Source organism: Candidatus Nitrospira salsa, from assembly GCF_965152625.1.
On record NZ_CBCUCO010000003.1, the window covers coordinates 57,672 to 173,014 of the forward strand.

General features: G+C 47.2%; 98 protein-coding genes and 2 pseudogenes (2 of these 100 cut by a window edge). 48 read left to right on the forward strand and 52 right to left on the reverse strand.

Features of this window, described 5'->3' with window-relative positions; translation table 11 throughout:
• The 5 genes from ACWQXP_RS11765 to ACWQXP_RS11785 form a co-directional block, all read left to right on the forward strand.
• On the forward strand, positions 1 to 873 hold the 3' portion of the coding sequence (locus ACWQXP_RS11765; RefSeq protein ID WP_454063067.1) for a PA0069 family radical SAM protein. 150 nt of this gene lie to the left of the window's left edge; 873 of the gene's 1,023 nt are visible here — the last part of the coding sequence; its start codon lies off the left edge, out of view; the stop codon is at positions 871 to 873.
• Between the two features lie 110 nt (positions 874 to 983).
• A complete protein-coding gene (locus tag ACWQXP_RS11770; protein WP_454063068.1) occupies positions 984 to 2,219 on the forward strand; it encodes a tetratricopeptide repeat protein in 1,236 nt (411 codons plus the stop codon).
• Positions 2,220 to 3,199: 980 nt separating this feature from the next.
• Positions 3,200 to 4,726: a YifB family Mg chelatase-like AAA ATPase gene (locus ACWQXP_RS11775; RefSeq protein WP_454063069.1), complete on the forward strand. Its 1,527-nt coding sequence runs from the start codon at positions 3,200 to 3,202 to the stop codon at positions 4,724 to 4,726.
• Between the two features lie 274 nt (positions 4,727 to 5,000).
• Positions 5,001 to 5,213, forward strand: a complete 213-nt coding sequence (locus tag ACWQXP_RS11780; protein ID WP_454063070.1) for a hypothetical protein — start codon at positions 5,001 to 5,003, stop codon at positions 5,211 to 5,213.
• A gap of 241 nt (positions 5,214 to 5,454) precedes the next feature.
• Positions 5,455 to 5,886 carry a hypothetical protein gene (locus ACWQXP_RS11785; RefSeq protein WP_454063071.1) on the forward strand — a complete coding sequence of 144 codons (432 nt, stop codon included), beginning with the start codon at positions 5,455 to 5,457 and terminating at the stop codon, positions 5,884 to 5,886.
• Positions 5,887 to 6,363: 477 nt separating this feature from the next.
• On the opposite strand, the gene ACWQXP_RS11790 is transcribed toward ACWQXP_RS11785, so the two are convergent.
• On the reverse strand, positions 6,364 to 6,594 hold the full coding sequence (locus tag ACWQXP_RS11790) for a hypothetical protein (protein ID WP_454063072.1): 231 nt from the start codon (positions 6,592 to 6,594) through the stop codon (positions 6,364 to 6,366).
• Between the two features lie 83 nt (positions 6,595 to 6,677).
• Positions 6,678 to 7,709 (reverse strand): low-specificity L-threonine aldolase, encoded by a 1,032-nt coding sequence (gene ltaE, locus ACWQXP_RS11795; RefSeq protein WP_454063073.1) that lies wholly within the window; start codon positions 7,707 to 7,709, stop codon positions 6,678 to 6,680.
• Positions 7,710 to 7,897: 188 nt separating this feature from the next.
• Between ltaE and ACWQXP_RS11800 the strand changes: the two genes are divergently transcribed.
• Positions 7,898 to 8,764 carry an SDR family oxidoreductase gene (locus tag ACWQXP_RS11800; protein ID WP_454063074.1) on the forward strand — a complete coding sequence of 289 codons (867 nt, stop codon included), beginning with the start codon at positions 7,898 to 7,900 and terminating at the stop codon, positions 8,762 to 8,764.
• Here the strand turns inward: ACWQXP_RS11800 and ACWQXP_RS11805 are convergent.
• The 3 genes from ACWQXP_RS11805 to purH all read right to left on the reverse strand — a co-directional run bounded on the left by ACWQXP_RS11805 (position 8,731) and on the right by purH (position 12,610).
• Entirely contained in the window at positions 8,731 to 9,393 is a 663-nt protein-coding gene (locus ACWQXP_RS11805) for an L-threonylcarbamoyladenylate synthase (RefSeq protein WP_454063075.1), read from the reverse strand. The genes ACWQXP_RS11800 and ACWQXP_RS11805 overlap by 34 nt on opposite strands.
• An 18-nt stretch (positions 9,394 to 9,411) precedes the next feature.
• A complete protein-coding gene (gene purD / locus ACWQXP_RS11810) occupies positions 9,412 to 10,686 on the reverse strand; it encodes a phosphoribosylamine--glycine ligase (RefSeq protein WP_454063076.1) in 1,275 nt (424 codons plus the stop codon).
• 367 nt (positions 10,687 to 11,053) lie between these two features.
• On the reverse strand, positions 11,054 to 12,610 hold the full coding sequence (gene purH / locus ACWQXP_RS11815) for a bifunctional phosphoribosylaminoimidazolecarboxamide formyltransferase/IMP cyclohydrolase (protein WP_454063077.1): 1,557 nt from the start codon (positions 12,608 to 12,610) through the stop codon (positions 11,054 to 11,056).
• A 527-nt stretch (positions 12,611 to 13,137) separates the two neighbouring features.
• Between purH and ACWQXP_RS11820 the strand changes: the two genes are divergently transcribed.
• Positions 13,138 to 13,791 carry a hypothetical protein gene (locus tag ACWQXP_RS11820; protein WP_454063078.1) on the forward strand — a complete coding sequence of 218 codons (654 nt, stop codon included), beginning with the start codon at positions 13,138 to 13,140 and terminating at the stop codon, positions 13,789 to 13,791.
• A gap of 131 nt (positions 13,792 to 13,922) precedes the next feature.
• Here the strand turns inward: ACWQXP_RS11820 and lhgO are convergent, their stop codons facing one another.
• Positions 13,923 to 15,122, reverse strand: coding sequence for an L-2-hydroxyglutarate oxidase (gene lhgO, locus ACWQXP_RS11825; protein ID WP_454063079.1), 1,200 nt, complete (start codon positions 15,120 to 15,122; stop codon positions 13,923 to 13,925).
• Positions 15,123 to 15,277: 155 nt separating this feature from the next.
• Between lhgO and ACWQXP_RS11830 the strand changes: the two genes are divergently transcribed.
• A complete protein-coding gene (locus tag ACWQXP_RS11830; protein WP_454063080.1) occupies positions 15,278 to 16,132 on the forward strand; it encodes an ankyrin repeat domain-containing protein in 855 nt (284 codons plus the stop codon).
• A 272-nt stretch (positions 16,133 to 16,404) separates the two neighbouring features.
• On the forward strand, positions 16,405 to 16,797 hold the full coding sequence (locus ACWQXP_RS11835; protein WP_454063081.1) for a hypothetical protein: 393 nt from the start codon (positions 16,405 to 16,407) through the stop codon (positions 16,795 to 16,797).
• 54 nt (positions 16,798 to 16,851) lie between these two features.
• On the opposite strand, the gene ACWQXP_RS11840 is transcribed toward ACWQXP_RS11835, so the two are convergent.
• The 18 genes from ACWQXP_RS11840 to secA form a co-directional block, all read right to left on the reverse strand.
• Positions 16,852 to 18,333: an NADH-quinone oxidoreductase subunit N gene (locus ACWQXP_RS11840; RefSeq protein WP_454063082.1), complete on the reverse strand. Its 1,482-nt coding sequence runs from the start codon at positions 18,331 to 18,333 to the stop codon at positions 16,852 to 16,854.
• Positions 18,330 to 19,892: an NADH-quinone oxidoreductase subunit M gene (locus ACWQXP_RS11845; protein WP_454063492.1), complete on the reverse strand. Its 1,563-nt coding sequence runs from the start codon at positions 19,890 to 19,892 to the stop codon at positions 18,330 to 18,332. The genes ACWQXP_RS11840 and ACWQXP_RS11845 overlap by 4 nt, the downstream gene beginning before the upstream one ends.
• 106 nt (positions 19,893 to 19,998) lie before the next feature.
• A complete protein-coding gene (gene nuoL / locus ACWQXP_RS11850; RefSeq protein ID WP_454063083.1) occupies positions 19,999 to 21,891 on the reverse strand; it encodes an NADH-quinone oxidoreductase subunit L in 1,893 nt (630 codons plus the stop codon).
• A 4-nt stretch (positions 21,892 to 21,895) separates the two neighbouring features.
• Positions 21,896 to 22,201 carry an NADH-quinone oxidoreductase subunit NuoK gene (nuoK, locus tag ACWQXP_RS11855; protein ID WP_454063084.1) on the reverse strand — a complete coding sequence of 102 codons (306 nt, stop codon included), beginning with the start codon at positions 22,199 to 22,201 and terminating at the stop codon, positions 21,896 to 21,898.
• Positions 22,201 to 22,716: an NADH-quinone oxidoreductase subunit J family protein gene (locus ACWQXP_RS11860; protein ID WP_454063085.1), complete on the reverse strand. Its 516-nt coding sequence runs from the start codon at positions 22,714 to 22,716 to the stop codon at positions 22,201 to 22,203. Before ACWQXP_RS11860 ends, nuoK begins: the two co-directional genes overlap by 1 nt.
• 160 nt (positions 22,717 to 22,876) lie before the next feature.
• On the reverse strand, positions 22,877 to 23,416 hold the full coding sequence (gene nuoI / locus ACWQXP_RS11865; protein ID WP_454063086.1) for an NADH-quinone oxidoreductase subunit NuoI: 540 nt from the start codon (positions 23,414 to 23,416) through the stop codon (positions 22,877 to 22,879).
• An 18-nt stretch (positions 23,417 to 23,434) separates the two neighbouring features.
• Positions 23,435 to 24,496, reverse strand: a complete 1,062-nt coding sequence (gene nuoH, locus ACWQXP_RS11870) for an NADH-quinone oxidoreductase subunit NuoH (protein ID WP_454063087.1) — start codon at positions 24,494 to 24,496, stop codon at positions 23,435 to 23,437.
• Positions 24,497 to 24,565: 69 nt separating this feature from the next.
• Complete coding sequence (nuoG, locus tag ACWQXP_RS11875; protein ID WP_454063088.1) at positions 24,566 to 27,235, reverse strand: NADH-quinone oxidoreductase subunit NuoG; 2,670 nt, start codon at positions 27,233 to 27,235, stop codon at positions 24,566 to 24,568.
• Positions 27,236 to 27,243: 8 nt separating this feature from the next.
• On the reverse strand, positions 27,244 to 28,557 hold the full coding sequence (gene nuoF, locus ACWQXP_RS11880) for an NADH-quinone oxidoreductase subunit NuoF (protein WP_454063089.1): 1,314 nt from the start codon (positions 28,555 to 28,557) through the stop codon (positions 27,244 to 27,246).
• Between the two features lie 116 nt (positions 28,558 to 28,673).
• Positions 28,674 to 29,195, reverse strand: a complete 522-nt coding sequence (gene nuoE, locus ACWQXP_RS11885) for an NADH-quinone oxidoreductase subunit NuoE (protein WP_454063090.1) — start codon at positions 29,193 to 29,195, stop codon at positions 28,674 to 28,676.
• A 101-nt stretch (positions 29,196 to 29,296) separates the two neighbouring features.
• Positions 29,297 to 31,048, reverse strand: a complete 1,752-nt coding sequence (nuoD, locus tag ACWQXP_RS11890; RefSeq protein WP_454063091.1) for an NADH dehydrogenase (quinone) subunit D — start codon at positions 31,046 to 31,048, stop codon at positions 29,297 to 29,299.
• A gap of 92 nt (positions 31,049 to 31,140) precedes the next feature.
• The gene (locus ACWQXP_RS11895; protein WP_447968869.1) at positions 31,141 to 31,620 is read right to left on the reverse strand and encodes an NADH-quinone oxidoreductase subunit B; all 480 of its coding nucleotides are present in this window, start codon (positions 31,618 to 31,620) and stop codon (positions 31,141 to 31,143) included.
• Between the two features lie 154 nt (positions 31,621 to 31,774).
• Complete coding sequence (locus tag ACWQXP_RS11900; protein WP_454063092.1) at positions 31,775 to 32,146, reverse strand: NADH-quinone oxidoreductase subunit A; 372 nt, start codon at positions 32,144 to 32,146, stop codon at positions 31,775 to 31,777.
• Between the two features lie 135 nt (positions 32,147 to 32,281).
• The gene (locus tag ACWQXP_RS11905) at positions 32,282 to 33,508 is read right to left on the reverse strand and encodes a class I SAM-dependent methyltransferase (RefSeq protein ID WP_454063093.1); all 1,227 of its coding nucleotides are present in this window, start codon (positions 33,506 to 33,508) and stop codon (positions 32,282 to 32,284) included.
• Positions 33,509 to 33,938: 430 nt separating this feature from the next.
• Positions 33,939 to 34,349 carry a type II toxin-antitoxin system VapC family toxin gene (gene vapC, locus ACWQXP_RS11910; RefSeq protein WP_454063094.1) on the reverse strand — a complete coding sequence of 137 codons (411 nt, stop codon included), beginning with the start codon at positions 34,347 to 34,349 and terminating at the stop codon, positions 33,939 to 33,941.
• On the reverse strand, positions 34,346 to 34,546 hold the full coding sequence (locus ACWQXP_RS11915) for a type II toxin-antitoxin system VapB family antitoxin (RefSeq protein ID WP_454063095.1): 201 nt from the start codon (positions 34,544 to 34,546) through the stop codon (positions 34,346 to 34,348). The genes vapC and ACWQXP_RS11915 overlap by 4 nt, the downstream gene beginning before the upstream one ends.
• A 136-nt stretch (positions 34,547 to 34,682) precedes the next feature.
• Positions 34,683 to 36,263, reverse strand: a complete 1,581-nt coding sequence (aepX, locus tag ACWQXP_RS11920; RefSeq protein WP_454063493.1) for a phosphoenolpyruvate mutase — start codon at positions 36,261 to 36,263, stop codon at positions 34,683 to 34,685.
• A 262-nt stretch (positions 36,264 to 36,525) separates the two neighbouring features.
• A complete protein-coding gene (gene secA, locus ACWQXP_RS11925) occupies positions 36,526 to 39,240 on the reverse strand; it encodes a preprotein translocase subunit SecA (RefSeq protein WP_454063096.1) in 2,715 nt (904 codons plus the stop codon).
• 720 nt (positions 39,241 to 39,960) lie between these two features.
• Between secA and ACWQXP_RS11930 the strand changes: the two genes are divergently transcribed.
• The 17 genes from ACWQXP_RS11930 to ACWQXP_RS12010 all read left to right on the forward strand — a co-directional run bounded on the left by ACWQXP_RS11930 (position 39,961) and on the right by ACWQXP_RS12010 (position 58,109).
• Positions 39,961 to 40,632 carry a PEP-CTERM sorting domain-containing protein gene (locus ACWQXP_RS11930; RefSeq protein WP_454063097.1) on the forward strand — a complete coding sequence of 224 codons (672 nt, stop codon included), beginning with the start codon at positions 39,961 to 39,963 and terminating at the stop codon, positions 40,630 to 40,632.
• A 322-nt stretch (positions 40,633 to 40,954) separates the two neighbouring features.
• The gene (locus tag ACWQXP_RS11935; protein ID WP_454063098.1) at positions 40,955 to 41,506 is read left to right on the forward strand and encodes an energy transducer TonB; all 552 of its coding nucleotides are present in this window, start codon (positions 40,955 to 40,957) and stop codon (positions 41,504 to 41,506) included.
• Positions 41,451 to 42,596 (forward strand): tetratricopeptide repeat protein, encoded by a 1,146-nt coding sequence (locus tag ACWQXP_RS11940; RefSeq protein WP_454063099.1) that lies wholly within the window; start codon positions 41,451 to 41,453, stop codon positions 42,594 to 42,596. The genes ACWQXP_RS11935 and ACWQXP_RS11940 overlap by 56 nt, the downstream gene beginning before the upstream one ends.
• Positions 42,593 to 43,489: a TonB family protein gene (locus ACWQXP_RS11945; RefSeq protein ID WP_454063100.1), complete on the forward strand. Its 897-nt coding sequence runs from the start codon at positions 42,593 to 42,595 to the stop codon at positions 43,487 to 43,489. Before ACWQXP_RS11940 ends, ACWQXP_RS11945 begins: the two co-directional genes overlap by 4 nt.
• A 29-nt stretch (positions 43,490 to 43,518) precedes the next feature.
• Positions 43,519 to 44,121: a MotA/TolQ/ExbB proton channel family protein gene (locus ACWQXP_RS11950; protein WP_454063101.1), complete on the forward strand. Its 603-nt coding sequence runs from the start codon at positions 43,519 to 43,521 to the stop codon at positions 44,119 to 44,121.
• 8 nt (positions 44,122 to 44,129) lie between these two features.
• Positions 44,130 to 44,540 carry an ExbD/TolR family protein gene (locus ACWQXP_RS11955; RefSeq protein ID WP_454063102.1) on the forward strand — a complete coding sequence of 137 codons (411 nt, stop codon included), beginning with the start codon at positions 44,130 to 44,132 and terminating at the stop codon, positions 44,538 to 44,540.
• 20 nt (positions 44,541 to 44,560) lie between these two features.
• Positions 44,561 to 44,905: a hypothetical protein gene (locus ACWQXP_RS11960; protein ID WP_454063103.1), complete on the forward strand. Its 345-nt coding sequence runs from the start codon at positions 44,561 to 44,563 to the stop codon at positions 44,903 to 44,905.
• Between the two features lie 200 nt (positions 44,906 to 45,105).
• Positions 45,106 to 45,312 (forward strand): excisionase family DNA-binding protein, encoded by a 207-nt coding sequence (locus tag ACWQXP_RS11965; protein ID WP_454063104.1) that lies wholly within the window; start codon positions 45,106 to 45,108, stop codon positions 45,310 to 45,312.
• Between the two features lie 76 nt (positions 45,313 to 45,388).
• Entirely contained in the window at positions 45,389 to 45,745 is a 357-nt protein-coding gene (locus ACWQXP_RS11970; protein ID WP_454063105.1) for a hypothetical protein, read from the forward strand.
• A gap of 245 nt (positions 45,746 to 45,990) precedes the next feature.
• A complete protein-coding gene (locus ACWQXP_RS11975; protein WP_454063106.1) occupies positions 45,991 to 46,734 on the forward strand; it encodes a hypothetical protein in 744 nt (247 codons plus the stop codon).
• Positions 46,735 to 47,407: 673 nt separating this feature from the next.
• On the forward strand, positions 47,408 to 48,772 hold the full coding sequence (locus ACWQXP_RS11980) for a PepSY-associated TM helix domain-containing protein (RefSeq protein WP_454063107.1): 1,365 nt from the start codon (positions 47,408 to 47,410) through the stop codon (positions 48,770 to 48,772).
• A gap of 299 nt (positions 48,773 to 49,071) precedes the next feature.
• Positions 49,072 to 51,396 (forward strand): TonB-dependent receptor family protein, encoded by a 2,325-nt coding sequence (locus tag ACWQXP_RS11985; RefSeq protein WP_454063108.1) that lies wholly within the window; start codon positions 49,072 to 49,074, stop codon positions 51,394 to 51,396.
• Between the two features lie 302 nt (positions 51,397 to 51,698).
• On the forward strand, positions 51,699 to 52,256 hold the full coding sequence (locus ACWQXP_RS11990) for a cytochrome P460 family protein (RefSeq protein WP_454063109.1): 558 nt from the start codon (positions 51,699 to 51,701) through the stop codon (positions 52,254 to 52,256).
• 498 nt (positions 52,257 to 52,754) lie between these two features.
• Positions 52,755 to 53,189 (forward strand): TA system VapC family ribonuclease toxin, encoded by a 435-nt coding sequence (locus ACWQXP_RS11995; RefSeq protein WP_454063110.1) that lies wholly within the window; start codon positions 52,755 to 52,757, stop codon positions 53,187 to 53,189.
• 211 nt (positions 53,190 to 53,400) lie between these two features.
• Positions 53,401 to 53,961: a Uma2 family endonuclease gene (locus ACWQXP_RS12000; RefSeq protein ID WP_454063111.1), complete on the forward strand. Its 561-nt coding sequence runs from the start codon at positions 53,401 to 53,403 to the stop codon at positions 53,959 to 53,961.
• Between the two features lie 470 nt (positions 53,962 to 54,431).
• Complete coding sequence (locus ACWQXP_RS12005) at positions 54,432 to 55,817, forward strand: amidohydrolase family protein (protein ID WP_454063112.1); 1,386 nt, start codon at positions 54,432 to 54,434, stop codon at positions 55,815 to 55,817.
• A gap of 66 nt (positions 55,818 to 55,883) precedes the next feature.
• Entirely contained in the window at positions 55,884 to 58,109 is a 2,226-nt protein-coding gene (locus tag ACWQXP_RS12010; protein ID WP_454063113.1) for a TonB-dependent receptor family protein, read from the forward strand.
• Between the two features lie 282 nt (positions 58,110 to 58,391).
• On the opposite strand, the gene ACWQXP_RS12015 is transcribed toward ACWQXP_RS12010, so the two are convergent.
• Entirely contained in the window at positions 58,392 to 59,267 is an 876-nt protein-coding gene (locus tag ACWQXP_RS12015) for a TonB-dependent receptor (RefSeq protein WP_454063114.1), read from the reverse strand.
• Between ACWQXP_RS12015 and ACWQXP_RS12020 the strand changes: the two genes are divergently transcribed.
• Positions 59,239 to 59,391 (forward strand): hypothetical protein, encoded by a 153-nt coding sequence (locus ACWQXP_RS12020; protein ID WP_454063115.1) that lies wholly within the window; start codon positions 59,239 to 59,241, stop codon positions 59,389 to 59,391. The two genes, ACWQXP_RS12015 and ACWQXP_RS12020, sit on opposite strands and share 29 nt — an antisense overlap.
• Here ACWQXP_RS12020 and ACWQXP_RS12025 read toward each other — a convergent pair.
• Positions 59,343 to 59,495: a hypothetical protein gene (locus tag ACWQXP_RS12025; protein WP_454063502.1), complete on the reverse strand. Its 153-nt coding sequence runs from the start codon at positions 59,493 to 59,495 to the stop codon at positions 59,343 to 59,345. The two genes, ACWQXP_RS12020 and ACWQXP_RS12025, sit on opposite strands and share 49 nt — an antisense overlap.
• A 134-nt stretch (positions 59,496 to 59,629) precedes the next feature.
• Between ACWQXP_RS12025 and ACWQXP_RS12030 the strand changes: the two genes are divergently transcribed.
• The 7 genes from ACWQXP_RS12030 (at position 59,630) to ACWQXP_RS12060 (ending at position 64,506) form a co-directional block, all read left to right on the forward strand.
• On the forward strand, positions 59,630 to 60,892 hold the full coding sequence (locus tag ACWQXP_RS12030) for a sialidase family protein (protein WP_454063116.1): 1,263 nt from the start codon (positions 59,630 to 59,632) through the stop codon (positions 60,890 to 60,892).
• Positions 60,893 to 60,906: 14 nt separating this feature from the next.
• Entirely contained in the window at positions 60,907 to 61,443 is a 537-nt protein-coding gene (locus tag ACWQXP_RS12035; protein ID WP_454063117.1) for a TlpA family protein disulfide reductase, read from the forward strand.
• A 341-nt stretch (positions 61,444 to 61,784) separates the two neighbouring features.
• On the forward strand, positions 61,785 to 62,048 hold the full coding sequence (locus ACWQXP_RS12040; RefSeq protein WP_454063118.1) for a type II toxin-antitoxin system Phd/YefM family antitoxin: 264 nt from the start codon (positions 61,785 to 61,787) through the stop codon (positions 62,046 to 62,048).
• Complete coding sequence (locus ACWQXP_RS12045; protein WP_454063119.1) at positions 62,045 to 62,461, forward strand: type II toxin-antitoxin system VapC family toxin; 417 nt, start codon at positions 62,045 to 62,047, stop codon at positions 62,459 to 62,461. The genes ACWQXP_RS12040 and ACWQXP_RS12045 overlap by 4 nt, the downstream gene beginning before the upstream one ends.
• A gap of 149 nt (positions 62,462 to 62,610) precedes the next feature.
• On the forward strand, positions 62,611 to 62,838 hold the full coding sequence (locus ACWQXP_RS12050) for a type II toxin-antitoxin system VapB family antitoxin (RefSeq protein WP_454063120.1): 228 nt from the start codon (positions 62,611 to 62,613) through the stop codon (positions 62,836 to 62,838).
• 1,062 nt (positions 62,839 to 63,900) lie between these two features.
• Positions 63,901 to 64,089 (forward strand): type II toxin-antitoxin system HicA family toxin, encoded by a 189-nt coding sequence (locus ACWQXP_RS12055; RefSeq protein WP_454063121.1) that lies wholly within the window; start codon positions 63,901 to 63,903, stop codon positions 64,087 to 64,089.
• Positions 64,090 to 64,122: 33 nt separating this feature from the next.
• Positions 64,123 to 64,506 carry a type II toxin-antitoxin system HicB family antitoxin gene (locus tag ACWQXP_RS12060; protein WP_454063122.1) on the forward strand — a complete coding sequence of 128 codons (384 nt, stop codon included), beginning with the start codon at positions 64,123 to 64,125 and terminating at the stop codon, positions 64,504 to 64,506.
• A gap of 616 nt (positions 64,507 to 65,122) precedes the next feature.
• Here ACWQXP_RS12060 and ACWQXP_RS12065 read toward each other — a convergent pair.
• Together ACWQXP_RS12065 and ACWQXP_RS12070 are read right to left on the reverse strand one after the other, a co-directional pair.
• Positions 65,123 to 65,386, reverse strand: coding sequence for an IS30 family transposase (locus tag ACWQXP_RS12065; protein WP_454063123.1), 264 nt, complete (start codon positions 65,384 to 65,386; stop codon positions 65,123 to 65,125).
• Positions 65,370 to 65,723, reverse strand: a complete 354-nt coding sequence (locus ACWQXP_RS12070; protein ID WP_454063124.1) for an IS30 family transposase — start codon at positions 65,721 to 65,723, stop codon at positions 65,370 to 65,372. Before ACWQXP_RS12070 ends, ACWQXP_RS12065 begins: the two co-directional genes overlap by 17 nt.
• On the opposite strand from ACWQXP_RS12070, the gene ACWQXP_RS12075 reads away from it, so the two are divergent.
• A protein-coding gene (locus tag ACWQXP_RS12075; protein WP_454063125.1) for an IS3 family transposase occupies positions 65,700 to 66,813 on the forward strand; the annotation gives its coding sequence in 2 pieces (ribosomal slippage) (positions 65,700 to 65,978 and positions 65,980 to 66,813; 1,113 coding nt in all). The two genes, ACWQXP_RS12070 and ACWQXP_RS12075, sit on opposite strands and share 24 nt — an antisense overlap.
• Here the strand turns inward: ACWQXP_RS12075 and ACWQXP_RS12080 are convergent.
• From ACWQXP_RS12080 to ACWQXP_RS12095, 4 genes and pseudogenes are all read right to left on the reverse strand, one after another.
• Positions 66,734 to 67,183 carry a helix-turn-helix domain-containing protein gene (locus ACWQXP_RS12080; protein ID WP_454063126.1) on the reverse strand — a complete coding sequence of 150 codons (450 nt, stop codon included), beginning with the start codon at positions 67,181 to 67,183 and terminating at the stop codon, positions 66,734 to 66,736. The genes ACWQXP_RS12075 and ACWQXP_RS12080 overlap by 80 nt on opposite strands.
• Positions 67,184 to 67,288: 105 nt before the next feature.
• On the reverse strand, positions 67,289 to 70,399 hold the full coding sequence (locus tag ACWQXP_RS12085; RefSeq protein WP_454063127.1) for a P-loop NTPase: 3,111 nt from the start codon (positions 70,397 to 70,399) through the stop codon (positions 67,289 to 67,291).
• A 240-nt stretch (positions 70,400 to 70,639) separates the two neighbouring features.
• A complete protein-coding gene (locus tag ACWQXP_RS12090) occupies positions 70,640 to 71,590 on the reverse strand; it encodes a hypothetical protein (RefSeq protein WP_454063128.1) in 951 nt (316 codons plus the stop codon).
• Between the two features lie 137 nt (positions 71,591 to 71,727).
• Positions 71,728 to 72,467: pseudogene (locus ACWQXP_RS12095) on the reverse strand (DUF899 domain-containing protein).
• A 595-nt stretch (positions 72,468 to 73,062) separates the two neighbouring features.
• On the opposite strand from ACWQXP_RS12095, the gene ACWQXP_RS12100 reads away from it, so the two are divergent.
• Complete coding sequence (locus ACWQXP_RS12100; protein WP_454063129.1) at positions 73,063 to 73,479, forward strand: CBS domain-containing protein; 417 nt, start codon at positions 73,063 to 73,065, stop codon at positions 73,477 to 73,479.
• A gap of 201 nt (positions 73,480 to 73,680) precedes the next feature.
• On the opposite strand, the gene ACWQXP_RS12105 is transcribed toward ACWQXP_RS12100, so the two are convergent.
• From ACWQXP_RS12105 to ACWQXP_RS12120, 4 genes are all read right to left on the reverse strand, one after another.
• A complete protein-coding gene (locus ACWQXP_RS12105) occupies positions 73,681 to 74,625 on the reverse strand; it encodes a sugar phosphate nucleotidyltransferase (RefSeq protein ID WP_454063130.1) in 945 nt (314 codons plus the stop codon).
• A 200-nt stretch (positions 74,626 to 74,825) separates the two neighbouring features.
• The gene (locus tag ACWQXP_RS12110; RefSeq protein WP_454063131.1) at positions 74,826 to 75,698 is read right to left on the reverse strand and encodes a prohibitin family protein; all 873 of its coding nucleotides are present in this window, start codon (positions 75,696 to 75,698) and stop codon (positions 74,826 to 74,828) included.
• A 24-nt stretch (positions 75,699 to 75,722) separates the two neighbouring features.
• Positions 75,723 to 76,100 carry a hypothetical protein gene (locus ACWQXP_RS12115; protein WP_454063132.1) on the reverse strand — a complete coding sequence of 126 codons (378 nt, stop codon included), beginning with the start codon at positions 76,098 to 76,100 and terminating at the stop codon, positions 75,723 to 75,725.
• 582 nt (positions 76,101 to 76,682) lie between these two features.
• Positions 76,683 to 76,832 (reverse strand): hypothetical protein, encoded by a 150-nt coding sequence (locus tag ACWQXP_RS12120; protein WP_454063133.1) that lies wholly within the window; start codon positions 76,830 to 76,832, stop codon positions 76,683 to 76,685.
• 563 nt (positions 76,833 to 77,395) lie between these two features.
• On the opposite strand from ACWQXP_RS12120, the gene ACWQXP_RS12125 reads away from it, so the two are divergent.
• Entirely contained in the window at positions 77,396 to 77,737 is a 342-nt protein-coding gene (locus ACWQXP_RS12125) for a hypothetical protein (RefSeq protein WP_454063134.1), read from the forward strand.
• Positions 77,738 to 78,855: 1,118 nt separating this feature from the next.
• Here ACWQXP_RS12125 and ACWQXP_RS12130 read toward each other — a convergent pair.
• From ACWQXP_RS12130 to ACWQXP_RS12140, 3 genes and pseudogenes are all read right to left on the reverse strand, one after another.
• Positions 78,856 to 80,439 carry an efflux transporter outer membrane subunit gene (locus ACWQXP_RS12130; RefSeq protein WP_454063494.1) on the reverse strand — a complete coding sequence of 528 codons (1,584 nt, stop codon included), beginning with the start codon at positions 80,437 to 80,439 and terminating at the stop codon, positions 78,856 to 78,858.
• 46 nt (positions 80,440 to 80,485) lie between these two features.
• Positions 80,486 to 81,886 carry an efflux RND transporter periplasmic adaptor subunit gene (locus ACWQXP_RS12135; protein WP_454063135.1) on the reverse strand — a complete coding sequence of 467 codons (1,401 nt, stop codon included), beginning with the start codon at positions 81,884 to 81,886 and terminating at the stop codon, positions 80,486 to 80,488.
• Positions 81,879 to 85,065: pseudogene (locus tag ACWQXP_RS12140) on the reverse strand (efflux RND transporter permease subunit). The gene ACWQXP_RS12135 and the pseudogene ACWQXP_RS12140 overlap by 8 nt, the downstream one beginning before the upstream one ends.
• A gap of 665 nt (positions 85,066 to 85,730) precedes the next feature.
• Between ACWQXP_RS12140 and modA the strand changes: the two are divergent.
• Positions 85,731 to 86,540 (forward strand): molybdate ABC transporter substrate-binding protein, encoded by an 810-nt coding sequence (modA, locus tag ACWQXP_RS12145; protein ID WP_454063136.1) that lies wholly within the window; start codon positions 85,731 to 85,733, stop codon positions 86,538 to 86,540.
• A 416-nt stretch (positions 86,541 to 86,956) separates the two neighbouring features.
• On the opposite strand, the gene sthA is transcribed toward modA, so the two are convergent.
• The 3 genes from sthA to ACWQXP_RS12160 all read right to left on the reverse strand — a co-directional run bounded on the left by sthA (position 86,957) and on the right by ACWQXP_RS12160 (position 91,087).
• On the reverse strand, positions 86,957 to 88,357 hold the full coding sequence (gene sthA / locus ACWQXP_RS12150) for a Si-specific NAD(P)(+) transhydrogenase (protein WP_454063137.1): 1,401 nt from the start codon (positions 88,355 to 88,357) through the stop codon (positions 86,957 to 86,959).
• A 456-nt stretch (positions 88,358 to 88,813) separates the two neighbouring features.
• Positions 88,814 to 89,206 (reverse strand): response regulator, encoded by a 393-nt coding sequence (locus ACWQXP_RS12155; protein WP_454063138.1) that lies wholly within the window; start codon positions 89,204 to 89,206, stop codon positions 88,814 to 88,816.
• Between the two features lie 702 nt (positions 89,207 to 89,908).
• On the reverse strand, positions 89,909 to 91,087 hold the full coding sequence (locus ACWQXP_RS12160) for a sigma-54-dependent transcriptional regulator (protein WP_454063139.1): 1,179 nt from the start codon (positions 91,085 to 91,087) through the stop codon (positions 89,909 to 89,911).
• Between the two features lie 1,241 nt (positions 91,088 to 92,328).
• Here ACWQXP_RS12160 and ACWQXP_RS12165 point away from each other — a divergent pair.
• Together ACWQXP_RS12165 and ACWQXP_RS12170 are read left to right on the forward strand one after the other, a co-directional pair.
• Positions 92,329 to 93,714: an alginate export family protein gene (locus ACWQXP_RS12165; protein ID WP_454063140.1), complete on the forward strand. Its 1,386-nt coding sequence runs from the start codon at positions 92,329 to 92,331 to the stop codon at positions 93,712 to 93,714.
• A gap of 891 nt (positions 93,715 to 94,605) precedes the next feature.
• Entirely contained in the window at positions 94,606 to 95,826 is a 1,221-nt protein-coding gene (locus ACWQXP_RS12170; protein WP_454063141.1) for a sodium-dependent bicarbonate transport family permease, read from the forward strand.
• Between the two features lie 219 nt (positions 95,827 to 96,045).
• Here the strand turns inward: ACWQXP_RS12170 and ACWQXP_RS12175 are convergent, their stop codons facing one another.
• Positions 96,046 to 96,243 carry a hypothetical protein gene (locus ACWQXP_RS12175; RefSeq protein WP_454063142.1) on the reverse strand — a complete coding sequence of 66 codons (198 nt, stop codon included), beginning with the start codon at positions 96,241 to 96,243 and terminating at the stop codon, positions 96,046 to 96,048.
• A gap of 859 nt (positions 96,244 to 97,102) precedes the next feature.
• On the opposite strand from ACWQXP_RS12175, the gene ACWQXP_RS12180 reads away from it, so the two are divergent.
• Positions 97,103 to 98,050 (forward strand): universal stress protein, encoded by a 948-nt coding sequence (locus ACWQXP_RS12180; protein ID WP_454063143.1) that lies wholly within the window; start codon positions 97,103 to 97,105, stop codon positions 98,048 to 98,050.
• 389 nt (positions 98,051 to 98,439) lie between these two features.
• Positions 98,440 to 98,805 (forward strand): small metal-binding protein SmbP, encoded by a 366-nt coding sequence (gene smbP / locus ACWQXP_RS12185; RefSeq protein ID WP_454063144.1) that lies wholly within the window; start codon positions 98,440 to 98,442, stop codon positions 98,803 to 98,805.
• Between the two features lie 88 nt (positions 98,806 to 98,893).
• Here the strand turns inward: smbP and ACWQXP_RS12190 are convergent, their stop codons facing one another.
• Complete coding sequence (locus tag ACWQXP_RS12190; RefSeq protein ID WP_454063145.1) at positions 98,894 to 99,061, reverse strand: hypothetical protein; 168 nt, start codon at positions 99,059 to 99,061, stop codon at positions 98,894 to 98,896.
• A gap of 566 nt (positions 99,062 to 99,627) precedes the next feature.
• Between ACWQXP_RS12190 and ACWQXP_RS12195 the strand changes: the two genes are divergently transcribed.
• The 5 genes from ACWQXP_RS12195 to ACWQXP_RS12215 all read left to right on the forward strand — a co-directional run bounded on the left by ACWQXP_RS12195 (position 99,628) and on the right by ACWQXP_RS12215 (position 103,760).
• Positions 99,628 to 100,224 carry a c-type cytochrome gene (locus ACWQXP_RS12195; protein WP_454063146.1) on the forward strand — a complete coding sequence of 199 codons (597 nt, stop codon included), beginning with the start codon at positions 99,628 to 99,630 and terminating at the stop codon, positions 100,222 to 100,224.
• 190 nt (positions 100,225 to 100,414) lie between these two features.
• Positions 100,415 to 100,726: a hypothetical protein gene (locus ACWQXP_RS12200; RefSeq protein WP_454063147.1), complete on the forward strand. Its 312-nt coding sequence runs from the start codon at positions 100,415 to 100,417 to the stop codon at positions 100,724 to 100,726.
• Between the two features lie 564 nt (positions 100,727 to 101,290).
• Positions 101,291 to 101,785 carry a hypothetical protein gene (locus ACWQXP_RS12205; protein WP_454063148.1) on the forward strand — a complete coding sequence of 165 codons (495 nt, stop codon included), beginning with the start codon at positions 101,291 to 101,293 and terminating at the stop codon, positions 101,783 to 101,785.
• Between the two features lie 237 nt (positions 101,786 to 102,022).
• Complete coding sequence (locus ACWQXP_RS12210) at positions 102,023 to 103,090, forward strand: tetratricopeptide repeat protein (protein ID WP_454063149.1); 1,068 nt, start codon at positions 102,023 to 102,025, stop codon at positions 103,088 to 103,090.
• Between the two features lie 73 nt (positions 103,091 to 103,163).
• Positions 103,164 to 103,760 carry a Slp family lipoprotein gene (locus tag ACWQXP_RS12215; protein WP_454063150.1) on the forward strand — a complete coding sequence of 199 codons (597 nt, stop codon included), beginning with the start codon at positions 103,164 to 103,166 and terminating at the stop codon, positions 103,758 to 103,760.
• Between the two features lie 245 nt (positions 103,761 to 104,005).
• Here ACWQXP_RS12215 and ACWQXP_RS12220 read toward each other — a convergent pair whose 3' ends face one another.
• The 4 genes from ACWQXP_RS12220 to ACWQXP_RS12235 form a co-directional block, all read right to left on the reverse strand.
• Complete coding sequence (locus ACWQXP_RS12220; RefSeq protein WP_454063151.1) at positions 104,006 to 104,833, reverse strand: hypothetical protein; 828 nt, start codon at positions 104,831 to 104,833, stop codon at positions 104,006 to 104,008.
• Positions 104,834 to 105,163: 330 nt separating this feature from the next.
• Positions 105,164 to 105,685: a response regulator gene (locus ACWQXP_RS12225; protein WP_454063152.1), complete on the reverse strand. Its 522-nt coding sequence runs from the start codon at positions 105,683 to 105,685 to the stop codon at positions 105,164 to 105,166.
• A gap of 325 nt (positions 105,686 to 106,010) precedes the next feature.
• Positions 106,011 to 106,679 (reverse strand): 5' nucleotidase, NT5C type, encoded by a 669-nt coding sequence (locus ACWQXP_RS12230; RefSeq protein WP_454063153.1) that lies wholly within the window; start codon positions 106,677 to 106,679, stop codon positions 106,011 to 106,013.
• Between the two features lie 245 nt (positions 106,680 to 106,924).
• A complete protein-coding gene (locus ACWQXP_RS12235) occupies positions 106,925 to 107,710 on the reverse strand; it encodes a S16 family serine protease (RefSeq protein WP_454063154.1) in 786 nt (261 codons plus the stop codon).
• Between the two features lie 770 nt (positions 107,711 to 108,480).
• Here ACWQXP_RS12235 and ACWQXP_RS12240 point away from each other — a divergent pair.
• Positions 108,481 to 109,767, forward strand: coding sequence for an HD-GYP domain-containing protein (locus tag ACWQXP_RS12240; protein WP_454063155.1), 1,287 nt, complete (start codon positions 108,481 to 108,483; stop codon positions 109,765 to 109,767).
• A gap of 872 nt (positions 109,768 to 110,639) precedes the next feature.
• On the opposite strand, the gene ACWQXP_RS12245 is transcribed toward ACWQXP_RS12240, so the two are convergent.
• The 4 genes from ACWQXP_RS12245 to ACWQXP_RS12260 all read right to left on the reverse strand — a co-directional run.
• Positions 110,640 to 112,400, reverse strand: coding sequence for an ABC-ATPase domain-containing protein (locus tag ACWQXP_RS12245; protein WP_454063156.1), 1,761 nt, complete (start codon positions 112,398 to 112,400; stop codon positions 110,640 to 110,642).
• Positions 112,401 to 112,622: 222 nt separating this feature from the next.
• Positions 112,623 to 113,549 (reverse strand): NAD(P)-dependent oxidoreductase, encoded by a 927-nt coding sequence (locus ACWQXP_RS12250; RefSeq protein WP_454063157.1) that lies wholly within the window; start codon positions 113,547 to 113,549, stop codon positions 112,623 to 112,625.
• 71 nt (positions 113,550 to 113,620) lie between these two features.
• The gene (locus ACWQXP_RS12255; RefSeq protein WP_454063158.1) at positions 113,621 to 115,069 is read right to left on the reverse strand and encodes an agmatine deiminase family protein; all 1,449 of its coding nucleotides are present in this window, start codon (positions 115,067 to 115,069) and stop codon (positions 113,621 to 113,623) included.
• Between the two features lie 214 nt (positions 115,070 to 115,283).
• Positions 115,284 to 115,343, reverse strand: the 3' portion of a protein-coding gene (locus tag ACWQXP_RS12260; protein ID WP_454063159.1) for a carbon-nitrogen hydrolase. It continues 819 nt past the right edge of the window; the window shows 60 of its 879 coding nt (coding positions 820–879); its start codon lies beyond the right edge, outside the window; the stop codon is at positions 115,284 to 115,286.

Below are 115,343 nucleotides of genomic sequence, written 5' to 3' on the forward strand. Positions count from 1 at the left end.
AGTTTGAATCCCTATAGAGGGTGCTTCCACGCGTGCGCGTACTGCTATGCCCGACCAAGCCACGAATATTGGGGATTTGGGGCAGGTACTGACTTTGACGCAAAACTTGTCGTCAAAACAAATGCTCCAGAGCAACTCCGCCGTATCTTCAACAAGCGATCATGGAAAGGAGAATTGGTGGTCTTTTCAGGCAATACTGATTGCTATCAACCGCTTGAATCCACCTATCGACTCACCAGAGCCTGTCTCAAAGTTTGCCATGAGTACAGAAATCCAGTCGGAATTATTACGAAATCACCCCTCATTACCCAAGATCGAGATATTCTTCAGCAACTGCACGAAGACGCCTGGATTCGTGTGTACTTCAGTATCCCGTTTGCCAAGAATGAGACAGCACGAAAAGTTGAAACTCAAGCCCCGTCAATCTCACGGCGATTTGAAGCGATGGAGCAGCTTTCTCAAATGGGTATTCCAACCGCCGTCTCCCTCGCCCCAATCATTCCAGGCCTTAACGAACAGGACATTCCCGCCATTCTGAAGAGAGCACATGAGGCCGGGGCCACGGCCGCGACCTACAGCCTCCTTCGTCTCAACGGAAACGTGGAAGCCGTCTTTATCGAACGAATGACCCGACAATTTCCAGGCCAAATACAGAAAATCATACATCGCGTACGAGAATTGCGGAATGGCTCACTTTCAGAAGAAAAATTCTTCGCACGCCAAAACGGACACGGCCCAACCTGGCAGATGATTGAACAACTGTTCCAGTTGAGTTGCAAAAAATTAGGGTATCACACAAAGACTGACCAACCCATTCCTCAGACATTTCGACGACCAGGACCTCAGCAAATAGACCTCTTCCACAACATATAACAACCAGAAGCTTTTTCCTTTTCGAACTGACAACCATCAAATCAGTGGAGTACAATCGTCCGATAGACCACTTCGAAGAATTGTCAACGAATAGGAATCAGACACAAACCATGACTCACTCACAACCAACAACGAGACCAGACCACACGCTCAACCATTGGCTAATTGGCCTATGCCTTGTCCTCACAATCAGTCAAGGTTGCACAGAAGAAACCACGGTTTGGGATGAATATACCGAAAATGGAGACCAACTGCTCCAGCAGGGTAAATATTCAGAAGCGGAAAAAGAATACACCGCCGCGTTACAGGAAGCTCAAAAAGAAGATAATCAAGATTCTCGTCTTGCCAAAAGCTTAAACAAACTGGCCATCCTCCACGACGCCCAAGGTGAATATGAGCAAGCCGAACACTACTTAACGAAAATTGTCGAGATCTACAAAAAAGGTGGAAAATCTCAACTCCTTGACCTGGCAACGACGTTGAGTAACTTAGGAGCTGTCCATTACGCACAAGAACAATACGATAAAGCTCGACCGTTGTTTCAACAAGCCATTGAGATGAGAGAGCAGGAACTTGGAAAAGATCACAAAGATTTGGTCAATGACCTTAAAAACCTTGCCGGCCTCCACGCTCGCCAACACGAATATGATCAAGCCGAGCCTTACCTCAAGCGTGCTCTGAGTATCATTGAAAAGGTTTCAGGACCAGACAGCACCAATTTAGTTCCACACTTGAATAATTTAGCGCTTCTCTATCAAGCCCAGAAACGTCTGGATGACGCAGAAGTCTTGCTCCAACAAACTATTACCATTAATGAGAAATCCATGGGAGTCGACAACCCACGACTCACCGGCAGCTTAAACAACCTGGCCATGCTCTACAATGAACAACAAGATTACAAACAGGCTGAAGCCTTGTTGGAACGAATTCTGAACATCTATGAGAAAGCATTAGGGCCAGATAGCCCGCAAGTCGCTGCAAGCTTAAGTCAATTAGCCTCATTGTATCATGCTCAACATCAATACGATAAAGCTCAAACGCTCCTCGAGCGTGCTCGAGAAAGTCTTGAGAAAAAATTAGGAAAAGAAGATCCACGATTAGCAAGAATTCTGAACAACCTGGCGTTAGTCTATGCGACTCAAAATCAAACACAAAAAGCCGAAGAACTGTTTCAACACACCATCAGCATGATTGAAAAAACAAAGGGGAAAGATCATCCTCTCTTGGAGCGCACGCTGCGAAATTATGCCAGCCACCTCAAAAACAATAACCGTGACAAGGAAGCAAATTCACTCGAATCCCGCGCTAATGCCATTCGCGATAAACATCAACAAAAAAAAGCATAGAGTAAAATCACCGCTAACTGCCTGCAGCAAAGACAGCATCGAACACCAGCCTACTGCTCAGCGATGACTGAACCCTATACTCGCATTTTTACATTTTTCTGAATAAGGACATGGCAAGCACTGAGAAGACAAAAGGCTCCATGATCTGGCATATTTGATCGTCCAGACCAAGGATCGCGAGACACAGGAACAGCTTCATCAAGGAGTTGAATAATGGATGAGATGCATGGACGAGTCTTCAGTGTCATCGAGTGTAAGAATCCATCCTGCAGACAGAAGATGACGAGGGAAGGCTATCCAGACGACTGGCCAGACAATGAAGTTCCAGAAGACCGAATTCATTCAGATTGGCATAACGAGCTGACGCCCTTTTGCGTACATTGCACTAGCTGTGACCATTTCACAGGAAATAAAGTCGAGCGCTCCAAGAAAAGTTTTGAATGAAAACGCAATCAAGCTATTTAAAATAATCCTAAGCCTAACAATCAAAATCTCGCGCTAACAATTGTTCCCTTTTCAGACATTTTTCTACCATAAGAAGTCGTCTACTAAACTTCCCCCCATAGGGCTCTGCTCCTAAAGTCAGAATCCACAACTGAGAACTGAGCCCCTTTTAGATCACCTAATTATCCATTTTGATACGATACGTATCGAATTTGATAACATCATCACTACCAACAAACGTCCAATGGTCGAGCTTTTGCGTCACTGGTACAAAGCAATGACTCATACCTACAGGGAGTATCACACCCCAATCTCATAGTAGAAAATTTTGTAGATTTTATAGGAGGCAACACTACTTATTAGTGAGTACCAGACGTTTTTACAACAACCGGTCAGTCTATTTATCAATACCCCCTCTAATGGACGATGGAAGAACTACGTACCAAACATTCTTTTCATTGAAAAAAATTAAAAAGCATTCCTATACTCTCACGTGAGAGACCACAATGAGGTGGTCAAGATGTAAGGAGAAGTTTGTGCTAGCTAAAGTATTGAGCGCTGGCCTGTGGGGATTAGAAGCGCACTTAATCGAGGTCGAAGTTGATATCGGCGGTGGGTTACCTCAATTTTCGATTGTGGGACTGCCGGACGCTACCGTGCGCGAAAGTCGTGATCGCGTTCGAGCCGCCCTCAAGAACACCGGATTTAAGTTTCCGCCAAAAAAGATCACCGTCAACTTGGCTCCTGCTGGCATCAAAAAAGAAGGTGCCGGACTTGAACTTGCTATTGCCATCGCCATGCTGGTGGCGGAAGGCATACTTTCGCCAGACGTGGTTGAACGGTTTGTCTTTGTCGGTGAACTTTCACTCGATGGACGGATTAAACCTGTGACGGGGGCACTCTCAATCGGAATGGTGTGCCGCAACATTCATCCGTTGCTTCTTCCCGTTGCCAATGCCGAAGAAGCTGCCGTCATTGAAGATGCCACGGTCTATGGCGTTCACACCCTACCGGAAGTTGTCGAATTTTTGAATAGCTCCATTGTGCTAACTCCGACGCAACACCACACACGCCAGCCCATGTGGCCCGAAACCATATTGGACGAAGATTTTGCCGATGTGAAAGGACAACTGCACGCGAAACGCGCACTTGAGGTTGCCGCGGCCGGTGGCCACAATATCTTAATGGTTGGGCCGCCGGGGTCAGGGAAAACGATGCTAGCTCAACGATTGCCCGGCATTCTTGCTCCCATGCAGATGCAGGAACGCCTCGAAGCCAGTCAAGTCCATAGCATCGCAGGGACACTGGGCTCCAATTCTCCACTCATCACGACACGACCGTTTCGATCCCCACATCATAATATTTCAGATGCCGGACTGATCGGTGGAGGGACGATTCCCAGACCAGGTGAAGTCTCATTGGCTCATCACGGTGTGTTATTTTTGGATGAAGTGCTAGAATTTAAACGATCGGTGCTTGATGGACTTCGGCAACCATTAGAAAATGGAACCGTGACCTTAACCCGTGTGAACGCCACACTAACCTATCCAGCACGCATGATGCTCATCGCCGCTATGAACCCCTGCCCTTGTGGATATCTTGGCGATCGCAGCCATGAGTGTCTCTGCACGCCCCGTCAAATTCGTCGCTATCGCTCCCGCCTTTCTGGGCCATTACGCGACCGATTGGATATTCAACTGGATGTTCCGGCTGTTCCGGTTAGTGATTTATCCAAAGCTGTGGTAGGCGAGACATCTGCAGTTATTCGGCAACGTGTGACAGCTGCCCGGGAACGTCAAACGTCCCGATATCAAAAAGACCGGTTATTCAACAATGCACAACTCAAACCACGCCACCTACAACAATACTGTGAGATTGATCCGGCAGGGCAGAACCTGTTAGAACGTGCTGTTTCCCAGCTTGGGCTGTCAGCGAGGGCCTTTGGCCGTATTCTCCGAGTCGCACGAACCATTGCCGACTTAGCCGAATCCGAGATCATTGCTCCCCCACATGTCGCGGAAGCAATTCAATATCGGACATTTGATCGTCCCATAACCGTGTAGACCAACTAGGAGCCTGTCCGAGATTAGCGATCGTCACGAGGTTTTAGGTGAATGTCTAGACCACGATTGATGGGGGTCGACGGTCACTGAGACTAGACATTGGGTGCGAGGTTACGAAGATAGTCTGAATGTGCGGATCACAGGTGGTCTAGTGAGTCAGATTTTGCGATCGTTTGAGGCGTATAGTGGGGACTATTTAACAAAAGGATCGAAAAATCTGGCCAAATTCTGTGCAACCGCAGTAGATGAGTCGAATCTTGGATAGGTTCCTAACATGCAGTCTTTTAAAATCTTTCGATGGTGGTTCATGGTTGGAGCCATGATGGCCTTAGCCGTGATTATGATCCAAGGGGGAATGCGAGATTTGATGGTCGCTCAAGAACCTATATGGGATGCTAAATTAGTGGAGTTGGTCCCACCCATTGTGGGAGGAGGGCTTCTTGGGGGTTGCATTGCCCTCATATTGAACCGTATCAAAAAAAAATAGAATTGAATCTAGCTATTCCCCGTTGCTTGCTACGGGGTACCAAACAAAGGGAAGAGCTTGAGAAACCGTGGTGTCTCAAAGAGAATAGCTCTTCCTCTGAATACCCCGTTGCTTGCGGCGGGGATCTTTTATTTGAGCCTGTAGTTCGATTAAGGAGTATAATTCGATAAACCCGCTTGTATCCTCATTGAATTCGATTTTTGCACATTATGATCTTCACAGAGAAAGGAAAAATGAACGTATGGATGTCAAAGTAGGACCACATTGGTATCGAAATTCAGATGGAATCATAGAAATTGAAGGGCTCCCGCAAATTGAACTCCTTTTACGAAAACCAGAGGGCCCACTCGGCGTTAACTTTGCTATTTTCGACTCAGTCGGAAAGCTTCATGCCAAGGTAGAACGTAGTTCGATGGTCATCAATGAGCAAGGAACCTATGATCTTGTGAAAAGCGAAAAGCGATTTCTCCTTAGAATAAAAGAGTCAGGAAAGACCGTTCTTGACTTGCATCTCAAAGACGGGGGACACATAGAAATTCCACAGGGGGAATTTCATACACTGAAAGGCCATCTACTCACGATTACCCCAAAGGAATGGTCAGTTGAGAAAAGTAAAGGCAAGGAAGGCGAATCTGACATGAAAGGAAAGGCCGTAGCTGTCGCCTCAGAGTGAGGAGAAAACACGTCGCGTCTTTTGGCTAACGCTTCTGCTGGTCGCACCTATACATACATTTGCCTCTCCCGTCATCCCTAACCAACACTCGTTTCTACGTAAAGAGGACATTCGTTCATGACGTCAGACGTGGTACGAATATGGGAGTAAAACGGATACAGGCGGGAGAGATTCTAAATTTCTGCAGCTGGCGCGTGACAAGTCCCGTCACATATGGTGCAAGTTCGACAGGCAACTCCTTCACTCACCTGAGCTGGGCCTAACGCGCAGCTCAGATCAAGAGCCACGACATCACTTCCCTGAAAGGTCCAGAGGCGACCACACTTTTGGCAACAATACCAACTTGTATACCCCGGCCAATCTCGATCACGAACCGCCATCCATAACATCTTTCTTTCACATCGGAAGTTTCTCGACCAGCTGATCAACAATTCTGTCAATTCACCGATTCCCTTTAACTGCACTCGTCCCTGTTTCTTATTCCTGCATTACAGCCTGAATCTTTTCCTGGATGGTAGGAAACCATTCGTCAAATGGGATATCAGCATCCACCACGACCTCAAGCTTTCCATTGGGTAGTTTTTTAATCGACCCCGGACTTTCTGGTGAAAGCGGTATCTCCACCCACTCTCTAGAGAGATTCAATTCATCTGTTAATTCTAAAATTTTCGTGATTTGTTGAAACGACACAGCTTGCATCTTATTCACGTGTTCAGACTCCTTACATCAGGATAGATATGTGGACGAGTAAATTGTAGGAATGGTCCTGGCAGACTGTCAACGTTGCTCAGTTAGGTTGAGGAAAACGCTTTGGCAAACATGCGCCCCGCACTTTCAATATCCTCCGCGGACACATCCAAATGCGTCACCACCCGAAATGACCGATCACCCACGGAATTTAATAACACCCCAGCCTCCCGACAATGAGAAAGTAATTCATCCGTTGTCCCAAGTTTTCCGTCAACCTGAAACAGAACCATATTTGTTTCAACGTCGTCTGGGGAACACTGAACGCCGTGGATTTTGGATAATAGGTGCGACAAGCGTTTGGCATGTTGATGATCTTCAGTTAACCGCGCCACATGATGTTCTAACGCATAGATCCCCGCGGCCGCTAAAATACCAGCCTGACGCATCCCGCCACCAAACATTTTCCGCAATCTTCGAAGTTTGGCAATTCGTGTATCATCTGACACAATGAGTGATCCAACCGGAGCCCCCAAGGCTTTTGAAAGACAAAAGGAAACTGTATCAAACGGGCTCGCGTAATCCGCAGCCGAAATTCCGGTTGCCGCCACTGCATTAAAAAGCCGTGCCCCATCCAAATGCAAAGCCAATCCGTTCGATCGTGCCACGTCTGTTAATTCGTGAATCGTCGACAAAGGATACACCGTTCCTCCACCGCAATTATGTGTTTGCTCTAAACACAACAACGTTGTGGGAGGAGTATGAATATCAGGTTGTCGAATAACGGCCTTCACGTCTTCGGCTGCCAAAATTCCCCGCATTCCAGATATACATGTCAGTTGCACACCGGACAACGAAGACGCGGATCCTCCCTCGTATCGAATGATGTGCGACGAACTTTCCACGATAACTTCATCTCCTGGTCGCGTATGCAATCGAATGGAGAGTTGATTCCCCATGACCCCGGATGGTACGAACAGACCAGCATCTTTTCCGAGAAGTTCCGCAGCCATTTGTTCGAGTCGATTGACGGTCGGATCTTCTCCGTACACATCATCACCAACATCAGCATGGGCCATCGCCTCACGCATCTCCGGTGATGGTTTCGTTACGGTATCACTTCGTAAATCAATCATGGGCATTCCTTATATTGTATTTGCACCAACCTTCAATAAAAGAGGTTCTATAAAAATTGTACGAAAGAGCGGCAGGTCCACACAAGCAAACAACCATCAACCCATCGGGTTCAACGCAGAGTATGAATGATGATGGTCCGTTGACTGACCACCCGTTGTTATTGACCTGGAATGATCGGAGCCATAACATGCCACCCACACTACTTATCACCGGAGGAACTGGATATTTAGGATATCACCTCATCAAACTGGCGAAATCATGGCATACCCACGCCACGTTCTTTCAAACACCTCCACCAACATCATCGCCAGCGATCTTCCATCAATGCGACTTGACTGAAAAAGATCAAGTCCACAAACTCATTATATCAGTCAAACCTGACGTCATCATTCATACCGCCTGTTCGAACAAGAGTTCGAAGGAAATTGATGCGATTTTTCCGGCAGCTCATCATCTTTCGACCATCGCACACCAACAATCGATTAAGTTCCTACACCTCTCAACGGATCTGGTCTTTGACGGTACACTCGCGCCCTACCAGGAAACAGACATCCCGAATCCTCTACACCCATACGGTAAAGCCAAAACCGAAGCTGAACAGATTGTCAGTCTTCATTGTCCGGCCGCGATCATCATTCGTTCATCCCTCATGTATGGCATCGATCCCCTTGATCATCAAACTCGTTGGCTGGTCCGTGGCATGGACACAGGAGAACCCGTCCGTCTTTTTACTGATGAACGACGATCACCAATTTGGGTGCACACACTTGCTGAAGCTCTCCTTGAATTGACTAACATGGACTTTCAGGGAATCCTTCACTTGGCTGGCCCAGAGACCATGAACCGATGGGACTTTGGCCTTGCGATTCTTACGCTTTTGGGACGCGGCGCAACATCAAATATTCAAACTTCCACCATCGAGACTTCTGGAATGATTCGTCCCAAAGATCTGGCGTTTACGATCGATACGGCAAGACAATTACTCAATACACCACTTCTTTCTATTTCAGAAGTCACAAATCAGCTTCGGGAAGAAAAACCCCGAAATCGTTGACCAAGAAGTTTCAGAGCCTCTTCGAGGTGTGCAGTCGTGATAGGACCATGCCGTAACACACGAATATCATCGACCACATTGAGAAGCGTAGAAGGGGGGCCGCCTGGAGAAGGTCCACTATCCAAGATCATGTCGACTTCTTCGCCGAACTCTCGCATAATCTCCTCTGAGGTTGTTGCTGGAACCAACCCTGAACGATTGGCACTCGTTCCCGTTAATGGGCCAACGGCCTCAAGGAGCTGCAGGAGTCGAGGCTGATCAGGTTGTCGAACGCCAATCGTATTTGTCCCAGCCGTGAGTAAGAATGGAAGATTTGGAACAGCAGGAAGAATGAGCGTCAACGGGCCTGGCCAAAATCGATCGATTAAAAACTCTGCAATGGGCGAGAGCGCCGAAACAACCTGAAGCGCTTGAGCTTTTGAACTCACGAGTAACAAAATTGGCTTACTCTCCCGATCCCCCTTCATCGCTGAAATTCGGTCAATGGCCCGAGGATGCTTGACGCCGGCTGCCAAAGCATACACACTTTCTGTCGCTACCGCTAAGACACCATCGGCAACAATACACTGAGATGCGGTCTTGAGGATATCTGAAGTCAGTTCACGAGGAATATGAAGAAGGGACGCCACGTATGGACCTTTAAGACGTTAGGTCAGTGGAACGGCACGATGGGCAATATCGCGTCTATGATGCTGGCCATCAAATGTGACCAAATCCACGGCCTCATACACACGATTTCTGGCAGATCTCAGATCATGACCAATAGCCGTAATCCCCAAAACCCGTCCACCACTTGTGACGACATCATTCCCTTGAGTTTCAGTCCCGGCATGAAAGACAACCAAGTCCTTTGCATGATCAAGAGTCGACAAGCCAGAAATGGGCAACCCTGATTGATACGACCCTGGATATCCATAGGACGCAAGAACCACGCAAACGGCCGCGTCATCATGCCATTGAATGGCTATTTGGTCTAAACGGTGTTCGACCACGGCTTCAAGGACATCGACCAAATCTGTCTTCAGCAATGGCAACACGACCTGAGTTTCTGGATCGCCAAAACGTGCATTAAACTCCAAGACATAGGGTTCTCCCTGATGAATCATCAGACCGGCATAAAGTACCCCATAGTAAGGACTGCCCACACGCGAAAGTCCTTCAACCACAGGATTGAGAATATCCCGAACAATTCGCTGGCGAAGGGAGTCCGTAGCAATTGGCGCCGGTGCATAGGCTCCCATTCCTCCGGTATTCGGGCCGGTATCGCCTTCACCGACCCGTTTATGATCCTGGGCCGCAATCATGGGAATCACTGTCCTTCCATCAGCAAACGCCATCAACGTCAGTTCCTCGCCATCGAGAAACTCTTCAATCATCACCCGCATACCAGCCTCGCCAAATTGACCGTGTTCGAGCATCTTGGTCACGGCTTCATGAGCTTCTTCTTTTGTCTGAGCAATGATGACTCCCTTGCCTTGAGCTAATCCATCGGCCTTGACCACAAGGGGAACAGCATGGCTATCAATGTACGCTCGTGCTTGGTCAAGCTGATCAAAGGTCTTAGATTGTGGAGTTGGAACATGGCAGCGAAGCAGCAAGTCTTTGGCAAAAGACTTACTTGATTCAATACAGGCGGCATTCCGCGTCGGCCCAAATATCCGAAGTTTTGCCTTACGGAATTCATCAGCAATACCGAGCGACAAGGGCAGTTCAGGCCCCACAACCGTGAGATCGATCTCTTTCTCTTGTGCAAAGTTTTTTAACCCAGCAAGGTCATCGACTTTGAGTGGGACGCATGTCGCCAACTGACGAATACCCGCGTTACCTGGCGCACAATACAAAGCTGAGACGCGTGGAGACTGTGATAATTTCCATACGAGAGTGTGCTCACGTCCGCCATTTCCGATGACAAGAATTCTCATATTGCAATTGTCTACAGTTGGAAGATCGTTAGCTTGTAGCCGCTTCAAATAACTTCCGATGTTGAGGCGGATATTACGCTGCCTTGGGTACCTCTAATCAACGCCTCAGGGGTGGAAGGCCGGGTTCAACGTTCAATGCCTATTCAGCTCTCTGTCAGGCATACTACGATCGTCGCCTAGACAACCTTTCCTCATAAACTGGAAATTAAATAGATACGCTACAACGTTTCACCAATACATTCGAACTCACAGATTAAAACCAATACAGACCGCATAATGAGTACCGAAATTCGTTAGACAGCAGGGGTACTGTCGGTATGATTGAGGACAATACCTCAAGAAACTCCGTGTGTGTCTCAGTTGTATTTTAATGTCTAAAGTGGCGCATGCCAGTGAAAATCATGGCCAACTGATGCTCATCAGCAGCTTTAATGACTTCCTCATCACGTATCGAACCACCGGGCTGAATCACAGCCGTCACGCCAACCTCGGCAGCTGCATCAAGGCCATCTCTAAATGGGAAAAAGGCATCAGACGCCATCACCGTGCCTTTGACCGGCAACACCGCCTTCATTTCAGAGAGTTTCACCGAATCAATCCGACTCATCTGTCCTGCACCAATTCCCACCGTTTGGTTATTCGACACAAGAACAATGGCATTCGATTTGACGTGCTTGCAAACCTTCCAGGCAAAATCGCAGGCTTCAAACTCTTCGGTTGTTGGTTGTCGTTTGGTCGGAATACTCAACTCGCCGAGATCTTTGAGCGTGCCAAGATCTCGGTCTTGAACCAGCAGCCCGCCAACGAGTTTCTTTAAATCAAATCCCTCCCGCTGATCGACATCAAGAGAGCCGACTTCTAAGAGCCGAAGATCCTTCTTCCGGCGTAATTCGGTCAGGGCTTCTTCGCTAAACCCCGGAGCCACAAGGACTTCAACAAACGTCGAGGTCACCTCTTTTGCTGTCTCAAGGTCAACTTGACGATTACATGCGATGACGCCACCAAACGCTGAAGTCGGGTCTGTGGCCCTTGCTCGAACATAGGCATCCACCGCGGTCGTCCCCAACGCGACCCCACAGGGATTATTATGTTTGACAATCACCACAGCCGTGTCATCAAACTCTTTGACTAATTCCAGCGCCGAATTCGCATCTAAATAATTGTTATACGACATGGCCTTTCCGTGAAGTTGCTGGGCTCTGGAAATTGACGGTTCCTGCGCATTCACTTCTTGATAAAAAGCGCCCTGTTGGTGTGGGTTCTCTCCATACCGTAGATTTTGAACTTTCTTATACTGCAGAGAAAGTTGAGAGGGAAATTTCAGATCGGAAGTTTCGCTCGCCTGTTGTTCAAAGTAAGCGGCGATGAGACCATCATAGCGGGAAGTATGGCTGTACACTTTCCTCGCGAGCTCTCGCCGAAGATCTAACGAGACGGTTCCAGACTGTAAGGCATCGAGCACACGAGCATAATCATCAGGATCAACGATCACCAAAACATCTTCGTGGTTTTTCGCTGCCGACCTCAACATGGATGGACCACCAATATCGATATTCTCAATCGCTTCTTCAAAACTGCACCCAGGCTTCGCAATGGTGGCTTCAAATGGATACAAATTCACAATCACCACATCAATGGGTTCAATGCCATGCTCGTTCATTTGTTTGACGTGAATATCCAACTTCCGTCGTCCCAGCAAACCACCATGAATTTTCGGATGAAGCGTTTTCACGCGCCCGCCAAGAATCTCCGGTGAGCCGGTGTAAGCCGAAACATCCGTCACGGTGACACCTTCATCTCGCAATGCTTGAGCCGTCCCTCCAGTCGAGAGAATTTCTGCACCGAGCGCAACCAATCCTTTGGCGACGTTCACCACGCCAGTTTTGTCAGATACACTAATCAAAACCTTATTCACGTTAGCCATGATGCCTACCTTTATGTTCGTTCGGGAGTCAATGTAATAAGGATTTTCAGGAGAAAGGAGCCGTAGCTTATCAAATCACTCCCAGGAACTTCAACGAACAACGCTCATCATTGTTCTTGCTTCCATCATACAGAGCGGAACGTTTCTGATTACTCTCCACAACCCACATCTTGGCATCAAAAACACCTTAATGGAAGACCATAAAATCTCCGCTAAACTCTTAATTTTATGATTTTTTTTGATTTCGAACTTTTAATTAAGTTCGTGTGTATTTCGGCCGAAATTATTCTTGAGACGTTAAGAGATCTACAGTATTTCCGTTTTCTTTTTTTCATAACAGCTTCAGAGCTTGTGACGAAACACGCCAATGCAGTGGAGGGTTTCCTTTTGCCTAAATCCCTCATAGACATAAACACGAAACGTTCTGTTACTCAAGGGAAAAGTCCGTTCTTCGTGTTTTCTTCACCATGCGATAATACAACACCCGCTACTGTCGGTATTGGTTTGACGTCATCCTCACATCTCCAATGATTGAACTCGTCATCATCTTCATTATCCTTGTGGTCTTACTCGGCATAGGATTTAGTATCCTGCACTTAAGCAAAAATTCTTCAGTTACGGCTCCAGATCCGACTTCGTCGACATTTGCGGATTCACATTTCACGCCCACTCAAATGTACTTAGATCATGCCAGTGGAACAGGAATCGCCATCAATGAATCCACTCAAACAGTTTGCGTCATCCAATCCGCAACACGGCCTCCACACTTTGTTCATTTCACTGAACTCGCAGCCTCGTTTATTCTAAAAAATGGCGAGATCATTCACACAACTCTGCGAACGCACCCTCAGGAATATGCCGCTATGGCTAATGATCTCCAAGGTCAGCTGAGAACTAAAGCTGAATCAATGCCGTCGACCTCAACAGGAAACACACAAAACCAAAAAATTGAACTCGGCATCGCGTTGCTTGGACAAGAAAGTTCAATCCATATGATTGATTTTTTGGATATGGAGACGAAGGAAGAAGGCATTATGTTCACGAAAGCCATGGCCAGTACAAAACACTGGCATCACTTACTGTCCGATCTGATCCAGGAAGCTAATGGAGTCAAGGCTAGTTCAGAATCTGTACAACCACCACACCGTCATGCTCAAAACAACGCCGCGTTAAATCGCTGATTGACTCAACGAAGGCACAAATCCGAATCAAAGGCTATTTTTGTGACCGCCGCCTCGCAACCTTCAAAAAGGACAACGCGCACCGTTTTCAGTATTATTCCATAAACAGGACAAATCTTTCAGGTCGTCTGTCATGCAAGTGCCTGAACAATTTTCTCGCAGACATAGCTCGAAAATGGCATGGCACAAGTAAAACCAGGTGATACGGCATTCAACACATGCATGGACCTATCGTCCCCTTCAATGACAAAGTCCATCTCTAACTTTCCTCGCTTGACATCAATCAATTGCGCTCGAATACCTGGTCTTCCCCATCTCGTATAATCCTCAACTACAATATCGTGAGCTAAGGTCGAGGCCAAACGAATCAAATGGGAACGAGAATACTTCCGAAGTTCTTGAAAGGCAAGACGGGAAAAATCAAAATTCGAAGAAAGCAATAGGCCCGCTTGCCGTCTGAGTAAATCAACCAACTCCATAAGATTCAAGTTGTCAAACCCCTGATACTGTTCCCTCCAAAATGCTGGGATGGCCGTTGGGCCAATTTTTGCCTGTCCTTCAACATTTACTGTCACATGCACGCCTAAAAAAGGGTTGTTCAAGTCTGGGACTGGATAAATATTGGTACGAAACGATCCGACTGGTTCATTGGAATACAGATACAACCCTTTGAATGGAAGGATCTGATACCGGTCAGAAAAACCAAATTCTCTGGCAATCACATCGGCGTACAAACCAGCGGCATTCACAATATACCCGGCTTCAAACGCTCCCGATGAAGTCTGAATCACTCCCCCTTTTCTTTCCTCATATCTCGTATGATAGTGAATCGCGACCCCCTCACACTGCGCGTCATCAACAATCGATTGCAGAACTTTTACAGGGTCCACGGTAGAAGTTGTTGGAGAAAACAGCGCCCGCTCACAGGTCTTCACTCGAGGTTCGATTTCTTTCGCCTGCTGCTCTGTAATGTCTTCGAGCGCAATAGCGTTCCCTTGCCCCCGGGCGAGCAGAACATCCATCGAAGCATGATCCTGTCGATCTTTGGCCACAACTAACTTTCCACAGCGATAAATCGGTAAGCGCTTTGACTCACAATACTGTGTCATCAAGGCATTTCCAGTTTTTGTCAACTGCGCTTTCAAACTGTCGGGAGTATAATAAAAACCAGCATGAAGGACTCCGCTATTTCGTCCACTCGCATGTCGATCAGATGTATCTTCTTTTTCTAAGACGCTCACTGAGGAATCATGGAACCGTCGCTTTAACTCTCGAGCAATACTTAACCCGATAACTCCCCCACCAATCACCAGAAAGTCAGTTGTCTTCATCCCATTCCATTTCTTGCTAATAACCCCTCTTTTGGGGAATTGCTTACAGACTCGTCTTATCTGGTTGAATGCTCTGATAGAGCACAATTGATTAAAACCGCGGGCCCGGGCCAATAACCAACAGACAACTCATTCTTGTTGTAAAAGAAAACTTCATGAACGAAAAACCACGGATACCAGAAATCCCGAAAGTCTACTACCGCATCCTCTTCGTAGCATCAGCTCTCATACTCACACTCATACGTTCTCTTTCTTTCGACCATTCTGAAACACTCCACCCATTTGTGAAAACAGGGGACGTTGAAACCGTTCGCGCACTTATTACAAAAGGAGCGCACGTCAATACTCAAACGACTCAAGGTGCTACCCCCTTACACTTTGCCGCCCAACAAGGCAGTCTTCCTATCACCAAACTGCTCCTTGAGAATGGCGCAGATCCCCAGGCACGGTATCAACACACTTGGACCCCATTACATCTCGCAGTACAAGAGGGGCACGAAGATCTGACCAAATTCCTTCTTGAACAGGGAGCTATGCTCAACAGTCAAAAAAACGAGTTTACTCCTCTCCATATAGCCGCTCAACAGAATCATCTCAATATCGCGAGAATACTCTTAACATACCAAGCTAATATTCACGCACAATACCGTAACGGATGGACCCCACTGCATCTTTCAGCGCAAGAGGGACATAGTCAGATGGTCAATTTTCTGCTCCAACATGGAGCACATATTGAAGCACAAAATGCTTTAGGAATGACTCCTTTACATTGCGCGGCTCAACTCGGTCGTCTAGATGTCATCCAAGTTTTACTCAAACACGGAGCCGACCCTACCAAACAAGACACAACTGGACAAACCCCAAAACAACTCGCCATCATCTTTCAACACGACGAGGCCAGTCAGCTACTCAACGAGCCATTTGACACAAAACGTCCTTTTAATGTAGAGCTTTTGGCTATACCAACATACGATTCCTCCATACTCTTAACCAAGACGTCAGACTTCTAGACGGCCTACCCGTAAGACAAATTGTCTGCCATAATAGAAAGAAACAAAACACGTTCCAGTATCTGCCCCTCTCGACAATCCTTGCGTCAACCTCGGAATACCAATTAGGTATTCCATGTTTAAACTTGTCGCACCTGGACGTGTCGATTAGCGTAGCCTATAGACGCAATGTAACGTTGAAAAATTTTTGAACGGCTGTCTATCTCCAAAACACACGTGTCTTCACATATCATTGCATCTCACTTCAATTTCAGACCACGGAGGGATAGATTATGACAGTGTTCTACAGACTCGGTGTATTTTGTATGCTGGCAAACACTCTCACATTGGGATGTTCGACGACTCGCTCGACAGTTCATTCAGACCAAGAGAGTCTCGGCCAAGGCATCGTTGTCGGAGCATTAGCAGAACAACAAAAACTACAAAATGGCATTGAATCCTGGCCCCCTTCTCTAACCGTCACCGGACAAGTCACCAAAATTGAAGGTGCGGCCTACCTCCTGACAAACAATGCTGGAGATACCATACGCCTCCCGGTTGATCAAGAAACGATGATTGATCGGCCAGCGCATGTGGGCGACTGGCTCAAAGCCTACACCGATAATAGCGGCCGAGCCTTACAGATCAGAAATATTGATGAAGAAATGATAGTAGCAGAAAATTAAGACAACATGGCGCCCTTCAGGTAATCAGACAGAAAGAACGCCGCGCCAAGAACGTTAGGGAAATGAAATCACGGCCGACGTGGTCACAGAGACCAGAGGTCCTGGGAATACTCCCAAGAAAACCACCCCTGCAAGCGCGCAGGCCAAGACAACGGATGTGGTAGGAGAAAATGCGAGACGGGTATCGTGCTCTTGAGTGGCTGAAGGTTCCCGCATATACATTACCATCACCACGCGTAAATAATAGAAAGCAGAAATAGTCGCGAAGATCAATCCAATAATCGCCAACCAAGCCATACCAGCATTTACCGCAGCCATAAAGAGATAGAATTTCCCCATGAACCCAGCCGTTGGTGGAATACCGGCAAGGGAGACCATGAAAACCATCATGAGAAATGCAGCGCCTTTATGACGCTTTGAGAGACCGGTAAAGTCATTAAGCTCTTCGCCTTCCAACCCCCCCCGCCTCAAAATCCCAATCATCGCAAATGCCCCCATGGTCATAAACGAATAAATTGCTAAATAGAGCATCACACTGGAAACCCCACGAGAAGCAATGGGATCGCCATTGACTACGGATCCTGCCACCACAATGCCAATTAAAGCATACCCGGCATGCGCAATGCTGGAATACGCGAGCATACGCTTCAGATTGGTCTGGACAATCGCAACGAGATTACCAAGCACAATTGTGATTAAACAGATGACTAATATGAGACCTTGCCAATTCGGTTTCACCCCACCAAACCCTTCGAGCAGGACTCGGAGAAACGCGGCAAAACTGGCGGCCTTGGATGCTACGGCCATAAAGGCCGTCACGGATGTCGGAGCCCCTTGATACACATCAGGAGTCCACATATGAAAGGGAACGGCGGAAACCTTAAATCCAAATCCGACAATCAGCAGCATGGTCGCCATCAAAACTAGCGGATCATCGAACCCTCGACTATTGACCGCCTGGGAAATGTCCGTCAGTTTCGTACTCCCGGCAACTCCATACAGAAGAGAGATACCATACAAAAGAATGCCCGATGAGAACGATCCAAGAATAAAATACTTCGCCGATGATTCAATAGATTTCGCTTCGAATCGTTTGAACCCGGCCATGATATACAGCGCGATCGACATGAGTTCGATTCCCAAATAGATCGTCAACAGGTCAGCACCCGACACCATGATCATCATCCCGGCAAGCGACAACAGGATGAATCCATAATACTCGGCAAGATCAATTTTTTCTTCTTTTAAATACGTCATCGAGAGAAGAATCGTCAGCCCACTGATGACATAGAGCAGCAATTTCCAGAAAGCGGCATACGGATCAATAATGACCAAATCGCTAAACGCCAAGACACGATGATTCAAATCGCCAATCGTAACGACAAAGCAGGCAACGAGAGCCCCAAGACTCATCCAAGCCAAGAGATCTTTTTTCGACGAAGGGGTAATAGGATCGAGGACGAGCAACAAGCACGCGGCTCCAACAATCAGGAGTTCCGGCAATATCGCTCCGAGATCAACCAGTGAAGGGGTCATGGCGTGTGACTCCCTGAGGTGAATGATTGTGAGCGAGAATTTGAAATGAATGACAGGTCCTGTAAATCATGGACAGGCCGATCAACTGTCATCACTTGAGCCTGCCGTTGAACCAGACGATCAACGCTAGCATGCATGACGTCGAGGAATGGCTTGGGATACAGTCCAATCCAGAACACCAAGATCACCAAGGGCACCATCATGCCAAATTCACGAAAGTTGAGATCTCTAAGCTTGGGAGCCATCTGTTCAGATGGCGTGCCATACACCACTCGCTGCAGCATATAAAGAATATAGGCCGCCGCTAAAATGATGCCGAGTGAGGCAAGCGTCGCGGCAAATTTACTCCACACAAATGCGCCAATAAGCACAAGGAATTCACCAACAAAACTATTCATCCCAGGAAGCCCAACAGACGAAAGCGCAAAGATTACAAGAAATGTGGCGTATTGCGGCATCGGCGTAGCAAGTCCAGCATTATCAGAAATTTGTCGACTATGGGTTCGTTCATAAATGATTCCGACACACATAAAGAGGGCACCTGTCGTAATCCCATGATTCACCATCTGTAAAATGGCGCCTTCAATACCCTGCGCATTGAATGCAAAAATCCCAAGCGTCACAAACCCCATATGGCTCACACTGGAATAGGCAATAAGTTTCTTCAGATCAGACTGCGCGAGCGCCATATACGCCCCATAGATGATCGCGATCACAGACAACGTCATCATCGCAGGCGTAAAAAGTTCGGTGGCATCAGGCAGCATAGGCAACGAAAAACGAAGAAACCCATAGGTCCCCATCTTGAGCAACACACTCGCCAAAATAATACTGCCGGCCGTCGGAGCTTCAACATGCGCATCCGGCAACCACGTATGAAATGGGAACATCGGCACTTTCACGGCAAACGCGGCAAAAAAAGCCCAAAAGAGTAACGCCTGAAGACTTGGCGCATATTCAGCCTGGCTCAACGACAAAATATCGAAGGTCTGACCGCCTTGGAAAAACAACACCAAAATCGCCACGAGAAGAAGAATACTCCCGGCCAAGGTATAGAGGAAAAACTTAATGGCCGCATACACACGATTCGGGCCACCCCACACACCAATCAACAGGTACATGGGAATGAGCATGGTTTCCCAAAACACATAAAACAGCACAAAATCCAACGCGCAAAAAACTCCAATTGTCGCCGTTTCCATAACCAGCAAACTGATCATAAACTCACGAACCCGTGTTTCAATCGCCGTCCATGAGACAAGGATACACAGTGGAGTCAGGAAGGTCGTAAGAAGCACAAGGGGCATGCTGATCCCATCAATTCCCACAGAATAATTGATGGGTGGTGAGGCAATCCAAAAATGCCGTTCGACAAACTGCATCCCGGCATTGGTGTTATCGAATAATATCCAGAGTGGTAACGACGCAAGAAACACGAAGCCTGAGGAGGCGAGTGCAACCTGTCTCGCGGAGGACTCTTTCGCAAGAAGAATGGCTCCGACTCCGATGATAGGCAAAAAAATCACCAACGTCAGCCAAGGAAATCCACCTGCTGGCATCACCATATCAGTCATAGCGTAAGAGAAATGTCATAGTGAAAGTAACGGATTTTCTTTGCGACACCATCGCATTTTTCAATTGACAGTTTTCATGTTGCATTGTCTGTTAGTAGAACAAATAGACTCCTAAGATTGTTACCGCACCAACAGTCATGGCCAGCGCATAATTTTGCGCCTCCCCACTTTGAAGTAATCGAGTCACCCAACCAATCCATGCCACGCCACGTGCGATTCCATTCACCGCGCCATCAATGACCGCCACATCAACACGTTTCCACATTTGATCTGCGGCTTGAAACGTCGGATTCACAATAGACTTATCGTAGGCCTCATCGACATACCACTTATTCAGAGAAAATTGGTAAAGGGCTTGCCATCGGGTTGCCATCCGTTCCGGTAACCCCGGCGATTGAACATAGACAAAATACGCAGCAGCGATTCCCGTGAGGCCAAGGAGTGTGGCGACAATCATGATGCCCGCGGCTGCCGTGCCATGGTGGGCACCCCCACTTCCAGGAAATGCCGGTTGCAGAAATTCAGGAATGCCAATATAACCAGCCACGAGGCTTAACACCGCAAGAACCAAGAGCGGATAGGTCATGGTCTTGGATGGTTCATGGATATGATCGGCATGATGAGGATCAACTCTCGACTCTCCCCAAAAGGTCACAAACACTAATCGAAAGCTATAAAATGCCGTCATCAGGGCCGTCAGTAACCCTAACACCGTTAGGATCTTCCCCAAATCGCCAGACATCCAGGCGACCAACAACAGTTCGTCCTTACTGAAAAATCCGGAAGTCAATGGGAATCCGGCTAAGGCTAATGATCCAATGACAAACGTCCAATACGTAATAGGCAACTTATCTTTCAACCCACCCATTCGCCGCATATCTTGTTCATGATGCAACGCGATGATCACGGAACCACAACCTAAAAAAAGCAGCGCCTTAAACGCGCCATGCGTCAGCAAATGATAAATACCTTCAACATAGCCACCGAGACCACATGCCATGATCATGTACCCGAGTTGGCTCATCGTCGAATAGGCGACCACCCGTTTGATATCGGTTTGCGTCAGAGCAATCGTTGCGCCGACTACCATCGTCAATCCACCCACCATAGCTACGACATTCATCGCCACTGGCGACAAGTTATACAGTGGCGACAATCGTGCCACCATAAATACGCCAGCCGTGACCATGGTCGCGGCATGGATCAAAGCAGAGATAGGCGTCGGCCCTTCCATCGCATCCGGCAGCCAAACATGAAGAGGAACCTGCGCTGACTTCCCAATGGCTCCGACAAAGAGCAACAGACAAATCAACGTCAAGGCCGAGACGTCCCAACTACCTCCAACAGAACCCAACAGATTCACTGTGGCATTCACCATCTTCGGGGCCGCATCAAATACCGGCAGGTAGGCCAAACTTCCAAACATGACGAAGACCAATAAAATTCCCAGTAAAAACCCAAAATCACCTACACGGTTCACAACAAACGCCTTTGTCGCGGCGGCTCTCGCAGACTGTCGTTCGTACCAATGACCAATCAACAGATAGGAACACAACCCGACAGCCTCCCAAAATACAAACAGCTGCAGGAAATTATCCGACATCACGAGCATCAACATCGAAAAGGTGAAAAGCGCAATATTGCTAAAGAATCGATCGTAGGCTGGTTCCCCGTTCATATAGCCAATCGTGTAGATATGGACGAGAGAACTGACAATCGTGACCAAGAGCAACATGACCGCGGTCAACTGATCGAGATAAAGCCCCAACTCAATACGCAGATCTCCTGATGTGGCCCAGGTATAGAGCGGAATGTGCAGGATATTCCCGTTGGCCACTTCAGAGAAAGCCACAACGGAAAATACGAAGGACAGCAGCACAGCCGGAACAGCAATCAAGTGACTTCGGCCTTTAAAATATTGGCCAAAAAGTCCAATACTGACAAACGCCAAAAGTGGGAGGAGAGGAATTAAGACGTAGAGCATTGACTTACCACTTCAACAACCGGAAGTCATCAACATTAATACTCGGAGTATGACGGTATAAAGCAATAATGATCGCTAATCCAACCGCAACTTCAGCTGCCGCGACGGTTAACGCAAAAAACACAAAAACTTGACCGGATAAATTCCCGAGATATGCAGAAAAGGCCACAAAATTAATATTTGTCGCATTGAGCATCAACTCAATCGATAACAAAATAATAATAATATTTCGGCGTGTGAGGACGCCGACCAAGCCGATCAGAAAGATCAACCCACTTAACATGACGTAATAGCTAATAGGAACAGCCATCAGGATTTTTGATCTAACAGACCTTTTTTAGAGAGAATGACAGCCCCGACCATCGCCACAAGCAAAATTAATGAGGCCACTTCAAACGGGAACAGATAGGTTGAAAATAAGACCTGTCCAATCGATTCGGTATTTCCCGTCACAGCCCCGGCAGATTCGACTGCAGCAGGAGCTGGAAAGACGGGCCCTTTGCTCTGCAACACCAACAAGACCGCCTCAGTCAATAGCGTCACCCCTAAAAATAATGCGACAAACGATTGTCGATGCAAACGCAATTCTCGTTTCACATTGAGTAACATCACGACAAAAAGATACAAGACAAGAATGGCTCCGGCATACACAATAATTTGAATGGCTGCCAAGAACTCCGCATGAAGTGTGACATAGAGCCCGGCCACATGAAAAAACATCACCAGAAGCGATAAGACGCTATAAATTGGATTCCGAAGTGCAACCACGAGCGTCGCCGTGACGACGATAATACTCGCGAAGTAAAAAAATATGAGACTTTCCATACTCTAATTAAACCCAAACAGTTTCTAGCTTCCCGCGTGTCGTTGATACAACACGAACACATACATCACTCAAACTCGATCCTCTGTACGCAAATACATCGTCATTTGCCAATTCGGCAAAGTCCTGCCCATAGCGCATCACGCCGGCAGCAAGGAGTCTTTAGCTCTCCTTTTGAGGAAGACTTTGGAATGCCACATTGAAGTGGGCAACATTGGGATGCTGAAATTCGATGCGTTTTTCACGCACTGGGAAGGCTCGATCCCCGATCGCTAATAACTGTTGCTTATCCAAGTGGAGATTCCGCTTATCGTACACGGCCCATTCGAATTCACGTGTCATACCCAATGCATCGACAGGGCAGGCTTGCACACAGAGTCCACAAAATAGACACCGTGTCATATCCATATAATATTCTTTAGAGTAGCGTTTCGTCGGCTCGCCAGGTACTTCGGCACTCACCACTCGAATCACTCGAGAAGGGCAGGCGGCTTCACATAAGTCACACCCAACACATTTTTCCGTTTCATCATCATATTTCAAAAGAGCCAGCATCCCTCGATAGTTTTCGGGAAGAGGCTTTTTCTCATGAGGATATTGAATGGTAATGGGCTTGTATCGGAGAAGATGAGACATCGTCGTCTTCATACCTAACAAGAGTTCATAGAACGTGAGCGTCTTAATCCATTCTTTAATTTTCATATTTCACCCACTTCTCGATTACGAACCCGGAAAGATATAGGCAAAGATGGACGTAACGACAATATTCCCAATCGCAATTGGCAATAAGACTTTCCACCCAAACCGCATCAATTGGTCATAACGCAATCGTGGTAACGTGGCACGAATCCAAAAGAAGAAAAACAAAAAGGCATAGACTTTTAACGTGAACCAAAAAATTCCGGTTATCCAGACCATCGACCCCGACCCTTGAAGAATCGGCAACGGTGCCTGCCATCCACCGAAAAATAAGACAGAGGCTACACAGGACACCAAAATCATATTCGCGTATTCAGCCAGGAAGAAGAAAGCGAAACGCATTCCGCTGTATTCGGTAAAGAAACCGGCGACCAATTCACTTTCTGCTTCAGGCAAATCAAACGGGACTCGATTGGTTTCCGCAACAGCTGAAATAATGAACACGACGAAGGCAATGGCTTGCGGAAACGGCAACGCAAAAAAGAACCAATTCCAGAACCCGCCAGCTTGAGCTTCGGTAATTTCCACCATGCTGAGTGACCCGGTGAGCAACAAGACGCCAACAATCGAGAGACCAACATTCAGCTCATAACTAATGAGCTGAGCCGCCGACCGCAATCCACCCAATAATGAATACTTACTATTCGACGACCACCCACCCAAAATAATTCCATAGGCCCCAATCGACGTAAACGCCAGGATATACAAGATACCGATATTGATGTCGCTAATTGCGAAAGGTTGAAATTCAACTCCAAAGAAGTCAACAGTCCAATTGGGTCCGAACGGAATAACGGCAAAGCCGATCAACGCGGGCACTAAAGACAGCACCGGAGCCATCATAAACATCATCCGATTGGCTCCTGCAGGGATAATGTCTTCTTTAAAGAACAGCTTCAGCCCATCAGCTACCGGCTGTAAAATTCCATACGGTCCGACTTCCATTGGCCCCATACGATCCTGCATCCAACTCAACACCTTCCGTTCCAAAAGAGTCAGGATGGCAACGGTCAGTAAGACAATACCCATAACAGCAGCAATTTGGGTCACCGTAAGCGCGAATTTTATGCCGAAATCAAACACGAGGTTACTCCAAGATTAAGAAAGAATAACGATGCAACACCTCAACCGTTGCATGACCCACCACAGAGCTCAGGAGACCTTCTCCACAATCACCGACGTACATTTATAATATGGCACCTTCGTCTCGCCATCCACGGACACGGACAAGAGCGTCCGAATGTCTTCATCAAAATGCTCGGGGAAAAACAGCACTCCCGTTGGCAAACGATCAAGCAATTTTACGGTGGTATCGACTTGACCTTGGGCATTCGAGACACGAACACGAGATCCACATTCAATTCCCAATCGCTCCGCATCCTCAGGATTCATGTTCAAGATTCCTTGGTCTTGAATTCGGAGTAGGCCTTTTGCGCGAGTCGAAAACTTTCCTGAATGAAAAAGTGACTGCCCAACGTTGAGGACAAACGTCGCCTTATCGATCCTGTCTGAAAGCTGATAACGCGTTGCGAGAGATTTGCGATACCCCTCTTGAAGGTAGTGCGCCATGGTCTCAGAGCTGGGTTCGGGAGGTGACGGCGAGGGACCCAACGTTCGGGTTCCAGGAATCACATTCCGCATTTCCTTGCCAACGGCTTTTACACCTTCATACTCTAAAGGATTGTCCATTAGGGCAGAGAGTGCGGAAAGAATTTCCCAATCCGGACGACTGTCGCCCAGTGGATCGATCGCCTTTCTGACCGCTTGGGTGTGTCCCTCAGTATTGGTAAACGTGCCATCTTTTTCAGCATAAGAACAAGCTGGCAACACGACATCCGCCAGTTTGGCCGTTTCCGTCAAAAACAATTCTTGACACATAAGGAACTCAAGATTTTCCAAGGCATCTTTTACGCCGATTGTTGGAGGAAGTGAGGCAACAGGATTTTCCCCAATCACCATCATCGCTTTCAGCTGTCCGCTTTTGGCTCCATCCAGCATATCCATAAGCGACAAGCCCGCGTTCGCTGGCAGAGCACACCCCCACGTAGTTTCAAAAGTTTGCCGAGCATCTTCCGATGCCACATCAAGAGCGCCTGGCAGCCATTCAGCAATGGCTCCCATCTCGACCGACCCTTGATCATTATTTTCTTCAGCCAGCGGACCGAGTCCGCACCCTGGTCGACTCAACTTTCCCGTCAAGACGAGCAAGTCTAAGAGGTTTAACGTTATGCCAAACCCACCCTGACTTCGGAGAACACCCTGGCCAACAAGAACCACCGCACGTTCAGCCTTAGAAAACGCCGTCGCCGCATCATTGAATCCGGAAGACATAAGACCTGTTTGAGCCTCAATATCACTCCAGGAAATCGCACCAACACGTTCCTTAATATTCAGAACATAATCCTTGGCCTTCGCTGACAGGTCGGCATCAACCAATTCTGCTTCAATCACTGCCTTGAGCAGACCAATCACTCCTGCACCAAACTGATCTGGCGAAACAGGTAAATGATGCGTCGACAACAAGGTAATATTACTGATGGTCCCGATAGTCGGCCGTAAGGCTTCCAGGGTGATTAAATCTGTCCCACGTCGCTTAACCGCTTCTTTGACCTTGAGCGCTGTAATGGGATTGGTCTCAGTGATGTTGGTTCCAACCAGGAGCACGGCATTGGCAGCAAGAATATCTTCATAACTGACTGTCCAGCTATGGGTCCCTTGAACCTGCCGAAGCGCATGAATACCATTCACATGTCCAAAGCGCGCACTACTATCCAGGTTATTCGTGCCGATCACCACCCGCATGAATTTTTGAAACAGATACAGATCTTCATTCGTACAGCGCGATGCGATCAGCCCACCTATGGAGTCAGGACCGCTCTCAGTTTTTATGCGCATCAACTGTTCAGCGACGACCTCCAGCGCCTCTTCCCACGTGACTTCAACGAACACCCCATCACGACGCACGAGCGGCGCCTTTAAACGATCTTCGTGAACGTTGGCATGATAACCGAAATATCCGCGAGAGCAGAGATCCCCGTTATTTCTCCCTGCACCGTGGGTTGAATTGACTTCAATGAGGTCGTCATTCTTCGCCTGAAACGTCATCTGACAACCATCCCCGCAATAGCCACAGATGGATTCCGTTCGTTTCAGCATCCAAGGCCGAAACTCATACATCGAGAGACGACTGGTGATAGCTCCAACCGGACAAATTTGGACACAGCCCCCACAAAACTCGCAATCAAGTTCATGCACGCCAAAGGACTGAATTTTCGTCATAGTCCCTCGACCTGCAGGAGCCAACGCCCGCACATCCATAACTTGATCGCAATACCGCACACAACGCAGGCACTGCACACATCGATTCATTTGCGTCTCAATAACTGGACTAAAGTACTCTTTCTGAAACACCCGTTTGAGTTCGACAAACTTTGTCCCTGATGCTGTATATTCGTGAGAAAAATCTTGCAAGTCACAGCGCCCGCCTTGATCGCAGACCGGACAATCAAGGGGATGATTCGCCAGGATAAAGTCGAGGACCGATTTTCTCGCCTGCGTCACCGTTGAAGAAGCCGATGAACGAACAACCATGCCGTCTGACACTGGAGTGCTACAGGACGTTTGAAGCCTCGGCATTTTCTCGATTTCAACCAAACACATTCGACAATTGGCATCAGGCGTAAGTTTCGGGTGATAGCAAAAGTGGGGAATCATCACGCCAACTTGGCGTGCGGCTTCAATGACCAGTGTGCCTTTCGGCACTGTGGTTGTGTGGTCATCAATCGTGACCGTCACCATGTCAGTTGCGGTTTGTTCACTCATCACATGCCCTACACTTGACTCAACACTGGAATTTCCTGTTTCCTATTTGGGCGAGACGCCTCGGCTTCTCGAATCAATTCCTCATACTCCGATCGCCAATGCCGCATTGTGCTCACAATGGGAGAGACTTCAGCTTCTCCAAACGCACAGACCGTCCGTCCTTCGATGCTTTTGCAAAGATCCAGCAAGAGGTCGAGATCAGACATCCGACCTTCTCGACGCCAAATCCGTTGCATGGTTTGCACAAGCCAGGAACTCCCCTCTCGACATGGCGTACATTTCCCACAGGACTCGTGATAGAAAAACTCCATTAAACGAAGGGCCGCCCACACCATACTGGTCCCTTCCTCCATCACCGTTATCCCCCCAGACCCGAGCATCGATCCAGCCTTGGCCACCGACTCAAAATCCATTTTCACGTCTAAGTGTTCTGGAGTCAGAAATGGTGCTGATGCACCACCAGGTATAAACGCTTTGAGCGGTGTGTCCGAACGCATCCCTCCACCGATCTCATAAATCATTTCACGAAACGTCACGCCCATGGGCACTTCATAATTGCCGGGACGTTTGATGTGCCCGCTCAGACAGAAAATTCTGGTTCCTGAACCCTTAGGCGGTTCACCGATCGCTGCAAACCACTCAGCTCCGCGATTCAAGATGTGAGGAATATTCGCCAGAGTTTCGACATTATTCACGACCGTTGGTTTTTGATAGAGGCCATGTGTCGCTGGAAAAGGTGGCTTGAATCGTGGCTTTCCACGTTTCCCTTCCAAGGATTCAAGCAAAGCCGTTTCCTCTCCACAAATATATGCACCCGCGCCTCGATGGACATAGATATTGACAATCTTTCCAGTACCCAATACATCGCCACCAAGATAGCCCTCTTGCTTCGCTTCTTCAATCGCGCGCTCCAAGATCTGAGCCCCGAGCCAAAATTCACCCCGAATATAGATGTAGGCCGTCTCTGCGCCAATCGTATAACACGTAATGGCCATGCCTTCTAGCACTTGGTGCGGATCACGCTCCATGAGCTGGCGATCTTTAAAGGTCCCGGGTTCACTTTCATCAGCATTACAACATAAGAACTTTGGTCCGGGATGGTCTTTCGGAATAAAACTCCATTTCACGCCTGTCGGAAAACCGGCGCCACCGCGTCCCCGAAGACCGGACTGTTTGACGGTTTCGATAATGTCGTCAGGGGCCACTCCACCAAACACTTTTCGCAAGGCTTGGTACCCACCATATTGCTCATACTCCTTTAAAGAGCCGGCATATCCCGGTTGCTCCATATTTTTGAACAGAATTTTTTCGTATTGCGCCATACGTATCAGGCTCCGCCTATTAAGACATAAGGCCAAAATGTAAGAGGGGAAATGTTCATAACTAAAGACAGGACATCCTCATGACATTTTCATTTTAAATTTTGCACTTTGATTTTTCACTTTGCCATTTCTGGAAACATAAACGGACCACTCTTCTTCGAAGAAGCCCCCTTCTGCTTCAACTCATCAAGAACTTGTCCAACCTTTTCCTCAGTCAAACGTTCATAATAATCATCGTTCACCTGCATCATGGGACCCGTGCCACATGACCCTAAGCATTCTACGACACTCAGCGTAAAATTTTTATCTGACGAAGTTTGTCCAGGAGCGATGCCGACTTTTTTATGAATCCATTCTACGACATTATCAGAACCCACTAACGCACACATCAAAGACCGGCAAACCTGTATATGAAACTTTCCAATCGGCTTGAGGTTGTACATCGAATAAAACGTCACCGTTTCATATACCTGAGAAGGGGTCAGATCTAAGAGCTTGGCAATTTCTTTCATGGACGGCTCACTCACATACCCCTCTTCACGCTGCGCGATATACAACAACGGTAACAATGCCGAACGCTTCACCGGGTAGCGCGATAAAAGATCATCGACTTCGTTTTTAAGTTTGTCAAAAATCATGGTCAAATCAATGAAAAGTTGAAAATGTAAAATTGAAGAAATGTGCTCCGAACTTCACAGTAATTTTGCACTTTGCTATTTACATTTTGCATAGCATTTTCCTATCGATCACACTCCCCCATCACAATGTCATATGTCCCAAAAATTGTAATAATATCTGAAATCAGGTATCCACGTGCCATATGATCAAATGCTCCCATATGCACAAACGAAGGCGACCGGATTTTCATACGATACGGCCTTGGACTTCCATCACTAATGAGGAAAAATCCCAGTTCACCCTTCGGCACCTCGGTTGCACAATAGGTTTCACCTTTCGGTGGCTTAAACCCCTGCGTAAAGATAATAAAATGATGAATCAGACTTTGCATATCCCGCATGACATCAGGTTTAGGAGGCGGGATCACTTTTGAATTTTCAGCAATAATCGGCCCTTCCGGAAGCTGTTCCAAACATTGCTCGATAATGCGCGCACTTTGTCGCATTTCTTCAACGCGAATCCAGTACCGATCATAGGTATCGCCATCTTTCCCGACCGGCACTTCCCAGTCAACTCGATCGTAGACGCCATAGGGTTCTAACTTTCGGATATCATAGGCCACGCCCGACCCGCGAAGACTAGGACCAGTCAAACCAAAATTAATGGCATCTTCAGCTGAAATCACAGCAACGCCCTTCGTTCGGGCTACCCAGATTCGATTTGACCTCAAGAGCGTATCGTATTCATCAATGTGCGCAGAAAAGGTTTTCAAAAATTCTTTGAGTTCTGCAAGAATTTCCGGTGTGAGGTCGCTATCGACTCCGCCAAAACGGAAATAATTCAACGTCAGGCGAGCTCCACATAACTTCTCAAACATATCCAGTAAGACTTCACGCTCTCGGAACGTGAAAAAGAACACCGTCATCGCCCCGATATCCAGGGCCTGAGTTCCCAGCCAAAACAAATGACCGATAATTCTCTGCATTTCCGCTACGATCGTCCGAACGTATTCTGCTCGCTCTGGAATCGTGATGCCCACTAATTTTTCCACGGCACGAACGTACGCGTAATTATTGGTCATGGCACAAACATAGTCCAACCGATCAGTGTGAGGGAGGATCTGCATGTAATGAAGCCCCTCAGCGAGTTTTTCCACCCCACGGTGCAAATACCCAAGATCCGGTACGGCCTTTGTGACACGCTCACCATCGAGTTCTAACACGACTCGCAGGACACCATGCGTACTTGGATGCTGAGGACCCATGTTCAATAACATCTCGGTCGTCCGCTTAGAATCTTCCGGCGAATCCCCTGCCATGAATTGATGACGCTGATCAGACGGAATCTCCTCTTCCGACCAGACCGTCTCAGGTTCGTCCAACCTGGGAATAAAGTCCATTTGACTTCGCCACCCTCTGCCTTCAGCTGGAAAATCCTTTCGCAAAGGGAAACCCTCATCATAATCCTCGGGCATCAAAATCCGGCGAAGATCGGGATGTCCGGAAAAATGAATCCCCATGAGATCATAGACTTCTCGTTCCAAAAAATTTGCCCCAGCCCAGATATCACTGATCGTCGCAAGACTCGGATCGTCCTCAGGCACCCGAACCTTCACACGTATTCTGATCCCATGCGGCAACGAGAGAAAGTGATAAATCACCTCAAACCGTTCAAGAGCGTCAGGGTAATCCGCGGAACAGATATCCGTCATATGATCAAACGCCATCGCGGGGTTATCGTGAAGAAACCTGGCGACTTCCCCCCACCCACCACGTGCGACCTGGGCAGACAGCTCGTGACGCTGCGCATCCTCATTCACCGATTGCACAATCGATGGAAACTGTTGCTGTAAGGTTTCAAGAACTACATGCATGGTTATTCAACCGCAGACATAATACTTCTGGGTACGATCCCAACCCCCTCGTAACATGAAGACGGTGGCAATCGACATAATTGGCGATCCACCTATTTAACGAACACCTTCTCTCGCTGAATTTTTTCTTGTAGCTTAATCAGGCCATCTAGGAGGGCTTCCGGACGTGGAGGACAACCAGCGATGTAGACATCAACGGGGACAATCTGGTCAACACCTTGCACAACACTGTAGCTGTTATAATGATTACCAGACGTCGCACAGGACCCCATCGAAATGACGTAACGAGGCTCGGCCATTTGGTCATAAATACGACGAATGACGGGCGCCATCTTTCGACAGACGGTGCCGGCCACAATCATCAAATCCGATTGCCGCGGGGAGGCCCGGAACACTCCAGCTCCAAATCGATCAATGTCATAACGAGATGAAACCGACGCAATCATTTCAATGGCACAGCAGGCTAACCCAAACGTCATCGGCCAGAGCGCAGACTTGCGAGCCCAGCTAATGAAATAATCGAGTTGCGTGGTCACGATATTCGGTTCAAGCTGTCGTTCGAGAAAACTCATCAAGCTCCATCCGACCGAGCATGGCTACCGACCACCCAGTCACTCTCACTATGGTTAATATCCTAACCAGTTTACACCCTGATTAGGGATTTCGCGTTAGCGGGCTATTTTATCTGGTCACACCCCTTTTTGGCTAGGCCTAATGGCCTATTTTTTATTCCCAGTCCAATGCTCCTTTTTTCCAGACATACCAAAAGCCAACTACAAGAATGGCGATAAAGAGACCCATTTCAATGAGCCCCAGCAAACCAAGATCTTTGAATGCCACAGCCCAAGGAAACAAAAAGATAATTTCAATATCAAAGATGACAAACAGCATGGCAATAATATAGTAACGCATCGGAAACTGGATGCGGGCATCCATAAACAACGGACTTCCACTTTCATACGGAAGTAATTTCGCACGGTAGGGACGACTGGGACGTAAGGCAATACCGACGAGGAGTGACACCAACCCAAAGGCTGTCCCGATAACCACAAATATGACGATAGGGATATAATTGAATGGAACCGCTTCACCACCCATACATTACCTCTCGTGAATCCTTCGATCTTGTCGGCACAGTTTGCATAGTCATGACAATCATCAACAATACTGACATCTTTCTTTGTATCTCGTCGTTCGTTGCTCCTATCTCGTAAAAAGAAGAATGAATTCGGCTTAGTGTTCTGAGCCGATATCAAGCAAAGCCTCTTCAAAGAAGGGCCGAAATTTGAGACCTGCTAACGTCGGAGACTCAATCGCTTTGTGTTGTACCAAAAATTTAAAGGTTTGTCCCATACTCTGTGGTCGCAAAAACTGAATGGCTGACTGCATTTCCTCTGATTCAGGATCGACATCGGCCAGCATTTCATCAGCTCCAAGTCCAAGAAGAAAATTCATCAGGTTGGTAAAACCGGTCACTGACAACCCAACTTGCGTTCCCTTCCCCGCCAGCGCCGAAAAATTCACATGTGCCGTGATGTCCTGTTCTCCAACTCGAACGAACGGATTCGAGGAAGCGGTATGCTTGTGATAACACAACAAGGTTCCATCTTTCCGGGACATATCGTAATAATCCGAAGCCGTATGTCCATAGTCGATCGTGAGCACAAAGCCGCGCTGGAGCACACGAGCGACTTCTTCTATCCAATTCAGCGACTCCAAATGAGCCTCTGTGCTGTAGCCATCTGGCCACTTCTGACTTAAGCCATCGGTATATGATTCAAGATAGTCTCGAACGTCTGACGTTGAAAGCTCCCCTATGTGTTCGCACAATGCCCCTCCCTGATAATCAACAAAGACTTCATGAATCCTATGATCCGATACTCGGACGCGGTGAACGGGCAAGGCATCGACTAACTCATTGCAGAAAATCACACCATGGACCGAGTGCTGATCCAGTGCTGATAATGAGGTGCGCCATTCAATAGACCACCCTTTTTCCACAAATTCGGCAAGATGATGCGCTTGCGTTTTTTGCATCATTGGACTTCGTTCAATCAAGACGTAGGTCAACCTCGCGGATAAGTCAGCATCCTCATCGATGCAGGCACGCAACACATCACGTGCAAGCAGCCCTTTTCCTGGCCCCACTTCCACGACCGACAATTGAGGGGGGCGCCCCAGTAAATCATCCATTTCACGAATCTGTTTTATTAAACATTTCGCCAGCAACGGATGAACATCGGATGATGTATAAAAATCTCCAGACCATCCAATGCGTGAATTTTGCGTTGACTCCTCAGAGGCTTGCGTCCCGCTGGTCATATAATACCCTTCGTCTGGATCATAGAGGACTAACTCCATAAAACGCGCGAAGGTTATTGGACCGAGCCGAGCAATCTCGTCAATGATTCGTTGGGAAAGTACAGTGTGGCCGACCTCTGTTGAATTCGAGAGTGACACAGGCATGTTCCTAACATACGAAAACTCGCTAGAAAATAACCTCGTACGATACGGGGCCAAGGATGAGCAAGTCAAGCAAAGAGCATGAGGGCACACCGAGAGAAACGATAACTCATTATTCACCGAGAATCACAAACGCGAAGACCGAAACCCCTGCAACTCAAACGTGAGAATGGCCACGGCGACACACCCACATGACACAACCTGGGATTCCGATTTTTCGAGAAAAGTTCCGGATAAGTTAGAAGACTCGAATAGAGAAAGAAGAGCGGCAGACAGTACGGTAAGCAGAATAGTCTGTCATCTGAAAAAATTAGGGCAGAACGTGGTAGGTAACACTCTGTGCATGTACATCATACAGAGCTTTTCTGACGGCACATGACGCACATTCATCATTTCGTGTGAGTACAATGAAGCTTCACGCAATTTTTCACCAAGCACCTGGGATGTCATGTACTTGGAGCAACGTCGCACGCGCGATATAAGTAAAATCTCTATCGCGGTGGAATAACTCGACATCATTCGCAATACACACCGCGGCGATAAGACAATCAACGGTCTTGCGAACCGTCAGCCCTCGCCGTCGACAGGCCCGGTAGATACTCGCGCTTTGTTCAAAAATCACAAGACTGTCCATGCGGAGGATTGGATAGGAGAGGAGAATAGTCCGGGTCTGCGCATAGACCGCGTCATCTCGAATACTTTGGAGAATTTCGCAAAAGATTAGATCGGTCAGAGCAAGAGAGTGGGATTCGCGAATGAGATGTTGGAGATAACGGTCCTCGGGAGTCTGGGCACGGTTAAAGAAATCGATCCACACGGTCGTGTCGACCACAATCACACGCGAGACTCGCGGGTCTCGTCAATATTCCCTTCCCATCTCACTACTCCGCGAAGCTGCAGAATTTCCTTTCTCTTTTCCTTCTTCAACAACTCTTGCAACGCTAAATGAACGAGTTCTTTTTTCGACTTGCACTTGAAGAGGCGCATCCCCTCCTTGACCAACTTGTCTTCCAAATCTATATTTGTTCGACTCATAGTATACCTCCAGGCGACACCTTTACTGTAACACATCATGGTGTATGCCGCTATAGATTTTGGTGTATAGGTCGGTATTGAAGGAAGGTAGAGAAACTGAAGGTCGGTACACATTCTCGCAGGCGACACTTACGACTCAAAACTCCATGGCTTCCGATAAGATTTCAAGATCATCTATATCGAGCCAATGTCCATTGGTGTACACCACGCGAATCTCAGATCCTTGGCGTATGAGATATTCAAACAAGTCATTCATTCGAAGGGCATGGAAATCATCTCGGCCATGAAGTTCTGCTAACGCTGCCTGAACATGTTTCGCACCCTCGGCACTCAACTTCACCATCCCAATCCATTCGCCATCGGCCTGATCTGGAGGAAGAGAAGGGTTCACCTCTAGCAATCGCACAGACTCCTCAAAATAATCCGTGTCATACCGTCGCGAACACCGAACAAAATCGGTAAAGCGATTGAGGACATGGGTTCGTATTGGATTTGCGTCCACACTCACGACGATGTCTCCAGGCTCATTGAGCAAGCGGAGCAAGATATAGTTTTTGAACAGAATATCCCCGTACGACACAATGACTGGTCGATCTAAATCGTCCAACACCGTATACAAGGAAGACAGTTCTTTGGTCTGTTCATACTCCGCATTGATCACTAATTTGATGTCAGGAATATCAATGGTTTCAGATTTATACCCGCCCACGACAAGAATATCGTGAATTCCAACGGTATGAAAATGGTCAGTAAGCCGCTGTAACAAAGGCTTTCCTTGAATAGGCAACATGGCCTTCGGCCTATCAGCAGTCAATGATCCTAAATCTGCCCCTTTAGATGCCGCCAACACAATGGCACGCCCATGCTCAGTTTGACGGCTGGGAAGATATGCCTCCTCGGCAATCTTTAAGGTTTCTGCATCTTGCAAACGAAACACTTCTCGAACCGGCACAATGGCATCTTCCACCGTCAAAAGTGATTGTTCGGTATAAATCTTTTTGGCAATATCCTGCATCGCTGAAATACTCGCCCGGACTAAGTGATTCGCCCAAATCACCATGCTAATCTTCGCTTCTTCAAACACGCTCGTTGGAGTGGCATAGTACATCGTGGGAACAATAACCACCGGACAGGGCTCGTGCCACTCTTTCATAAACGTCAAAATTTGATCAGGCTTCGACAACTTGCTATGGATCAGCACAGCATCGGCCCCAGATCGAGCATAGGCCTGAGCTCGCTTCAATGTTTCAGTCAGACCCCAGCCGGCAATAAAGGCTTCGACGCGCGCCACCACACAAAAATCTGAATCCTGCTGCGTGTCTTTAGCCGCTTTAATCTTGCCGCAAAACTCATCCATGTCTGCCAGAGGCTGTTGCTCTCCCAGAAAAGAATTGGTTTTGGGGAATAACTTATCTTCGAGGCACACCGCCGCCACATTGCGTTGCTCCAGTTTCCGGACAAGCCTGCAGACATTATTAAAATTTCCATAACCCGTATCTGCATCCAACAATAACGGAATCGTCGTCGCATCACTCATGAATTCGACAACCTCTAATACTTGCGTCCAACTCGCCTCATTGTTGTCTCTCACCCCTAAGGCCGCCGAAATACCTAGGCCACTGCCCCAAATTCCCTTATGCCCCGACTCCTCAACGATTTTGGCACTTAGACCATTATGGGCTTCGAGGAGAAACTCCAGTCGATCTGATTGCAACATCCGTTTAAATTGCGTGGTCTTTTTCACTCACTTCACCTTCGATTGTCGGACATGGCAAAACATGTAAACAAAACACATGAGTTTCCAGCGAATGGCAGCATAGTGGAACTATCATCAACGTTCTAAGAAATTTACGAGTCGAATCGCAAGAGAAGCAATAGGTGAATCTAGGAGGAAATCGTCACGTATCTCAATTCATCCGTCAGTGATCTCTTTAACCATTGCCTCACGCCGCTCAAATAAAAAAAGCACTGCAGCACAATTACTGACCATGACATTTTTTATACTTTTTCCCGCTACCGCACGGGCAAGGATCATTGCGTCCGACTTTTTCCTCTGTCCGAACAACCGTCTTCCGTGCTGGAGCGGAGTCTTCGCCTCGATTAAAACTCATCTCTGGGGCACTTGGGACTTCGGCAATAGGTTCAGGTTGCTCTCCTCGAACCAACTGCACCTTAAACAACCGTTCCAACGCCTCTCCTTTGATCCGCGCCATCATTCCTGCAAACATGTCGTAGCCTTCACGCTTATATTCCGCCAACGGATCTTTCTGTCCATACCCGCGAAGGCCAATACCATCCCTCAACTGATCCATGCCTAACAAGTGGTCTTTCCATTGTTGATCAATAACTTGCAGTAAGACCATTTTTTCTAAATATCGAAACATCTCCGAGGTGACGCCCTGCTCCTCAGCAGACCGTGACTCTTTATCTTTATAGGCCTGGTGTACGTGTTCCTGAACCTCCTCTTTCAAACCATCTCGTCCCATCTCTTTGAGGTCATCAATTCGAAGGAAATCAAGACCAAATTGCCCGTGAATTTGTTCTACAAAGCCTTCAAGATCCCATTCTTCGGCATATTGATCTTCTGGACAGTAGGTATCGACTAAGGAGTTGATCGTATCTGTGATCATATCCTGAAGTTCTGAAGACAAATCTTCAGCACCCAACACCATCGAGCGATGTTCGTAGATAATCTCACGTTGCTTATTCATCACATCATCATATTCAAGAAGGTGCTTTCTAATTTCAAAGTTATGCGCTTCGACTTTCTTTTGGGCATTTTCAATGGACTTACTCACCATCCGATGTTCAATCGGCACCCCCTCTTCCATGCCCAGCTTGAGCATCAAGTTTGACACACGCTCGGATGCGAAAATTCGCATTAAGTCATCTTCCAGGGAGAGAAAAAACCGAGAGGAACCAGGATCGCCCTGACGCCCCGCTCGACCGCGAAGCTGATTATCAATACGCCGACTCTCATGTCGTTCAGTACCAACAATATGCACGCCACCCGCGGCTAATACTTCGACTTTGTTCTCTTCACATTGCCGCTTGATTTTTTCATACGCCTCAGCCTGTTGTTCTTCCGTCAAACCTTCATCTTTATAAATGACCTGCTGCTTGAACAACGCCTCAGGGCTGCCACCCAAGAGAATATCCGTTCCGCGACCGGCCATATTCGTCGCCAATGTTACGGCACTTTTTTGGCCGGCCAACGCAATAATTTCGGCCTCTTTTTCATGGAACTTGGCGTTCAAGACATGATGTTGAATTCCACGGTGCTTCAGCAGGGTCGAAAGCCGTTCTGACTTTTCAATCGAAATGGTTCCCACCAACACCGGCTGACCACGGTCATGAAATTCCTTAATTTCATCGGCAATGGCATTGAATTTTTCTTTTTCCGTTCGAAAAACCACATCAGCATAATCGATGCGGACCATCGGACGATTGGTGGGAATAACATTGACATCCAAATTATAAATCTTGGCAAATTCTGCGGCTTCAGTATCTGCCGTTCCAGTCATCCCGGCTAATTTCTCATACATGCGGAAAAAGTTTTGGAAGGTGACAGAAGCCAGAGTTTGATTTTCATTCGCAATCTTCACCCCTTCTTTGGCTTCTACGGCTTGATGCAACCCGTCACTCCATCGACGCCCAGGCATTAGTCGTCCGGTAAATTCATCAACAATAATGACTTCACCATCTTTGACGACGTAGTCCACATCTCGTTTCCACAACGCATGAGCCTGCAGCGCCTTAATAACATGGTGCACAAGACTCAAATGCTTCATGTCGTAGAGATTGTCAACTCCGAGCTGTTTTTCCACATTTGCATTGCCTTCATCCGTCAGCGTCACCGTCTTGGTTTTTTCTTCGATCGTATAATCTCGTTCATGCTGCAAGTTCGGAATGATGCTGTTAATACGGTAATACATATCGGTGCTGGCTTCAGCCGGCCCGGAAATAATGAGCGGGGTCCGGGCTTCATCGATCAAAATACTGTCAACTTCGTCCACTATCGCAAAAAACGGTTTTCGCTGTGAAAACTGGCTCAAATCCGTGACCGTGAGATTATCGCGTAAATAGTCAAACCCATATTCGTTATTGGTTCCATACGTAATGTCAGCACGATAGGCTTCTGGCCTCGAACAGGGGCGTAAATATTGTAAGCGTTTATCAGGGGCGTCATACGTAGAATCAAAGAGGAACGACGCATCATGTTGAATAATGCCAAGTGTCAGACCTAATCCTGTATAGAGGGGCCCCATCCACTGGGCATCGCGTTTTGCTAAGTAATCATTCACCGTCACCAAATGGGCACCCTTGCCAGCTAACGCATTGAGATAGACGGGAAGCGTGGCAACCAACGTCTTTCCTTCACCCGTTCGCATTTCCGCAATCCGTCCCTGATGCAGCACCATTCCGCCCAAAAGCTGCACATCGAAATGCCGCATGCCTAAACGCCGCTTGGACATTTCACGACAAACCGCGAACGCCTCTGGCAAAATATCGTCCAAGGTCTCACCGGCTTCTAATCGTTTTTTGAAGGTTTGGGTTTGATCCGCCAGCCCTTCGTCTGAAAGTGGCGTGAGTGACGATTCTAATTCATTAATCTTATCAATAACCGGCTGAAACGCCTTAAGTTCTCGATCGTTCTTACTTCCAAAAAGAATGTTCAGGAGTTGAATAAACATGTGGCAGAACCAATCATTTAGCAGTTAGCACAATTGTGGGATGTGACATACGAAGGGTAAACGATGTCAAGAATGTATCTAGATGAGATAGCGTAAGACGAAATCAAGAAGAATTACTTACTGGCTATCCGACTGTTGGGTTCAGGAATTCACGAGAGAAATGCGAAATCCCCGACCTTGGCCATTAGTATACCTGAATAGGGGAAGGAATCAACAGAATGGTTGGGTAAAGTACTTCGCTAGTCACATACCATTATACTTGCATCGCACATGACTTACCTCGGAGAAAACGACCAAGTCCGAGGGCTCAACAATTTAAAAACGACATGAAAGATCGTCACTCAGACTTTGCATTCAATTTTAAATCTCCGAAATGAGTGATTCGAGTATGATGCTCAGCATTATGGGCCGTCAATCAATCGCCAGTATGGAGGCCAGAATCAAGCGAGACGATTAGCTTTCCCCACCGTCTTTCATGAACTCCGCATAGCTCCTAAAGAATCTACAAAAGTGACCAAATGCATAAGTATTTCTCTGAGATTTACAAAAAGAATCTAATAACACCGACCAAGTGTTGCATCCGTTAGTATCCATAAGCAAAGACTCGTAGAAAATACAGCTGTTTTCGGAGTAACGTAGCACTTAGTAGAACGCATGACAGTCATGACATTTGTCATCTCGATTTTCCTAGTTTTATCAGTATATTGAAAGGAGCAAGAGATGTTTGTATTTACACAAAGATGGCCTTCTTACCTCTGCATCACCTTACTACTGAGTTTGGTCGCTACGACTCCTGTGTTCGCGCATGGCATTACCTTTAAGACGGACTTTAATGACCCCACAGCTGGACCAGGAACGATTTTAGACCAAAGCTCCATCAGCCCCTCTCGAATTTTTCAATATACAGAAAATGATGTCTATGCAACGGCTATTCGAGATCTAGACGCTGAAAGTCATTTTCACCTCTTCGGAGACGGTTTGGTGATGGCGGGAGACTCCGAAGGTGTCAGATTCACGTTTGGCGGAGCAAATCCGACTACCCCGTTCAATGCATTTAGTGTTGACGTCACGGAACTCGGTACGGTCGATACGTTATTCACACCGTTTATGGGAACAACGGCCGGACCATCGTCTCTCATTGCCGGAACAGGACTCTTCACGTTCGATGAAAATGCATGGAGCGGCATTTCGTCGTTCACGGCGACGTTTGGAAACCCACTGCCGGGAGAAACAGCCAGACTCGTTCTCACCGATTTGAACGTCCATCAAGCCGAAACGAACCCAAACCCGGTCCCTGAACCTGGAACCCTCGGACTGTTTGGCGCTGGCCTGATCGGGCTAGGTCTTCTCCGTTATCGGAAAAAATCTGCCGGCTCATCGTCTTGCGAGTAAGGGATCGTTTTCTTTTCTCGAACGAACACATTCAATCTCTCGCTATGGGTGGACAGAACCAAGCGGATCTCACCGTCAACGCAGGAGGACACCACGCGTAGCAAATTGGAAGTACGTTCTTCGTTCAGTCACTATGGAGGGACAGGAGTCTCACACGGCATCTTGACACTCTGAAAATTCCTTCCATAAGATGAACGAACCTTCCAATATTGAATGCGAGCACAACGCATCATACACCTACTTTCATTCAACGTGGAGCGAATCACCAACTATCTGTGTTCCCATGACACATCAATCACTGAATGTCATCATAGGTTCCGCCATGATCCTCTTTTCACCGTTTCTCATCGGAATCCCAGGCGGACTGGCGCAAGCACCAGAACAGGATGAAGTTGAAACACTCGATATCATTGAAATCCCGGGTACCGCCGTGACGAAAAAACCTCGAAACTTGGCATTTCCAGAACCGGACACCACTTCGTTGCACCCCGTTTTCGATGACTCGTTATTGCACATTCCGGTTTCCCTCACCATCGATCATCCCATTCCGCAACCATCTCCAGCGCTCGATCCAATCGGGCACCTACAGGGAGTACGCTCACCAGTCAAACCGATTAAAGCCGAGCATCCGCCCTACCCACGTTTCGCAAGGGAGCAGGGATGGGAAGGTATCACCGTGGTTCGAATAACCGTTGAGACTGATGGACGTGTAGTCTCGGCGACAACTCAGAAAAGTTCAGGATTTCCGGTTTTAGATGAAAGCGCTGTCCAAACGGTAACCCAATGGGTCTTTACTCCAGCAAAAAATGGAGAATTCAATGTTGCCTCAACTGTCGACCTTCCGATACGCTTTGATTTGGATCAACCCAATTAACATGATGCGGCCTCATCACCCCCCAACACAGAGCCCTCGGCGAAAGATGCTCAGCCTTCAGCAATGGTTGATGATCATGACCGGGTGGATGATCTTGATTGTTCCATTGACCGCGTTTGCAGATGAAGCACTCGATCATTTCAACCTGGCCCATCAACACGTCCAACAAGGTCAGCATGAGCAAGCCGTCACCGCACTTCAAACGGCCATCAACGCCTACCCACACTTCGCAGAAGCCCATCATCTGCTTGGGCTGGTCTACTTCACAGGCCTCCAGCAGCCGGAAAACGCTATCAATGCCATGAAGCAGGCTGTGGCCTATTACCCAAACTTTGCACGCGCTTACATGGATCTGGGGACAGTCCTTCATCATCAACAGAACATGGCCGAGGCGGAAGCGGCTTACCAAAAAGCCGTCACACTCTATCCTCGTTTTCTTGAGGCTCAACTGGCCATGGCAAACCTGTATGACCAGACTAGGCAACCACAAAAGGCTATCACGGCCTATACCTCCGCATTAAAGCTGAAACCTGATCAGCCGCAAGTCCTCTATAAACTTGCGTACTGGCATCATCAAGCCGGAGAGGAGCAGGACGCGCACACGATGCTTGACCGTTTACTGAAAACTGATCCCGATCATCTGGAAAGCTGGTTACTCAAAGGAGAAATGTTCGAAAAAGACAATAAACCCGACAACGCCATACAGGCCTACGAGCAAGCGATCAGCATCAAGGGAGATTTGCTTGGCCCACACCATGCGTTAGGATTTCTGTATCAGGATCAAGGGAAGAGTGAGAAAGCCGCCAAACACTTTGCGGAAGTCGTCAAGCTCGACCCCAACAATCCGGAAGCCCACCTGAATTATGGGGTGATGTTAGCCGGCTTGAAACAACTCGACGAGGCTGAACGAGAATATCAAACGGCGATTTCATTAGACTCGGACCTCACAGAAGGCTATTACAACCTCGGGGTGTTTTATGAATTTCACCGGAAAGATACAGATAAAGCACTGATCCAGTATCAAGAATACCTGAAGCGTGGCGGAACAGATGAACGCATCACGAAGCTAGTCAAAAAAGTTCAACCATGACCTCGGCTGCTGCCATACAGGAAGAAATCTCACGTCGAACATTCGTCATGTGCGGCGTCTTGTCGCTCGCATTGCATGCATGTTTGCTTGCGGGTTTAGGTCTGATCCAAACAGCCAAACCTGTCGCCGAAACCGTACCGGTCGTCAAGGTCACCCTGCGTCCCACTGAAATCCCGACCAAAACTGAAAGCCCTAGTCCGACACCCGAGACGAAAGCCCCGCCGCTGCAAACCGTACCACGCCGGATTCCCTCACCACCCATTGTTCAACCAACTCGACCTCAGATTTCGCAACCGCAACCGATCAAAGCAACCGCCGCACTCCAACTGGACCCAATGCCAACGACCATAGAGCCTTCGACCCCAGTACGAAAAACGCGAACGTTGAAAGATACGTTGGCATCAAATGCCTTGTTTGCCCAAAGTGCTACCAAAATGGTGAAGCGTTCAAGAACAAACGTGACGGTTCCATCCGCAGCGAACACTACGCACATGACCATTGACAAACTTCCGACGGTCGGGAGCTCCTCCTTGAGACCAATCCAAAGCACACCTCTGGCAGCGATGCCGCCACGATCACGACGATTGACGGCAAGCCTTCCAGCAACAGAAGGATTAGGTCTTAAAAAAATCGCTATTCGCCATTCTGTACGTCCGGTCTATCCGCGAGTGGCAAAAGAAGAAGGCTGGGAAGGCATCGTGCTACTCCGAGTCCTAGTTCATCGCAGCGGCATGCCAGGAACAGTCACCATTCAAAAAAGCAGTGGATATAAGATCTTAGATGACGCCGCCATTGAGGCCATTCGTCAATGGCGCTTTGCCCCAGCCAAAGATGGCAACTTTGCCATTGAGAAGCATGTCGACGTCCCGCTGAAGTTTGGACTCCACGGTTAACTTCTTGATATTTTTAGAACAGTGAGGCAATGCAACAGATGATTCAGGTACTGATAGCTGGTGGATGGATGATGGTTCCCATTGTGCTCTGCTCCGTGCTGGCTGTGGCTATCATCCTAGAACGGCTCTTCTATTTTCGTCATCTCGGCTATGAATCAGAAGCGAAACGGATCCTCACGCTCACCGAACAGGAAAAGTTTACCGACGCACTGGCGATTGCCGAACAAAAACCCAAGCCTCTCTTGCGAGTCTTAGCCGCAGGAATCATGAAGCGAAGCGAACTGCCGGAGAAGGCCATGGAGGCCACAAGCCTTGCAGAACTGGCCAAAATGAAACGTGGGCTCTCCGCACTCGACACCATCATCACACTCGGGCCACTCCTCGGGTTACTCGGGACCATTGTCGGCATGATTGACTCATTCGGCATCATGGCCGAATCAGGGCTCGGCCAACCCCATGCCGTCACAGGGGGCGTCGCTGAAGCTCTGGTCTGCACCGCCGCCGGCATTTTCGTCGCCGTCACCACACTCATCCCCTATAATTATTTTCTGGCTCGAGTGGAACACGCGACCGAACGTATGGAACAATATGCCACACATATGGAGTCAGCCCTCACAGCTAAGGCTCGATAGAACCACTCATGAGACTTCCCGCTTCAGCTAAAAAGAAAGCCCGCATCGAAATCATTCCCATGATCGACACCATGTTTTTTCTTTTGGTGTTTTTCATGATCGCGACACTCTCGATGACGACACAGCATGGGATGCCCGTCAATCTTCCAGAGGCCAGCTCGACAACAGACCATGTCACCGAACCCGTTTCGTTGACGATTACGGAACAGGGGGACTTGTTTTTCAATAAAGAAGCGATTACCCTTGATCAACTGAGTGCCAGGCTTCAAGTGATGATCCAAGAACACTCAAAACCCTCAGTCGTGATTAATGCCGATGAACGTATTGAACACGGGTTGGTAATTAAGGTCATGGATCTAGTCCGTCAGCATGGTATTCATGATATGGCAATCGCCACCAAACCTGGAATACAGTCATAGGCGCACCCGCTGGTGGAATCATGAAACATTCCTCGCACAGACGCTATATCTGGTCAGGAGGGGTCCTTCTTTCATCGTTGTATCTGTTTTTGCTGGGAGCCGCTTCATTTTGCTTGTTTGTCCATGCGGCTCCTCCTAATGAAAGTACACACCATTCTCAGCACGCCGCCAATCATTCGACCCTTTGCGTTTGGGCTTGCCAAGTCGGATCCTATTCCTCAACCGATCAGCTTGTCTCAACGACTGAGAGCAAACCAGACCTTCTCGTTGTCGCGACACTCCAATACACATCCTCCATCGCACCGCAATATGGTGCACTCTCCATCCGATCCCGTGGTCCTCCTCGTCCCTCCTTTTCTTTGTAATTCTCTATCGCATTGATTGGTCTTTCAGTCGACGTCGTCTCAATCAGAAATGTTCCTACAGGTGGACGTGATCGTGAGAACGACACCCCAAGAAATTCTGATCTGTCTCGCAAACAGAACGATGTTCCTTTCTGAGACTCAAAATCGATGCGTTGCACAACACCTGTATACAAAGATGTTTAAAGAGGAGAACACTCACCATGACAAAACAACTTCTACGCGTTGGCGAAGCGGCTCAAGTACTCAATGTTAGTCGATGGACCATTTATCGCTGGGTTGAAGAGGGCCGACTGGAAGCAACGAAAATCGGAAAAGGCAGTTTACGAATTTTTCATGAATCTGTGAATAGCCTCGTTCAAGACAACCGCAAGGAACATTGGGAACCTGTCCTCACTGGGGTGCGGTAATTTTCCCAAAAACTGTTGCACGGCTCAGCAACCATCTGTAGACGAGCATGATCATTCCCGGTAAGGTTATGTGATCATGTTGAAGGCAGCAGAAGTATTTTGTGAGCGGCATCATCTGGTTATTTCAATGAATCATCAACGTATCAAAAAAGTTCTGGCCATCATCCTGGGCTGTTGTTTTCTAACCGTCAGCACATCCTATGCTGCCTCAATGGCCAACCACGCGACCGCTCATCACAGTCCGGATAGCCACACACAATCATGGTGTGATTGGCTGTGTAAGGCTGCCCAGGCCATTCAAACACCAGCCATACAACTCGATCAATCCGGTCGGTGTATCACACCGCTGCTCCTCAATAATGGGCACCCGAATGTGCTCTGCCTCAATTTTTCTCCAGGATCTCGCGGACCTCCCGTCACTCTCTTCTCCTAATCCCTGTAGCCGTTTCGAATAACTTCTGAAATTTGATGCATCTTATTTCGCTTTGGCAGCTTGAATAGTTCAACTGCAAGTTAATTGGATTCGCTATAGGCCATTCAGAACAGAACATTCGTCCCTGCCGTCTTTGTCGAGACAGGGCGAAGCCGTCAATTGAGAACAGAGAGTCGGACGAACGTCCACCGCTTGGCGAATTGCATGCGATCAAGAATCTCCATGTCTTGAGGAGTCTTCGTGTCATGTTGAATTTTCACCGTCCCCGGTCAAGGAACAGAATCATCCTCGTCATTCTGTTCGTGACCTTCGGGTTTGTTTCAGGGTCACCGTCCACGGGACAGGCCAATAACCTGCTTTCACTGCATCTAGCAGCCAAGCCCTTTAGCCCAACAATGTGCAAAGGACAAGGACTCAACAGGTCCATCCGCATCCAAGTAGCACACCATCGCGACCTGATTGTGAGAAGAGTCCCAGGGCAATACATTCCGCAAGATCCTGATGAAGCGAGACAGAAAAACTATACGCACTACATCAGGGTGAAGGATCTCACCAATGGCCACGTGTCCGACGGCGCGATTGCCTTTGACTCACAACACGGCATTATCTTTCAAGAGACTCATCCACTCGGGATCTCGCGGCCAGTTTTTTTGGAACAACAACCGGCAAGACTTCGCCCGCTCGTGAATCAAGCACTCAACACCTTCTTGCATCTCCATCGCATTCTCAATACAGCCATCGATGCCTGTCGCGCATATCCCCCCAAAGTGGCCTATGAGACCGACGATGAGATTCTTCGAATAGAGGAAGGCAAACATCGATTTTTGAACCTCGTCCATCGACATAATGAACAGCCTAGACCACAGTCATTCAATATTCGACACGAGTCTGGCTATACCGATGGGTTTGTCGATCCTGAAGCCGGGAAACATTCAAACGTGAGCTATCAGGCCATGAACCCTCTGAATTTTTACGTACCGCCAGCATAGTCATGATGACACTGCGTGCAAGAAGGAGCAGGAAATATGCAAAAACGTTCTCAGACTCATCCGTTTATCCGTCTCTTGAATCCCAAGGTGGGCTTGCCCACGTGGCGGGAGTATCGCGTGGGCGCTGATATTGTGACCTGACAGGTCAGGGCATTGCTTCGTTGTTTGTGACACCCAAGGTGGGAGCCCACGTGGCGGGAGTATCGCGTGGGCGCTGATATTGTGACTTGACAGGTCAGGGCATTGCTTCGTTGTTTGTGACACCCAAGGTGGGCTCTTCCTCCTGACCTTGGGAAACCCAGGGTGAAGGCTTTATTAGGAATTGCAACCTCCTTGGCCTTCACCCTGGTCTCTTACACCAAGAATCCCGTCTAGCTCCTGACTCTACTTTGGAGGCACAGATGGACAATCAAATAACAACCGTTCAACTGCAACTGACCCATCAAATTACAATCCGAGAACTTCAAGGAAGATGGCGACGTGTCTCGAGTTTGAACGACACCGGAATTGAGCAGATCTGGAATAAAACTACCCGTGAAACATGTGAAAGGAAAACCCCAAAAGAACCTATGAAAGGATAAGCTTACGTAGACCCTCGCTATCGCCGAAAAACTTGCATGGCAACGAAAGGTCGCATAGCCCTCACTTCATCATCCCACGTTGAAAACTGTATATGTCATTAATCACAACATCTCATGCCTGGCCCGATTATCGTGCGGTGTGGCGATGGCATTTCTATGCCGGCCTATTCTGTATTCCCTTTATCATCTTGCTAGCGATCAGCGGAGGAATCTATCTCTTCACCCCCCAGATTTATGACTGGCTCGACCAACCCTATGACCGCTTGCCCCTTACCGGACACCCCACGACAGCCCACGCCCAGGTACAAGCGGCCCTCCGGAGCATTCCTGGGTCCACCCTGTTCGCATATGAATTGCCCAAGGAACACCATGACGCCATTCGAGTCATGGTAAACAACCAGGAGGAACGCATCCGTGTATATGTGCACCCTGAAACCTTGGAAATTTTGAAGACCATTCCTGAAGAAGAACGATTCACTCGAATGGTGTTTCATTTTCATGGGGAATTGCTGATGGGCAATACCGGTTCCGTCTTTGTGGAATTGGCGGCCTCTTGGACCATTATCATGATCGTCACCGGCTTCTATCTTTGGTGGCCGCGCGATGAACGGGGACCAGGCGGAATTGTATACCCCCGGTTGAACCGAAGCCCACGAGGGTTTTGGCGTGATCTTCATGCCGTCACGGGTTTTTGGATCTCAATTTTTGTTCTATTTCTGCTCGTCACCGGACTGCCATGGGCTAAAGTCTGGGGGACATATTTCAAAGAGGTGCGTCAATTGACGGGAACGGCGGTCGCCGAACAGGATTGGACAGTCGGGGCAACCTCTCGAAATCCACGATCTAAGAGTTCCGAGGAACATCGTTCACACGGAATGCCCATGGCAAATACAGCCGACGCCGCAGACAATCCGCTGGACTATTCCCCACTTGATACGCTCTTGCCGTCAGTTCGCGCCCTGCATCTTCCCGATCCTGTCTATATCACGCCGCCTTCTACGGCCGAAGGACATTGGGCCGCCAAATCGGAGACACAGAACCGTCCACAACGAGTCAAAGTCATACTGGATGCGGCATCAGGAACCGTTCTGAAAAGAGAAAACTTTGAGGACCGTCATTTTTTAGACCAGATGATCGGGATTGGAGTCGCGGCTCATGAAGGACAACTCTTTGGCTGGCCGAATCAAGTGTTGGGAGTGGTCACGGTCAGTGGCCTCCTCATTATGGTCACAAGCGGATTTTTCATGTGGCGACGACGTCGCCGTCCTGCCGGATCACTGGGGACTCCTCCCCTTCCACAGCCCCAGGCATTTTCAGTCGGGTTCAAAATGTTGCTCGTGTTTTTGTGTGTATATCTCCCTTTGTTTTTGGTCTCCTTACTCTCAATACTCCTGATTGAAAAATTCATCCTACGCCGCGTGCCTCAACTTGGTGATTGGTTCGGACTTGCGAGATGAAATCTTACGATCACGCACTGAGACTTCTGGCCAAGTTTTTATTGATTGAGGGATTCAGTTAATTCGCAAACTGTAGTATCCAACGGTAGATGACAATGGCCTCTTCTGATACAACGTTTCCCTTTATCACGTTTATGGATTAGGAATGTAACACCTCAATATCCAAATCCAATCGTCTATCGTTCTTTCAACACGCGTTAATGCCAGTCCGTTTTCAAATGATCACCATCATGAACATCTAGCCTGCGTGGCCGGATATTGTACTTCTGTTTTTATTTATGTTGTAGGGAGACTATCTCGTGAAACCATTGCCGTTTATCTGTGTAGAGAAATGGATCATGCGCCTCTTCGTGTTCCTGTTCTGTCTTCCACACGTGCTGAGTATCTCCGCGACAACATTTGCGGCATCAAGCATCAGTGCTCCACAGTCCCAAGAAACCCTCCTCCAGGAACAACAGGAGCTGGAGGGAGAACGTGATCAACTCACGAGACGGCTGGAAGAAATCCGAACACAACTCCGGAAACTACAACAAACACCGGCTCCACAACAAACCGAAGAACAGAAACAGACTCAGGTCACCCTCCAAGAGGAGGAAGTCGAAATGCTAGAAGAAATGAGTATCGTGAGCACCCGAATCCAAAAACGACCGGAAGGGCTGACCGTGTCTTCCACATTACAGTCTGAAACAGACATGCAACCAACCAGAACCATGAAAGAATCGCTCGAAGCCCTCCCCGGTGTGATTCTTCGTCAGGCCAACGGCCCACGAGATTTCAGCATTTCCATTCGCGGTTCAGGAGTCAAAACGTCATTTGCCGTCAGGGACATCAAGGTCTATGAAGATGGGTTTATTCAAACACAATCAGACGGCCTGTCCCGACTCGATATGCACGATCCCTGGTTTATGAGAAGCACCGAAGTCATCCGAGGAGCCGCATCCTCGCTGTACGATAACTATGCACTCGGTGGAATGGTTCACTTCAAAAGTCGGCGAGGTAGTGACATTAATGGCGTGGAAACGTTTTTTTCAGGCGGATCATTCGGCTACCACAAAGAAGCCGTCGCCATCGGCCAACAGTACAAAAACGTGGATATTTCATTATTTGCCAGTAATGTGGCGGAAGAGCAAGGGTACATTCAGCACAGCGACTACCAGACGCAGACACTGAACTTTAATTTCCGCTTCACCATCGATGAGAAACAAAGTCTGTACGTCAAAGCCATCACCAACTGGCTGGATACAAGAGTCCCGACCCGCCTCACGAAATCACAATTTCAAGCCGATCCCCGCCAGGCCGGCTCTTTGTCGGTGGCCAGGAATCAACAACGCATTGATCGACGAACTATCGTAGGCGCCATTTATGAACGGGAACTGACCCCGAATACCGTCCTCACCATGGAAGCGGACTATGACGTCAAAGACATCAACCAGTATTTTTTCCAGATCTTCGATAACGTCAACACCAACATCAAACATTATACGGATCTCCGGCATCATGGCCGGATATTTGGCCTGCCGTTAACGAGTTATCTTGGATTTTTCGTGAATAATATGGAACAAGAAGGCAATTCTTTTCAAAATCTGGCAGACGGTCGGGGCACTCGTGGAACGTTAGCCGCCAACAATCGAGGAACCATCCGCAACATTGGAGGACGATTCCGCGAGGAACTCACCTTCCTCCCCAATTGGACTCTTGCCGCCGGTCTCGGGTTCGAGCAGTCCATCGTGAGTATCCAAACCATTAACTATGACAATGCCGGAGCCGTAAATACTCGAGCTGATGCCTCTCGGACATTTTATAATTGGGCTCCGGAAATGTCCCTCACTTGGAGACCGGAAGAGGGCTATCGACATTGGGTTCGTGGATCAACCGGGTACGCCATTCCAACCTTTGGCAATCTGACTCGCAATCCGCTGACGGGGTTGCCAGGAAGTAATTTTGATTTAGAGGCCCAAAAAAATGTGAATGTAGAAATCGGGACAGAGTCACGACTCCATGACACGTTGACCGTACAGGTGGTGGGATTCTGGACCTTCTTTCGGGATGAAATCATCACACAAAATGTCTTTGATCAAAGCACCACAGCCTCAATCAATGCCGATTCGTCTGAATACCGCGGGATCGAACTCTCTGCCGATTGGCGACCCATCCCAGGATGGCGGTTTTCCGGCGCTTACACGCATATTGATGCTCGGTACAAAAACTTTACAGACCGGTTTTTGGTGAACGGCATTGCCACAGACGTGAAGCAAGACGGCAAGAAAGTTCCTAACGTTCCCCGGGACATCCTCAACCTGAAAGCCGAGTATCTTCATCTTGAAACCGGATGGGGAGGTTGGGTGGAAACGAACTATTCCAATAGTTATTTCTTAAACAATGGTAATACGGTCGGCATTCCTTCGTTTTGGCTCGTCAACCTTAATCTTCACAAAACCTTTCAGTTCAAGAATGATTGGGTTCGTTTTGCGAAATTGTACTTCGAAATCGATAACCTTGCTGATAAAGATTACGCGGCCTCCGGACAGGTCGTCTCAGACGCGACGGCAGATGCCAACAAACAACTCTTCTTTGCAGGATACGGCCGCGCGTTTTACGGAGGAGTCACATTGGGGCTGTTTTAGTTTGCAGGACGAGAGAAACAAATACATGCAGCATCAGAAAGAAAAAGAGATCCAAAGTCTCTCATGCGCTCGTAATAGTTGATATACCAGTCACACTCCACGGAATTTTCACGTTGACAAAAGGAGGTATTGACATAGATAGCTGTCTCATGAATGACATCACATAACGGGCCCTCACATTGACCGTTTCAGCAAAAAACCAGCCACAAGTGGTGCTAAGAGTGCAGAGGACTCGAGGTCTTAGCGTCTTGGCTTACACAAACACGTTCTTGCACTTATAAAATACAAGGAGATTGCAGGTTATGAAAAAACTCATTGCAATGAGTCTGCTAAGTGTCCTTATCCCGTTCATGGGTTGCTCATCGATGTCGATGACGCCATCAGCAAAATCTGATGACATACCCAAAGACGGAGAATTGATGTTCCCCAAAGACTACAATAAATTTCCGACATTTTTGAAAGGTATTCAAAAGCCTGATGCCGTTCGAGACCTCTACATTAATCAAACTGGCGCCAACGCAAGCCAAGGCATGCCGTTTGCTGACGGCTCGATCTTAGTCATGGAAATCTACAACGCGCAAAAAGATATGAATAATGAGTTCGCAAAAGATGCGCAAGGCAATCTGGTCAAGGATGGTCTAGCCAAGGTCTTTGTGATGCAAAAAGGCAAAGACTGGGGCAAGCATGCTCCCATGGGATTGAAAAATGGGGATTGGGTGTATTCCGCCTTCAACGCAACCGGAGAACGATTAGACGTAGATTATAAGGCCTGCCGAGGATGTCATTTGCCGTTAGGTGAGTCCAAAGACTATGTCCATCGCTACGATGAATACTTCGAAAAACGCGGACAGGCCTATTAAATGAAAGACTCTAGCTTCATACAAAAGTGAACAGATTTCCCAACCATTTTTCACACTCCATAGCGGTCTCTTTCTTCGGAAATCCAATCTACCAGGGTGAAGTTCTCGGACTTCACCCTGTCCTCTAAAATGCTTACTTTTTTGATACTTCTTTCTATGGAGACAAGGTTCTCATAGAAAACCTATAAAATTGGCCATTCTATTCATTCTCACCACTAAGTTGGCATAGAGATATATCTCATGATACATCTATATGCATGAAGACGACAGTTGATATACCTCAATCACTTTTGGATGAAGCCAAAAAGCTAGCAGTAAAACATCGCACCTCAGTCAAAGCATTGATAGAAGAAGGATTACAGCGAGTCCTAATGAACACCAGCAGTCTGGGATGTTCCGCCATCGTAAAGCTACCTTTAAAGGAAATGGTCTTCAGGAAGACGTGGAAGGAGCATTGTGGGAAACCATACGTGAAAAAGCGTATGAAGATCGCGGGGGGTGATTGCCGTCGACACAAATATTTTAGTCTATGCTCATCGAGAAGATTCTCCATGGCATGATTCAGCCTATGCTCATCTGACAAAATTAGCAGAAGGGACAACGCCATGGGCTATCCCCTGGGCTTGCCTCCACGGATTTCTTGCCATCGTGACTCATGCTCGAATCTTCAAACCTCCCACCCCCTTACCGGTCGCCTGCGAACAAATCGATGCGTGGCTAGAATCTCCACGCGTACTACTACTCTCCGAAACAAGTGGTTATTGGCCCATTTTGCGGCAATCAGCACTTGAGGGAAAAATCCAAGGCCCAATGATCCATGATGCACGGATTGCAGCCCTTTGCCAACATCACGGCATTCAAGAGTTATGGGCCGCTGATGGCGACTTCAATCGATTCCACGCACTCTCTCCACGCAACCCATTGGTCCAATAACGTAAGGCCGCAGGATGGTCGGACTGAAATTCATTGAGACGAAAGCACAGACCACTGTAAAGGGGTGATAACGCCGACAGGCATTGACTGAAGCAACGATCGCATTCATCGCTGAATAACAAAGAAAAATTGCAGGATCGGCTTCACCTTATCTTGAGGGCGTCACAATGGCCTGTTAAGATAGTAGGATTGATCAATACATGAGGAAGTCATGCCAACGACGACTCGCACGGCAAAATTCACCTATGATGAGTATCTCCTCTTCCCCAATGATGGGAAACGCTATGAATTAATTGAGGGAGATCGATTCGTGACGCCTGCACCGAGAACAAAACATCAACGAATTTTGATAACTCTTGTCACATTTTTAAATTTATACGTACAAAAAACCCACTTAGGCGAAATCTTTTGTGCGCCCACCGATGTCGTCTTGTCTGACATCGATGTCGTACAACCCGACCTCCTGTTTGTATCTCAGGCTCGGGCATCCATCATTACTGAAAAGAATATTCAAGACGCTCCGGATCTAGTCGTTGAGATCGTGTCAGATTCGACCAGACGAACAGACGAAACCATCAAACGTAAGCTCTATGAACAGTATGGTGTGCACGAATATTGGATTATCGATCCCGAACTTGAAAGGGTGAAAGTCTATTGTCGAACAGATCACGGGTTCGGACAACCCATCGAACTGACACTCGAAGCCCACAATCAACTCACCAGTCCCCTGTTTCCAAACTGGGAAATCCTCCTCCAGGATTTATTTCGGTAATTCCCTCCAATCGATTATTCGTCTCGTTTTGTCTTACCACCTCATTTTTTCAGCGACCAGAAGACCAAAACCATTCCCCTTACCTCGGACATCGTGATCAATCAATTCAAGCTCATTCTTGAATAAGAATACAACACACTAAGGCCAAAATTTAAAAACTGTAGCATCCGTAAGTATTTGGTGCATCGATCCGTAGTTTATGTAGAGAAAGCTATGGTACCAAATTAAGGACCATCACCCATGTTATTCATGTGCAGAAACAACAGAGAAAAAAGTTAGAGTTACGCTCTAGACTTCTCTCAAGTTGCGTCTGAAAGGACGCCGCCTGACACACAAAACACAACATTCGATTACTATTAACCGAATCCATCTGAATCCTCTAACACAGCACTCTTTCAAACTATATGGAATGCAAAAGTTCGAAAATGATAAACAGTACATTGTTCCGTTATCGAGTTCCAATGAGATACATGTCTGTCTTCATCCTATGCTTGCTAGTCGTCCTACACGTACACATTGGACCTGGTGCTTACGCTTCAGAATCCTTCAGCACGCATTCCGCTCAGAAAAATTACGAGTATACCAATGGCAAATGGTTTGACGGAAATTCGTTTCAAGATACCACCTTTTATGTCAAGCATGGTTTGTTGACCAAGACTCGTCCTCCACATGTCGATGACGTGATCAATCTTGAGGGGCAATTTGTTCTTCCGCCATTCGGAGAAGCTCATACGCATAATGTTGAAGGGCCTTGGAATATTGACCAAACGATTCAGACCTATTTGCGACATGGGGTATTCTATGTCAAAAACCTGAATAATATCCGAGAGTTTTCGGAACAAATTCAGAACAAGATCAATATCCCCCAAAGCATTGATGTTGCCTTCGCCCATGCAGGCCTGACCTCTCCTAACAATCATCCAATAAACCTCTACGAGAATGTCCTCCGTCTTCACCGGTATGAAGCCATTATTGGGAAAAAGAAACAGGGTTGGTTTAACAATCGTGCATATTTCGTAATCGATTCGCATCAGGATATAGAGCAAACCTGGTCTAAAATCATATCAGGCAAACCGGACTTCCTGAAAATTTATGTCGGACATGCATCGAACTTCGACACATCTTTTGATTCCGCTCAATCGCATTTTCACCGTGGACTCCATGACCACCTGATCGCCCCAATTGTCACACGCGCACATACAAGTGGATTACGGGTCTCGGCTCATGTTGAAACAGCAAAAGACTTTCGTCATGCGGTACAGAGCGGAGTAGATGAAATTGCCCATACGCCAGGCTGGTACATTCCAACCGTTAATCTCGCTCAAAAAACAGTGTTGCAAAAACAGGATGCCAAACTTGCGTTTCAGCACAACGTCACGGTCGTGAGCACGACCGTTGCCGGCGCCTTTCCCCCGGCAGGACACCAGCAGCTCCAGGATCATGTGTCTCCCCATGCACACGAACCCAACGCCCGGGCAGAGCATCAAGAAACCCACAGGCAACAGATTCAACAAACAGCTCAAAAGATCCAACGCGATAATCTTCAATTACTGTATGAACAGGGCGTCAAGATTGCGATAGGCAGTGATCACGCTGAAACCTCACTCGCAGAGGCTCTTCACCTGCACAACCTGAAAGTATTTGACAGCCTGACATTGCTCAAATTGTGGTGTGAAAATACGGCAGAAGCTATCTTCCCAGATCGAAAGATCGGCAAGCTCAGAGAAGGGTATGAAGCCAGCTTTATCGTCTTACACGGCAATCCGATTCACGACTTCCGGCAAGTCCGTCATATCACGCTTCGTATCAAACAGGGCATTCCCCTCTTGATCGAACAGCCCTCCCATGCGCACTAATACCTTTTATATTCCCAACACGGATTCGTTTGAACGAACGAATCATATGTCTCACATGAAAGGGTCATGAGTATGATCGCAGGAGCTTTTCGAAAACCGTACCCCACCTACTGTCTGTTCTACATTTGCCTCACCTTCATATTTCTTGAAGCCACTGTGACGTTTGCAGAACTACCGGCTGACCAAACAACCAATGAGGTCGAAATGTTGCCGCCCGTCCTGGTCGAGGGCAAACGAATTGAAAACATCGATATCGTCAAGGAAGAACTAGCGCGTCGACCTGGTAGTGTCGCGCTCATCGAAGAAAAAGAAATCACCCAGTCTCGAGGCGTCAACCTGAACGACGTTTTACAGTTCGTTCCTGGGGTCCGTTTTCAAACACGCTTTGGTGCAGACGAAGGACAATTTCAAATTCGCGGCACCTCCCTTCGCAACAACTTTCACCATCGCGGCATAAACATTCTCATCAACGGAATCTACTTCGGAGATGCAGACGGATTTTCAGACTTTGAATCTATTGATCTTCTCGCCTATGAACGGATCGAGGTTTACAAAGGGGCCAATGCGCTACGGTACGGAGCCAATACGATTGGCGGCGCCATCAATTTTGTCCCACGGACCGGATACAATGCGTCATTGTTGCAGGTCAGACTCCAAGGCGGCAGCTTCGGACTTGTCATGGGACAAGTCTCAAGCGGATACGTGACTCAGCCTTTTAAAATTGGACACATGGATGTCGTCGCCGATTACTACATCAGTGCATCGGGCAGTCACCAAGACGGATTTCAAGATAACAGCCAACAGGATCGGCAACGACTCAATGCCAACATAGGATTGAAAATCGGCACACATCAGGAAATTCGCGCGTATATCTTGGGAGGCGTCGTGGCCGAACGCATTCCCGGCTCGCTGACACAAGCCCAGCTCGAAGACAACGATCAACAAGCCAGTACCTTGGGCGGGATCAGCCCCTTTGCCTGCGGCCCCAACCAAGCTTGCAAATACGGACGATATTACAACTTAATCCGAACCGGAATTGCGTATCGGAACGAGTTCACCGCCAATCAATTTTTTGAAATTATTCCCTATTACTCCTATCAGTATGTGGATCATCCTATTTTCCAAACTATTGTCCAGGATAATTACAATGTGGGTGGAGAAATTCGGTATAGCAACACCAACCCTCTGTTTGGCCATGACAATTTGTTCATCATCGGACATCAGCCGCGATACGGAGATACCAACCAACGGCGCTTCGTGAACAATCTGGGGAATCGTGGAACACAAACCCAAAACCTCAGTATACAAACGACCAATTTCGGCACATATCTGGAAAACCAATTCAATGTCACCGAGGATTTTATTTTTATTGCCGGAGGCCGGTGGGACTACAGCATTCGAGAAGGTCGGAACCAGCTCTTCAGTCCATTTTCGGGAAACATGACCAGCAGTCGGACCGACCTCCGGCAATTCAATGCCATTACTCCAAAAGTCGGTTTTTCCTACCAAACCACCGAGACGTCACAAATCTACGGAAATGTCAGCCGTGGCTATGAGCCGCCGATTAATTTGGAGTTAACGTCTTCCGTCAACCCAGACGGCTCCACACCGACCAGTGCCTTTCTCTCCCTCGATGCTCAACGCGCCTGGCAATTAGAACTGGGTACACGCGGCACCACCGCCGATCATCGCATCTCCTGGGATGTCACCGTGTTTGACTTAGAAATGCAAAAGGAAATCATCGCCTCCAACATCAACAATCAAGGCACGTTTCAGAATGCCAAGGGGACCCGGCACACAGGCGTCGAAGCTGGAGGGAGCATTGTCGTGGCCAATGGCATACTGGCCCCCGGACCGAAACATCAAAGTGATACGATCACTTTGAGATCGGCCTATACCTGGTCATTATTCAAATTCACCGACGACGTCGTCGGAGGAGGCGCCGTTGTCGCCGAAGAGGGTAATCGCGTTCCTGGTGCGCCGGAACATTACCTCACTGGCGAGGTACGGTATGATCATCCGGCAGGCTTTTGGATCGCCCCGAACTTTGAATGGTCCATGGTTGGATATTATGTCGACTCGCTCAATACCACCAAAAACTCGGCCTATTTCATCACCAACCTCCGTGCAGGATATAGCTACAACGACAGCCTTTCGTTCTTCGCTGAAGGCAGAAATCTCACCAATCAGACCTATGCCGGAGCCGTCGTCGTGAATGACTCCTTAGGCCGGTTCTTTAATCCTGGACAAGGCATTAGCGGATTTGGCGGAGTCGAATGGAAGTTTAATTAAACATTTCATGCGAGGGTGAAGGCAGGTACGCATTAACAGCCCTGCTCTTCACCCTCCTTCTTTTCCTTCAACCAACCCTAATAGTCCATTAAAAATAGAGCAGTCCCGAGACCTCCAGCCTTTCGCCTTTTGGCCGAGCGAGACCTGAAGTGGCTCCTGGTGGAGTCAACTCGGAAATAGGCCAACACGCTATCCTCACCAAAAGTATCATGACGTGCATCGTTTTGTTTTGACCTAGCCCTGAACACGAAAACCCTTCCTTATGATTATGAACGACTGAACTCAAAACCGTGCAGTCACACTCAGTTCATACGTCCGCGGTGCACCAATCAACACTTGATCAGGATAAAATTGCGACCCCCAGATTGCATACGTCTTGTCAAACAGATTGCGGCCCCGAAGCGTCAGCCAAAATTGCCTATACGCCACCGACAGCCAGGCATCCGCAGTCATATACGACTTCAGACGTATCGTATTCGCATTATCATTATACCGATCTCCGACATAACGCCAGGCCGCGCCAATATCGAGCGGAATCGAAACCGGCAATCGATAGATGGACCAGAGATTGGCCACGGTCTGCGGGACTTCAGGAGGACGATTGCCATTACGTGAGACCAGATTTCCTCCTGATAATTGGGAAAACCTATCAAACTTCGCTGAGAGAAATGTCACATTTCCCTGAAACCGCCACGCTTCCGTCAACTTCGCAGCCAGATCAACCTCAACCCCTTTGGACGACTGCTTCCCGACGTTCACAGACTCATTCTGCGAAATCTGGGTTAAAATATCCTTGCGTCGGATATCAAAATAGGCAACGGTCCATTCTATTCGATTTTCCCACACTTGTCCTTTGATACCCACCTCCCACTGTTCTCCGGTCGCCATGGTAAATCGCTGACCAGGGCTCAACGTGAAGAGGCTTCCAGCGACGGGATCGGCTGCGGTGGCGTATTGCCCATACAGGGAAATCTGAGGAAGGACATCGTAGACCACGCCGACACGCCAAGTCAGTGGGTCAAAATTCTCTGAGAAACTTGTCGTTGGATTCAACACGCCTGCTGTGTTAAACCGTTCCCGTTCGAGATGAATCAGATCGTACCGTATCCCAGCCACAATCTTCCTTGGAATGCCTGGCCGAATTTTATATTTCTTCATTGGATTGGCTCCAACAGTTATGCTTGTTACCGGTCTAATTTTTTATCGAAAAAAACGTTCAACCGCAAAGAAACTTCAATCGCAGAAACCCAACGCACTGCTCCAGATCTCAGACTCACAATGACGTGCTCTCCGACCTAAATCACTCACCACCTCTTCACATCCATCATCAGTCCACACAAAACTGTAGTATCCATAGGCATTAATGAGCATAAATAAGTAGAACATGACCATCCTTCTCATTTAATTTGATGAAACGGTACAATGATCCAATATTCTAAATTACGTGCAAACAGGTCAGACGCAGGGATTTGCTTTTTTGTAGCTCTTAACAAGAAACCTCATACCGAAAGTTTATAAAGATGAAACACTTTTCCTCCTTATCTAAATACTCCATCGTGGCCGGCATGACGTTTTGTCTCTGGGCCAGCGTTCCGTTTGTGGCCAGTGCGGAAACCACGCATGAGATTTCCCTTGGGCAACAGTTATCCATCAACCATGGACATGCCCAGGTTTCTGGACCAACCATGCAGATTGATGACCAGGGAAGCCGGCACGTGGCCTGGCATGAAGCCGGCGAGGAGCAGAATAAACTTTTTTACGTCAAGATCGATCCCAAGGCGACAACCATTCCGGAAGCCGTACAGGTCAACGACAAGGGACCATCCGTTGCCTCCATACATCAGTCACCAGGATTGGCCTTGGGATCGAACGACGAAGTGTATCTGTCGTGGTCTTCTCCTCAAACTCAACAATCAAAAAACCCGTTTGCGAGTACATTGCGTCTCAGTGCGTCAACAGATCAAGGAAAGTCTTTTGCGACACCGATCACCGTCAATGATGATGAGACGCCAACAGGACATACGTTTGACAACTTGTGCGTCGACGCAAAAGGCACCGTGCATCTGGCTTGGATTGATGAGCGAACAGGAAAAAAACAACCGAAAACCTATGTCACGCGTTCACAAGATCAGGGCAAGAGCGTCGCCAAAAATCTGCAGTTAGAAGGTGAAACGTGCGTCTGCTGTCGAACCGCACTCGCCACGGCACCGGATGGAACAATTTACGTGACCTGGCGACAGATTCTAGACGGCAAATTTCGAGAAACCGTTGTCGCTCGATCCGAGGATGGAGGACAGACCTACTCCGCACCGGTCGTGGTCGGGAATGACCAATGGAACTTTCCTGCGTGTCCGCACCGACCGGCCTCTATCGCGGTTGATGGACAAGGCCGGCTCTATGTCGCCTGGTATACCGAAGGACCTGATGATGTTCCCGGCGTGTACTTAGCTACGTCCGACGACGAGGGACAAACCTTTTCTCCCCGTAAAAAGCTTAATGTTTCTCACAGCACGTTCCCGGACAAACCGCAAATGGCGGTCGACCAGTTAGGACGCGTCTTGATGGTGTGGGAAGAACTTTCGCCCGTTCGACACGAAATATTCTTTTCATACTCACTGGATCGGGGGCAGACATTTAGCCAACCGCAACGGTTAAATAAAGCCAAAGCCCAGCATCCAGCCATCGCCGTCAATCAACAAGGACAAGGTGTGGTGTCTTGGGTCGAACATGCCTTTCCCAACAATGTCACCATGATCCAAGATCTTCATCTTCCTCAATCGTAAACGACAGCATGAGCATGAACGCACGATACACATGGGTGATCGCCTTGTTACTACTCACCATGCTGATTTTCAGCACAGGACTATCATGGGCCGCCAATCCCTTTGATCAGTTACGCATCTCCCGTGAACTGGCCGGCACTCCTATGCCGCCATTTGAGCTCAAGGCATTGGACGGGAAACTGCTTCATTCATCAACACTCAAAGGGCAAGTTGTGCTACTCAATTTCTGGGCGACCTGGTGCGGACCCTGTAAAGAGGAAATGCCCGCGCTCGCCAAGCTCAAACACCATTTCAGTAATAAAGACTTTCTTTTGTTGACGATCACCGCAGATCTCCAGCCTGAAGCTATCACGGCGTTTCTGAAAATTCTTAAAGTCGACTTCCCCGTCCTCCTCGACAGAACCAACGAAGTCTCGCATGCCTATATGGCCCGAGCCCTACCCCTGACCGTCCTCATTGATCAAGAGGGTAAACTTATTGGAAAAGCTATGGGCCCCCGTGAATGGGACAGCCCTGAAGCCATTGCCATGATCAAACACCTTCTCGAATAACCCTTACCCCATCCAGCCCTGAATTAATCTCAGCTGAAGTAGCAAGAACACGCCCTTAGAGTCATAGGGTTATAGCTAACCTACGACAGTTCCAAATTTTCACTGATTAATAAAAGATCCTCGCCGCAAGCAACGGGGTATTCAGAAGAAGAGCTATTCTTTTTGAGACACCACGGTTTCTCAAGCTCTTCCCTTTGTTTGGTGACTCCGTAGTAAGCTACGGGGAATAGCTAGATTTATCAATTAAGATTTTTTGCAATAATTAAGACGAATTGAAGATTCAGCAAAGTATTGATCAGGCAAGTCTTGCATTTATAGTCACTCATGACTATAATATAGTCATGAAAAATGTTGGCATTGCGGATCTCAAAAGTCATCTCAGCGAACATCTTCGTCATGTTCGACGAGGGAAAAGCCTCACGATCTTAGATCGGGATACGCCAATCGCTCGAGTCGTGCCATTTCATGAACAAGGTGGCGTGCTCAATGTACGCTCACCTCTCCCCCACAGTCCTAAACTTCAGCAAATTTCGTTACCCCCCCCTCTTCGCCTACGCAAAGACATCGTCACCCTCCTTCTAGAAGAACGGCAGACTGAGAGGTGATCGCCTATCTTGACTCCTCGGTCTTGCTGCGAATCATCTTAGGGCAAAAAAATTCTCTTAAAGAGTGGAAAAACATTGAGCGAGGCGTTGGGTCAGCATTGCTGGAAGTCGAATGTTTGCGTACGTTGGATCGGTTACGACTTATTGAAGATTTAGACGACAACGCAATCGCTGCCCAAAGGGAAGCGGCATATCGACTCATTGAAGCTGTGGAAGTGGTCGACATCACACATTCTGTACTGGCACGAGCCGCTCAACCACTTCCAACTGTCCTTGGCACCCTCGATGCCATTCACTTGGCTACGGCCTTATTATGGCGAGAGCAGATCGATCAGAAATTGGTGATGGCCACACATGATCTCGCACTCGGCACAGCAGCTCGAGCCAATGGCCTCAAGGTTGTAGGTATATAAAAAGGCGTGAACGGGAGGCGATAATCATAAAACTACTAGCTTCTCTATACAAATGCGAATGGCTAACCATTAGCGGACCGACGAAGCGTTTGACCGGCCAAAATTTTCAGTCTATTCTTTATGTGTAAAATTTACTCATGGTGGAGATCATGTCAACATACTTAGCCCTTGAAGATGCCCTCTTGAACAAGGCCCTCCAGACCGGTGGCCTTCGTACTAGAAAAGAGACTGTTACAAAGGCATTGGAGGAGTTCATTCAACGTCACCAAAAGCAACGACGCCAACAGCGAAAAATATTCCTGGCTATGGGAACCATCGAATTCCGCGAAGGATGGAACTCTAAAACCGATCGGCAAGATTGCAAATATTGTCGTTGATACGTCAGTATGGTAACTCGTCCTTCAGAGGCCTCAAGTCGAAGAACATCTTCCCTTTGTTCAAACTTTTTGATTTCATACTCCGAGTAGCCAGATAACACCCTAAAGCTAGGGGTTACCACATCTCCTTCAAACAAATTCCGATATAATGTCTATTAATCATGTAGATCAGGGCAACTGACAAAGAGTTAGTAGAGCATTAAAAAAATGTCAGAGCTTCGAAGATTTTGTGGAATGGACTGGAAACCCTGTTGCGATGAGTAATTCTGATTACTTTGAAAGCGGGCAAATCGTGACTCGACATGACCACGCCTAATCTCTTGAAGGAAAGAGAAAAGACTTACTCAGCCTTTCGAGCCTTATAAACTGAAGCTACGTTTTTCTACTCGAAAGGCACCGAGCCAAAAAGGCTAATGAGGTTGATCACCGCCCAAGCCACGATCACGACAACTGCAATAACCCCAAGTTCGGCCATTGAGTCCATGGTCTCACCTCTCATTGACTTGCATGTTTTAGCCATGCTTCGTCCGGACAAATTTTGAACACTCATCGACGTGGGTTTTGAAGTTTTGAAAGTGCAAAAATCGTTCTCCACTCAGAACCCAACAGTGTTCTAATGGCAATCACGAGAAAGCATCGATAATTCAATGCGTTCGTTCACAACCATCGAATGGATGCTTTCCGCACGGAATCTGAAGTCGTTCGGATTCACACCACACGACCTGTGCGTATCCGATCAACCGGTCATCGAATTCAATAATTGATAAAAGAGAAGACAGCTTTATGACACAGGAGCTTGCATCCAAACTCCAAGAGTCACAACTCATTATGGAAACTCTTTCTGGATGATTGCGAGTTGGAAAAAATACGTGGGTAAGAAAAGATCGGGACTAAGATATTCCCCTTTTGGGATGCCATACCTTATAAAACTAAATCTGACCCCAATATCAATACAATATCAATATCTTGACAGAGCCTGCTAATGGGTGACCCCAATATATACGTACATCTTCTTGCATTAATGCGCATTCGTGTGTATCTTACTGTAAGATAAAGAACACAATGAACAGTAAGGAAATTATCAAAGTGCTCAAAAAAGACGGATGGGTTCAAGTTACCCAAAAAGGCAGTCACAGCCAATTTACCCATTCCAGTAAAAAGGGCCGAGTGACCGTTCCTCACCCGAAAAGGGATATCCCGATTGGAACGCTGAAAAGCATTGAAAAACAGAGCGGCCTTGCTCTGAGATAGGCCACTCCACTCCAGGAAAGGAGGCAGAAAACAATGGACTATATTGCGATTATCCACAAAGACGACGGGAGTCACTACGGTGTAAGCTTTCCTGATTTCCCAGGCTGTATCACAGCAGGACGCACCGTCGATGACGCAAAGGATATGGCCACTGAAGCACTGGCCCTGCATGTAGAAGGATTGCAGGAAGACGGTGAAGATATTCCCAAGCCTTCGAGCCTCGAAGCCATCATGCAATCGCCAGAGTTTGCTGACGGCGTGGCGTTCTTAGTAAGCCTTCAACAGCCCGACAGAACAGTGCGCGTAAACCTGACAATGACTGAACGCGAATTACAGGTCATTGATGCAGCGGCGGCGGCGCAAGGAATGAAACGCTCCACCTATCTGGTCAAAGCTGGGCTTCAATCTGCTCACTAAGGATCCGTGCAATCATACCTCGAACGAATTCACCAGGGTGACATGCCTGACACATGAAATTTCGAATGACAAGAAGCATCATTATCCACACAGTATTGGGGGTTAGCATCTAGTTTTATGAGGTTAATTTGGGAACGGCTTAAAGTATCAGGGGGGGGCGCCCATCGATGGACCTCAAATCAATCCGGCGCTGGCCATTTGATGAAGTGGTCATCAAAGGCAAAGGCTTCGCGAATGTTTCGATTGAGAGCGACGGCGAGGCACGCACAGTCAAAAGAACTTCATGCTTTATCGGCATATTTCGTTTATGGGGTCGGGATGCTTGCTTCGTGATATAGAATAGGTTCAACAGCGAGACGGTTATCGTTTGAAAAACATCAGCAGCAAATTTGAGCCATTAAATGTCGGGATGTGAGTTTCCTCACAACCCAGGTACGGAAGGGAAGTAAAGACAGCCCAAAACTCTACGGTACAATCCAAATACATAAAATGCTATATCATGAAGAAAGCGTCTTGACCCCTTTTTTTAATTTATACCTTATAAAACTAGATTTGACCCCTTGAACTTGAATCAAGCTTTCTTGAATTCAAGTCATAAGTGCAATTTTCTCGGCTTCTACACGAGCGGGACGAAGTGCTTGTTGAAGAGCTGATTGGGGGGTCGATACCCACGGGTTTTCCTTGGCCGATTATTGAGATGGTCGACGGCGTGTTTCACCTGCTGCCACGACACCGTTCGGAAATCCGTGCGCTTCGGAAAAAACTGGCGCAGCAGGCCATTCGTATTTTCATTGATACCGCGCTCCCATGATGAATAGGGATGAGCAAAGTAGGTGGTCGCCTCGAGGGCTCTTGACTTCCGCTTATGGTACGTTATCAAAGGTCAGAGTCTGCACCCGCTCTTTGAAGGGCCGCAGTAGGCGGATGATGGCCTGACTGACTACCTGAGCGGAGCGGCTCAAGACACGCGAGCAGGCCGTATACAGGGAGGCGCGGTCCACGACCGTGACCAACACGCTTTTTCTCTCCTCCCCAATCACCGTATCACACTCCCAGTCACCCAGGCGGGTTTTCTGTTCCACTTCTTTCGGCCGTTCAGTAATCGAGACCCTATAGTGGCCCCCAATATTCGGACAGTGGGTTAAGATTGTGGATAACCCATGTATTCCATCATTGAGGAAGAGGTCCGGAGGATGTCCAAGAAACGGAAGCGCCACAGTGCAGAATTTAAAGCGAAGGTCGCGTTGGAAGCCATCAAGGGGGTAAAAACCGTCCAGCAGCTGGCCAAAGACTTCCAGGTGCATCCTACGCAAATTACCATCTGGAAGAAGCAGGTCAGTAGCCACGTGGCGGAGCTCTTTCAACGGAGGGGTGGGGGAACCGATGGAGGTGCGGAAGAAGCATTGCGGCAGGCCTATGAAAAGATTGGCCGATTAGATGTGGAACTGGATTGGCTGAAAAAAAAAGTGGGCCCTGTCTCCTGACCAGAAACGTCAGCTCATTGACCCGGAGCATGCCATGCTGAGCATTCATCAACAATGTGGCCTCGTAGGCCTGTCACGGTCCGCTTACTATTATACGCCGACGCCCGAGACGCCGGAGAACTTACAGCTCATGCGACTACTGGATGCCCAGTATCTTGTCACGCCCTTTTATGGAAGTCGTCGCATGATGGTGTGGGTGAATCAGCAAGGTTATCGGATCAACCGGAAGCGTATTCAGCGCTTGATGCGCCTGATGGGCCTTGAAGGGCTGGCCCCTGGGCCACAGACCTCTGTGGCGCACCCAGCTCATCCGCGGTATCCCTATTTACTGCGGAATGTGGCGGTGGTACGCCCCGATCAGGCTTGGTGTGTCGACATCACCTATGTGCCCATGGCCATCGGCTTTATGTATTTGGTGGCCATCATGGATTGGTTTAGTCGATACGTGGTGGGCTGGGCCGTCTCTAATTCTCTCGACACGGACTTTTGCTTGGACGCACTGGAGCAGGCGTTCGCCCATGGGGTCCCAGACATTTTCAATAGTGATCAAGGTGTCCAATTTACATCGCAGGCGTGGATTACTCGGGTGGAGCAGGCTGGGAGTCAAGTGAGCATGGATGGGCGAGGCCGGGTCTTTGACAACATCTTCATTGAACGATTGTGGCGCTCCCTCAAATATGAAGATATTTATTTGCGTGACTATACAACAGGACCAGAATTAATCCGCGGGTTGACCGCCTATTTCACCTTCTATAATGAACAACGCCCGCATCAGGCTCATGCCTACCATACACCCGCGGAGATCTATCATCAGAGACCGTAAGAGAAAGAACCGAGGGCAATGCCATCTTATTTTCACCCATTTCCTGTCTTGACATTGGGGTCCACTTTACGCTCACCTGCTCGGGACTCAAGTACTGACGGATAAGCTGTTCGATGACGGGCGCAAACTCAGCCGTCACCTTTCGATGCTTGAGTTGCTTGGCATGGTGTTTCCGGTATTGCACAATGTCCTTGGCCCAGTGATAGGTATACAGATGACACTGTGGGTAGGTATTCCGTTTGAGTTCGCGGCCGATGGTGGAGGGATGACGGCCTAGCACACGGGCGATGGCGGTTTGCGTGCTCCCTTCTCGCCGAGCCTGCCAGAGGTAAAACCCTTCTTCATTGCCCCTGTGATGATAGTGCTTCATGCTTACGGCTCCTTGGGTGAAATGGATGACGTCGCCACCGAATCGTACCCGACTGGAGAGGCTTGAGAAATTGCACTTATTATATGAATCCGCGCTCTAACTAATTCATGATGGATCATTTTCGAAGCGGATATTTAAGGCGCTTGGTCCTCTCATTGAGAACCCAATTTCAAAAATTACCCTTAATCCAATATCGAAGCTTTTCCATTTATCGTTTCCAATATTAACCTTATGCGCATAAATCCAATCATTAAATCCATCTCTAGATATGAAACAATAAGTAAATTCAAGCCTGATCACTTCTCCTGAAAATGTTTCTTTTAATGGCAGGACTATTTGGTCTTTTAGCTCTGGGGGCAACCTAGCCTCTTTTAAATTCCGAAAGACCTGTCGACTTTCGTCGAATTCACCATTAATAAACAATTGGCGTCCGAAAAGTCTTTGAGCCTTATAATTCTGGTCTCCTTCCAGGAAAGATTTTCTTAAATGATGTAGTAATAATTCTTTATTTCTTTCCTCCATTTCGATTAAAAGTTTTGAGTATTCAAAATTCAATCTAAGCTCATTTGGTTTTGCATTAATTGCTCTTTCTAAGATATTTTTAGCTTTTTCGTTCTCGTCCTGGTGTTTGTAGTATCGTGCCAATCTAATTCCGATATTGCTATTTCGTTCATTAGTTTTAAAGGCACTTTCGAGCGATTCTAAAACTCTATTCGAATCTTGTAGTAACCTTGCTAATTGAGCTTCTGCCTCAAGTAAGTGAGATGGGTCAGAAACTTTAGATAACCCCTCTGACAGATTTCCTTCAATATCTTTAACTATCGATTCTATGTCTTCAAATGCAGGCTCTTTGCTCGGATCGTTTATTAAGGCTTTAAGTCTCTTTAGTCCTGCTTTGACTAGTGTGTGATGAGAATACCCTCCGGAGGGGTTAGACCTTCTGAGCCGTTTAGCGATATTGCATGCTTTAGCTAAAAATTTTTCCCTTTCTAAAGTTGTCCTTGCACTGTCAGCTAATCGTAAAGAGAGCTCGGCAATGGAATGGTCAATGGCTTGCATTTGGTCGGTTGGCGAAACCTTCTTGGCCCTAATTAAGTAGTCCTGACAAACATGCAGATCCCCATTGTCTCTGTTCATTTCATAAATGCCCATTTGGTGGAGCAGGTATGGTTCTTCTCCAATATATTTAATGGCTCTCTGATATATATTATTGGCCATTTCATGACTAGGAAATAATTCTATCAATGCACGACCTTTCATCATTTTCTTAAAGGCCTGACGATCAGCCTGATAATCAATATTGAGAGCCTCAAAGCACTTAAGGTAAGTATTGAAGCGTTCTTCTTTATCTCGGAGAATTCGCTCGAAAACTATTTCTGCTATGTGGGGATGCCTTGCCCTGTAACAATAATCTCGTATTGTGTGAACGTAATCAGCGTAAACGATTTTCTCTAAAGGGGAAAAAAGGCGGTTTTGGAAATCCTCGAAGGCAATATCATGAATTCGAGAAATTATGCCTGCTCTTACGGGAACATTTAGGCGATTCAAGGTGCAAATTGTTAAGTAGATAAGCTGGGCATTTAAGGGGACAATATTTTTGTATTCGTCCTCAATTATTTCTTCAAATGGCCGACCTAGCGTTGCTTCATGTAAGGCGACTAATAATTGCCTCCCAGCACGTTCTTCAAAGGCTTCTCGTCTTTTTTCGATTTCAATCTCTTCAAGTGTACCCAAAGATCGATGGGTTTCTAGTAATTTTAAAAGTGCCTCAATTTCACTTTTTGAGAGATACTCCAATTCATAGGAATTGTGGACGTACGGAGACAAAGATAAACAAGAAATATTCCACTCATTTATCCTTTCAGCAACTACAACTGTTAATTGACCGCCCTCAGGCCCAATTTTTCTTATTAAGTTTTCTAATTCATGAGCTCTGTCTGCGGCATCATCTATAAATAGATAAATGCGTTTCTTGCAAAGGTTAATAATTTCTTGAATAGCGGCTGTGACAATTGAACCTTGGGGTTTTAGGTATAAACAAATGGATTCATATTCTCTTGCCGCGTCCCAAGCAATTCTTTTAAGCAGAACCGATTTTCCGGCTCCCGCATGGGCTTTAATAAGAATAAGCTCAATGTCTTTTCTGTGATCCGATTCCTGAATTAGAATATTATCGGAAATGATTGTGTCTGTTAACTTTCTCCTAACATCTAGATTTTGTTCAATGGCGGACCATCCAGGATTAAACCCTTTGTAGAATTGAGGAGGGGAGATAGTCTCGGTAGAAACAACACTACGTACGTACTCCACGTCTATTTCTAAAAATTGCTCTGCATTCGAACTTAATGTTTGATTAGATCTGAAGTTTTCTATGATCGGGAGTTTTTCCGGTGTTTTTAGAACAGCTAATCCTCTTAATGTTGGAGCTATTGTACTGTTTAATGTTTTCAAAAATTCTTCAAATGTACCTTTAATTGGAGTTATTTTCCTGGAATCCCAATGTCGTCTTTGAATTTCATCAAAAGAGGGGGAGAGAAAATAATAACGAGGACGGCTGGAACCAAGCTTGTCTAATTCTAGTAGAATTGTACGGATATCTGGGTCCTCTAGACTGTACCCAATGAATACAATTGTGTTTTCAAAAGCAAGATCATATAAACGATTGAAAATTCGATCTCGTCCTGATCGATAACTGATATATTGATCAGTTGAGAGAATCAGTGGGCAAGAACTATTGGCTGTTCGAGTGATGCATCCATGTAGTTTTAATAACTGAAAACTTTTCAGATCTCTTAACTTTTCATCAACTCTATCACCATTTTCAATGAATGGTTTGGGAAGCTGAATAGCATTACTCGTCTGTTCATAGGATTTTTCAATTAAACGGTCAAAATTTGTTGTGGCTATGGCTCTCCAGACAAATTGAACCATCAATTTGTGGGCATTGGTTGGCTGAAGATCCTCGAATATTTCCCGAATGTATTCTTGAACCGTAATTAAGTCGAATTCGCTGATGGCATATTCACTAATTTGCGTTAGTGGAGAATTTTTATGTGATCCTCCCAAAAATTTATTTGCAAGTAATTCCGCTAAAGCTTTTCCATCAGGGGTTTCTTGACCTTGTGAGTTTGTGGCCTTCAAAGATGCCCCAGCACCGAGGAATAGCACAACCTTTCCCTCCCTCACCTGGGGTACCAAGCCACTGGGAATTTCCATAGGAACCCTCCATAAAAAGTCGAAATTAATTAAGAGTTAATCTAAAATCAATTAAGGATTATTTTTCTTAATAAATCAATAGTTATGAGAAAAAAGAATGGTGGTAAAAGTACAGAATACAAACCACCTTCCAGAAACAGGCCTAAAACAGGTTTTTTCTCAGGAGGTGAGTTGGCAGGATCTTTGTAAGTATTTGTTTTGTTAGCGAGTCGTACAGGGATCGAACCTGTGGCCCGCTGATTAAGAGTCAGTCGGGGGATACATAATCACAGCCAACGCGTCATGATCGCTCAGCACGTCTTTTAACGGCAGGGATTGTGGGTTTTCGACTTTAAGATTTCTGACGGCAATCAGGTCGGGGCCGATCTGACGCACGAGGGTTAACCCATTCGATGCGAGAAATTCTTTCAAAATCTTACCATCTTGCTTTTCATTTTCCGGTCGGAGATTCGAATCCATACCAATGAAGAGTGACGCGTCTTCAGGAACCAACCGCTGTAATGCCTCGGTGATTTGACGGAATTGTAGAACTCGCGCATCGATGCTGTCTTGTCCACGCCCAGAATCCATGTGGCTGTTGAGCACCCAAAAGTTCCCGAAGTTGACGAGCTGAAAGCCTTTTGAAAAGAAATTATCGGCTTTGTTGAGTTTCGTATTCCATCCCGCAAATGCTTCATAGGGTTCGGTATGTACGAGTTCAGGTTCGTCTCCGGCCAACATGAGTAGGCCAGGGCTCAGGCAAATTTCACAAAAAACTCGAAGCGGCCACCAATCGCCACCGCCCCCTTCTTCGAAGACCGGATGATCAGCCCAGACATGACCCGTGTAACGAGCAATTTGCGCGGGCCGGACGAAGGCTTCTTGAAACAGTACCAGGTCAAACTGTTTGGCTAGGTCACCAATACAGACTACTTCCTCCTCAGTATGACCACCTTTTGAAACGTTGGATTCCCCAAGCAGACGGTCATGAATGTTCCAAACCAACACATGCAGACCGTTTGTCGTTGTTGAATCGGAAAGCGCCGAGGCATCGATACCCGATTGCCAATCGGTTTGGCACGTTTCAGTGAGTCTCGGCTTCGTCTCAAATTTCCCCACACAGGCGTTGAGCATCAGTAATACAAGCAGAGCCAACACAAGCCGATCTGCTGGCCAAAGCAATCTTCGTGGTATGTCGACAAGCAAGAGCATTTTCTAAATCCTATGTATCAGACCAATATCGAACAAGGTTCAACCTCTACAGGAATTTCCGTCTCTCTGCTCATAGCAGAAGCGCAAGAGAGGAAAAAGATCAATGTAATCAAGACAGCATTTTCGACAATTCCAGTTCACAGTTTATTCGCGTACGGATCCACGAAATGAATGTCGTCGTAGCGATCCTTATGCCTCAGCCATTCCATGCCATAACTCAGTCCAGTTTCATCGCGACCCTTTGGAACGATGTCAAGTAAATGATACGCGCCGATGAACATATCGAGACCGCGAGCGTATGACGAATAGGTGTGGAAAACACTCCCAGATTGATCCTTGAAAAACACGCTGACTCCTGGGCCTTCATTCACTGGGAAGCGCCCGGTCTCATAGTTGTAATAGACGTGCTGCTTCTCTATGTCCTCTGGCTTGAAGGAGGCCTGATAGTCCCATTAAAGTCGCTCTCTAATGAAGACAGCCATTTAAAATGCCATCCCATACGTTTCTTGAATGCTTCTAGCTTTGCGAGTGAAGCACGCGATACGGTGACCATGGTGACATCACGATGGTTCAAATAAATAATTGACCGTTCATAATGATCGGCAAGAAATGAGCACGACTTACAGCCCTCATCCCAATCAGGATCAAACATAAAATGGTAGATGATGAGTTGGCTTCGGCCATCAAAAAGATCAGCCAAACTCTCTTTCCCGTTTGTGCCTTCGAACACATATTCCTTTTCAACTTTTTCCCAAGGAAGATCCCGACGTTGCTGACTCAGCTTGTCACGCAGTCGAGAAAATTGCTTCTCTTTGGCCAGCAGCTCCTTACGTGCGGCAACCCACTGTTCGTGCGAGACCACAGTATGATTAGTCATACTACTACCCTCCTTCGATAGCCCAAATACTCCCCCATGCAAAGTAAACCAGGGGAGCACTAAAGATCACACATGCTTCCTTAGCTACAGTCACCCATCGTGTAGAAAAACTCTTCTTTCGTGATTTTCCTGTTCTCGACGGTGTACAAACCCATTTCATCCATCGTCATACGCTGGCCCGTCTGCTTGGGCATCACATCGTATTGAAAATGTGTACACGGTAACAACTCATCAAACTGACTTCAACGTTTGCGCAACACCATGCTCGAGAACAATGCGCCGCGCTCAGCTGCGTTCCAATTCTCTCGAGCCTAGATGGGGTGAGAAGTCGTGCGTTCGCCGATGACAGCAAGTGCTAAACCACCACGCTCAAAGGTGAACGCGCACGTTCTACACTTCTAAGCAACTGTTGAGGCAAAAACACCGTCAATTTCTTTTTCTTCTACTTCTACATCCTAGAGCAAAGTGATACAATGAGGACCACATCTGGTCTTGCATGGCAGCTTTTCCTGAGAATTCCGGCAAGAGGAAAGAGGGTTGGATGGTCCTCATATTTCTCAATGCCTTTCAGATTCCATCATAAGGAGGTGTTTCAATGTCAGACTTAGCGGAAATCATGAAAAAAGAGATTAAATCGATTGATGCAGGCAAATCGCTCATCATGGCAGCTCGTCAGATGCGGGACGATCGCATTGGATCACTGTTGGTTAAAGCCAAAGGCGACTATGTGGGCGTGATCACCGAAACGGATATTGTGCGGAAAGCCGCGGCCGAAGGCAAAGATCTCTCCAGTCTCACCGTCGAGGCCGTCATGACGAAACCAGTGGTGAGTATCGAATCGACCAAGACTGTTCGCGAAGCCAACGATTTAATGGGTGAATGCGGAATTCGTCATTTAGCCGTGAGCGAAGCTGGAAAAATTGTTGGAATTGTTTCCGTGCGTGATATTCTCCTGGCATTTAAAAGTTACGCTGAACCCACCTACTCTGAACCGAAAATTGCTCAAGATTAGATTGGAGAAGTATTCTTAGCCTGTTGTATCTTGAGATAAAAGCTGACTATTCAAAATTCAGGGTTCATGCAACTCTGATCAAATTCAGAAAAAATGCGATGCTCTCATATGCTTGCGTATGAGAGCAAAAAACGACGGGCATGAATAAAGCTGAAAAGGGCTTAGGATAATAATACGGTTTTCCAACTCCGTTTCATACAATCAGGTCGCTAATTGCGGAATACGAAAGCTCGGCTTTTTCCCTAGAAATCCCAATGTTTCAATAATTCTTTCTGGCCGCCCCCAATCACTCCAAAGAATGCCTTGCAACTCCATGATGGCGAGATGGGTGACAATGCGTTCCAGAAAGTTTTTTGAAAAATTCTGCTGGGGCATTTCCTGATAAATTTCCTCTAACGTCAACGCTTCTTGCGGAGTACCTATCGTTTTTTGTAACCGATGAAAGAGTCTCAGCATATCCGGACACCATTGTCCACCCAAGGCCCAAAGCCTCTGACCATAAGCGGTGACGATCATGGTGTTCCAAATTCCTCCTTTTTGACTTAACGCTTGAACCGTTTGCTCATCTGGTTTTTCAACAAATTCTTCTACAGCATGAATTGGAACTCTAGGATTCACGGCTAACGCTTGACCTGGACGAATCCATCCGTATTCGCCCTCTGGTGAGTTTGGAATGGCGCCCAATAAGATGACCCGTTCCTTGACACGCCTGACCGCCGAAACCGTCTCCCGTACCATTCGATTGAACTTTCGATGGGGAGCGATAAAGTGATCGGACGGATAAATCGTGACAATGGCGTTGGGGTCCCAATGATTGATGTAGGTCAAGGCAAAAAAAATGCCGGCTGCGGTATCACAATTTTTCGGTTGAATCAGAATGCGTCCTTTGGTTTGAACTTCCAGTTGCCGAAAAATTTCTTGGCGATGCGACTTATCGATGATCGTGACTTTATGCTCGGGAGGAGATGTTTGATCGGCTCGATCCCACGTATGTTGCAGCATTGATCGTTTCCCGACAAACGCACAATATTGCTTGGGCTTGGGGTAGCCCAGCCATTTTTGAATAAACGGTCTCATTCGTTGGCCTTCTCCCCCAGCCAAGATGATGCCCCAGTGGTTTCCATTTTTATTTAGTCGATCAGGCATACGTATTCACCTTTCGCATTCATGTCAGCAACCTGACATCGCCGACAAGGAAAGCGCACACTGTGTCATAAGACTTCATAAGATTGGGATCAATAGCATATACAAGTCTGTCTCTGGACTTTACCTTGCACACGAAACATCTATGACGAATAGTTTTGACCTCCGTCGCGACGAAATACTCGCGTGAGTGTTCAAGAGGTTCATGGAGCCATGTTCCTCTGCGTCCGTTCTGTCGTATCGGTATTCAAAAGAAGAGGAACGTTCATATTGCTTGGCAGTAGAACAAACTTTGAGTTCGTCGAGTCATAAAGTTTGAATCGTAAGTATTCGGGGGTCAATGTTTTTGAAATATTTTCCTGAGCTTTCGCTTGCCCTTCGGCTCGGATTCGAAGGCTTTCGGCTTCTCCCTCCGCTCTGATCCTTAAAGAATCGCCTTCTCCTTTGGCTCGTCTTCTGGCAATCTCGGCGTCTTTCTGTGCAATCACCAGCTCAAATTCCTTTTGTTCATTCTCCTGTTCTTTGGCCTGTTTTCGTTCAATCGCATCTAACACCACTTTCGGCCATTCGATATCCGACAGTGCGATACTTCGAATCTCAAGATGCCGACCTTTTAATTTTTCTACCAAGACTCCCTGAATTTTATGCGCAATTTCCGTACTCCGTTCTGGAATATTCACCATCACGTATCCCGAAATCACACTTCGTACCGCGGAAAGAAATTCTGGCCTGACAACTTTTGGGTACCAATTCGAACCGACTTCTTGGGCTAAAAAATAAATTTCTTCCGGTATGGGTCGTATTATGATGGCGCTCTTCATAATTACCTGCAAATCGTCTGAGCTCAAGGCATCGACTTCCTCAGTAAAACTTCCCCATTGAACTGGATAGACAAACACATCATTCCATGGCGCTCGCCAGTAAAATCCATCTTTCAGTGGTTCCTTGATTAGACCTTCAGATAAAGGATGCCATCGCAGACCTCGCTCCCCTGGCTTTACGGAGACGCCACAACCAAACGACAAAAGAATACTGCCAAGGAGCAAAGATTGTAGAATCCAATGAAGAAGTTTCATGTTATCCTCCAGACATTTTATCCCTTATTCCTTACCCTCACGAGTTGTAAGGCTTACCGCGTGAGGGCGAAACGAAGGCACTCCAACATGTTGAGCGGCTAACTTTTCTCGATCATACGCCTCATTGATATAAAATTCTTCTAACAGTTTCGCGCTTGTTACCCATTCTGAATCAGGGCCAAACAGTTGCGCATATCGTTCGGACTTGCGCCTTAAATCTTGAACCGTTTGTACCATGTGAACAGCCTGATTCAGATACTGTTTGACGATGAATCTTTGATCTTGCGAAGGATCCAAATTATTAAGATTGATGGGCACCACAGCAGGCTTTTGACACCCAATACTCACCATTATCAGAATGAGCAACATACCTTGAATGCACCAGTGAGAGAAGCGATTCATGAGAAGACCTCCCTTGCTTAACCCTTGCTCAGGCCATGAATGAATAATTATTCCCTAGACTCTCAGCGAATGTTTTCTGAATCTCTTTCATCACGACGCGAACCGTCACACCTCAGTTGGATCAATCGTTTCTTCTGAATCCTTAAACATCAAGATTCATACCAGAGGCTTGAAGGTCTGGGTAGGCACGCATAACGCCTGAACAACAAGGCTTTAACTTGGGAATCTACACATAAAGTCTTTCTTTCCCGCTGGAATTCGTGCAATACCTCACATTCTTGTTCGTTCATATTCGCTCTACACAACGAAAAGGTTTCGTAAATAATATGAGGTTACGCTCTCAACGCACGAGACCTAAACTTACAAGAAGAGTCGTTTTCCTAGAGCGACAGCATCAACGGTGAAGCAAAAGCAACAGTGCTCCTAGCGACTCTTTCAAATGAATGTAAGACGAGAAAAAATAGGGTTATAGCGAAGCCAAATAAGTTCCAGTAGGACTAACCCTTGGATACGATTGTTCGTAGGACCAAACGTAACTGATGAACAGTTTGCCATGACGACTTCATTCTTTTGAGGTCCCCATTACTGGTATCCAAGTACCTTAGCGTGCTTACCTACTTCAAACCTTGGAATGTTATACCCGCTTGGATTATAGCGAATACAAATACGCTCCAGCTCAACCATGAGGACTTTCAACGCGATATCCCATGTGTCACGAGTACGAAAAATCATTGAATCGGCTATAACTGATAATGATTGACGTCTCATATCACGTATGGGACATCAAAATTGAGCAAGTTGGTGCTTCATCGTTTCGGTATAACTGAAATGGCTATAGGATCTGGATAAGAAGTAAATCATACTCCCCCTTCTTTGTAATAAAGTGATGAAGTGAAAGAGCGTTACTTCCATTAGGGTCTATGCAGTCAACTTTTTTGCACAGTGCAAAACGTGCAGTTTTGAACACTTCTGCAAGAATTTTGATTTCCTCTCATGTTTCTCTTTCTGGAAAAGCATAAAGAATCAACGCAAACGAGTGACACCAAGAAAAAGGTATAAACGTTGCTTTGCTTTAGTTAGCACCAATAAGAAGAACCTAAGCCTATGGTTTGTATCGCCCTAAAATTTTTACAAAAAAAAGATATATGATGATCCAGAAGTAAAATCGTCTATTTGAATATCTATATCTGATAGTACCGGGGTTACTGACTTTGTATTTGTTTTAAGAAACACGGTCAGATGGAATCGAAGTTTTTGTCAATTCAACCAACCTTTCATGTGAAGGAGGTAAGATTATGAAACACCCACGGTTTTTTCAAATTTCCTTGATGATCCTTGCAGCCTCTTTGCTCTGTAACGCAGGGTCGGTGTTCGCTTCGACCGATTGGGGGAAACTTACTACCAATAAATCGAATTCACTTCCCGCTTTGAACATAAAAGCGGTCACCGGTGAAGTGCAAAGTATGGGAGAGTATGTGGTGGTCGTAAAAGATGCAATCGGCACAGAGACCCCCCTCCGAATAGATCGGTTTACAGCGATGATTGGAGATATTCAATATGGGGATCTGGTAGAGGCGCATATCAGCACAGATGGTTGGCTCATATCGATGAGACGACTCGACGGATTTTTTAAATAGTTGGAGATTTATTGACCTGACTCCACTTATGTTTAAGCCATGTGATGAAACAGGCAAAACAATCAGTTCGTGGAGTCTTTAGGAAGTTCCCAGGTGGTTGAATGATCTGTCGTCATTCAACCCCTGTTACCTCCGCCCTAATTTTTGAAAATTCTACGGTCAAGGAAAGAGAAGACCAGTGGAACACTCTCTCACCTACGTCCACGTCTGAAAATGTACTTTACTCAGACAATCGTCTATGAGTTGCAGCGGTGTGAGTTAGGCGGAACAAAAAGATTGGTAGAGGCCAGAGGTACTCAGGGATCAGGATTAGAAAAATTCAAAAGAAAGTTTGGCTAAATCTAGACGTTAGCAAAGACTACCATCATTTTGATTCACTATATATAGCGAATCCAAATAACTTCCAGCCGATTCAAATAAGTCAACTCAGCGCGAAACACCGCTTCATACGTTCGGAAACTCATTGGAACGGCTATAGACCCGAAGGTTCCATTTTTCGATGTCCAACATTCCATGGACAAAAGCTTCCAATGAACACCTTGATTGTTTGTCCTTACTCGACCCATTCTTCCGTTGCACTTCGCAATCCTGTAAATCCCTCACAAAACGTCAAGTCGAACTCGCTGATCACAACATAGAGCCTTTCTCCTATTCTGTTCAAACAGGATGAGATGAGTTCAGTCAACCGACTCAGGCCCGGCTCGATTTCCATCAATTGGGCGAGGAGCGGAGGTTAGTTAAACGGCATCACTGTGCACGTAATGAAGTTGTGAAGGAAGCATTCGTTCAATTCGCTTGAATTGCAGACAACACGCTTCGAAAAGCCAACATTGCCATTGCTTATGGCTCTCAAGGTATTGCTGTTTATCAAATATGTATACCCTGAACGGTAACAGATGGCAGCACAGCCACTACTCAATGTCGTTATTCCAGTTTATGCTTTGATCATTCATAGTCATACACAATTTCCACCGCTAGCTTAATTGGGAAGCTCAAACCGTTCATACTTGACATGGCGCGCTCCCGTTTTTGGTATCCCATTTTATACATAGCCATCCCAAAAATCTGCTCAAGGCAACCATGCTCTCAAGATGATTGATGAATCTTGGTGACGACGGTTAAGGAACTGAAGGCTTTGTCAAATCATTATTTACCGAGTTAGTGCCTGCGTTGACATCGATTCCCCCGGCAGACGGCGGTTTGTCAAGATCGACATATTGGAACGTGCCGAAGGGTTGAATCTGCTCATCGGCGGGCAATTGGTTACGATTCCAGCCTCCGCCAAGCGCACGGATGAGAGCAACCGAGGTTTTCAGCAGTTCAGCCTTGATCTGTACTGATTCAATGCGAGCTATCAGCGTGGCGACCTGCGCATAAATGAGTTCAAGGCTGGAAGCTAGCCCGCCTTGATAGAGCTCCGTCGTCAAATTTTGCGCCTTGAGCGTAGCTCCGACAGCGGCATCCTGTCGATTGGCGGCAAGGGTTAACCGATTGGTGAGACTCAAATTGTTTTCGACTTCGCGAAAAGCGTTGAGCACCGTCGAACGGTATCGATCTTCCGTCTCGCGATAGGCCGACCAGGCCTGTTGCAATTGAGCGCGGCGATACCCACCCTGGAAGACCGGCAGGGAAATAGTAGACCCGTAGGACCAGAAACTCGTGGCGAGCTTTATCAGACTGAATCCAGCGTCTTCGAACCCACCACCGGCCGAAAAACTCACCTCGGGGAAAAAGGCCGCACGGGCGATACCAATGACGCGGTTCGCTTGCGCCATCCGGCGCTCCATTCCAGCGATGTCTGGTCGACGCTCTAGCAAGGTGGAAGGAATTGTCTTGGGAATTGCGAAATCTGCCACTCGAAGGTCGTCGACCGGTTTAAGCGTGAAGCTAGCCGGCGCCACGTTGACGAGGATGGCAATCGCCTGTTCCGTCACTTGGCGTTGGCCTTCTATCTGGGCTAATTTTGTCTCTGTGCTATACAGCAAAGATTCGACACGGGCGACGTCGAGTGCCGACGCAATCGCGCCAGCAAACTGGGCCTTCACAAGGGCAAGCGAGCGTTTGTAGAGAGCGATCGATTGAGAATAAATCGCCATCTGCGCGTCGTATCCACGGAGCGTGAAATAGTTCGCTCCAATTTCTGCCTGAAGGCTGAGCCGCGCGAGTCCATAGTCAGCAGCCCGCTCCTCGGCTCGGTAAAGTTCGGCACGCGTGGCATTACGAAGTGCCGACCAAAAATCTGGCTCCCAGGACGCAAGTCCCCCCGTGGAAATGTTCGTGTCCTGATTGGGTTCATCAAGGCCACGAAACAGACGATTGCGAGATTGCCGATTGTTTGAAGCGTCAAACCCCAGGCCGGCGCGAGGCAAGTACTGCGATCGCGCCTTCATCATCACATCGCGCGCCTGAACGAACCGTTCAGCGGCGGCCTGCAAATCCGGATTGGCCACCATGGCCTGTTCTTCAAGGCTGTTCAGAATTGGATCGTTAAACAGTTTCCACCAATCCGGTCGTAATTCACCATCCGACGGCTTCGCCTCGACGAAGGGACTTGCCCCATGCCATGTGGCTGGAACAACGTATTGAGGGGGATCATAGTCAGGCGCCAGATCGACGGCCGGGAACCAACTGCAAGCCGGTAAATTGAGGGTCAACAGTAACAAGCCGCAACACCACACGCGAGCGCAAGAGATGCATGACATTTTGGGGCATGTTCGTACTTTTTTATACATCATGTGTTATCCACGATCATTGCGAAGCTTGCTCTTTTAATGCCGTAATTTTTTTGGGCGCGGGGACTTCCATTGACGCCGGTGCCTTCTTGCGCGCGGGCACCTCCATGGTCGCCGGTGGCTCCATGGGCACGGGTGGATCCATGGGAGCGGGCATCTCATGTGGCAAGGGTGCCTCCATGGCTCCCGGGGCTTTCATGGGTGTGGGAGCTTTCATTGACGCCGGTGCCTCCCTTGGAACAAGCGTGTCTGTCCCAAGGATGTCGTAACCGGGCGCCGGCGTCACGATGCGGACAGTGTCACCTTCGAGCAGCGCGGCGCTTGGATTGTTAACGATTCGGTCGGTGACGGAAATCCCCTCTGCTACTTCGACGGCGCTGTCAAGGAGTTTGCTCACGGTAATCGGCTTCATATGCACTCGCTCATCCTCTGTCACCACAGCCACTTGTGTGCCGTGCTCCTGGAACACCAATGCGGTAGACGGAATCGTGACCACATTCCGGTCAACCGGAGCCGTGAGATGGACTTCGGCGTAGGAGCCAGGCCAGAGGGCCCTGTCTTCGTTTTCGATTGTGAAGATGGTAATTGCGGTGCGTGTGTTGACGTCGAATCCACGCGCAACGGTCAGGAATTTAGCGGTAAAACGACGACCGGGCAATTGCGGCACCGTCACGTCGGCCGTCAATCCCGGCTGAAGGAAAGGCCCGAACGACTCCGGCACAGAGACAAAGAGACGCAACATGCTGACGTCGGCCACCGTAAAGAGATTACTGATCGAGCCGGGAGTGCTGATCGTGCCTTCTTTGTTGACGTAGTCACCGACATTGATGTTGCGCTCGGTCACGACGCCGTCATAGGGCGCGATAATGGTTTTGAACCGAATTAATGCTTCGAAGTTCCTGACGTTTTGCTCCGCTGCCCTCACCTTCGCCAATTCGGCTTTTGCCTCTGCCACCTTCACCGATATCGACTGTTCGGACACCGCATGGTTTTTGCGCAGCGCCGACCAGCGCTTCGCGGTGATCTTGGCGAGATCATAGATGGCGCTCACCGACTTCAGGTCCGCTTTGGCCTGCGCATATTGGGCGTCGAGGGCCGGCGCATTGATTTCGGCGAGGATATCGCCTTTTTTCACCATTCCGCCGTAGTCCTTGTACCACATCTTCACATAGCCCGAGACCTGCGCGTAAATTGGCGCCTGAAACCAGGCCTGAACATTTCCAGGGAGCGTAATGGTCTCGGTCGGCGGCACCGGTTTTGCCTTGATGACCGCTACAGTGGAGATGGAGTCTTCGAGCGTCTGTTCGCGCAGCACAGCGGAGGCGCTTTCGTTCTCATAAAACCGATAGCCGAGATAGAGCGCGACCAGGAAAATCGCTAAGATAACCACAAGCTTTCCACGCAGAATCTTACCCATTGTATGCATCGGCCTTCTGGCGAACCGCTCGCCGGTTATAGATCATCGCGTAAACACAGGGTACGAAAAATAAGGTGAAGAGAGTGGCCGCGAGTAAACCGCCGATCACGGCGCGACCCAGCGGCGCATTCGTAGAATATCCTATCGCCATGGGAACCATCCCGAAGATCATCGCCAAGGCCGTCATGAGCACCGGACGAAAGCGGGTCACGCCAGCTTCGATTGCGGCCCGCAGCGCGTCACCATGCTCTTGGAGCCGCTCACGTGCATAGGACACCACAAGGATCGAATTGGCCGTCGCCGTGCCCATGGTCATGATCGCACCCGTGAGTGCGGGCTCCGAAAGCCGTGTATGGGTCAGGAATAACGCCCACGCAATACCCGCTAATGCGCCGGGCAGGGCGGTAATGATGATGAAGGGATCCAGCCAAGATTGGAAGTTGATGACAATTAGCAGATAGACTAGCGCAACCGCGAATATCAGTCCGAAGATCAGCTCAAAATAGGCGTCGTGCATCAGCGAGGCCTGACCATGGATTTCGAGATTGGCGGTGCGTGGCATCTCGTCCTCCATACTCTTGGCAACTTTTTCGACATCCGCCAAGACACCACCAAGATCGCGCCCCTCTGCAGATACATAAATATTGAACAGCGGCATAATGTTCCCATGCGTGACGACACCTGGCGTTCCCGTCGCTGAAATTTCAGCCAAATTACCGAGAAGCTGCACACCTTTATCATTAGAAGAATTGCTCGATGACTCGACCGGGATGGTTTTGAGACTATTGACACTGTTAATTTGCGCCTGCGGCGTATAGATATTGATCAGGTACGACATGCCGGTCGTGGGATCGAGCCAATAGGTCTGGTCGACCTGTTGGCTCCCGGCAGTCGTCATGAGCAGATTGTCAGCCATTTCCTTCAAGGATCTGTTGACGCCGAGTCCGAACGTGCGATTGCCGTTGACCATGAGGGTCGGCGTACGCATCGTCTGCTGGATCACGACGTCTGCAGCGCCAGGAATCTCGCGAAACTTACCCACCAATTTGCGGGCATACTCATAGTTGGGGTACATATCCGGGCCGTTGACTTGCACATCGATCGGCGCAGGCGCGCCGAAGTTGAGAATTTTGGCCGTCAGATCGGACGGTTGAAACGTGAATACGGTTCCCGGATAACGTTCTCTCAACCCCTTCCGGAGAATGCGCCGATAATCCCACACCGGCGACTTTTCATTCTTCAAGAGAATCGTCAGGTCACAATCCTGGGAGCCGATCGTCGGCGTCGGAATGAAGGCAAGGTTGTGCGGTCCGACGGGCAGGCCACAATTACTGACAATGTTTTCGACCTGGCCGGGCAGCAATTCCTGGATACTGTTGGAGACGAGAGTGGCAATGCGTCCTGAAACCTCAATGCGCGTCCCGAGCGGCGCCCGCATATGCATCGTCATGATGCCCGATCTAATCTCGGGAAAGTAATCGCGCCCGAGGAAGAAAAAAAGAGAAGTGGAGCATACCGCGATGGCCAGCGTGATCGTCACGAAGACCCTTCGACGGGCGATCGCCTGTTCAAGCAGCGAACCATAGCCCTCGCGGAACTGATTGAATCGGCGTTCGAATCCTTTTTGAAAGCGGACAAAGACGTTGCGCGATGATTCCACGCCAGGTTGTCCAGGCTGTTCATGAGGCGGCGACATGATGATCCTTTAACATATATTTTGCCATGGTCGGCACCAGTGTACGCGACAGGATAAAGGAAGCGATCATCGCGATGATGACCGCCTCAGCCATGGGTTTGAATAGGTAGCCGGCGACGCCTCCAAGCCCGAAGAGCGGCAGCCAGACAATCGCGATGCAGAGGGTGGCAACGAGCGTTGGGACGACAATCTGATTAGCAGCGTCAATGATAGCCTGTTCCAGTGGCTTACCCATTTCAATATGACGATCGATATTCTCAATCATCACGGTCGCATCATCGACCAGAATACCGACGGCCAACGCCAACCCACCCAAGGTCATGACGTTGATAGTCTCTTCGAGCAGATGCAGACCGATGATGGCAGTCAAAATGGAAAGCGGGATCGAGGTCCAGACGATAACCGTAGCCCTCCATGAGCCGAGCAGCAACAGGACGATGAGGCCGACCAGTGCCCCCGCCAGCAGCATTTCATGCAGAACGTCCGCGATCGATTCTTTCACGAACGTTGAGGCGTCGTCGAGGAGCTTGATCTCCACGCCCTCCGGAGAGATATCCTCGGCACGAGGGATCATTTTTTTGATCCCATCGACGACGTCGAGCGTCGAGGCCTCCGTGCTCTTCATCGCGACAAGAATCACCGTCTGTTTTCCATCCACCAGCACTGAGTTCTGCTGCACACGACCCATGAGGCGCACCGTGGCCACGTCGCGCAAGTAGACAAATGCATTGCCTTCCCGCTTGATCGGAAAGTTAGCGAAATCTTCAATCTTTAACGGTGACGCGTTCGTCTGGACGATCCAGTCGGTTTGCTTAATCTTGATGTCGCCGGAAGGCAGCACCAGATATTGCTGCATGAGCGCCTTATGAATGTCCGCTGGTGTGAGTTGACGGGCGAGCAATTTCTGTTGATCGAGATTAACCATGACCTGCATGTCTTGACCGCCATAGGGATGCGGCAGAACGATTCCCGGCACCGTCACAAGCAGAGGACGGATTCTCATATAGACGAGATTATAGAGTTCCGCAGGTGTCATGTGGTCGGAACTGATTTGAAGCATGGCCACGGGGATTGAAGATGGAGCAAGACGCATGACCATCGGCGGCGAAATATCGGGGGGCAGGGCATTGACGACGTTTTGCGCAATGCCCACGATATCTGCTTCAGCCCTGCCCACGTCGACTCCATCCTGGAGAAAAATATTGGTAATGCTGCTACCGAAATACGAGTGACTATGGATGTACTTAATACCTTCCACCGTTGATGTTAGGAAGCGTTCGAACAGATAGGTAATACGTCCTTCCACTTGCTGCGGAAGCATGCCAGAGTAAATCCAAACCACGGAGGTGACGGGAGTCGTGATATTCGGGAAGACGTCAGTCGGCATGTGGCGTATCGTCAGAACTCCCAATAGCACGATGAGAATGGTCATGACGACGAAGGTATACGGTCGTCGCAAGGCTATGAGGACCAGCTCGTTCATGCGCGAAGCCTCCTAAAAACAGTTTGAGTTTCTTCTTTGTTGAACAACATTAACCCTCAACAATTTTTTTAGTTGCTGTGATTGGGTTTCCTCTCACAATCAAAATATTCATTTTGACTAAAAGCAAATTAGCTAAAAGCAAAATCCTTACCAAATGGAAATATCTCGACATCCAGGGAAACCACAGCAGGGTACGTGCACATTATGAGCGCAGCATCGTCACATCAGCATCACGTCAAAAATCTTGGTCAGTAACGAGCATAAAAAATAGGTAGTGACTTTTTGCACTGAGCGCATTGTGCACAATCTCACAATTCCACCCAGCAAGCGGGTCAGATGCATAGACAAGCAATTCTAGAGAATTCGTCAAAAAAGATTACGTTATAAAGAGTTTTCTTCATTTTCTTCTATGAATCGACAACAGGTATTGATCTTGCTGTTCATATAATTTGTTCACTCGCATCTTCAGCAATACCATGTGAGATCAAAAGGACGAGGAGCATGTATGAGTTGTGCGAGATATGATCAACAGGAGAGGATGGGTACCTGCGACTTTGAACAAGGTCGCGTAGAAATGTCCCTCAGGATCTATCTGATTGATAATTGATTCAGGCTCATTTATTCATTCTACGGGTAAGACCCAATTGGACAGGAAGAGGTGTACAATGGTTGGAGTTCGGAAACTTGGTATGGCAATAGCGCTGGTCGGTAGCATCCTCGGTGTTGTGGCAACTGAGGAGGCTGTTCAGGCTGAAGATCTGAAAATTGGGGCTGCCCCAAGCTTAAGGTCAGCATTACAGGAAATTGTCCCGATGTTTGAGAAAGAATATGGTGCGACCCTAGAGGTCGTGTACGGTCCGTCGCCCATACTTCGACGGCAAATAGAACAAGGTGCTCCGATCGATATCTTTCTCCCTGCTGCGGTTGAGGAAGTTGAAAAACTGCAAGACAAGAATCTGACGCTCAACGGCGGCCATCAGATCTACGCCCAGACCTCTCTCGTGCTCGTCATGTCAGCGACCTCTCGGGTCATGCCAGTTTCTTTTAACGAGGCATTGCCCAATGGAGCGACCCGCATTGCTCTGGGCGATCCAAAAACTTCGTCGCTGGGAAAAATCACGGCACGGGCACTCACCAATCTTGATCCCGCCTATAAGAATCGACCCAAGCTTCTCTATGCACAACACGCAGAAGATATCGTGAATTTGATCCACACGGGGAAGGCGGACTTGGGTATCATCTACCGTGCGGATGCGATCAACAATCCACAAGTGCGTATTATTGATGAGGCTCCAACCGGAATGCATATACCAGTCCAGTTCGGCCAAGCAGTAGTATGGACTTGTCGAGAAGCATCCTTGAAAGTTGCGGAAAATTTTTTCGATTTCATCTTAAGTCCCCGCATACAAAAACTCCTGCTCAAATATGGCTTTGATTATGATTTTGATTCCATATACTCGAATAATCTCTCCTAGCATAACCCTTCGGTAGAATGGCCGGTATGAGTTTCTCTTAATGATTAATTGTGCAATTCATTCCCCATGGCTTACCGCGTACCAATCATAATCTTTCAATAGACCACCCCGTTGCTTGCAGCGGGGTAGTCTATTGAATGTACTTTATTTCGATAAAAAATGAATCGCTTATAGCCGCTTCAGTTATACCGAATCGATGAAGCGCCAACTTGCTCAAATTTGATATCCAATACGTACTATGAGACGTCAATTTCTTTTGTCCAAAACTACAAGGAGTCGTGCGCTTACTCGACCAGAATCCTGTTGGACAGGAAACATGCTTACCATCGACATACGGTACTCCTTGAGATTCCTACTAATAAATATATGTGTTCACTTCGAGCCCCGAACATCTACACTAGTATCAAGTCTTCATCCTATTGTGAGAGTTTGTTATAGGCATTCAAGGCGGCCACCTTATAACATTCCGCAAGTGTCGGATAATTGAAGACGTGATCAAGGAAGTAGTCGAGGCCACCCCCTAATTCCAATACCGCTTGCCCAATATGAATGAGCTCAGTGGCTCCAGTGCCGATCGCATGGACGCCTAACAGTTTTCGAGTCTCTCGATGAAACACCATTTTCAAAAATCCACTATCATCCCCAAGAATTTGTCCTCGCGCGATTTCCTTATAACGGGCCACTCCCGTTTCATAAGGAATTTTCTTCTCTGTCAGGTCATGTTCATGCGCACCAATCATGGAAATCTCTGGAATCGCATACACGCCGAATGGAAACTGTGTATCCATGGGACCGGCATTGACTCCAAACGCATGACACGCCGCTCGTCTTCCTTGCGCAGCAGATGTAGCTGCGAGACTGGGGAATCCAATTATGTCGCCGGCGGCGAAAATATGTGGAACCTTCGTTCGAAACTCTTGATCGACGGTAATCCGTCCTCGATTATCCGCAGTCAGTTCTGCGCCTTCCAGGTTCAATCGATCAGTTGCACCAATTCTCCCGGCCGAATACAGGACCATGTCGGATACAATTCGTTTTCCGGATTCAAGTTGAATCACGGCTTGTTTGGGAAGGCCTTCAGTAAGGTTCACCTTTTCCACGGCTTCTCCCAACCGGAATGTCACCTCACGTTTTCTCATTTGATGAATGAGTTCCTCGACAATTTCATTATCTAAAAAATCCAACAAGTGCTCCCGTTTGTCCACAACCGTGACATCGATTTCCAGTGCGGCAAACATCGAAGCATACTCCATTCCGATCACACCCGCTCCAACGACCACAAGTTTTTTTGGTAAATGCGTGAGGCAGACCATCTCGTCGCTGGTGACAATGTTTTCGCCATTTACGGCAATACCTGGGGGAGTCGCCGCCTTGGTTCCCACTGCAATAAGGATATTGTCGGCCGTGACGGTTCTTGTTTCGTTGCCTGAGGTGATGACGAGAGTATGGGGTTCTTTAAATGAGGCTTCACCTATGATGAGTTGGATATTGTTTCTCCACAGCTGATCTTCAACCATGTCAACTTCTCGGTTCCTGACGAGCTGCACACGGGAAAATAATTGGCTAGCTGACGGACGGTGGCGACTCCGACTTTCTGTCTGGTGCAGGAGGTGCAGGAAAGGATGATTGGTGGCCATATAGGATAAGACAGCTTCACGAAAGGTTTTGCTGGGAATGGTTCCAAGTTCCACGCACACGCCGCCCGCGGATTGCCGTCGTTCAATCACTCCTGCTCGCTTCCCGAGCTTCGCGGCTTGGATAGCCGCTCGATGACCAGCAGGTCCACTCCCAATGCACAAAAGATCGAAATCAAACATGCCGCTCATTCTAAGACCGCACCCATGCAACGCTGATGCTGATTAACATTCAAAGCCTGATTCATTTTTTTTCATACATGATGAACCAGCATAATTCATGCCTGAACATTTCTAGGGTTGCGTCACAATTGTGCTGTATTGCACATGGCTCTGTAGAAAAGTGTGACATTATGCGAATGCAATGAATTTCTAGTTGAATTATTGAGACTGAACCCTCGCAATATTACGCCTCAATTATCAGAAGGAGTTTGAAACGGATATAAGAGGTGTTGTCGACGTAACCCATGGCCACACAACCTTTCTCCACTATCTTCCTAAAAATAGGAAATCTAAACGTCGGGTGAAGTCGAAAGTAACTCTTGGGTCACCCCAAGTGATCAGGAAAGAATGGGGTACGGAAAAGACTTGACTCTGATTCTTTGCAGGGGAGAAGAGCTGGCGTCGAGGTTCGTCTTTTTAAGACGCCATCTTCACGAATTTTAAAACAAGGAGTAAAATATTTTGAGGATCGTAGGGCTTAGAGAAAACATATAACGCTCCGGCTTTAAAGGCTTTTTCTTGAATGATGTCCGTAAGATTTGCAGAAACCATGATTGCTGGGGGAGGATGAGGAGTTTCCAATGCAAGCTGTTCAAGAAATTCGCAACCATTCATTACTGGCATTTGAAAGTCCGTAATAATAAAACTGATCGAATTTTCCCGAATAATCTCAAGTGCTGATTTCCCATTTTCTGCTACTAGACACCTTAGCCCTTCATGTTCGAGACGCAGACGAAGGACTTCACAACAATCAGGATCGTCATCGACAATCAAGACAGCAGGGGAATGCCCATTCTCAACCTTATTCATCAGATTACCCATACCTGTTGAGACACCAATCAATTATGTGCCACTGGACCTCGAATGCAAACCGATTTATGCTTTTTCATGTCAAACCCTTCGAAGATATCCTGCATGAGTAGAAGGTCACTTTTTTTATAGTACATGTACGCACTGAATCTTGACTCATATTGTTCAATGCAACTGGAATGCCGACTACATAGGATAGCAGCTCAATATTTTGGTTCATAAAATAAGATATAAGCGCCACAAACGACATGATTAGAATTGTGATGCGACAATACGAGTGGAAATGCACGAATACAGGTGAGCGAAAACCACAAATCCATCTACGACCTCTATCTCTCTCTAGAAAAATCGTTACCTACACGCACAAGAAAACGAACATTCATCACAACATGATAGCAAAGAAGGCTTATTTAGCGAGTAACAGAACGCGGCGGCAGTGATGGGACAGACTGAAAAGCTGGAGGTAGAGCATCACGTGGAAATATGCAGAGTGAGTGGCCCCAGTTCAGGGCCAGGACAAGTATGGAAGTTATCAATACGGCTCTCACATTTTCGGCGCGAGCAGTTGCCGTCAATTCGACAAAGAGATATTCCGCACTGCCTGGTTGCAACGTAGGCCGTATTTCATTGAGAACGCAGAATAATATGCTTCACATCCACTTCGTTCCTTGAAATTTTTTCCTTCCAAGGAAGAGAAGAAATTTACATGATTTTTTCATCTGAATAAAAATCCAAAGACGTGAGAGCCGGGCCTTGCGAACTCAATAATGCTCTTCTAATCATGGCCTCCAATTCTCGAATATTCCCCGGGAATTTATAACTTCCCAACACGGCGGTTACCGAATAATCAATATCGAGTTTTGGACGACCGATTTCTTCACCATAGGTTTGGATCATTTTCATGGCCAAAGGAATAATGTCTTGTCTACGCTCCCGGAGAGGTGGAATGGAAATTTGATTACCTTGAAGTAACGTAAGCAATTCAGGGTGAAAGTTTTTTCCCTGGCCTGGTTGATTCGGTGAAATCGTACTGGCCAGTATAAAACGATTCGTAATAGGAAACTGTTCCACCCCCCCCATTCGGCAGAACGAACGGGTACGAATCGCCTCAGCCAAGGATCCTTGAACCTGAGATGGAAGATGTTCAAGACCATCAATCAAAAGAGTGCCTTTGTCGGAATGTTCAAAGCTTCCGTGCTTAGCCTGACTGGCTCCGCTAAAGGCTCCTCGTTCATAGCCAAATAAATGGGACTCTAATAGAGTGGCTCTTTCTTCGTTGCAACTGACCGCGATAAAAGGCGCCAAGTGCCTGGGGCTGTTGTAATGAAGAACGCGTGACAAAAATTCTTTGCCTGTCCCCACCTCCCCTTGGAGGAAAATGAGAGGTGTCTCCTGAACAGCAAGAGATTTCAAATGATCAACGACCTTTACCATGGACTGGCTCTTGGCAATCACATGCTCCCAAGAATATTGGCGTTGTTTCTCCAAAGCGGTGTACTCAACCTGACTCCTCAGCTCGAGGAAGTTGAGCGCTCGGTCCAGTGCCGGTTCAACTGTTGAAAAATCAACCGATTTAATCAAAAAATCGTAGGCTCCAAGGCGCATGGCTTCGACGGCATCTTCGATGGTTCCGTACGCGGTTAACATAATGACCAGGGTTTTCGGAGTTATCTCTCGCACCCTTTTTAACGTTTCTAAACCATCCATTTCAGGCATTTTCAAATCCAGGAAAAGCAGATCAGGAACTTCATTGTCTAAGGCGTTAATAAGTGATTCTCCTGAATTAAAACTTCTCACCAGGTGTTCATATTTGGTCAAACGTCGACTTAATGCGGAACACACACTTTGTTCATCATCAGTAACATAAATCGTTGCACGCATAACAATCCTTCTTTTCAGAATGAATAAAGAAGTCTGAACTCCTCGTCTTTATACTATACAAATACTTTTTTCATGTCGACGTTCGGAAAGAGTTGAGCCTTTTTTGCCGGTATAGCGAATCCAATTACTTGCAAACTGATAGGCTTGGGCACGATTGCCTGGAAGGCCTTGCATTCTTCACAGACTTTCAACGTTGATCTTTCAAGAAGCCATCTGACATACGGTTTAGAGGTGCCCAAGTCCAGTTGACTGAAAAGGTAGCCCTAGGCGACGGTTGCTTCATACCTCTCGTTGGGTTGAATAGGACACCGACGTTGACATGTGGTTGTCCCCCTGAATTGATAATTACAGATCGCCTAGCAGCGTAATACTGCACCTCAAACATCGGCAGGTTATATCTGCATGGATTATCGCGAATCCAAATACGTACCAGCTAAACCATGGAGACTTTCAACGCGATATCCAACGTGTCAAGAGTACGGATGTTCATTGAATCGGCTATAACTGGCAGCAATTGACCTTGTATATCACGTAGTGGAATATCCAAATTTAGCGAATCGATACTCTACCGATTCGGTATAACTGAAACGGCTATAAAAGTAACAGAACTTTTCCATCCAGATGTCAGTCGAGAAGAAATCCCCTAAAACCGTCCTTTTGCCCAATAGTTAAAGGAAAGCTATTGGACAGATGGATGTAAGGACGATTTTTAAAGGATCTCCAGCCAAGGAAAAAGGAAAGAGCTGGAAGCAATGAGCTTCTTTAAACTCTTGCAAAGTTTATACTCACAAAACAGTATTAAGGTAATGGGCATTCGACAGTCGACAATCATGAATATCCGCAACACTTTTTGATTTGTTTCACTTCGTATAACTGGTGGAGTATTCATACTCAACAATAGGTCAGCGTGCGATGCTGCACATGACGTAGGTGTGAATTGGCACTCTTTTCTGAAATGATGACAGTTTGAGGATTTAAGGAAACAGGAATGAAAGCATTTAAATAGGAACAGGGAATTCAGAGGATAATATCCCCCCATCTTCTCGGAACCTCATGACAAGGGCCATTCCTTACCGATGAGGAAGCCCGTCATTAATCATTACTTTCCAAACTTTTCATCGAATATACCGACCCTTTACCTAATGGCATTAGTTTTGCTGTCCCTGCGTAGGGGCAAGTCTACGTAATTGTGTACAGACGGCCATAGTCATCAAATCAAATTTTCAGGAGAAAGAGAACTGATGATAGAAATTCAACGAGGATTTTTAACGTTTCTTTTTGTCGTCATTGGACTGTCATGGACTGAGGTCTCGCTCGGAGCTGGAGATCATACGAAAGAATTTCCGAGTGATTTTGATCGTTTGACTGCCATCTTACAACAACCAAATTCTCTTTCTGCAGCGACTCCAGAATGGTTAGACTTGGGTGTTGAGCATCGTACTCGTTATGAAACCTTTGATCATAGCTTTACTCGGGGCACCGCAGGGAGCAATCAACAGATTCATCAACGGACGAGAATCTTGCTGGGAATCAAAGACATCTGGGACCCAATCCGATTCACACTTGAACTAGCTGATTTTCGCGCTCCTCTAGCAGATCGAGGGCAAGATCAGTCACCAATTTTTGTCAATCACTTGGATATTTTTCAACTGCATCTTGACGTGGTGACTGACAATTTTTTAGGCACAGGGCTATCGGGAAAACTAGAAGTCGGACGATTGATCATGGATTTTGGGCAAGGACGCTTAGTCGCCGGACATCGGTTTGGAAGCTTTACCCCAACATTTGATGGCGTACAATTGACCTTTGGTGGAGATAAAAGCTCAAAGTGGGGACTTCGCGCATTTGCGACACGACCCGTTCAGCGACATTCTGTCAGCCCGGATTGGAACACCCCCAGTTCCTATTTTTCGGGGGCAGCGATTTCCAGCCGCCATGTTCCATGGGCCAATGCGGAGTTGTATGTCTTTCAACTTAATGAAGGAAATCATCTTCAAAAACGTGATCTGTCTACTGTCGGGTTTCGACTTTTTGCTCTTCCGGTCAAAGAGCAATTGGATTATGAGATAGAATCGATCTATCAAGTTGGAGAGGTCGGCCGCACTCATCACTTCGCCCATCGTCATCACGGTGAGGTGGGGTACAGTTTAGGAACGGATTGGCCTCTTCGGTTTGTCTACCTGTTTGACTATTCCTCAGGAGACCCAAATCCAAGAAAGAACTTTGACTTCTTATTTGCGAAGCGCCGCGCAGAATACGGGCCAACCGGAATATTAGGAGTCATCTTTCCATCTAATGTACTTTCACCCGTTGGATTTCGTGCGACCCTCCAACCAACTTCCACAATTAAGTTGATGGCGTCTCATCGCACTTTCTGGCTGGCCGATGGTCGTGGCCCTTTTGTGGGCAGTGGCCTACAGGACTCTACTGGTCGAGCGGGCACCTTTCTCGGCAATATGTTTGATACTTCTGTGAATTGGGCTCCTCAATCTGGCTATTTTCGCCATACTTCCTTCCAAGTGGGCTATACCCGCTTTTTCAAAGGCTCCTACTTTGATCGAGTCCCACAAAGTCCAGGTACGGCCGATGTCAATTATGTATATACCATGGCCGTTATTACCTTCTAGCCCTTCGAACCAATCGTCGTTCGTATCTCGTAAAAAACTGAAGGACTTCTCCCACGAAATACGAACAACAAACGACGAAATTCGTGCTCCAACAAACAAGATACGATTCACAAAGGAGGAGTCAGGGGAACAGCATTGGCTAACTTTCTCCAATCTCCCTTGAATAGCCAAGAGCAGCTGTACATGACTTGCTCCTCGAGGACGGTCACAAACCTTTCGAGGCTTAATGACACTAATTAATAAAATAATCTCAGGGGATTTCTCTCATTCACATCAATTTTTCTTTACATGTTACTTCCCGCTCGTTCAATCTCTGAAAACACAGCTTAGCTTCGCACTATACCGCAAGTGCGTCTCCGCACATATGAAAGGTTGGGCTTCTTCAAGGGTAGAAAAAGGAAAACCATAAAATTCACTAAATACACGTATTTCAAATGAAATGTTGAGGTTTCGTAAATGTGTCCTCGACTGGAATCAATCTTGCTTTTTTCATTATCAGCTTAACTTAGGACCAGAAATGGACTTCAAGAAATGTGGCATACATGGAAGAGAGTGAACCCGAAGAGAGCATACAAATTTTGATAGGTTCGCAGGTTCACAAATTCGTCGTCCTTAAGAGCCTTACTACGCCAATTTTCCTGAATTTCGTTCAACAGATATTTCCATTCTACCTGCAAAAGACAGAGTTAGAGCTTCCTGCATCATGTAGAGACATTCTGTCTATTTGTTTTTATTTATACCACCTAAAGATGAATAAAATCTTACTTTCAATTCAAACCTATAAGCCTAGGCTTCAGCTCATTGAGATATCAGATTCACCTTTTCAGGTACAAAACCTCTCCACTAGCAAATAGCCGAGGTTGCATATTTCTTTAGGACAAGGAGCAATTCATGCTTGAGGATTTTATCTACAACTTCACTCACAACTTATTCAAACCGCTGTTGCTCTTTTTCTATATGGGTTTCTTAGTGCCTTTGCTTAAAGTTCCGTTTGAATTTCCGAATGTTCTGTATAAAAGTATCTCGATATATCTGTTGATCTCCATCGGCTGGCACGGCGGCGAAGAATTGGCCATGCTAGAGGCTGTTGACCTTCAGCATGCGCTTGGGTTCATGATCGTCGGCTTCATCACGAACACGATCATTGGGACCATAGCCTATTTCTTCCTCCGAAACATGACAAAGCTTCGGCAAATCGATGCGGCAACCGTCGCAGGCTACTACGGCTCAGACTCAGCGGGAACATTTGTTACCTGTGTTGGTGTGCTGGCCGCCGCCAATATCGCCTTTGCGGCGTATATGCCGGTCTTACTCGCTGTGATGGAAATCCCGGGCTGCCTTGTCGCCCTCTTCCTCGTCTCACGACTTCGTAATTCAGGACAGATGGACGCCTTCGGCAATATGCCAGGAGAACCAGATTACGATCCCAGCACGCGCCCTAGCATAGGTGCTCCCGTTCATTCCTTACATATCGAAAGTCAAGATGAGAAGGGCGAACACGAGACGACAGTCCCGGTTTATGCGAAATCGGTCGGTGCCGCTGCGGCATCAGACTATGAACAACCTCCGCCTCAAAGCGTGTTTAGTAAAAAAGTCTTACATGAAGTTTTCTTTAACCCAGGCCTGTATTTATTATTCGGTGGAATTTTAATTGGATTCATCGGCCGGTTGCAGGGGGTCAAGGTTACCGAGGTCGACGATAAATTTTTTGTGGTCTTATTCCACGGAGTCCTAAGTCTTTTCCTCTTGGAAATGGGAATGACGGCTTGCTCACGACTCAAAGACTTGAAGAACGCAGGCTCAGGCTTCATCGTATTTGCCCTACTACTTCCAAATGTCTTTGCGATGATCGGTATTCTCGTGACTCATGCATACAGCATGGTACTCGGTCATCCGTTCGAGGTCGGCACCTATGCACTCTTTGCTGTACTGTGCGCAGCAGCATCGTATATCGCCGTTCCGGCTGTTCAGCGACTCGCCATTCCTGAAGCAAGCCCCACTCTGCCCTTGGCTGCCTCACTTGGGTTGACCTTTTCTTATAACGTCACCATCGGCATACCTTTATATATCATGTTGGCCACCGCAGTGATCACGGCAATGCCAGTTAATTAATATCAAGGTATAGCAAGTCGAGTGAGAGAGGATGCAAGGAGCATGTGCTAATAAGTACCTCTCCGCACCAAGAAAACGTCTTGTTACTCTTGTGTACAGATAGAACCAAGGCGCCTATGACAAGGACGACGTGTCGCCTGCCATGGCGAGCATTGACACCTAGACGTTTACATTGGTTGATCATACAACTTGCAAAATGATGAATCTCATAAATCGACCTCAACGATTCAACGATGGGCTGAGCTCTAATGTCTGAAGTAAGCATGACAAATAGCCACATGACATCAATTCCTTCCCAATGTTGAGGTCAGGCAGAAAAAATCTAGCCTTTTCTCCCCCTAGCCAACCGGAAGCATCATCGCTACCCTCTAAGGTCATTCGATCTCCCTCAGGCAACCGCTGAGGACAGTGGATCATAACCAACCCTCTGCTCCTTTGTTAAAAACGAACGGATTAGGTGACAACATCCAGATTCATCGTTAATTCTCTCCATAATTTTGGGTCTGTTGAAAAAAGCCGCCAGCGGCGTTCTCGCCATTTTGCCATGCTGACGTATTAATAGTACCTCTACTTAGCAATTGATCTGAAGGTAGCAATAACGGTTCTATCATAAGCTAGAGCTTCCTACTCCCAGTTTAGTCAGCTTCTTCAAGAGTCGAGAAAAACACCCAATAACCCAAGACATATACATTCCTCACAATCAGAAATTTAGAAATATCACTGACGTTCAGTATTCCATTCAATAGGTCTTTGACATCTGAAAAGACCAGACATTGCGCTACTTCGCACGAAATGGTTTGAGCATATGCGCTCAACGTCATGAAATGACACGACTTCTCCTACTATACAATTTTCACGAAACTCCCTATTTTTTCAACTCCCGAATCAACCATCAGAACCCTCACAAAAATTTGGTACACCCTTTGCTCTAGTACATGAGCATCATGAAACTTCCACCATTCAAGAACAAACTCATTGAGACAAGTCACAGGCTTCAATGTATTCACACAGCATGTATCAATTGTTAACCCATGAGGTGACCTGATGTCGACTCTACGCATAATCGAGAAAAAAGAACAAAAAACTGTGGACAGAGAAAGTCAGGTCACTGAGATTCACGATCCACGCGAGGAACGAGAACAACAGTTTATGAAGACCTACGAGGCTTTACGAAAATACGCCTCTCTACACTTTTCATGTGATGATGAACGCTAGCCGACTGTCGTTGTCTATAACAGGTGGGATACTTCGAGCCCTCAAATAAAGGAGCACGAATATGAATATTCTCAAAAACTTTTCTGTTTCACAAAACGAATCTCGTATTCTAAAAACGGATAGCACTGATGCTTCACCTTTTGGCAGACCAACAACTCTACCGCATTTGAATTTTCGACGTATCTTTCATCCGACCGACTGTTCGACTGAAAGTAAGGTCGCGTTTATCCATGCACTGAAAATGGCTGAATCCACCGGGGCAGAACTACAAATTTTTCATAGTGAAGAGAGCGAAGAAAAAAAGACTCTTGCAGTTTGGGACGACTTCCCTCAGGTTCGAACAACACTCACACAATGGGAAAAACGACAGGATGACCCGGAAAGAAACCTTAGCGAACGGCGAGGCTTTCATGTTGAAAAGGTATTGGCCTATAGCGCAAACGCCAAAAACTCGATTCTACGATATCTCCGCGATAAACCCTCTGACTTAATTGTGTTGACCACTCATCATCGACATAATTTCAGCCTTCGTTCTTCCTATGGGATCGCTGAAGCCATTGCATCGGAGTCTGGAATCATGACCTTAGTCGTTCCGCCAGGATGCCAAGGTTTTGTTTCACCGGTTGATGGAACCGTCACCTTAAACCGCATCCTCATTCCGATCACGTCTACTCCAGCCCCACAACCGGCAGTCGACGTTGCATCGGCCATGGCTCAAAGGTTAGGGAATTCTGAAGGTGCCTTCACGCTTCTCCACGTTGGCCATGAAGAAGACATGCCGAAGGTGAAATTACCTGTTCACCCTGGCTGGACTTGGGATACCGTTATCAGAAGCGGACAAGTGGCTGAAGAGATTCTATCCGAAGATGCTGAGCAGTCCTTTAGCCTCATCATTATGGCAACACGAGGCCACCAAAACTTTCTCGACGCTATTCTCGGAACCACCACTGAATGCGTCATGCATCAGGCATGGTGTCCTGTCCTTGTTCTTCCAACAACCTCATCATGAATGAGGATATCCGAAACCCGAATACCCTATCACAACCTACCAATACGCCACAGACATCTAACCGATATAGTTCCACTTGTTAGACAGATGGAATCGAACGGCTTTTCTTTTCATTCCTGAATCGACAGCACTACATTGAGGACCATCATTTTTGATGAGAATTGATTTCAATCTTCACTCTGCATTCCATAGCCACATCACACCTCCTGTACCTCAACTTTTTCAACAAATCAAATCGCCTTAACCTCCTGTCAATGTTTTCTCATTTATGACATGCATTTATTTACATTTATTAAAAACTTGTAGTATACATAGGTATCGGTAGGCATTATGGTCTGAATGAAAATGTAGACCTGATGATTTATTTGAGTTTCGACCTAGGAGGATTCATGAAAGTCTTGATAACGACTCTACGATTCACGATTGTGGTTGGAATACTCGCGCTTGCCGTCAGCGGATGTCAAAGTGGCCCCATGGCAACCGGGGCAGCGAGTAACGCTCACGTGGTTGAAGCGATGGCCCACACTCAAGAAGCCATTGAGCATGGCAATATGGGCCATGCTGATGCACTCGTGACCCATGCGACGGCTGCTCTTGGTCATGCAAAAGCCGGTCAAGAAGAAGTTAGTAATCCGCACCTTGATGCCAGCGTGAATGAGCTTGAGGAAGCCATTGCCCATGGGAATCAAGGCCATGCCGATGTCGCCACAGGACATACGAAAAATGCCATGAGCCATTTTAAAGAGATTAGATAAAAATAAACGGGAGGAAGAGCCCGATGGACGCGGATGAGAATCCTCATCCGCGTCCTCTCAGAAAGAAATACTCAACGTCTCTTAGACATCACACCGATTGACAAGTCTGCCCCTCAAGAAATTGACGTTCCCAATCAGCCTTCACGAGCCATGCAGCATCAACGGCATTCTCCATTTCCTTACGCGATAGACCCGCCTCAACAGCAACTTTGCACATGGTCCTGAACGCATCAGAAATTTCTAAAGGACTAGTCATACACATGCCCCCTTGTTTGAGATTCCTCAACGCCACCTTCTATGGGTGTATCATGCTACTCTTACTTTTAGGAGTATGAATACCGGTTGAGGAAAATATGATATAAAGCGTTTAGTAGGTAACTTCTGAAGATCCACAGTCAAAATCTATATGTTATCGAATAGAGAATGGATTGTATATAATGCAATGTATATTCCTTTTTTTACGTTCGAAAATTTATGAAAAAAATCGAGAAGATAGCTGATGATGCCAAATACGATCAGGTCAGAAATGAGCAAATCGGTGAAGGTAAAACCATACAGAAAATCAAATAAGTGTCAATTTTCTTATCAATTCACCTTCCTAAATGAACGGTCAACAAAAAATATTTTCCAATACTTTTCATCAAATGGATCGATATGTTGGATTAATAAGGGAACGAAGTCCATGCGACTATTCCTCAAGAACGCCTTTGCACTCTCGAGTAAGAATTTGGTACTGGTGTCAAGGGAAGATATGCACGACCTTGCACTATGGACAAGGAACCTCCTCAAATAGCTCTTCGGCATAGCCTAAGGAGATAACACTTGAAGACTTGGATCACGTTAGGACTCATTCTCACTGCCGGCATTCTGATTCTCACACTCTGGCTTTTACCCGGAGCATTTAGCGCAAAAGGCAAGCCATCAGAGTTCGAAGTGAAACTCGTCAGGTTCATCCGACATTGGGCCGTTCCCAGCCATCTCCGTAACGCGAATAACCCTATTCCGCCTGAACCGGAAGTGTTAGCCGATGGACTTCATCACTTTGCCGATCATTGTGCAACCTGTCATGCCAATGACGGAAGCGGGAAAACACCTATGGGGCCGAACTTCTATCCTCCGGTTCCTGATTTGCGCGATCAGACCATTCAGGAAATGTCGGATGGAGAATTATTCTACGTCATTCACTATGGGGTTCGGTTTACCGGGATGCCTGCCTGGGGAGATGGTAATCCGGAAAAAGATACGGATAGCTGGAAACTCGTTCACTTTATTCGTCATCTTCCTGAAATTACACCAGAAGAAATCAAAAAGATGAAAACCATGAACCCAATCACTCGAGCAGAACGTGAGGAGCAAGACGCACTAGAACGTTTCCTCGCTGGAGAAGACGTCCAACCTGCCGTTGAACATCATCATTAATTTCACGTCTTCGCGACTCGATGTCTATGGATTCAATAGATCAAAAACTTGCAATGACAGGAAGCTTCCAAAGCAAAAACAGACTCCGTACGAGTCAAGAATTTTTTAAATTACTCATAGGCGAGAGCGTCTGATACATGACCAGGACCAGTCACATTCATTCAATGTAGCTTAAAAAAGGAGACTTCTTATGACACGCTGGCTTGCCATTCTCGTATTTCTTTCCTTGCCTCTTACAATCTCTTCACTTTGGGCTCACGGTGGAAACGAACATGTGCTTGGAACGGTCACAGAATCCAGCGCCGATCACGTCGTAGTAAAAACACCGAAGGGAAAATCCGTCTCGATCACGATCCAAGCTCAAACAAGTTTTCAACAGGATGGCGTTGAGACAAAAGATGCCAGACCTCAAGTTGGCGACCGACTTGTTGCCGAAGTGTCGAAAGACGGAGAAGAATTCGTCGGCAAAGAAATTCGATTCGCGACTCCCAAATCTCATTAAACTCAGAATGAAAAGTTCCTCTCTTGGAAACATTCGGTATGTTTGAATTATGAAAAGAGAGGGGCTTTTGACCTGCAGCTTGATAACCAGGGAAAACGATTGTCACTCCAAACAGAATTTCGATAGGACTCAAAAAAAATTGTTGTGAGTTGTAGTATCATGTAGCATCCAACAGCAAACATCGGTAGACCGCTCATCCTTCCAACCGTATACTGAGCTTCGCTTAATCAAGCACACGAGCAGTCCAATATTGTTTCATGAAATCTGTCAATAATCAGCATCTCATTGGTGGTAATTGAGTTACGGCTCAAGCCGAACGGGTTTTTTGGGTAAGAGCAGCGAAGGGCCTTCCAAGATTTCTTTGCCAAGCTCTTTCCCGATTCTGTGAAGGAAGAATGGGATGAAGGACGGTTCGCCTACCTCCCTTCATTCCATCCTTCATAGGATCCATCGCCTTGGAGACGATGGATGCGACAGATGAATTGCACGACCAATCTATGATCTGAGATATACCTGAGACACTGTTTTCTATTTATTTTTTGTTTACAACAAAGGAGGATCGTGATGCGGACTTATTTCGTTGGCTTAGGATTGGGCCTCTTCCTTATCCTTGGGGGCGTCTCATCAGCCCTCGCGCTTCAATCGGGTGGGGTTGAAGTTGGTGACCTAAAGACGGGGTCTGTCGTCGGCCAACCGTTTACAGAACTTGATGTGGATTTGACATTTACAGCCGCCAAGGTTGCGGGATCGAGCGGCTGGTACCCACCTGTCTCAGTGTTGAATTTAATTTCTCAGGGCACAGGCGGGAGAGCAGGACGCCCCATTCTTCTTAAAATTACCAACACCTTAGACACTGAGTATACTTTTCACTTATCAGCAGATTCTTCGCAGGCCGGACCATGGGTGATGGAAGCCAAAGTCTTGCTGAAACCTGGAGAAACCAAATACATTGGAATTCCTACCAGTGACCTGACTGCCGTAACAGCCACGAACGTCTTGTCCTACAGCAACCCGTCTGCCAATGGTGATCACGTCGGTCAATTAGTGATTCTTCGATAGCGTTCATCACACATATCACAGGATCAACCACGTCTTGGAGAGAAGCCTTGACCTCTGTGCAGAGAGGCCAAGGCTTTTTCTTTTTGATCAAGTTAGGTACTTTAGACTGACCATATTCTGTTCTCGTATATGTTAATCTCGTGCGAGACCGTCTTGATTCTTTTATAAGGTACACGCCAACAAGTTTGACAAATATGTCTACCGGAATCAGATAGGCACATTGGCCAAGGAGTTTCTATGAAATTAACTTATTCAACATACCAATACTCCATGAGAGTCCTCATGATCGGACTGCTGACCGTCACCACAAGCCTTCTTCTTGATTCCAGAAATGTCTTCGCTCATCAGGCAAGAGAATTATACAACAACGCCATCACACTAGCTCAAAGTGGGGATATGGCTTCGGCCAAAAAACATATCGAACAGGCCATTGCAAACTTTCCCCAATTTGCAGAAGCTCATCACCTCTTAGGCGTTCTCCTATTCCGAGAATCGCCAAAAGAAGCGGTATCAAGCATACAGCGAGCAATAGCGCTGAATCCAAATTTTGCGAAGGCTCATTATGACTTAGGACTGATCTTTATCAACCAGCATCAATATCCGGAAGCGACGCAGACTCTACAAACCGCATTGTCCATTTACCCTAATTATTGGGAAGCCCAACTCGCACTCGCCAAGCTGCATGAGCAAGCCCAAGCGTATGAGCAAGCCCAACACGGATACCAAGCGGTCCTATCTATTGTGCCGAATCAGGCAGAAGCACTGTATAATCTCGCGTATCTTTACAAACAAGACAATCAGGAAAACGAAGCACTGTCACTGCTATTACAACTCACCCAATCCTATCCTAAGCATGCTGATGGCTGGCATTTGCTTGGCCGTGTAGCAGAACAACAAGCACAGATTCCGACAGCTATTGAAGCCTTTCAAAACGCGATTACCAGTGACCCTGAACATATCCATGCGCACTATGATCTCGGCTCTCTCTACCAATACCAACGCCAACCGTTAGAGGCGATTGATCAGTTTGAGACAGTTGCACGACTTGACCCGCAACATGTGGATGTTTTGTTAAATTTAGGAATACTTTATGCCGGAAATGGGAAACTCGACGAAGCAGAACACGTGTACAAGAAAGCCATAGAGTTAGATCCTACTCTAATAGAGGCCTATTATAACCTGGGCACGTTCTATGAATTCTATCGAAAAGATACGACTCAAGCCTTAGCCCAATACCAGCAATACCTGAAATTAGGCGGAAAAGACGAGAGAATTCGTACGCTCACAGAACGGGTTACACCATAAAACGAACACAATTGCTCCCCTGTCATTTGAATTACCTCATCCAACACGATATCCTGTAATTATGAAAAACTTCATGCTCAGGGAGACATTCGCTTTCAGAACACTCCACGTTCCGCAAGCTCTTACCCTCGTGGTCTGTTGTTTGCTCTCGTCTGCGTGCTCTTCAACATCGCACACGATTATTCCCAAAAGCTTACAAGGCCAGGTCGACCAGAATCTTTCCTTTTCGCAAATCAAAAAAAATCCTGACTCGCATGTGGGAACTCTGATTCTTGTTGGTGGTGAAATCCTGTCCGCCAAGCGACTCAAAGACCATACCCGACTTACGATATTACAGCTCCCCCTGACTGATAACCAAGAGCCGACCAGCAATCGAACAAAATCTGAGGGACGACTGCTAGCCTTTCAGTCTGAATTTTTAGACCCTGCCACAGTCCCAAACGGAACGCGAGTGACGCTGATTGGGAAAATCACCGGATCCCAAACAGAACTTCTGGATGAAATGGATTACGTCTACCCGACGATGACCATTCAACATCTCAAGGTCTGGGAAGATGTCGATGATTCTGGTTATGGTTATCGACCCTATTATGGGTATCCGTACTGGGGACCCTACTGGGGATATTATGGTGGGCTGTATCGCCCCTACCCCTATTGGTATTGGTGGTAGGTAGACACCTCGATCTCAAAAAACCATCGTGAGTTCTCTCCTGCGTACACATCGTAACATCTCTTAACTTTTGTCCGAGAAAAACTCAAACAGCGTGTTTGTTCCGGCATCTCTCGAGGAGGAGTCTCGGGGATTCGTTCTCATTCGACTCAAAAAGAATCGCAATGAACGATAGGAAGGAAAACCATCAATACGCGTAGCAGATTTCAACGCCTATTAATGAGTACAACAACAGACAAGAAAACTTACATGGCAAAAAATGAAGGAGGAAGATGCACAAGTTCAGTTCTTGACGCATGCGCGGTGTTTGAAAATTCTGCAATTAAGCCAACAGATTCATCGCCACCATTCAATAAAAGAATAATCGATGTTCCATCGACATTCCATTCATCAACAATGGTGAGATGTCCCCTCATAACAGCCCGACCCCATAATTCCGGCGCATACCGATACAATTCATTACTCCAGAGCTTTTCCTCTGACTGCGGTAGCCCATAGGTCTGACTGATCCAACTTTTCACTTTTTTGTAAGACCACAAAGGCTGTCCATCGTTTTTTCCTTCATTGGTATCAAAAATATATTTGGCATTCAAAAGACGATCATTCTCAAACGCATACGTCAACACGGCCTTAATATCACTGATACTTGCTCGATATCCCAACCGATGCTCACCGGGCGATAGGGGTCGAGAATCAAGTTCCCATAAAAATTTGGCCGTCTCTTTATCTTTGACATCTGAAATACTCATGCCCCAATTTGTACTCCGAAACGTATAGGTCTCAAGAAGAGATGGTAGAACGGTTTTCTTCATGACTTCAGGTGACTCACCATTCGAATATGCTTCTGTCGCTGATTGAGAAGACTGCTCCATGTGAGAGGTCATCTGAGCCTGAGACATCGAATCTTTTTCAAACTTTGTTCCATCTGAATGATGGGGCACCACAAGAGTACCATGCTGATCACGGTGATTCACAAGCTGAATAAACTCATCATACTGTCCAGCCAATCCCGGCGTGTAGAGACCAGTCATAAAGACAACCACCAGACTGCAGGAAAATAATTGCTGTTTCATAGTTATTGTGCTCTTCCGATTGATGAGTAAAAAGTTCCTATCGTCAGGACCACGCCCTTGAAGTCATGCCATCATCCAGCAGGCCTTTTCTCTTTCATCGGCATTTTCATGCTAAATCTTTAAAGGCTAAGCGAAGCAATCGAAAGGTCATTACTTCATCAAAATCCGTAAAGTCAGTCGAGAAGGTCGTGAATAGGAGTTGAGAGTGTCAAAACCCGACCAGTCAACCATGGGGTGGAAGCCAAGTGCGTCGGCTATAGCAGAGAGAGGTCCAATTGATCAAAGGAAGCCGAAGGCCTACTTAAGCTGGAGAGGGCATTCGAAACAGCCTTAACATAACGCAGTTTTTCCCAGCCAATCGCTGGGGCCCGGGTCACGATGAGAAAAAGGCAAATCAATCATTTCCGACCAATTGCACGCAAGGTTTTGCATCATCTGAATATACCCGTTAAATGTCCCAGGCTTCGTGATATATCCATTGACCCCTAAGACCGACGTGTTGAACATGTCCTGTGCAGCCTTCGATGTCGTCAAGATAATAATCGGAATACGTGCAAGGGCTGGATCGGTTTTGATTTCCAAAAGAGCTTCGCCTCCACTTTTTTGTGGCATATTGAGATCTAAAAGAATCACGCCCGGACGTGGAGCGGTTTCAGCATCGGCAAAACTACCTCGATTGTACAAATAATCAAGCAGCTCCTTTCCATCATGGACGAAACGAAGCTCGTGACCAAGCTGTGCTTCTTGCCACGCTTCTTCAGTGAGTCGACAATCATCAGGATTATCTTCAGCAACGAGAACAGTCCAGGGCAACATATGCAAACTTTCTTTAACTACAGTATCGAACGACATGTATTTCCTCCAACTTGTTTCTGGATATTGGATTGTGGATTGTTTAGGAGGCGGCACGCCTCATACATGCTGAACTCTAGTATCTTATCGGATGCCGGCATGAAAACTTGCGAAGGGAATTTGAAGATCTTTGGAAGAAAGTACTGAGGCCATCTATGATCACAATATTGAATGACCATAGGAATTCTCAGCGAAGGTTGGACAGATATGACGAGTGGTGCGTTGAACGTTCACGGCCTCAGCATATCTCAAGAATTTATATGGATTCGCTATAGAAATCGCAATCGAAAATATCGACCAAAATGAGAAAGAAAAAACCATCAGCTCATGAGGCTTCAACGACCCTGCACGTCACGTCGCGATTGACTGATTGAAGAAGATGCTTCACCCGAGGAGTTTCCAAGATATTCACCTTTCGACTGCTCATATTTCCATAATCAAGAACTTGAAGAAGCTCGTCCCATCCTGTGACTCGTGTCAATAATGAATGAGATATCCCTCTATTCCATGGTTGATCCATCAAAAAAACACGAATGCCCAGTTGGCAGTAGGCAAGTGCATGCAAAGGGTGATCATCCACCGCTAAGCAAATGTCTTCAGGAACTTCGGCTTTATCTTCAGTATGGTAGAGTTCTTCGAACGGAATTTGATGGGCTTGGAGCCATGCTAAAGTTTGCGGTCGAGATGTCGGTCGTCGAGCCGTAATGATGACAATACGATAACGATCCTGCAATTGCCTCAACGCAACCTTTGCACTAGGCAACAGAGGAAGATGAGGAATTGATCGTTCATGGAATCGTAAGAAAATCTCCTCGACGATATCGTGCGTCAACAGACCAGTATCCAAACCGCCCGCACTTCCGTACTTCCCTCGAGGCCAAGGGTTCCCCGTTAATTCCAAATACCAGCGTTGCACTTCCTGTTCAGCTCTCGCGAGGACATTATCAATATCAACCGCAAAGCAAGGTCGTGTCTGCTGTTGTCTATTATCCATATCTAGTAAGTATAAGATTCGTTGACGTCAGAAAGAAAAACAAGCGCGATTGGGTAAGAATCGTTGAGCACCTTCTCAATCATACCAGAATTTCTGGCGTAGATCAGAAGATTGCAAGAATACATAAGGCTTTGCATTGAAGACTGATTCTTCACGATGAATCAGCTACACAAACAATGACGAGAAACGTCGGAGGCCCCACATCCAAGAAGGGTGAGGTATCTATTAAATCGGGATATTCATCATTAACGGGCTAAACTGACCTCAAACTGCTGATCAGCACCAGAGGCTTTTAGGTGGTGATCGGTCAAAGCAAAGTAGGCCACATCAACTGATCTTACCGGAGAGACATGCATAAGAAATGGCGTTTCCCAATCACCATCTGCGACATCAGGTTCTTCTGGTATCAAGACTCGACGAAAGTGCTCTTGATGCGCGGCAACGATTTTCAAAGGAATGCCTCCCACCGTACCAATCGAGCCTTCTGGTGTCACCGTTCCCGTCATGACAATATCGCCATGCACCATTTCTCCTTTGGCTAATGCCACGACACTCATGGCCGCCATGGCGGATAAGCTTTCCCCGTACAAGGTCACCCCTGCATACGGCAACCGAAAGCGTACCGTCCAAGAATCGGCATTCAACCCTGCGGCCTGAGTCACTAGTGCAAGAGCTTCCTGAACAGAACGCTTTGCCAAAGATGAAAACCTGCCAGGCTTGGTCAGAAAATCTAATTGTAGCCCGTCATGATCATCCCGACGTTCAAATTCCACTTCAACGTCGGCCACAATACCCACTTGTTCCCATTCTTCATTGTAAGTCGTACCCAGGATCGGAATAACCGATCGTTTTGCTATCGTTGTCGGTGCCGTTTCTTGAGCACTCAGCATGTCGGCGTATGAACCAACGAATAGAACCACAAACAATGCAGTGACGATATATCGACTGACACGCGCACACGCCTCTCTCTTACACGAATTCGAGGAAAGATCTGAACAGATATGAGTGGAGGATATTTTGGGCTTCGTCATGTTCTCGCTCCTTTTGCTGGCTTGTCTTTCACTGCTGTACTGCGATCATCGGTAGCCAAACAATCAAACTTGAGCAAAGAAAATGCCATGTCTTCGAACGCAAAAATTATTGACAACCAAACAAAAGAACTTCGGATTCAATTGAGAAATACCCGCAATTCATGTATTCCCAACAGACTTTCTCCTCAATGAGGGAGTGATCCATACCCTGGAAAGAGGGAGCTGCCTGTCAGAATTTTGTCAGAAACAGGTGTTTTTCGTTGACGGAGAGGTTCGAGGAAACACATTGCATCGGGGCAAGAATAGATCCACTATTAGGAAGACATGGCAGAAACACGGGAACGACTACTAATGCGCTAAGCAAATAGATGGCTAATCGCCTGCTCAAAATCCGCATCAAGATTCCGGACAGAAACGCATCACTCATTCGAGTCACACGCCAACATGTCATGAACATGAACCCTGCCAATCGTAATGCTAAGTAAAGGTACTAATCCAACTCAAGATTCGTGTTTCAAAAACTAATACGTTCAAGCATCATGGTGAGACTGTCGAACCTTGAGACTGATCCTTTGAGTGAAGTGAGCCTCAGAAAAGTTGAACGTACACAATGGATAGGCCTCATACAAGGTCAACACGAGGATTGTCACGTTAGGAAAATAGTGCATGAGTAAGAGAAAAGAAATCCAGTATTCAGTAAAGAATGAAACGATTTTGTCCGAAATATTATTGAGAACGAGACAAAGATTATTGTCTTCCCCTTCATCGCCATGTCACAGAAAATCATCTCTATCAACGACCTGATTCTCGGCATGTACGTGTGTGGAGTCGATCGCCCCTGGATGGAAACTCCATTTCTTCGTCATCGATTTTCAATTACGACACAGACGCAAATTGATAAACTGAAGCAATGTGGAGTCAAACAGCTCACAATCGATCTGAGTCGTGGTATTGATGCGGTTCGAACCCCTGAGAATACAGAGGGTGGGGACAACGTTGAAGAAGAACATCCGGCCGAAGACGTTCCAATCGTCCTCAATGCTGACGAACACCAAGCTAAAGAACGCATCTCAAATCTCCCCACAACGCTCCGTGGAAAATCACTATCGAACGAACTCTCATCTACGAGAGAGAGTCGATCTGAAATGCTTGAATCAGTCCGAGATCTCCTCACGAGCATTGCGACATCGGGTACCATTCAAGCTCATCAAGTGAAAGAAGTGACTCATAGTATTATTTCTCAAACGCTCGAGCATGAAGATGCCTGCATTGCCTTAATTCGTACACGTGAATTTTCAGCTGATTTACATGAGCATTCTTTGTCCGTGGGCACTCTTGCTGTCCTCTTAGGACGCTTGATTGGCTATGACGAGGCGCAACTTCGAATTTTAGGAACTGCCGCACTGTTACACGACGTCGGATTACTTCGCATACCATCCTCGTTGTTGATCGCCAACAATCGACAATCGAAAGAAGATCAAGATCTTTACAATTTACATCCTCAATTGAGTATGGAGATTTTAAAGGAAAGTTCAGGAATTTCTGATCAGGTGCGAGAAATAATCGAGACTCATCACGTGCGTCTCGATGGGACAGGATATCCAAAACAGATCGCACCGGATACCATGTCCACGAGCAGTCGGTTACTTCGAGTCGTTGACGAATATGATGAATTGCTGACAGGTCAATTGGGCCTTCCGCCGATGTCTGGGAAACATGCCCTTCGTGAATTGTATCAACGTGGACAACAAAACCAACTCGATCAACAACTCGTGTCACAATTTATTTCGCAAGTTGGGATCTACCCAATCTATAGCCTGGTTGAACTCAACACAGGTGAACGCGGCATTGTCACCGCTCATTCGAAAGAAAACCTCTTACATCCTACGATTCTTCTCATTCAAGATGCGACACAACATCCCTACTCGGACCCCGTTCCGATAAACTTCGCCACGATGCAGAACAGCCAATCAATTCCTGAAATTGTCAAAGTGCTGGACCCTGAACAAGAGGGGGTGCGAATTGAAAAAGTTCTAACTGATTGGGTAACCATGTAGCCTCTCATCTCCGTTAATTCTGCCTTCCTACCGAAGCCGAGCCGGTCCTTCATCTGTTCATAATTTTTAGATTATTTAGGTTATTGGCTGTAGAAAATTCGACACACAAGAAAAGAAACACGAGACCGTTCATCACATGACGAGTTCACTATACAGGCATATTCTGATCCGCAGGGTGAAAACCAAATGAGAGGTATGACTCTGATTTCAGGGGGTCTATAGCCGATTCAGTTATACCGAAACGATGAAGAACCAACTTGCTCAATTTTGATAACCAATACGTGATATGAGACGTCAATCATTATCAGTTATAGCCGATTCAATGATTTTTCGTACTCTTGACACATTGGATATCGCGTTGAAAGTCCTCATGGTTTAGCTGGAGCGTATTTGTATTCGCTATAATCCAAGCGGGTACAACCTTCCAATGTTTGATGTGAGTAATGACGTTGGCTTGGCGACCTCAAGTCGAAACCTCAGCGGTAGAACCGCGTTGAACGCCAGTTACCTATTTAAGATACGCAGGACAACACAACAATCGTCGCTACTAGGACACCTGTAACCCTCATGGTTCGTTTACCAAGTGCGTCTCAGTAAGAGTTGGACTCGCAACGAGCACTGGCGTGTTATGCGTTCGTGTCCCAGGCTATCTATGAACACAATATTGAGTAACCCTAACGATTCTCCGTAACGATTGATACGACAAGGTCAGTGGTGCGTTGAGCGTTCGTGGCCTAGGCCACCTATGATCACACTACTGAATGACCCTAACGATTCTCCGTAAAGATTGATACGACAAGGCCAGTAGTGCGTTGAGCGTTCGTGGCCTAGGCACCATTGGAATTTTTTGGATTCGCTATAGAGGAGAAGAATTAACTGATTTGGTCGAAACGTGTGGTTCTTAGGCGGTTGAGTGCAGCCACAATTTCTTGCCCACGGGGACGGGCAAAGTTTCCTGGATGAGCCTCAGTCTGAAAGAATGGATTCAAAACATCAAGCCCCCTTTGATCGAATTCTGATTCCAGAGCTGAGATGATTTCACGAAGGGGTGTTCGAGCATTCATGAATCGCTGCTTTATCAAATACAACGCATATCCCACAGCACGAGTTTGACTCTCATCCACGAGTTGCTCAACGGCTTCCAATCTAATGATTTCGCCACCATAGGCAATCTCATCTACGGCGCGCACGGTAATCCTGGCATCTTTTCGGCCGTATGAAGGGTCAAGGCCATCCGCATGAAGAATTCGTGTGCAAACGGGAGGAAAAGAGTCTGAGACTTCTCTTCGACGTGTAGATTGATGAGTACGGGCAATTTCTTTCGCATCGCCTGTAACATTCACAGGCTGAAACTCTTTCATGCAAATCACGGTGTCCGCTACATCAAAATAATCACCACACCCGCCCAGGACTAGAATCGTGGACATTTCCAAATCCCCATGCAGTTCCTCCACTCGATCCAAGAATGGCGTAATCGGTTCATCGCTTTTTTTGACGAGTGCCTGCATACGTGCATCGCGAACCAGAAAATTGGTCGCACTTGAATCTTCATCTAGGAGAATGACACGGCTTCCAACTTCCAACGCTTCCAGAATGCTGGCAGCCTGACTCGTACTCCCACTCGCATTATCAGTTGAAAAACATGAGGTCTCCAGATGTTGGGGAAGATGGCTAATGAAACCACTAATATCCACATTGCCAATTCGTCGACCATCTTCGGCTCGAACCTTTACGGCATCAGAAGAGGTCACAACATATTCTCGCCCATCTCCAGGAACATGAGGATACACACCACATTGAATAGCCTGCAGTAATGTCGATTTGCCATGATAACCGCCTCCGACAATCAGCGTAATGCCACGAGGAACTCCCAATCCTTTTATCAAACGCGTCACCCCACCAGATTGAGTCATTACTGAATGAGGCAAATCAAAGGCTACCTGTAAGGAGTCTGGACTCAGCCACGGCTTTGCCTGTTCAACTGATAACGGTTGTGTAGAATTTCCGCTTTCACGAGGCAAGATCGATCCGTCCGCCACAAATGCAACTAAGCCCCGAGCTGATAAGGCCCGTTGGATCGAATCATAGTTTTCTGCATAGTCCACATGTCCTTGGCACAATTGTTGAGGCAATTGCGCCCAGAGAAGACTCTGCTGAATGATGTGGGGAATTTCTTGACATAATATCGCGTCTGCATGTTTTCCAAGAATGGTTCGCCCCGATGCCGGCAACCCGACCTCAATCCGCGCTTCAACCCATTGCTCTGTTATGACAACCGCCGACCTCTCAAGAATCTCTTGCCCACCAACGTCAATAGAAATAAGCCCGCTTTTGCCGATCCCTCGATGTCTTTGGGGAAGAGTTTGAATCGTGCGATGCACCGTACGCGCAAGAAAATCTCGAAGTGCGACACAACGAACACGCATCGTCCACAAATCGGCAGGAAGATGAGAGATGTTATGATTGACGCGCGCACGAATTTTTGTGGGTGCAGCAAATGGATCACCTTGCACATGATCAACAAACAACGTCCACCATTCACAATCATAGGCTCCGACAATCTCTTTATAAGCTTTATAGCCACGCCCATCTATGCGCTTGAGTGTGTGTCGTAGATCATCAAGAGTTTTCATTGGTTGTTCTGTCACGAAAAAACGTCGCTTGCATCTCGTTGCTCGTACCTCGTCAAAGAGAGATTCTGCACTGATTCATCTGCAATAGCTTTACGTCCTTCACGCCCCCGAGAGCGAGATAAAGGGAATGACTCCATTGGAAAAATCAAGACATATTTGACGTTGTATGCGAGCGACGAGATACGAACGACGAGATACGTTTGTTTTTTCACGAACGACGCTTCACGTCTTGACTTGTAGGTCTGACAGATGCTCGAGGCCAAGGAGGAGAGCGTGTGTTCCCAAGCGTCCATGCCCATGGGCCTGGACCGCGCGATAGAGTTGATGAACCAGAGAGAGTCCAGGCAATTGAATGCCCAGTTGCTTAGACTCTTCGAGAGTCATTTCCATATCCTTAATGAAATGATCGATATAAAACCCAGGATCAAAATTTCGATTAAGCATACGAGGCGCTAAGTTATCCAATGTCCAACAGGCTGCAGCCCCTCCTTGAATTGAACTCAACATTGTGTTCAAATCGAGCCCGGCTTGGTAGCCATATATCAGCGCTTCACACACACCGATCATGGTTCCGGCAATCGTGATTTGATTACATAGCTTCGTGTGTTGCCCGCTACCCGGTCCGCCTTGGTGAACAATTGACTTTCCTAATACGCTCAATAACGGTCGCAGCGCATCGACAATAGGACCGTCGCCTCCAACCATAATGGATAAGGTCGCATTCTTCGCACCAATATCCCCTCCCGAAACTGGCGCATCGATACTGTACGCGCCTTTGACCTCTGCACTTTCAGCTATCTCTCTGGCTAAAGTCGGTCTCGATGTCGTCATATCGACAAACACATGCTTGGCTTTCGCTTCCGCTAATAGACCGTCTTTGCCGAAATACACTTCCTGGACATCATTCGGAAACCCAACAATCGTAAACACGATATCGCTATGAGATGCCACTTCACCTGGGGAATCAGCCCAATGCGCGCCCTGGTCCAGCAAGCTCTCAGCTTTTTCACGCGACCGAGTAAAGACCGTGAGATCATAGCCCTGGGTCAGGAGATGTGCGCACATGGAGGATCCCATCACACCAGTCCCGATCCAACCAATTCTCAATGGCGAGGGAAGTTCAAATGATCCTGAGGATTGAGTGTTCATATTTTACCTAACGTTGCTCGTTGCTCGTAAAACAGATTCAACGAATTTCCATGCGAGATATGAGCGACGATTCATGAATGACGAGTTAAGGCTGGCTGTTGTTGGGTCAGACAATGAATTGTTCCAAAACCCCACACGAGATCGACTGCGTGGATACCGACCACAGGACGATCAGGAAACAGTTCTCCCAAAATACCTAACGCCACACGGTCATGGGGATCATTAAACGTCGGGACGAGCACAGCCGCATTCGCGATATAAAAATTTGCATAACTAGCAGGAAGTCGACGACCTTCGAAACGTAATGGCGCTGGCATCGGTAAATGAACGACCTGAACCGAGGAGCCATCTTCGAGTTTTACCGAAGCAAGTCGTTCTCGATTTTCCTTTAATGTTTCATAGTTTTCATCCTGCGTATTGGATTCTTGACACACCACGACCGTATTTCGGTTCACGAACCGGCAAAGATCATCTACGTGTCCATGCGTATCGTCACCGGCTATGCCTTTGCCGAGCCATACGACATTTGTTATACCCAGTATCTGACGAAATATTTGTTCATAATCATGTTTTTGAAATCCTGGATTACGTACTTGCACCTGTTCATCCAAGAGACATTCTTCAGTCGTCAGTAGTGTCCCACAACCATTAACATCGATACTTCCTCCCTCTAGAACCACAAGACGTCCACCATGTTCAACAATTGATACTGGCATTTTCAGCTTAGCCGCGAGACGTTCAGGCACTCGATTGTCCTTTTGCCAATCCGGATAATTCGCCCACGCGTTGAATCGAAATCGCGCAATACGCAGCTCAGACTGTAGGTTAAAATTTTTTACAAAAATTGGCCCAAAGTCCCGGGTCCATCCACGATTGGTAGGAATACGAAAAAACTCCACATGTGAACGATCAACACCAACTCGGTCTAACATTCGCATGGCTCGCTCTTCATGCTTCTTGTCATTTACCAAAACCCGAACAATCTCGCCAACACTCAGTTTCCGAACAATCTCGCCATAGACCAAGTGAATAGCCGACATCTTCCCAGGCCAATCGGTGGTGTTGTGCGGCCATCCAACCCATGTGGCCTCATGCAGCTCCCACTCCGCCGGCATGCGAAATCCATTACTTTGTCCCTTCTCCCTGCCAGGGAGAGGGCTAGGGTGAGAGTGACTGCTATCAGAACGATCAATGGCCCTCACTAACTCCTCCAACACATCATCTGTCTTCTCCAAGGCATCATGATTCCAAAATCGCAGCACACGGTAACCCTGCGTCTTCAAATACTCTGTACGCTGCTGATCATCCTGTTCTTGCTCAGCATGTTGCCCGCCATCCAGTTCAACTATTACTTTCTTTTCAACACAACAAAAGTCGACTATATATCTTCCAACGGGATGCTGTCGACGAAAGTTTTCTCCGCTAAGTTGACGAGCACGAAGCCGCAGCCAGATTTTTTGTTCAGCATCAGTCTGATCACGTCGAAGACGTTTGGCGTTAACTCTTGAACTTTTTGACATACGCTTCAATGGTCCCCCTCACCCTACCCCTCTCCCCAACAATGGGGAGAGCGAACTTTCAATTTTAGGATAGATCAAAGAAAAACCACAGAGTACCATCTGAGGTCAACGAGCACGAGGAAAGCTTAATAGTTCATTAATTCCCTCTCCCTTTAAGGGAGAGGGCTAGGGTGAGGGTAAAAACATCAACTATAAACAGACTCGCAAATACGATTCATTCGTCACCGAGATACCGTTTCGTAATCTCCCCATACACGTCAATGCGGCGATCGCG

Excerpts from the sequence above, each read along its gene's own strand:
- ACWQXP_RS12085 (WP_454063127.1), bottom strand. The coding sequence starts at position 70,399 with ATGGAAATTCCCAGTGGCTTGGTACCCCAGGTGAGGGAGGGAAAGGTT.
- ACWQXP_RS12180 (WP_454063143.1), top strand. The coding sequence starts at position 97,103 with ATGAATATTCTCAAAAACTTTTCTGTTTCACAAAACGAATCTCGTATT.
- lhgO (WP_454063079.1), bottom strand. The coding sequence starts at position 15,122 with ATGAAGACAACTGACTTTCTGGTGATTGGTGGGGGAGTTATCGGGTTA.
- ACWQXP_RS12205 (WP_454063148.1), top strand. The coding sequence starts at position 101,291 with ATGCGGACTTATTTCGTTGGCTTAGGATTGGGCCTCTTCCTTATCCTT.
- ACWQXP_RS11900 (WP_454063092.1), bottom strand. The coding sequence starts at position 32,146 with ATGGGTGGTGAAGCGGTTCCATTCAATTATATCCCTATCGTCATATTT.
- ACWQXP_RS12015 (WP_454063114.1), bottom strand. The coding sequence starts at position 59,267 with ATGAAGAAATATAAAATTCGGCCAGGCATTCCAAGGAAGATTGTGGCT.
- sthA (WP_454063137.1), bottom strand. The coding sequence starts at position 88,357 with ATGTTTGATTTCGATCTTTTGTGCATTGGGAGTGGACCTGCTGGTCAT.
- ACWQXP_RS11935 (WP_454063098.1), top strand. The coding sequence starts at position 40,955 with ATGATCCTCTTTTCACCGTTTCTCATCGGAATCCCAGGCGGACTGGCG.
- ACWQXP_RS12215 (WP_454063150.1), top strand. The coding sequence starts at position 103,164 with ATGCTCAGGGAGACATTCGCTTTCAGAACACTCCACGTTCCGCAAGCT.
- ACWQXP_RS11820 (WP_454063078.1), top strand. The coding sequence starts at position 13,138 with ATGATTGAACTCGTCATCATCTTCATTATCCTTGTGGTCTTACTCGGC.
- ACWQXP_RS12225 (WP_454063152.1), bottom strand. The coding sequence starts at position 105,685 with ATGTCGTTCGATACTGTAGTTAAAGAAAGTTTGCATATGTTGCCCTGG.
- ACWQXP_RS12230 (WP_454063153.1), bottom strand. The coding sequence starts at position 106,679 with ATGGATAATAGACAACAGCAGACACGACCTTGCTTTGCGGTTGATATT.
- ACWQXP_RS12220 (WP_454063151.1), bottom strand. The coding sequence starts at position 104,833 with ATGAAACAGCAATTATTTTCCTGCAGTCTGGTGGTTGTCTTTATGACT.
- ACWQXP_RS12210 (WP_454063149.1), top strand. The coding sequence starts at position 102,023 with ATGAAATTAACTTATTCAACATACCAATACTCCATGAGAGTCCTCATG.
- ACWQXP_RS12135 (WP_454063135.1), bottom strand. The coding sequence starts at position 81,886 with ATGGGTAAGATTCTGCGTGGAAAGCTTGTGGTTATCTTAGCGATTTTC.
- modA (WP_454063136.1), top strand. The coding sequence starts at position 85,731 with ATGGTTGGAGTTCGGAAACTTGGTATGGCAATAGCGCTGGTCGGTAGC.
- ACWQXP_RS11965 (WP_454063104.1), top strand. The coding sequence starts at position 45,106 with ATGACAAAACAACTTCTACGCGTTGGCGAAGCGGCTCAAGTACTCAAT.
- ACWQXP_RS11840 (WP_454063082.1), bottom strand. The coding sequence starts at position 18,333 with ATGACCCCTTCACTGGTTGATCTCGGAGCGATATTGCCGGAACTCCTG.
- ACWQXP_RS11915 (WP_454063095.1), bottom strand. The coding sequence starts at position 34,546 with ATGAGTCGAACAAATATAGATTTGGAAGACAAGTTGGTCAAGGAGGGG.
- ACWQXP_RS12100 (WP_454063129.1), top strand. The coding sequence starts at position 73,063 with ATGTCAGACTTAGCGGAAATCATGAAAAAAGAGATTAAATCGATTGAT.
- ACWQXP_RS11970 (WP_454063105.1), top strand. The coding sequence starts at position 45,389 with ATGTTGAAGGCAGCAGAAGTATTTTGTGAGCGGCATCATCTGGTTATT.
- ACWQXP_RS12190 (WP_454063145.1), bottom strand. The coding sequence starts at position 99,061 with ATGACTAGTCCTTTAGAAATTTCTGATGCGTTCAGGACCATGTGCAAA.
- ACWQXP_RS12115 (WP_454063132.1), bottom strand. The coding sequence starts at position 76,100 with ATGAATCGCTTCTCTCACTGGTGCATTCAAGGTATGTTGCTCATTCTG.
- ACWQXP_RS11955 (WP_454063102.1), top strand. The coding sequence starts at position 44,130 with ATGAGACTTCCCGCTTCAGCTAAAAAGAAAGCCCGCATCGAAATCATT.
- ACWQXP_RS12120 (WP_454063133.1), bottom strand. The coding sequence starts at position 76,832 with ATGATTTTTCGTACTCGTGACACATGGGATATCGCGTTGAAAGTCCTC.
- ACWQXP_RS11990 (WP_454063109.1), top strand. The coding sequence starts at position 51,699 with ATGAAAAAACTCATTGCAATGAGTCTGCTAAGTGTCCTTATCCCGTTC.
- ACWQXP_RS12040 (WP_454063118.1), top strand. The coding sequence starts at position 61,785 with ATGAAAAATGTTGGCATTGCGGATCTCAAAAGTCATCTCAGCGAACAT.
- ACWQXP_RS11930 (WP_454063097.1), top strand. The coding sequence starts at position 39,961 with ATGTTTGTATTTACACAAAGATGGCCTTCTTACCTCTGCATCACCTTA.
- ACWQXP_RS11895 (WP_447968869.1), bottom strand. The coding sequence starts at position 31,620 with ATGAGTTTTCTCGAACGACAGCTTGAACCGAATATCGTGACCACGCAA.
- ACWQXP_RS12165 (WP_454063140.1), top strand. The coding sequence starts at position 92,329 with ATGATAGAAATTCAACGAGGATTTTTAACGTTTCTTTTTGTCGTCATT.
- ACWQXP_RS12035 (WP_454063117.1), top strand. The coding sequence starts at position 60,907 with ATGAACGCACGATACACATGGGTGATCGCCTTGTTACTACTCACCATG.
- ACWQXP_RS11800 (WP_454063074.1), top strand. The coding sequence starts at position 7,898 with ATGCCACCCACACTACTTATCACCGGAGGAACTGGATATTTAGGATAT.
- ACWQXP_RS11835 (WP_454063081.1), top strand. The coding sequence starts at position 16,405 with ATGACAGTGTTCTACAGACTCGGTGTATTTTGTATGCTGGCAAACACT.
- ACWQXP_RS12245 (WP_454063156.1), bottom strand. The coding sequence starts at position 112,400 with ATGAAAACTCTTGATGATCTACGACACACACTCAAGCGCATAGATGGG.
- ACWQXP_RS12025 (WP_454063502.1), bottom strand. The coding sequence starts at position 59,495 with ATGTTCTACTTATTTATGCTCATTAATGCCTATGGATACTACAGTTTT.
- ACWQXP_RS11785 (WP_454063071.1), top strand. The coding sequence starts at position 5,455 with ATGGATGTCAAAGTAGGACCACATTGGTATCGAAATTCAGATGGAATC.
- nuoL (WP_454063083.1), bottom strand. The coding sequence starts at position 21,891 with ATGCTCTACGTCTTAATTCCTCTCCTCCCACTTTTGGCGTTTGTCAGT.
- ACWQXP_RS12090 (WP_454063128.1), bottom strand. The coding sequence starts at position 71,590 with ATGCTCTTGCTTGTCGACATACCACGAAGATTGCTTTGGCCAGCAGAT.
- ACWQXP_RS12105 (WP_454063130.1), bottom strand. The coding sequence starts at position 74,625 with ATGCCTGATCGACTAAATAAAAATGGAAACCACTGGGGCATCATCTTG.
- ACWQXP_RS11950 (WP_454063101.1), top strand. The coding sequence starts at position 43,519 with ATGCAACAGATGATTCAGGTACTGATAGCTGGTGGATGGATGATGGTT.
- nuoI (WP_454063086.1), bottom strand. The coding sequence starts at position 23,416 with ATGAAAATTAAAGAATGGATTAAGACGCTCACGTTCTATGAACTCTTG.
- ACWQXP_RS11770 (WP_454063068.1), top strand. The coding sequence starts at position 984 with ATGACTCACTCACAACCAACAACGAGACCAGACCACACGCTCAACCAT.
- ltaE (WP_454063073.1), bottom strand. The coding sequence starts at position 7,709 with ATGATTGATTTACGAAGTGATACCGTAACGAAACCATCACCGGAGATG.
- ACWQXP_RS12235 (WP_454063154.1), bottom strand. The coding sequence starts at position 107,710 with ATGACGAAGCCCAAAATATCCTCCACTCATATCTGTTCAGATCTTTCC.
- ACWQXP_RS12055 (WP_454063121.1), top strand. The coding sequence starts at position 63,901 with ATGAACAGTAAGGAAATTATCAAAGTGCTCAAAAAAGACGGATGGGTT.
- ACWQXP_RS12160 (WP_454063139.1), bottom strand. The coding sequence starts at position 91,087 with ATGCGTGCAACGATTTATGTTACTGATGATGAACAAAGTGTGTGTTCC.
- ACWQXP_RS11860 (WP_454063085.1), bottom strand. The coding sequence starts at position 22,716 with ATGGAAAGTCTCATATTTTTTTACTTCGCGAGTATTATCGTCGTCACG.
- ACWQXP_RS12060 (WP_454063122.1), top strand. The coding sequence starts at position 64,123 with ATGGACTATATTGCGATTATCCACAAAGACGACGGGAGTCACTACGGT.
- ACWQXP_RS11940 (WP_454063099.1), top strand. The coding sequence starts at position 41,451 with ATGTTGCCTCAACTGTCGACCTTCCGATACGCTTTGATTTGGATCAAC.
- purH (WP_454063077.1), bottom strand. The coding sequence starts at position 12,610 with ATGGCTAACGTGAATAAGGTTTTGATTAGTGTATCTGACAAAACTGGC.
- ACWQXP_RS12130 (WP_454063494.1), bottom strand. The coding sequence starts at position 80,439 with ATGTCATGCATCTCTTGCGCTCGCGTGTGGTGTTGCGGCTTGTTACTG.
- ACWQXP_RS12030 (WP_454063116.1), top strand. The coding sequence starts at position 59,630 with ATGAAACACTTTTCCTCCTTATCTAAATACTCCATCGTGGCCGGCATG.
- ACWQXP_RS12000 (WP_454063111.1), top strand. The coding sequence starts at position 53,401 with ATGCCAACGACGACTCGCACGGCAAAATTCACCTATGATGAGTATCTC.
- nuoD (WP_454063091.1), bottom strand. The coding sequence starts at position 31,048 with ATGCATGTAGTTCTTGAAACCTTACAGCAACAGTTTCCATCGATTGTG.
- ACWQXP_RS12050 (WP_454063120.1), top strand. The coding sequence starts at position 62,611 with ATGTCAACATACTTAGCCCTTGAAGATGCCCTCTTGAACAAGGCCCTC.
- ACWQXP_RS12005 (WP_454063112.1), top strand. The coding sequence starts at position 54,432 with ATGTCTGTCTTCATCCTATGCTTGCTAGTCGTCCTACACGTACACATT.
- ACWQXP_RS11960 (WP_454063103.1), top strand. The coding sequence starts at position 44,561 with ATGAAACATTCCTCGCACAGACGCTATATCTGGTCAGGAGGGGTCCTT.
- secA (WP_454063096.1), bottom strand. The coding sequence starts at position 39,240 with ATGTTTATTCAACTCCTGAACATTCTTTTTGGAAGTAAGAACGATCGA.
- ACWQXP_RS12170 (WP_454063141.1), top strand. The coding sequence starts at position 94,606 with ATGCTTGAGGATTTTATCTACAACTTCACTCACAACTTATTCAAACCG.
- smbP (WP_454063144.1), top strand. The coding sequence starts at position 98,440 with ATGAAAGTCTTGATAACGACTCTACGATTCACGATTGTGGTTGGAATA.
- ACWQXP_RS11780 (WP_454063070.1), top strand. The coding sequence starts at position 5,001 with ATGCAGTCTTTTAAAATCTTTCGATGGTGGTTCATGGTTGGAGCCATG.
- ACWQXP_RS12010 (WP_454063113.1), top strand. The coding sequence starts at position 55,884 with ATGAGTATGATCGCAGGAGCTTTTCGAAAACCGTACCCCACCTACTGT.
- ACWQXP_RS12250 (WP_454063157.1), bottom strand. The coding sequence starts at position 113,549 with ATGAACACTCAATCCTCAGGATCATTTGAACTTCCCTCGCCATTGAGA.
- nuoG (WP_454063088.1), bottom strand. The coding sequence starts at position 27,235 with ATGAGTGAACAAACCGCAACTGACATGGTGACGGTCACGATTGATGAC.
- ACWQXP_RS11830 (WP_454063080.1), top strand. The coding sequence starts at position 15,278 with ATGAACGAAAAACCACGGATACCAGAAATCCCGAAAGTCTACTACCGC.
- ACWQXP_RS12255 (WP_454063158.1), bottom strand. The coding sequence starts at position 115,069 with ATGTCAAAAAGTTCAAGAGTTAACGCCAAACGTCTTCGACGTGATCAG.
- nuoF (WP_454063089.1), bottom strand. The coding sequence starts at position 28,557 with ATGGCGCAATACGAAAAAATTCTGTTCAAAAATATGGAGCAACCGGGA.
- ACWQXP_RS12200 (WP_454063147.1), top strand. The coding sequence starts at position 100,415 with ATGACACGCTGGCTTGCCATTCTCGTATTTCTTTCCTTGCCTCTTACA.
- ACWQXP_RS12020 (WP_454063115.1), top strand. The coding sequence starts at position 59,239 with ATGCCTGGCCGAATTTTATATTTCTTCATTGGATTGGCTCCAACAGTT.
- aepX (WP_454063493.1), bottom strand. The coding sequence starts at position 36,263 with ATGTTGCAATCAGATCGACTGGAGTTTCTCCTCGAAGCCCATAATGGT.
- nuoK (WP_454063084.1), bottom strand. The coding sequence starts at position 22,201 with ATGGCTGTTCCTATTAGCTATTACGTCATGTTAAGTGGGTTGATCTTT.
- ACWQXP_RS11945 (WP_454063100.1), top strand. The coding sequence starts at position 42,593 with ATGACCTCGGCTGCTGCCATACAGGAAGAAATCTCACGTCGAACATTC.
- purD (WP_454063076.1), bottom strand. The coding sequence starts at position 10,686 with ATGAGAATTCTTGTCATCGGAAATGGCGGACGTGAGCACACTCTCGTA.
- ACWQXP_RS11845 (WP_454063492.1), bottom strand. The coding sequence starts at position 19,892 with ATGCCAGCAGGTGGATTTCCTTGGCTGACGTTGGTGATTTTTTTGCCT.
- ACWQXP_RS12240 (WP_454063155.1), top strand. The coding sequence starts at position 108,481 with ATGTCACAGAAAATCATCTCTATCAACGACCTGATTCTCGGCATGTAC.
- ACWQXP_RS11980 (WP_454063107.1), top strand. The coding sequence starts at position 47,408 with ATGTCATTAATCACAACATCTCATGCCTGGCCCGATTATCGTGCGGTG.
- nuoE (WP_454063090.1), bottom strand. The coding sequence starts at position 29,195 with ATGATTTTTGACAAACTTAAAAACGAAGTCGATGATCTTTTATCGCGC.
- ACWQXP_RS12080 (WP_454063126.1), bottom strand. The coding sequence starts at position 67,183 with ATGAAGCACTATCATCACAGGGGCAATGAAGAAGGGTTTTACCTCTGG.
- ACWQXP_RS11975 (WP_454063106.1), top strand. The coding sequence starts at position 45,991 with ATGTTGAATTTTCACCGTCCCCGGTCAAGGAACAGAATCATCCTCGTC.
- ACWQXP_RS12110 (WP_454063131.1), bottom strand. The coding sequence starts at position 75,698 with ATGAAACTTCTTCATTGGATTCTACAATCTTTGCTCCTTGGCAGTATT.
- ACWQXP_RS12125 (WP_454063134.1), top strand. The coding sequence starts at position 77,396 with ATGAAACACCCACGGTTTTTTCAAATTTCCTTGATGATCCTTGCAGCC.
- ACWQXP_RS12155 (WP_454063138.1), bottom strand. The coding sequence starts at position 89,206 with ATGAATAAGGTTGAGAATGGGCATTCCCCTGCTGTCTTGATTGTCGAT.
- ACWQXP_RS12175 (WP_454063142.1), bottom strand. The coding sequence starts at position 96,243 with ATGATCCACTGTCCTCAGCGGTTGCCTGAGGGAGATCGAATGACCTTA.